The 111323-nt window shown below is 69.9% G+C and carries 105 protein-coding genes, 4 tRNA genes and 1 pseudogene; 37 read left to right on the top strand and 73 right to left on the bottom strand.

Annotated features, from left to right (window positions below; translation table 11 throughout):
• Positions 1-140 precede the first annotated feature (140 nt).
• The 5 genes from D0Y53_RS05245 (at position 141) to D0Y53_RS05225 (ending at position 7505) form a co-directional block, all read left to right on the top strand.
• A complete protein-coding gene (locus D0Y53_RS05245) occupies positions 141-2414 on the top strand; it encodes a nitric-oxide reductase large subunit (protein WP_117202166.1) in 2274 nt (757 codons plus the stop codon).
• Positions 2415-2531: 117 nt separating this feature from the next.
• Positions 2532-3758 carry an NnrS family protein gene (locus tag D0Y53_RS05240; protein WP_117202165.1) on the top strand — a complete coding sequence of 409 codons (1227 nt, stop codon included), beginning with the start codon at positions 2532-2534 and terminating at the stop codon, positions 3756-3758.
• Positions 3759-3777: 19 nt separating this feature from the next.
• A complete protein-coding gene (locus D0Y53_RS05235) occupies positions 3778-4179 on the top strand; it encodes a SirB2 family protein (protein WP_117202164.1) in 402 nt (133 codons plus the stop codon).
• Between the two features lie 178 nt (positions 4180-4357).
• Entirely contained in the window at positions 4358-6361 is a 2004-nt protein-coding gene (locus D0Y53_RS05230; protein ID WP_117202163.1) for a pyridoxal phosphate-dependent decarboxylase family protein, read from the top strand.
• A 97-nt stretch (positions 6362-6458) separates the two neighbouring features.
• Positions 6459-7505, top strand: a complete 1047-nt coding sequence (locus tag D0Y53_RS05225; RefSeq protein WP_233511665.1) for a PLP-dependent cysteine synthase family protein — start codon at positions 6459-6461, stop codon at positions 7503-7505.
• A 256-nt stretch (positions 7506-7761) separates the two neighbouring features.
• On the opposite strand, the gene D0Y53_RS05220 is transcribed toward D0Y53_RS05225, so the two are convergent.
• The 7 genes from D0Y53_RS05220 to fabA all read right to left on the bottom strand — a co-directional run bounded on the left by D0Y53_RS05220 (position 7762) and on the right by fabA (position 13555).
• Positions 7762-8286 (bottom strand): DnrO protein, encoded by a 525-nt coding sequence (locus tag D0Y53_RS05220; RefSeq protein ID WP_117202161.1) that lies wholly within the window; start codon positions 8284-8286, stop codon positions 7762-7764.
• A gap of 119 nt (positions 8287-8405) precedes the next feature.
• Positions 8406-9788, bottom strand: a complete 1383-nt coding sequence (locus D0Y53_RS05215; protein WP_117202160.1) for an ATP-binding protein — start codon at positions 9786-9788, stop codon at positions 8406-8408.
• Positions 9785-10459 (bottom strand): response regulator transcription factor, encoded by a 675-nt coding sequence (locus tag D0Y53_RS05210; protein WP_117202159.1) that lies wholly within the window; start codon positions 10457-10459, stop codon positions 9785-9787. Before D0Y53_RS05210 ends, D0Y53_RS05215 begins: the two co-directional genes overlap by 4 nt.
• A 110-nt stretch (positions 10460-10569) precedes the next feature.
• Positions 10570-11154 carry a cytochrome b/b6 domain-containing protein gene (locus D0Y53_RS05205; protein WP_117202158.1) on the bottom strand — a complete coding sequence of 195 codons (585 nt, stop codon included), beginning with the start codon at positions 11152-11154 and terminating at the stop codon, positions 10570-10572.
• A 9-nt stretch (positions 11155-11163) separates the two neighbouring features.
• Positions 11164-11439, bottom strand: a complete 276-nt coding sequence (locus tag D0Y53_RS05200) for a PepSY domain-containing protein (protein WP_117202157.1) — start codon at positions 11437-11439, stop codon at positions 11164-11166.
• A gap of 369 nt (positions 11440-11808) precedes the next feature.
• Positions 11809-13038: a beta-ketoacyl-ACP synthase I gene (fabB, locus tag D0Y53_RS05195; RefSeq protein WP_117202156.1), complete on the bottom strand. Its 1230-nt coding sequence runs from the start codon at positions 13036-13038 to the stop codon at positions 11809-11811.
• A gap of 1 nt (position 13039) precedes the next feature.
• Positions 13040-13555 carry a 3-hydroxyacyl-[acyl-carrier-protein] dehydratase FabA gene (fabA, locus tag D0Y53_RS05190; RefSeq protein ID WP_117202155.1) on the bottom strand — a complete coding sequence of 172 codons (516 nt, stop codon included), beginning with the start codon at positions 13553-13555 and terminating at the stop codon, positions 13040-13042.
• A gap of 334 nt (positions 13556-13889) precedes the next feature.
• Here fabA and D0Y53_RS12600 point away from each other — a divergent pair, with 334 nt between their 5' ends.
• From D0Y53_RS12600 to D0Y53_RS05175, 4 genes are read left to right on the top strand one after another with little or no spacing between them, the layout of a single operon-like run.
• Positions 13890-14213 carry a hypothetical protein gene (locus D0Y53_RS12600; protein WP_147319010.1) on the top strand — a complete coding sequence of 108 codons (324 nt, stop codon included), beginning with the start codon at positions 13890-13892 and terminating at the stop codon, positions 14211-14213.
• On the top strand, positions 14210-15733 hold the full coding sequence (gene nirK / locus D0Y53_RS05185) for a copper-containing nitrite reductase (RefSeq protein WP_233511664.1): 1524 nt from the start codon (positions 14210-14212) through the stop codon (positions 15731-15733). The genes D0Y53_RS12600 and nirK overlap by 4 nt, the downstream gene beginning before the upstream one ends.
• 15 nt (positions 15734-15748) lie before the next feature.
• Positions 15749-16519 (top strand): formylglycine-generating enzyme family protein, encoded by a 771-nt coding sequence (locus D0Y53_RS05180; RefSeq protein WP_117202153.1) that lies wholly within the window; start codon positions 15749-15751, stop codon positions 16517-16519.
• Positions 16516-17106 carry an SCO family protein gene (locus D0Y53_RS05175; RefSeq protein WP_117202152.1) on the top strand — a complete coding sequence of 197 codons (591 nt, stop codon included), beginning with the start codon at positions 16516-16518 and terminating at the stop codon, positions 17104-17106. The genes D0Y53_RS05180 and D0Y53_RS05175 overlap by 4 nt, the downstream gene beginning before the upstream one ends.
• Before the next feature lie 175 nt (positions 17107-17281).
• Here D0Y53_RS05175 and serS read toward each other — a convergent pair whose 3' ends face one another.
• On the bottom strand, positions 17282-18574 hold the full coding sequence (serS, locus tag D0Y53_RS05170; protein WP_117202151.1) for a serine--tRNA ligase: 1293 nt from the start codon (positions 18572-18574) through the stop codon (positions 17282-17284).
• A 114-nt stretch (positions 18575-18688) separates the two neighbouring features.
• Between serS and D0Y53_RS05165 the strand changes: the two genes are divergently transcribed.
• Positions 18689-19363, top strand: coding sequence for an energy transducer TonB (locus tag D0Y53_RS05165; RefSeq protein ID WP_117202150.1), 675 nt, complete (start codon positions 18689-18691; stop codon positions 19361-19363).
• A 1044-nt stretch (positions 19364-20407) separates the two neighbouring features.
• Here D0Y53_RS05165 and aroA read toward each other — a convergent pair.
• From aroA to D0Y53_RS05150, 3 genes are all read right to left on the bottom strand, one after another.
• Positions 20408-21718, bottom strand: coding sequence for a 3-phosphoshikimate 1-carboxyvinyltransferase (aroA, locus tag D0Y53_RS05160; protein WP_117202149.1), 1311 nt, complete (start codon positions 21716-21718; stop codon positions 20408-20410).
• A 105-nt stretch (positions 21719-21823) separates the two neighbouring features.
• Positions 21824-22909: a 3-phosphoserine/phosphohydroxythreonine transaminase gene (serC, locus tag D0Y53_RS05155; protein WP_117202148.1), complete on the bottom strand. Its 1086-nt coding sequence runs from the start codon at positions 22907-22909 to the stop codon at positions 21824-21826.
• Between the two features lie 58 nt (positions 22910-22967).
• The gene (locus D0Y53_RS05150) at positions 22968-23777 is read right to left on the bottom strand and encodes an FHA domain-containing protein (RefSeq protein WP_233511663.1); all 810 of its coding nucleotides are present in this window, start codon (positions 23775-23777) and stop codon (positions 22968-22970) included.
• 103 nt (positions 23778-23880) lie between these two features.
• Here D0Y53_RS05150 and D0Y53_RS05145 point away from each other — a divergent pair, with 103 nt between their 5' ends.
• Complete coding sequence (locus D0Y53_RS05145; RefSeq protein WP_117202146.1) at positions 23881-24153, top strand: polyhydroxyalkanoic acid system family protein; 273 nt, start codon at positions 23881-23883, stop codon at positions 24151-24153.
• Positions 24154-24175: 22 nt separating this feature from the next.
• Here the strand turns inward: D0Y53_RS05145 and D0Y53_RS05140 are convergent, their stop codons facing one another.
• Complete coding sequence (locus tag D0Y53_RS05140) at positions 24176-24901, bottom strand: DUF8198 family protein (protein ID WP_117202145.1); 726 nt, start codon at positions 24899-24901, stop codon at positions 24176-24178.
• Positions 24902-24988: 87 nt separating this feature from the next.
• Here D0Y53_RS05140 and D0Y53_RS05135 point away from each other — a divergent pair, with 87 nt between their 5' ends.
• The 3 genes from D0Y53_RS05135 (at position 24989) to D0Y53_RS05125 (ending at position 28232) form a co-directional block, all read left to right on the top strand.
• On the top strand, positions 24989-26233 hold the full coding sequence (locus D0Y53_RS05135; protein WP_117202318.1) for a patatin-like phospholipase family protein: 1245 nt from the start codon (positions 24989-24991) through the stop codon (positions 26231-26233).
• Positions 26234-26495: 262 nt separating this feature from the next.
• Positions 26496-27059 (top strand): phasin family protein, encoded by a 564-nt coding sequence (locus tag D0Y53_RS05130; RefSeq protein WP_117202144.1) that lies wholly within the window; start codon positions 26496-26498, stop codon positions 27057-27059.
• Positions 27060-27263: 204 nt separating this feature from the next.
• On the top strand, positions 27264-28232 hold the full coding sequence (locus D0Y53_RS05125; protein WP_158550580.1) for a restriction endonuclease: 969 nt from the start codon (positions 27264-27266) through the stop codon (positions 28230-28232).
• Between the two features lie 146 nt (positions 28233-28378).
• Here D0Y53_RS05125 and D0Y53_RS05120 read toward each other — a convergent pair whose 3' ends face one another.
• The gene (locus tag D0Y53_RS05120; protein WP_117202142.1) at positions 28379-30388 is read right to left on the bottom strand and encodes an SDR family oxidoreductase; all 2010 of its coding nucleotides are present in this window, start codon (positions 30386-30388) and stop codon (positions 28379-28381) included.
• A gap of 147 nt (positions 30389-30535) precedes the next feature.
• On the opposite strand from D0Y53_RS05120, the gene D0Y53_RS05115 reads away from it, so the two are divergent.
• The 3 genes from D0Y53_RS05115 to D0Y53_RS05105 all read left to right on the top strand — a co-directional run bounded on the left by D0Y53_RS05115 (position 30536) and on the right by D0Y53_RS05105 (position 32527).
• The gene (locus D0Y53_RS05115; RefSeq protein WP_117202141.1) at positions 30536-30793 is read left to right on the top strand and encodes an acyl-CoA-binding protein; all 258 of its coding nucleotides are present in this window, start codon (positions 30536-30538) and stop codon (positions 30791-30793) included.
• Between the two features lie 10 nt (positions 30794-30803).
• The gene (locus D0Y53_RS05110; RefSeq protein WP_117202140.1) at positions 30804-31430 is read left to right on the top strand and encodes a TetR/AcrR family transcriptional regulator; all 627 of its coding nucleotides are present in this window, start codon (positions 30804-30806) and stop codon (positions 31428-31430) included.
• Between the two features lie 245 nt (positions 31431-31675).
• Entirely contained in the window at positions 31676-32527 is an 852-nt protein-coding gene (locus tag D0Y53_RS05105) for a tetratricopeptide repeat protein (RefSeq protein WP_117202139.1), read from the top strand.
• A 102-nt stretch (positions 32528-32629) separates the two neighbouring features.
• On the opposite strand, the gene D0Y53_RS05100 is transcribed toward D0Y53_RS05105, so the two are convergent.
• Entirely contained in the window at positions 32630-33976 is a 1347-nt protein-coding gene (locus D0Y53_RS05100; RefSeq protein WP_117202138.1) for an acyltransferase family protein, read from the bottom strand.
• A 187-nt stretch (positions 33977-34163) separates the two neighbouring features.
• Between D0Y53_RS05100 and D0Y53_RS05095 the strand changes: the two genes are divergently transcribed.
• A tRNA-Val gene (locus D0Y53_RS05095) sits at positions 34164-34238 on the top strand.
• Between the two features lie 299 nt (positions 34239-34537).
• Positions 34538-34705, top strand: coding sequence for a hypothetical protein (locus D0Y53_RS13045; RefSeq protein ID WP_233511662.1), 168 nt, complete (start codon positions 34538-34540; stop codon positions 34703-34705).
• A gap of 38 nt (positions 34706-34743) precedes the next feature.
• On the opposite strand, the gene D0Y53_RS12595 is transcribed toward D0Y53_RS13045, so the two are convergent.
• The 10 genes from D0Y53_RS12595 to D0Y53_RS05065 form a co-directional block, all read right to left on the bottom strand.
• Positions 34744-36093 (bottom strand): hypothetical protein, encoded by a 1350-nt coding sequence (locus tag D0Y53_RS12595; RefSeq protein ID WP_147319009.1) that lies wholly within the window; start codon positions 36091-36093, stop codon positions 34744-34746.
• Between the two features lie 179 nt (positions 36094-36272).
• Positions 36273-36731 (bottom strand): terminase small subunit, encoded by a 459-nt coding sequence (locus D0Y53_RS05090; protein WP_117202137.1) that lies wholly within the window; start codon positions 36729-36731, stop codon positions 36273-36275.
• Between the two features lie 86 nt (positions 36732-36817).
• Complete coding sequence (locus D0Y53_RS05085) at positions 36818-37990, bottom strand: phage portal protein (RefSeq protein ID WP_158550579.1); 1173 nt, start codon at positions 37988-37990, stop codon at positions 36818-36820.
• The gene (locus D0Y53_RS05080; RefSeq protein ID WP_117202135.1) at positions 37987-38505 is read right to left on the bottom strand and encodes an HK97 family phage prohead protease; all 519 of its coding nucleotides are present in this window, start codon (positions 38503-38505) and stop codon (positions 37987-37989) included. The genes D0Y53_RS05085 and D0Y53_RS05080 overlap by 4 nt, the downstream gene beginning before the upstream one ends.
• A gap of 55 nt (positions 38506-38560) precedes the next feature.
• On the bottom strand, positions 38561-39793 hold the full coding sequence (locus D0Y53_RS05075; protein WP_117202134.1) for a phage major capsid protein: 1233 nt from the start codon (positions 39791-39793) through the stop codon (positions 38561-38563).
• Positions 39794-40050: 257 nt separating this feature from the next.
• Positions 40051-42054 (bottom strand): AAA family ATPase, encoded by a 2004-nt coding sequence (locus D0Y53_RS05070; RefSeq protein WP_117202133.1) that lies wholly within the window; start codon positions 42052-42054, stop codon positions 40051-40053.
• 72 nt (positions 42055-42126) lie between these two features.
• A complete protein-coding gene (locus tag D0Y53_RS12590; protein ID WP_147319008.1) occupies positions 42127-42378 on the bottom strand; it encodes a hypothetical protein in 252 nt (83 codons plus the stop codon).
• 258 nt (positions 42379-42636) lie between these two features.
• Positions 42637-42876, bottom strand: a complete 240-nt coding sequence (locus tag D0Y53_RS12585; RefSeq protein WP_147319007.1) for a hypothetical protein — start codon at positions 42874-42876, stop codon at positions 42637-42639.
• A gap of 303 nt (positions 42877-43179) precedes the next feature.
• Positions 43180-43599 carry a hypothetical protein gene (locus D0Y53_RS12580; RefSeq protein WP_147319006.1) on the bottom strand — a complete coding sequence of 140 codons (420 nt, stop codon included), beginning with the start codon at positions 43597-43599 and terminating at the stop codon, positions 43180-43182.
• A complete protein-coding gene (locus D0Y53_RS05065; RefSeq protein WP_117202132.1) occupies positions 43596-44765 on the bottom strand; it encodes an integrase family protein in 1170 nt (389 codons plus the stop codon). Before D0Y53_RS05065 ends, D0Y53_RS12580 begins: the two co-directional genes overlap by 4 nt.
• Positions 44766-45005: 240 nt before the next feature.
• Between D0Y53_RS05065 and arsC the strand changes: the two genes are divergently transcribed.
• Complete coding sequence (gene arsC / locus D0Y53_RS05055; RefSeq protein ID WP_117202131.1) at positions 45006-45359, top strand: arsenate reductase (glutaredoxin); 354 nt, start codon at positions 45006-45008, stop codon at positions 45357-45359.
• Positions 45360-45361: 2 nt separating this feature from the next.
• Here arsC and D0Y53_RS05050 read toward each other — a convergent pair whose 3' ends face one another.
• The 31 genes and pseudogenes from D0Y53_RS05050 to D0Y53_RS13040 all read right to left on the bottom strand — a co-directional run bounded on the left by D0Y53_RS05050 (position 45362) and on the right by D0Y53_RS13040 (position 74439).
• The gene (locus tag D0Y53_RS05050) at positions 45362-45799 is read right to left on the bottom strand and encodes a type IV pilin protein (protein WP_117202130.1); all 438 of its coding nucleotides are present in this window, start codon (positions 45797-45799) and stop codon (positions 45362-45364) included.
• A gap of 1 nt (position 45800) precedes the next feature.
• Entirely contained in the window at positions 45801-49100 is a 3300-nt protein-coding gene (locus D0Y53_RS05045) for a pilus assembly protein (RefSeq protein ID WP_233511661.1), read from the bottom strand.
• An 18-nt stretch (positions 49101-49118) separates the two neighbouring features.
• On the bottom strand, positions 49119-49661 hold the full coding sequence (locus tag D0Y53_RS05040; protein ID WP_117202129.1) for a pilus assembly PilX family protein: 543 nt from the start codon (positions 49659-49661) through the stop codon (positions 49119-49121).
• Positions 49658-50818 carry a prepilin-type N-terminal cleavage/methylation domain-containing protein gene (locus D0Y53_RS05035; RefSeq protein WP_117202128.1) on the bottom strand — a complete coding sequence of 387 codons (1161 nt, stop codon included), beginning with the start codon at positions 50816-50818 and terminating at the stop codon, positions 49658-49660. Before D0Y53_RS05035 ends, D0Y53_RS05040 begins: the two co-directional genes overlap by 4 nt.
• A complete protein-coding gene (pilV, locus tag D0Y53_RS05030) occupies positions 50719-51168 on the bottom strand; it encodes a type IV pilus modification protein PilV (protein ID WP_117202127.1) in 450 nt (149 codons plus the stop codon). The genes D0Y53_RS05035 and pilV overlap by 100 nt, the downstream gene beginning before the upstream one ends.
• A gap of 13 nt (positions 51169-51181) precedes the next feature.
• Positions 51182-51751, bottom strand: coding sequence for a GspH/FimT family pseudopilin (locus D0Y53_RS05025; protein WP_117202316.1), 570 nt, complete (start codon positions 51749-51751; stop codon positions 51182-51184).
• 222 nt (positions 51752-51973) lie between these two features.
• Positions 51974-53596 (bottom strand): FMN-binding glutamate synthase family protein, encoded by a 1623-nt coding sequence (locus D0Y53_RS05020; protein ID WP_117202126.1) that lies wholly within the window; start codon positions 53594-53596, stop codon positions 51974-51976.
• 61 nt (positions 53597-53657) lie between these two features.
• The gene (locus D0Y53_RS05015; protein ID WP_117202125.1) at positions 53658-54938 is read right to left on the bottom strand and encodes a nucleotide sugar dehydrogenase; all 1281 of its coding nucleotides are present in this window, start codon (positions 54936-54938) and stop codon (positions 53658-53660) included.
• Between the two features lie 258 nt (positions 54939-55196).
• A tRNA-Leu gene (locus D0Y53_RS05010) sits at positions 55197-55283 on the bottom strand.
• A gap of 177 nt (positions 55284-55460) precedes the next feature.
• A tRNA-Cys gene (locus tag D0Y53_RS05005) sits at positions 55461-55534 on the bottom strand.
• A 161-nt stretch (positions 55535-55695) separates the two neighbouring features.
• A tRNA-Gly gene (locus D0Y53_RS05000) sits at positions 55696-55771 on the bottom strand.
• On the bottom strand, positions 55762-56406 hold the full coding sequence (pgsA, locus tag D0Y53_RS04995; RefSeq protein WP_117202124.1) for a CDP-diacylglycerol--glycerol-3-phosphate 3-phosphatidyltransferase: 645 nt from the start codon (positions 56404-56406) through the stop codon (positions 55762-55764). The genes D0Y53_RS05000 and pgsA overlap by 10 nt, the downstream gene beginning before the upstream one ends.
• Complete coding sequence (gene uvrC / locus D0Y53_RS04990; protein ID WP_117202123.1) at positions 56403-58271, bottom strand: excinuclease ABC subunit UvrC; 1869 nt, start codon at positions 58269-58271, stop codon at positions 56403-56405. Before uvrC ends, pgsA begins: the two co-directional genes overlap by 4 nt.
• Positions 58268-59692 (bottom strand): hypothetical protein, encoded by a 1425-nt coding sequence (locus D0Y53_RS04985; RefSeq protein WP_117202122.1) that lies wholly within the window; start codon positions 59690-59692, stop codon positions 58268-58270. Before D0Y53_RS04985 ends, uvrC begins: the two co-directional genes overlap by 4 nt.
• 37 nt (positions 59693-59729) lie before the next feature.
• Positions 59730-60215, bottom strand: a complete 486-nt coding sequence (locus tag D0Y53_RS04980) for a low molecular weight protein-tyrosine-phosphatase (RefSeq protein WP_117202121.1) — start codon at positions 60213-60215, stop codon at positions 59730-59732.
• 4 nt (positions 60216-60219) lie between these two features.
• Positions 60220-60990: a 3-deoxy-manno-octulosonate cytidylyltransferase gene (gene kdsB / locus D0Y53_RS04975; RefSeq protein ID WP_117202120.1), complete on the bottom strand. Its 771-nt coding sequence runs from the start codon at positions 60988-60990 to the stop codon at positions 60220-60222.
• Positions 60987-61997 carry a tetraacyldisaccharide 4'-kinase gene (gene lpxK / locus D0Y53_RS04970; protein ID WP_117202119.1) on the bottom strand — a complete coding sequence of 337 codons (1011 nt, stop codon included), beginning with the start codon at positions 61995-61997 and terminating at the stop codon, positions 60987-60989. The genes kdsB and lpxK overlap by 4 nt, the downstream gene beginning before the upstream one ends.
• Positions 61994-63775 carry a lipid A export permease/ATP-binding protein MsbA gene (gene msbA / locus D0Y53_RS04965; protein WP_117202118.1) on the bottom strand — a complete coding sequence of 594 codons (1782 nt, stop codon included), beginning with the start codon at positions 63773-63775 and terminating at the stop codon, positions 61994-61996. The genes lpxK and msbA overlap by 4 nt, the downstream gene beginning before the upstream one ends.
• Entirely contained in the window at positions 63772-64227 is a 456-nt protein-coding gene (locus D0Y53_RS04960; RefSeq protein ID WP_117202117.1) for an ExbD/TolR family protein, read from the bottom strand. The genes msbA and D0Y53_RS04960 overlap by 4 nt, the downstream gene beginning before the upstream one ends.
• Positions 64228-64231: 4 nt before the next feature.
• A complete protein-coding gene (locus D0Y53_RS04955) occupies positions 64232-64909 on the bottom strand; it encodes a MotA/TolQ/ExbB proton channel family protein (protein WP_117202116.1) in 678 nt (225 codons plus the stop codon).
• Positions 64803-67517: pseudogene (locus D0Y53_RS04950) on the bottom strand (DNA internalization-related competence protein ComEC/Rec2); the annotation flags it as partial. The gene D0Y53_RS04955 and the pseudogene D0Y53_RS04950, both read right to left, overlap by 107 nt.
• A 3-nt stretch (positions 67518-67520) precedes the next feature.
• Positions 67521-68252, bottom strand: coding sequence for a lipoprotein-releasing ABC transporter ATP-binding protein LolD (lolD, locus tag D0Y53_RS04945; RefSeq protein WP_117202114.1), 732 nt, complete (start codon positions 68250-68252; stop codon positions 67521-67523).
• Positions 68245-69501, bottom strand: coding sequence for a lipoprotein-releasing ABC transporter permease subunit (locus D0Y53_RS04940; protein WP_117202113.1), 1257 nt, complete (start codon positions 69499-69501; stop codon positions 68245-68247). The genes lolD and D0Y53_RS04940 overlap by 8 nt, the downstream gene beginning before the upstream one ends.
• Positions 69502-69526: 25 nt before the next feature.
• Entirely contained in the window at positions 69527-69910 is a 384-nt protein-coding gene (locus D0Y53_RS04935; RefSeq protein WP_233511659.1) for a hypothetical protein, read from the bottom strand.
• A 40-nt stretch (positions 69911-69950) separates the two neighbouring features.
• Entirely contained in the window at positions 69951-70214 is a 264-nt protein-coding gene (locus D0Y53_RS04930; protein WP_117202112.1) for an FAD assembly factor SdhE, read from the bottom strand.
• On the bottom strand, positions 70211-70630 hold the full coding sequence (locus D0Y53_RS04925) for an MAPEG family protein (RefSeq protein WP_117202111.1): 420 nt from the start codon (positions 70628-70630) through the stop codon (positions 70211-70213). Before D0Y53_RS04925 ends, D0Y53_RS04930 begins: the two co-directional genes overlap by 4 nt.
• Before the next feature lie 87 nt (positions 70631-70717).
• Positions 70718-71554: a succinate dehydrogenase iron-sulfur subunit gene (locus tag D0Y53_RS04920; protein ID WP_117202110.1), complete on the bottom strand. Its 837-nt coding sequence runs from the start codon at positions 71552-71554 to the stop codon at positions 70718-70720.
• A 63-nt stretch (positions 71555-71617) separates the two neighbouring features.
• Positions 71618-73408 (bottom strand): succinate dehydrogenase flavoprotein subunit, encoded by a 1791-nt coding sequence (sdhA, locus tag D0Y53_RS04915; RefSeq protein WP_117202109.1) that lies wholly within the window; start codon positions 73406-73408, stop codon positions 71618-71620.
• Positions 73409-73415: 7 nt separating this feature from the next.
• On the bottom strand, positions 73416-73814 hold the full coding sequence (gene sdhD, locus D0Y53_RS04910) for a succinate dehydrogenase, hydrophobic membrane anchor protein (RefSeq protein ID WP_117202108.1): 399 nt from the start codon (positions 73812-73814) through the stop codon (positions 73416-73418).
• The gene (gene sdhC / locus D0Y53_RS04905; RefSeq protein WP_117202107.1) at positions 73811-74203 is read right to left on the bottom strand and encodes a succinate dehydrogenase, cytochrome b556 subunit; all 393 of its coding nucleotides are present in this window, start codon (positions 74201-74203) and stop codon (positions 73811-73813) included. Before sdhC ends, sdhD begins: the two co-directional genes overlap by 4 nt.
• Positions 74204-74262: 59 nt before the next feature.
• Positions 74263-74439, bottom strand: coding sequence for a DUF1674 domain-containing protein (locus tag D0Y53_RS13040; RefSeq protein WP_386724453.1), 177 nt, complete (start codon positions 74437-74439; stop codon positions 74263-74265).
• 39 nt (positions 74440-74478) lie between these two features.
• Here D0Y53_RS13040 and ygfZ point away from each other — a divergent pair, with 39 nt between their 5' ends.
• Positions 74479-75345 carry a CAF17-like 4Fe-4S cluster assembly/insertion protein YgfZ gene (ygfZ, locus tag D0Y53_RS04895; RefSeq protein ID WP_117202105.1) on the top strand — a complete coding sequence of 289 codons (867 nt, stop codon included), beginning with the start codon at positions 74479-74481 and terminating at the stop codon, positions 75343-75345.
• 108 nt (positions 75346-75453) lie between these two features.
• Here ygfZ and D0Y53_RS04890 read toward each other — a convergent pair whose 3' ends face one another.
• From D0Y53_RS04890 to D0Y53_RS04875, 4 genes are all read right to left on the bottom strand, one after another.
• Positions 75454-77718, bottom strand: a complete 2265-nt coding sequence (locus tag D0Y53_RS04890) for a thiamine pyrophosphate-dependent enzyme (RefSeq protein WP_117202104.1) — start codon at positions 77716-77718, stop codon at positions 75454-75456.
• 48 nt (positions 77719-77766) lie between these two features.
• The gene (locus D0Y53_RS04885) at positions 77767-78408 is read right to left on the bottom strand and encodes a glutathione S-transferase family protein (RefSeq protein WP_117202314.1); all 642 of its coding nucleotides are present in this window, start codon (positions 78406-78408) and stop codon (positions 77767-77769) included.
• Positions 78409-78508: 100 nt separating this feature from the next.
• Positions 78509-79672: an acyl-CoA dehydrogenase family protein gene (locus tag D0Y53_RS04880; RefSeq protein ID WP_117202103.1), complete on the bottom strand. Its 1164-nt coding sequence runs from the start codon at positions 79670-79672 to the stop codon at positions 78509-78511.
• A 140-nt stretch (positions 79673-79812) separates the two neighbouring features.
• Positions 79813-80610: a glycine zipper 2TM domain-containing protein gene (locus tag D0Y53_RS04875; protein WP_117202102.1), complete on the bottom strand. Its 798-nt coding sequence runs from the start codon at positions 80608-80610 to the stop codon at positions 79813-79815.
• A 160-nt stretch (positions 80611-80770) separates the two neighbouring features.
• Between D0Y53_RS04875 and D0Y53_RS04870 the strand changes: the two genes are divergently transcribed.
• Positions 80771-81001: a DUF6116 family protein gene (locus tag D0Y53_RS04870; protein WP_117202313.1), complete on the top strand. Its 231-nt coding sequence runs from the start codon at positions 80771-80773 to the stop codon at positions 80999-81001.
• A complete protein-coding gene (locus D0Y53_RS04865) occupies positions 80998-81801 on the top strand; it encodes a TatD family hydrolase (protein WP_117202312.1) in 804 nt (267 codons plus the stop codon). Before D0Y53_RS04870 ends, D0Y53_RS04865 begins: the two co-directional genes overlap by 4 nt.
• A gap of 94 nt (positions 81802-81895) precedes the next feature.
• Here D0Y53_RS04865 and D0Y53_RS04860 read toward each other — a convergent pair whose 3' ends face one another.
• Entirely contained in the window at positions 81896-82690 is a 795-nt protein-coding gene (locus D0Y53_RS04860) for a tRNA threonylcarbamoyladenosine dehydratase (protein WP_117202101.1), read from the bottom strand.
• 82 nt (positions 82691-82772) lie between these two features.
• Here D0Y53_RS04860 and D0Y53_RS12835 point away from each other — a divergent pair, with 82 nt between their 5' ends.
• The 6 genes from D0Y53_RS12835 to D0Y53_RS04830 all read left to right on the top strand — a co-directional run bounded on the left by D0Y53_RS12835 (position 82773) and on the right by D0Y53_RS04830 (position 88444).
• Positions 82773-83210: a hypothetical protein gene (locus tag D0Y53_RS12835; protein WP_158550576.1), complete on the top strand. Its 438-nt coding sequence runs from the start codon at positions 82773-82775 to the stop codon at positions 83208-83210.
• 173 nt (positions 83211-83383) lie between these two features.
• A complete protein-coding gene (locus D0Y53_RS04850) occupies positions 83384-83866 on the top strand; it encodes a glycine zipper 2TM domain-containing protein (RefSeq protein WP_117202099.1) in 483 nt (160 codons plus the stop codon).
• Positions 83867-84063: 197 nt separating this feature from the next.
• Entirely contained in the window at positions 84064-85158 is a 1095-nt protein-coding gene (locus D0Y53_RS04845) for a M35 family metalloendopeptidase (protein WP_117202098.1), read from the top strand.
• A 112-nt stretch (positions 85159-85270) separates the two neighbouring features.
• Positions 85271-85762, top strand: a complete 492-nt coding sequence (locus tag D0Y53_RS04840; protein WP_386724429.1) for a DUF456 domain-containing protein — start codon at positions 85271-85273, stop codon at positions 85760-85762.
• A gap of 200 nt (positions 85763-85962) precedes the next feature.
• Positions 85963-87228 carry a phospholipase D-like domain-containing protein gene (locus D0Y53_RS04835; RefSeq protein WP_117202096.1) on the top strand — a complete coding sequence of 422 codons (1266 nt, stop codon included), beginning with the start codon at positions 85963-85965 and terminating at the stop codon, positions 87226-87228.
• 67 nt (positions 87229-87295) lie between these two features.
• Positions 87296-88444, top strand: a complete 1149-nt coding sequence (locus D0Y53_RS04830; RefSeq protein ID WP_117202095.1) for a phospholipase A — start codon at positions 87296-87298, stop codon at positions 88442-88444.
• A gap of 12 nt (positions 88445-88456) precedes the next feature.
• Here D0Y53_RS04830 and D0Y53_RS04825 read toward each other — a convergent pair whose 3' ends face one another.
• From D0Y53_RS04825 to D0Y53_RS04815, 3 genes are all read right to left on the bottom strand, one after another.
• Positions 88457-88849, bottom strand: coding sequence for a hypothetical protein (locus D0Y53_RS04825; protein ID WP_117202094.1), 393 nt, complete (start codon positions 88847-88849; stop codon positions 88457-88459).
• Positions 88849-90417 (bottom strand): fumarate hydratase, encoded by a 1569-nt coding sequence (locus D0Y53_RS04820; protein WP_117202093.1) that lies wholly within the window; start codon positions 90415-90417, stop codon positions 88849-88851. Before D0Y53_RS04820 ends, D0Y53_RS04825 begins: the two co-directional genes overlap by 1 nt.
• A 65-nt stretch (positions 90418-90482) precedes the next feature.
• Entirely contained in the window at positions 90483-90719 is a 237-nt protein-coding gene (locus D0Y53_RS04815) for a hypothetical protein (RefSeq protein WP_117202092.1), read from the bottom strand.
• A 103-nt stretch (positions 90720-90822) separates the two neighbouring features.
• Here D0Y53_RS04815 and D0Y53_RS04810 point away from each other — a divergent pair, with 103 nt between their 5' ends.
• The 3 genes from D0Y53_RS04810 to D0Y53_RS04800 all read left to right on the top strand — a co-directional run bounded on the left by D0Y53_RS04810 (position 90823) and on the right by D0Y53_RS04800 (position 94866).
• Positions 90823-92682 (top strand): ABC transporter ATP-binding protein, encoded by a 1860-nt coding sequence (locus D0Y53_RS04810; protein ID WP_117202311.1) that lies wholly within the window; start codon positions 90823-90825, stop codon positions 92680-92682.
• 207 nt (positions 92683-92889) lie between these two features.
• Positions 92890-94047 carry a PQQ-dependent sugar dehydrogenase gene (locus tag D0Y53_RS04805; RefSeq protein ID WP_233511658.1) on the top strand — a complete coding sequence of 386 codons (1158 nt, stop codon included), beginning with the start codon at positions 92890-92892 and terminating at the stop codon, positions 94045-94047.
• 54 nt (positions 94048-94101) lie between these two features.
• Complete coding sequence (locus tag D0Y53_RS04800) at positions 94102-94866, top strand: NYN domain-containing protein (RefSeq protein WP_117202091.1); 765 nt, start codon at positions 94102-94104, stop codon at positions 94864-94866.
• Positions 94867-94893: 27 nt separating this feature from the next.
• On the opposite strand, the gene D0Y53_RS04795 is transcribed toward D0Y53_RS04800, so the two are convergent.
• Together D0Y53_RS04795 and D0Y53_RS04790 are read right to left on the bottom strand one after the other, a co-directional pair.
• Positions 94894-95490 carry a DUF488 domain-containing protein gene (locus tag D0Y53_RS04795; RefSeq protein ID WP_117202090.1) on the bottom strand — a complete coding sequence of 199 codons (597 nt, stop codon included), beginning with the start codon at positions 95488-95490 and terminating at the stop codon, positions 94894-94896.
• A gap of 120 nt (positions 95491-95610) precedes the next feature.
• Positions 95611-96462: a universal stress protein gene (locus tag D0Y53_RS04790; RefSeq protein ID WP_158550575.1), complete on the bottom strand. Its 852-nt coding sequence runs from the start codon at positions 96460-96462 to the stop codon at positions 95611-95613.
• A 136-nt stretch (positions 96463-96598) separates the two neighbouring features.
• On the opposite strand from D0Y53_RS04790, the gene D0Y53_RS04785 reads away from it, so the two are divergent.
• From D0Y53_RS04785 to D0Y53_RS04775, 3 genes are read left to right on the top strand one after another with little or no spacing between them, the layout of a single operon-like run.
• Entirely contained in the window at positions 96599-97147 is a 549-nt protein-coding gene (locus tag D0Y53_RS04785) for a GNAT family N-acetyltransferase (RefSeq protein WP_117202088.1), read from the top strand.
• A 24-nt stretch (positions 97148-97171) separates the two neighbouring features.
• The gene (locus tag D0Y53_RS04780; RefSeq protein ID WP_117202087.1) at positions 97172-97942 is read left to right on the top strand and encodes an SDR family NAD(P)-dependent oxidoreductase; all 771 of its coding nucleotides are present in this window, start codon (positions 97172-97174) and stop codon (positions 97940-97942) included.
• Positions 97943-97974: 32 nt separating this feature from the next.
• On the top strand, positions 97975-98397 hold the full coding sequence (locus D0Y53_RS04775) for a universal stress protein (protein ID WP_117202086.1): 423 nt from the start codon (positions 97975-97977) through the stop codon (positions 98395-98397).
• Positions 98398-98473: 76 nt separating this feature from the next.
• Here the strand turns inward: D0Y53_RS04775 and D0Y53_RS04770 are convergent, their stop codons facing one another.
• A complete protein-coding gene (locus D0Y53_RS04770; protein WP_117202085.1) occupies positions 98474-99715 on the bottom strand; it encodes an MgtC/SapB family protein in 1242 nt (413 codons plus the stop codon).
• Positions 99716-99805: 90 nt separating this feature from the next.
• Here D0Y53_RS04770 and D0Y53_RS04765 point away from each other — a divergent pair, with 90 nt between their 5' ends.
• Positions 99806-100615, top strand: coding sequence for a ferredoxin--NADP reductase (locus D0Y53_RS04765; protein WP_117202084.1), 810 nt, complete (start codon positions 99806-99808; stop codon positions 100613-100615).
• Between the two features lie 913 nt (positions 100616-101528).
• On the opposite strand, the gene D0Y53_RS04760 is transcribed toward D0Y53_RS04765, so the two are convergent.
• Complete coding sequence (locus tag D0Y53_RS04760) at positions 101529-102011, bottom strand: glutathione peroxidase (RefSeq protein WP_117202083.1); 483 nt, start codon at positions 102009-102011, stop codon at positions 101529-101531.
• Between the two features lie 110 nt (positions 102012-102121).
• Positions 102122-102550, bottom strand: a complete 429-nt coding sequence (locus D0Y53_RS04755; protein WP_117202082.1) for a CBS domain-containing protein — start codon at positions 102548-102550, stop codon at positions 102122-102124.
• Positions 102551-102698: 148 nt separating this feature from the next.
• On the opposite strand from D0Y53_RS04755, the gene D0Y53_RS04750 reads away from it, so the two are divergent.
• Complete coding sequence (locus D0Y53_RS04750; RefSeq protein ID WP_117202081.1) at positions 102699-104864, top strand: M3 family metallopeptidase; 2166 nt, start codon at positions 102699-102701, stop codon at positions 104862-104864.
• Between the two features lie 115 nt (positions 104865-104979).
• Here the strand turns inward: D0Y53_RS04750 and ligD are convergent, their stop codons facing one another.
• The 5 genes from ligD to D0Y53_RS04725 all read right to left on the bottom strand — a co-directional run bounded on the left by ligD (position 104980) and on the right by D0Y53_RS04725 (position 110981).
• Positions 104980-107571, bottom strand: a complete 2592-nt coding sequence (gene ligD / locus D0Y53_RS04745; protein WP_117202080.1) for a DNA ligase D — start codon at positions 107569-107571, stop codon at positions 104980-104982.
• A 10-nt stretch (positions 107572-107581) separates the two neighbouring features.
• Positions 107582-108514, bottom strand: a complete 933-nt coding sequence (gene ku / locus D0Y53_RS04740) for a non-homologous end joining protein Ku (RefSeq protein ID WP_117202079.1) — start codon at positions 108512-108514, stop codon at positions 107582-107584.
• Positions 108515-108612: 98 nt separating this feature from the next.
• Entirely contained in the window at positions 108613-108879 is a 267-nt protein-coding gene (locus D0Y53_RS04735; protein WP_117202078.1) for a hypothetical protein, read from the bottom strand.
• 98 nt (positions 108880-108977) lie between these two features.
• Positions 108978-110126 (bottom strand): cyclopropane fatty acyl phospholipid synthase, encoded by a 1149-nt coding sequence (gene cfa / locus D0Y53_RS04730; protein ID WP_117202077.1) that lies wholly within the window; start codon positions 110124-110126, stop codon positions 108978-108980.
• A 33-nt stretch (positions 110127-110159) separates the two neighbouring features.
• Positions 110160-110981, bottom strand: a complete 822-nt coding sequence (locus D0Y53_RS04725; protein WP_233511657.1) for a DUF3298 and DUF4163 domain-containing protein — start codon at positions 110979-110981, stop codon at positions 110160-110162.
• Positions 110982-111323: the final 342 nt, after the last annotated feature.

Below are 111323 nucleotides of genomic sequence, written 5' to 3'. Positions count from 1 at the left end.
GCGGCCGGCGCCTGCATCGGCGCCGCAGTGCGCGGCTTGACCCGCATCATGGCAACGGCGATGCTCGTTGGAGAGCATTCGTGCCGTCATTGCAGGTCCCGCAAAAAAACCGGGAAAACACCCACCGAAGGGAGCGTCGCATGGACACCACCCGCCGACTCTGGATCGGACTTGCCGCATTGATGTTCACCGGCTTCAGCGTTCTGCTGTGGATGGGCTGGGACATCCACCAGCAGGCGCCGCCGATGCCCGAACGCGTGGTGACCCAGAGCGGCCACGTCGTCTACACCCGCGACGACATCGAGACCGGCCGCCAGGTGTGGCAGAGCATGGGCGGCCAGCAACTGGGGTCGATCTGGGGCCATGGCGCGCTGGTGGCGCCGGACTGGTCGGCCGACTGGCTGCACCGCGAAGCCACGACCATGCTGGAGCTGGGCGCGCGCGCCGACACCGGCGCCGCCTACGCCATCCTCGACCCGGCCGAACAGGCCGCCGAGCAGGCCAAGCTCAAGCCGCTGATGCGCGCCAACACCTGGGATCCCGAGCGCAAGGAGATCGTGGTCAGCGACCGCCGCGCGCAGGCGATCACGCAGGTGGCGGCGCATTACGAGAGCCTGTTCTCCAACGACCCGGCCACCGCGGAACTGCGCGAAGGCTACGCCATGCGCGAGAACACGGTGCCCGACGCCGAGCACCGGCGGGCGCTGACTGCGTTCTTCTTCTGGACCGCATGGGCGGCGACCACCGACCGCCCCGACGACACCAAGACCTACACCAGCAACTGGCCATTCGAGCCGCTGGTCGGCAACGCGCCGACCTCCAGCAACTTCATGTGGACGATGTTCAGCATCCTGTTCATGCTCGCCGGCATCGGCCTGCTGGCCTGGCACTATGCGGCCTGGCACCGCAAGGAAGAGCACCTCGCACCGCCGGCGCGCGACCCGCTGGCCGCGGTCGTGGTCACCCCGTCGATGCGCGCCACCGCCAAGTACTTCTGGGTGGTGCTGGCGCTGTTCCTGACGCAGATCCTGCTGGGCGCGATCACCGCGCACTACCAGGTCGAGGGCCAGCAGGCCTACGGCTTCGCCATTTCCGAGATCCTGCCCTACTCGCTCAGCCGCAGCTGGCACACGCAGCTGGCGGTGCTGTGGATCGCGACCGCGTGGCTGGCCACCGGCCTGTACATCGGCCCGGCGGTCTCCGGGCACGAGCCCAGATACCAGCGCCTGGGGGTCAACGTCCTGTTCGGCTGCCTGCTGCTGATCGTGGTCGGCGCCTTCGCCGGGCAGTGGTTCGCGGTGATGCAGAAAATGGGGCTGCAGCACAACTTCTGGTTCGGCCATCAGGGCTGGGAATACACCGACATCGGCCGCTTCTGGCAGATCTTCCTGTTCGTCGGCCTGCTGCTGTGGCTGTTCCTGATGGGGCGCGCGCTGTGGCCGGCGCTGCGGCGCAAGGACGAGACGTCCTCGATCGTCGGCCTGCTGTTCCTGTCCACGGTCGCCATCGCCCTGCTCTACGGCGCCGGCCTGATGTGGAGCGAGAAGACCCACATCTCCACCGTCGAGTACTGGCGCTGGTGGGTGGTGCACCTGTGGGTCGAGGGCTTCTTCGAGGTGTTCGCAGTCGCCGTGATCAGCTTCCTGTTCGTGAAGCTGGGGCTGGTGCGCGGCAAGACCGCGACCATCAACGTGCTGTTCGCGACCATCGTGTTCATGGCCGGCGGCATCCTCGGCACCTTCCACCACCTGTACTTCGCCGGCACCAGCACCGGGGTGATCGCGCTGGGGGCGAGCATCTCGGCGCTGGAAGTGGTGCCGCTGGCGCTGATCGGCATGGAGGCCTACGAGACCTGGCGCCACGGCCGCGCCACGCCGTGGATGGCGCGCTACCGCTGGCCGATCATGTTCTTCCTCGCGGTGAGCTTCTGGAACCTGGTCGGCGCCGGGCTGTTCGGCTTCCTGATCAACACCCCGCTGGCGCTGTACTACATGCAGGGGCTCAACCTGACCCCGCTGCACGGGCACACCGCGCTGTTCGGCGTGTACGGGATGCTCGGCATCGGCCTGATGCTGTTCTGCCTGCGCGGGCTGAAGCCGGAACTGGAATGGCACGAAGGCGCGCTGCGCGGCGCATTCTGGAGCCTCAACATCGGCCTGGCGCTGATGGCCATGCTGACCCTGCTGCCGATGGGCGTGCTGCAGCTGCAGGCCGCGCTGGAGCATGGTTACTGGTATGCGCGTTCGGCCGAATTCATGGGCCAGCCGCTGATCCACATGCTGGTGTGGATGCGGGTGCCCGGCGACACCCTGTTCGCGGTCGGTGCGTTCCTGGTGACCTTGTTCGTCGCCTCGCTGTGGATGGGGCGGCGCTCGTTGCGCGCGCCCGGCGGCGCGCAGGAGGACGCCGCCTGAGCCGCGGCACCTGCCGCAACGCACGCGCGGGGCGGTCGGCATGCCGGCCGCCTCGTTCCATTTGCGCCGCTGACCTGGATCAAGGCGGGGCCGCCAGCGCGCAGCGAAAATGCCATCATGGACACGATGCAGGTCTCTAACGCGATTTCTCCGAAGCTGCTTGCCGCCGCGCCGCACCGGCTGCTGTTCTTCGTCGGCGCCGGCAACGTGCTGCTGGCGATGGCATGGTGGGCGCTGTGGCTGGCGGACGCGCGCTGGCAGCTGATCGGGCTGTCGCAGCCGCAGGTGTACGGCGGCTGGCTGCACGCGATCGTGATGCAGTACCAGGTGCTGGCGCCGTTCATGTTCGGCTTCCTGCTGACCGTGTTCCCGCGCTGGATGGGACAGCCCGACCTCACCCGCTGGCACTACGTCCCGGTCGGGCTCGGCCTGTTCGGCGGCCAGCTGCTGACCCTGGCCGGCGCCTTCGGCCCGGCGCACCTGCTGCACATCGGCGCGGTGATGACGCTGGTCGGCTGGGGCACCGGATTGTTCTTCCTGCTGCGTCTGCTGTGGCGCGACCGCGGCAAGACCTGGCATGCGGTCTCGTGCGGCGCGGCGATGACGCTCGGATTCGCCGGGTTCGCGCTGTACGCGCTGTTCCTGCACGTCTACGACACGCGCCTGATGTTCGCCGCGATCAAGCTCGGCAGCTTCGGGCTGCTGCTGCCGGTGTACTTCACGGTCGCGCACCGGATGTTCCCGTTCTTCGCCGGCAACGTGGTCCGCGGCCACCGCGGCTGGCGGCCGTTGTGGGTCCTGGGTGCGTTCTGGCCGCTGGTGCTGCTGCACCTGGGGCTGGAGCTGGCGCACGGCTACGCCTGGCTGTGGCTGGCGGACCTGCCGCTGCTGGCGCTCGCCGGCACCTGGCTGTGGCGCAACTGGCCGCACGGGCCGGCGCCGCGGCTGCTGCGGGTGCTGTTCCTGGGCTACCTGTGGCTGCCGCTGGCGATGGCGCTGTACGCGCTGCAGAGCATCCTCTACGCGAGCAGTGGCAGCTTCCTGCTCGGGCGCGCGCCGGCGCACGCGCTGTTCATCGGCTTCTTCGGCAGCTTGCTGGTGGCGATGGTGACGCGGGTGACGCAGGGCCATGCCGGGCGGCCGCTGGTATTCGGCGGCGTGGCGACGTTCGCCTTCGCCACGATCCAGTTGGTCTGCCTGACCCGGATCGCGGCCGAACTGGCGCCCGACCAGATGGCCTGGCACATCGCCGCGGCGGCCGGCTGGCTGCTGGCGTTCGCGCCGTGGGTGCTGCGCTCGCTGTGGATCTACCTGACCCCGCGCGTCGACGGCCGTTCCGGCTGAACCGGAGCCGGGCGCAGCGATGATCGAGTTCTACCCGCAAATCCGCTGGGTCCACATCCTCGCCGTTACCCTGAGCGGCAGCCTGTTCGCGCTGCGCGGCCTCGGGGTGCTGGTGGGCGCGCGCTGGCCGCAGGCGCCGCTGGTGCGCTACCTGAGCTACAGCATCGACACGGTGCTGCTGACCGCGGCGCTGATGCTGGTGACGATCCTGCCGGCGGCGCTGTTCGCCAACCACTGGCTGACGGTGAAGCTGGGGCTGCTGGTCGTGTACGTGGTGCTGGGGGTGCTGGCGCTGCGCCGCGGGCGCTCGCCGGCGCTGCGCGCCGGCTGCTACGGCGCCGCGCTGCTGGTGTTCCTGATGATCGTCGGCATCGCCCGCATGCATCATCCGCTGGGCTGGCTGTGGCCCTGGTTCGCGTGAACGCCGGCGCCTGACTGCGGCGCCGCCTGCGGCGGGCTTGATGCAGGTCAGTGGCAGCGTGCCGGGCCGCGACTACGGTATGCGGGCCCGGGCGCCGCACCGCCCCGGGCAGGCTTGGCGTTGCGACCCCGGCGCCGCGACGCGGGCCTTCCCGTGCACGCCCTGGAGCACCCCCCGGATGTCCGCATTGCCCGTCGCCGGCGACCCGGCCGCCCCCACCGCCGAGGACCGGGCCGAGCGGCAGTTGCTCGACGCCTGCTTCCTCGGTCCCTACGGCGAGAACGACGGCCTGCTGGAAAAACTGGTGGTCGAGTTCCTGCGCGACCACGTCTACTGGCGCCGCAACTTCCACCCCGAGGATCCGCCGGCGATCCCGACCGGCGCGGCCACCCTGCCCGGCTATCGCGACTTCGAGGCGCGGATGCGGCGCGAGCTGCACCAGCTGTCGGCGGCGCTGAAGAAGTCGGTGCCGTTCCACAGCCCGCGCTACCTCGGGCACATGGTGTCCGACCTGCTGCTGCCGGGCCTGGTCGCGCAGATCCTCGCCCTGCCCTACAACCCCAACAACGTCAGCGACGATGCCGCGCCGGTGACCGTGGACATGGAAGTCCAGGTCGGCCTGCAGTTGGCGCGCATGCTCGGCTATCCCGACGACCCGGCGCGCGCCGACTGCGCCTTCGGCCATCTCACCTCCGGCGGCACCGTGGCCAACTACCAGGCGTTGCGGCTGGCGCTGGCGCTGAAGGCGTTCCCGGTGGCATTGCGCGCCGCCGGCGTGCCCGAGCTGCCGGCCGTCGCCGGCGGTGCCCGCGACGACCACTGGCGCGGCGACGACTGGTCCGCGTTCAACCTCGGCCCCCGCGCCGGGATCGAGCTGCTGGTGCGCTGGCAGGCCTGGCTGGCGACGCTGGATCGCGACGCGCGCCGGCACTGGCGCGCCCGCGTGCAGGCGCAGCGGATCGAACAGCTGGGCCTGGCGGGCTTCTTCACCCGGCACCTGCAGCTGCGGGTGCCGGTGGTGCTGGCGCCGATCACCGCGCACTACTCCTGGAGCAAGGGCCTGAAGCTGCTCGGCCTGGGCCGCGACCAGCTGCAGTTGCTGCCCGAACGTGGCATGCGCCTGGATACCGACGCGCTCGAAGCCAGCCTCGCCGAGTGCGCGCGGCAACGCCAGCCGGTGCTGCTGGCCGTGGCGGTGCTGGGCACCACCGAGTACGGCACCATCGACCCGGTCGACGCGGTGGTCGACGCGCGCGAGCGCTGGCAGGCGCAGGGACTGGGCTTCGGTGTGCATGTCGATGCCGCCTGGGGCGGCTACCTGGCGACGCTGTTCCGCAACGCCGACGGCAGCCTGCGGCCGCTGCAGGACATCCGCCGCGAATACCGCCAGTTCCCGCAGCCCGAGGTCCACGCCGCGTTCGCCGCGCTCGGCCGCAGCGACTCGATCACGGTCGACCCGCACAAGCTGGGCTACCTGCCCTACGGCGCCGGCGCGTTCGTATGCCGCGACCACCGCGCCATGGCGCTGCTGGCCGAGGACGCCGATTACGTGTTCCACACCGCGGCCGAGGCCGACTACCTCGCGCGCTACCGCCACCTGGGCCGCTACATCCCCGAGGGCTCCAAGGCCGGCGCCGCCGCCGCGGCGGTGTACGTCACCCACAAGGTGCTGCCGCTGGACCACGCCCATTTCGGCCGGTTGCCGCGGCAGACGGTACTGGCCGCGGAAGCTTTCCACCTGCGCGCGCAGCGCTTCGCCACCGAGGTCGCCGGGCTCGCGCAGGCGCTGGTGCCGTTCGCGCCCGACAGCAACCTGGTGTGCCTGGCGCTCAACCCGGCCGGCAACACCGAGGTCGCCCGCGCCAACGCCTTCGTGCGCACGCTGCACGACGAGCTGCGCTGCGACCCGGCGCAGCCGCTGCAGCTCAAGCAGTTCTTCGGCTCGGTCACCACCCTGCGACCGGAAGCGCTGGGCGCGGCGGAGACGCAGCGGCTGCTGGCCGCGATCGGGCTGGACCCGGCCACGCTCGACCGCGGCCAGGTCGACGGCGACGACCGCCTGCTGATCCTGCGCCATACTTTGATGAATCCCTATCTGGTCGACCACGAGAACGGGATCAGCTACATCGACCTGTACTTCGAGCACCTGACCCGGCGCGTGCGCGCACTGCTCGCTTCCTGAGACGACGATCCTGGCCACATCCCCGCAACCGCTGAGCGCATCCGCCCCCGCCTCTACCCCCACCGACGACGACGCGCGCGCCTGGTCGCGACAGGCGGTGCAGCGGCTGCGGCAGGAAGCCGCGCGTTCGGCCGACACCCACCTGCTGAGGCTGGAGTTCCCCGGCTTCCCCGGGATCGGCTTCTACTTCAAGGACGAGGCCGCGCACCCGACCGGCAGCCTCAAGCACCGGCTGGCGCGCTCGCTGTTCCTGTACGCGCTGTGCAACGGCCGGCTGCACGCCGGGCAGGCGGTGGTCGATGCTTCCTCCGGCAGCACTGCGATCTCCGAGGCCTGGTTCGCGCGCCTGCTCGGGCTGCCGTTCACCGCGGTGATGCCGGCCTGCACCTCGCCCGGCAAGATCGCCGACGTGCAGGCGCTGGGCGGCCACTGCGACCTGGTCGAGGATCCGACTACGGTCCATGCCCGCGCCGCCTGGCACGCCGCCCGCGGCGCCTGCCACCTGGACCAGTTCGGCCTGGCCGAACGCGCCACCGACTGGCGCGGCAACAACAACATCGCCGAATCCATTCTCGGCCAGCTGGCGCAGGAACCGGACCCGGAACCGGCGTGGATCGTCTGCGGCGCCGGCACCGGCGGTACCTCGGCCACCATCGGCCGCTACCTGCGTTACCGCGGGCTGCGCACGCGGCTGTGCGTGGCCGAGCCCCGCGGCCGGGCGTTCGCGCACGGCTGGCATGCGCGCTATCGCGACGCCGGCTGCAGCCGGGATACGGTGATCGAGGGCATCGGCCGGCCGCGGGTGGAGCCGGGCTTCCTGTTCGATGTCGTCGACGAGGTGGTGGAGGTCGACGACGTCGCCTCGATCGCCGCCGCCTGGCTGCTCGAGGACCTGCTCGGCCGCCGCTACGGCGGCTCCTCGGGCACCAACCTGATCGCCTGCCTGCGGCTGGCCGCGCGCATGCGCCAGCGCGGCGTGCGCGGCAGCATCGTCAGCCTGCTCTGCGACCGCGGCGAGCGCTACGACCAGACCCTGTTCGACGGCGCCTGGCTGGCGCAGCACGGCCTGGACCCGCAGCCGCAACTGGCGGCGCTGCGCCAGGTCCTCGCCGCCGGGCAGTGGCCGGGCGACGCCGGGGCCTGAGCCAAGCGGGGCGCTGTCGGCGACGATCGGGACATCGCGCGGGCCATCGCGCCTGCGCCGGGCGCTTCGCCGCCCCCACCGGACCCGGCTCGGGATCGAAAAAAAAAATGGCCGACGAGTGACCGGACGAGCTCAGCCGTTCTGGCAGCCGGCCGGTCGCTGAAGGCGCAGGACAAACAGCGGAAACGCACGCTGGACGCGGATCCTCGCCGACGCCGCGGCAGTCGCCGCGGCGTCGTGCCAGGTCAGCGGCCGGTCACTCCGCGGCGGGCGCGTCGAGCGGCCAGTCCGGGTCGGCGAACAGGCGCGGATACGCCTGCAGCGCATTGCGCAGGGTCGCGATCGCGGCCAGGTCCTGCGGATCGGCCTTCAGCGCCGCAATCCCCTGCCCGAGCTGGCCGATGATGCCGTGCAGGGCCGCGTCGGCCTGCGGGTCGAGCTTGCAGTTGGCGATGAGGTAGCCGATCGACTGTTCGATCGTGGCCACCTGTTCCAGCGCCTGCTCCGGACCCATGTGGCCCATCTCGTAGTGCCCCAGCGCCTGCACCGCGCCGCGGATGTCGGCCATGCCCTTGCGCAGCGGAGCATCGGTGGCCCAGCGTTGCGCCGGCGCCGCCGCCGCGTCCGGTGCGTGCTGCGCATGCTCGTGCGCGTGGTCCGCGGGCGTCGCGGCGGCGGGCGCAGGCTGCGCGTGGTGCGCATGCTCCTGGGCAATCGTGGGAGCGATCGCGCCCAGGCCGAGCAGCCCGACGATGGCAGCGGAGAGAACGTAGGTTCGCATCGGAAACACCTCGTGGGTGGGGCACCATGCCCCTTGCGGGAATGGTAGGTGCTGACTGCCGCCGGATGCCTGACCCAGGTCAATCCGGGTCCAGCCATCGCGCCGCGCGACGACCGGATTCAGCCGCGATTCCGATTGCCCCGGGCCGGAACCGCAGCGTCCGGGGACGCCGCCGCCAGTGCCGGCAATCGCAGCACTGCGCGGGCCCCGCCGCCATCGGCGCGGCCGATTTCCAGATCGCCCCCGTGCAGCACGGCGATCGCCTGCACGATCGACAAACCGAGTCCGCTGCCGCCGCCGCCGTGCAGGAAGCGCTCGCCCAGCCGCGCGCCCAGGCCGGCAGGGAAACCGGGGCCATCGTCGGCGACCGCCAGCTCCACCTGCGCGTCGCGCCGCGCCACCGTCACCTCCACCCGCCCGTGCCGGCGTCCGTGCGCGACCGCGTTGTCCACGAGGTTGTGCAGGGCGATGGCGAGCAGGCCGGCACTGCCGCGTACCCGTCCGGCGTCCCGCTCGCGCAGCGACAGCGCAACGTCGCGCGGCGCCGCGCGTTCGCCGGCCGCGGCCAGCACCTCGCGGGCGAGCGTCGCCAGCGACAGCGTGGCCGCATCGGGCAGGCCTTCCAGGGATTCCACCCGCGCCAGGGTCAGCAGCTGCGCGACCAGCCGTTCCATCCGTTCCAGCCCGGCGTGGGCGCGTTGCAGGTGCTGGCGGCGCGCGTCGGCATCGGCCACGCTGCCGGCCAGGTCCAGCTCCATGCGCAGCACCGCCAGCGGATGGCGCAGCTCGTGCGCGGCATCAGCGGTGAAGCGGCGCTCGCGCGCCAGCGCCTGGTCGAGGCTGCCGACCAGCGCATCCAGCGCCCGGGTCAGTTGCAGCAGCTCGCCGGGCACATCGTCGCGGGTCAGGGTCGGCGTGCGCGCCGGTTGCGCGGCGATCGCGCGCGAAAGCGCGCGCAGCGGCGCCAGCCCGCGACGCAAGCCCAGCCAGGTCGCCAGCGGCAGCAGCAGCAACAGCGCCAGCAACGGCAGCAGCGACGCCCGCACGTGCGCCGCGAGCAGCTCGTCGCGGTCGTGCAACGGCGCGGCGACCTGGATCCAGTGCCGGCCCGCGGCATCCTCGCGCTGATACACGCGCCAGCGTTCGCCGGCATGATCGATGGTGTGGAAATGCGGCGCGTCGGCAGCGTAATCCAGGACCGGCAAGCTGGACCGGTCGAGCAGCACCCGCCCATCGCGGCCGCGCACCATGATTTCCGGGCGCTGCTCGTCGTCGCCGGCGGCGACGACCCGGTCCGGTAGCGCCGGCGACAACGCCGCGTCGGGCGTGGAGGCGATCACCGCCAGCACGCTGGCCGCGGTGCGCTCCAGTTCGCGGTCGAACATCTCCGTGGTTTCGTGCCGGGTGCGCAGCGCCAGCCACAGGCTGGCCGCGAGCCACAGCGCCACCACCGGCACGCCGGCCAGCCACAGCAGGCGCCGATGCAGCGACGGCCGCTTCATGCCGGATCCTCGACCGGCGGCTGCAGCGCATAGCCGATGCCGCGCTGCGTGCGGATCCAGTGCGGGCCCAGCTTGCGTCGCAGGTGATGGACGTGGACCTCGATGGCGTTGCTCGCGACTTCCTCGCCCCAGCCGTACACCGCCTCTTCCAGTTGCGCGCGCGACCAGGCCCGTCCCGGTCGCGCGGCCAATGCCTCCAGCAAAGCGTACTCGCGCGCGGACAACTCCAGCGGGACGCCCGCCAGCTCAGCCGTGCGCGTCGCCGGCTGCAGCGTCAGGCCGCCGACCCGCAGCACCGGATCGGCATGGCCGTCGGCGCGCCGCAGCAGCGCGCGCACCCGCGCCGCCAGTTCCTCCAGGCGCACCGGCTTGACCACATAGTCGTCGGCGCCGCAATCCAGCCCGGCGACGCGGTCGTCGAGCGCGTCGCGCGCGGTCAGCAGCAGCACCGGCGTGCGGTCGCCGCGGCGGCGCAGCGCCGCAATGACGTCCGGGCCGCTGCTGCGCGGCAGGTTCCAGTCGAGCACCGCGGCCGCGTAGCGCGTGTCCGCCAGCGCACTGGCCGCGTGCACGCCGTCCTGCACCCAGTCCACGGCATGGCCCAGGTGACGCAGGCCATCGGCCAGCGCCTGGCCCAGGTCGCGATCGTCCTCGGCGAGCAGGATGCGCATGGGTCGAACTTAGCCGCGGGGCGTCGTGCCTGCTTTGATCTGGCGCAAGCCGCGGCCGCGGTCGCCCCCGCTACCCGGAGGAACCGCGGCCGCGCTGGCCAATGGCGAGACTACGGCGCCGGCCGGGTGTCCTCCAGTGCGCGCTTGCGGCCATGGAACATCGCCGCGATCAGGTTCTCGCGGTAATGCACGCTCTCCATGATCGCCGCCAGCACGTGCACGCCGATGAAGGCGAGCAGCCCGTAGGCCAGCGCTTCGTGCAGTTCCTCCAGCCATTCGGCGCCCCAGAACGCGTCCCAGGTCTGCATCCAGCCGGTCAGGCCGACCGCGGCGACGCCGGCCAGCAGCAGCAGGATCATCACCGCCGCCGCCGGATTGTGGCCGAGCCGGCGTCGCGAGTTGCCGGCAACGCGCTCGCGCAGGTAGGCCGCGACCGCGCGCGGGCCGCGGACCCAGTCGGAGAAGCGCGCGTGGCGAGTGCCGACCACGCCCCACAGCAGGCGGAACGCGACCAGCCCCAGTGCGGTATAGCCGAGCAGCTGGTGCGCGGTATCGCCCTCCTCGACCAGGAAGGCGCCGAGGATGCAGGCCGCCAGCGACCAGTGGAACAACCGCACCAGCGGGTCCCAGACTTTCACTGTCCCGACGCCACGGCCGGCCTCCGGACCGGACGTGGCGCCGACGATGACGTTCATGCGCGCACCTCAGTCGTCGTCGCGTTGCTTGACGATCCGGCCATCGGTCGGATCGAAATAGATCTCGACCCGGTTGCCGGCCTTGTCCTGGCCGTAGATCTCGTAGCACTGGCCGGAGACCTTGAACTTGTCGATCGTGTAGCCGGCCTTGAGGATGCGGGCCTGCATGGTCGCTTCCGGCAACCACTGGCTGCGCGGCGCATCGGTGCATTTGGGGCCGGCGATGGCCGGCAGCGAACCCACGGCCGCGACGACGGCGAGGGACAGGACGATGACTGGCTTCATGATGCTGCTCCGTGACGGGGCGGGATGCCCGTGGAGCGCATTGCAGCGCCGTCAGCTTATGCGGTGCTTAAGCCATCCCGCGGCGGGCCGCGCTCCCCGCACCGTCGGCCCGGGCGGGGATGTGCGCGCAGCCGCATCCGAGCCTGCCGCGGCTGCTTCGGCACGCACCGACTGCGGCCGTTCCGGCCCTCGGCGTTCCCCGCGCCCTTCGCTGCCGCGCCCGGCTCCAGCCCGCGCCCGGCAGGCAGCGTGGCCCGGCGCAGTCGTACCCAGGCGCGGACAAGGTCGCCGGTCTCGTTGCGTTGCCGACATCGCCGCCGCACGGGTGCCGCTGGACCGCGCGGGCACCGCCGCCGCGCGGCCGCGGCGTCACTCCTGCGGCGCGCGGAACACCAGGGTGCCGTTGGTGCCGCCGAAACCGAAGCTGTTGGACATCACCGTGCGCACTTGCGCGTCGCGACTGGCGCGCAGGATCGGGAAATCCTCCGCGCGCGGGTCCAGCGCCGCGATGTTGGCCGAACCGGCCATGAACCCGTCGCGCAGCATCAGCAGGCAGTAGATCGCCTCGTGCACGCTGGCCGCACCCAGCGAATGGCCCGACAGCGCCTTGGTCGAGGACAGCGGCGGCACTGCGCCGGCGAACGCCTCGCGCACCGATTCCAGCTCGACGATGTCGCCCAGCGGGGTCGAGGTGCCGTGGGTGTTGAGGTAGTCGACCGGCGCTTCCAGGCCAGCCAGCGCCATGCGCATGCAGCGCACCGCGCCCTCGCCCGAGGGCGCGACCATGTCGACACCGTCGGAACTCACGCCGTAGCCGACCAGCTCGGCGTGGATGCGCGCGCCGCGCGCCCTGGCGTGGTCGTAGTCCTCCAGCACCAGCATGCCGCCGCCGCCGGCGATGACGAAGCCGTCGCGGCCGCTGTCGTACGGGCGCGAGGCGGTCTCCGGCGTGTCGTTGTGGTGCGTGGACAGCGCGCCCATCGCATCGAACTGCGCGGTCATGCCCCAGTGCACTTCCTCGCCGCCGCCGGCGAAGACCACGTCCTGCAGGCCGTGGCGGATCATGTCGGCGGCCGCGCCGATGCAGTGCGCGGAGGTCGCGCAGGCGGCGGAGATCGAGTAGCTCGCACCGCGGATGCCGAACGCCGTCGCCAGCGCCGCCGACACGGTCGAGCACATCGTGCGCGGCACCATGTACGGGCCGACCTTGCGCACGCCGCGGTTGCGCAGCAGGTCGCCGGTCTCGATCTGCCAGTGCGCCGAACCGCCGCCGGAACCGGCGATCAGTCCGGTGCACGGATCGCGCACCTGCGCGTCCGACAGGCCGGCGTCGGCGATCGCATCGCGCATCGCGACATAGCTGTAGGCCGCCGCGTCGCCCATGAAGCGCTTGAGCTTGCGGTCGATCTGCGCGTCGAGGTCGATCTGCGGCACGCCCGCGACCTGGCTGCGCAGGCCGAGCTCGGCGTATTCGGGGACGAAGCGGATGCCGGGACGCGATGCGCGCAGCGACGCGGACACCGTATCGGCATCGTTGCCCAGGCACGAGACGATGCCCATGCCGGTGACCACTACGCGCTTGCGGAGAGCAGGCGCCATCTCAGAAACCCTCGGCGGAGGTGAACAGCCCCACCCGCAGGCTTTCGGCGACGTAGATCTCGCGGCCGTCGACGTAGGTACGGCCGTCGGCGATCACCATCCGCAACTTGCCGCGCAATACCCGGTGGATGTCGATCTCGTAGCTCACCAGCTTCGCCTCCGGCAGTACCTGGCCGCTGAACTTGACCTGGCCGACCCCCAGCGCGCGGCCGCGGCCCGGCTCGCCCAGCCACGGCAAGTAGAACCCGGCCAGCTGCCACATGGCGTCAACGCCCAGGCACCCCGGCATCACCGGGTCGCCGAGGAAATGGCAGCCGAAGAACCACAGGTCCGGGCGGATGTCGAGCTCGGCGCGGATCACGCCCTTGCCGTGGCGGCCGCCTTCGGTGGAGATCTCGGTGATGCGGTCGAACATCAGCATCGGCGGCGCCGGCAGGCGCGCGTTGCCGGGGCCGAACATCTCGCCGCGGGCACAAGCCAGCAGTTGCGCGTGGTCGAACGAAGCAGGTCGGGTCATGGGATCCGGGGGCCGGGAAAACCGCAATTTTTGCATGCCTGCGTTTTTCCCGCGCGCCGGCCGGCAGGTGCGCACCCGTACGCGGCCGCACGGCACCGGCCCCGCGCCGCGACGGGCATTCCGGCAGCCGCAGGCTCCGAAAGCGGCCGCCGCACTGCGGCCGGCACGGCGCGCGCGTTGCGCAACCGCGGTTCGGGCAATCGGCAGCCGGCGCCGCCCTCGGCCCGGCCGGCAGCAGGCCGTGGCGCCGCCGCCGCGTGGTCGGGAAACGACCGTCGCAGCCGCGGTTTCGCTACCGCCAGGCGGATCGATGGCACACTGGCAAGGCGCGTGGATGACCCGATTCCGTCGTCCGCGCGTTCCCGCCCGGGGCTGGTGCCGCCTCGATCGCAACCGGAGCGTCGCCGCAGACGTGAAATTGATCGAAGTCAAATTGTCGACGGCGCAGGAAGCACTCGTGAATCCGCCTCCCGGCAAGCGGCGCAAATTTGACCAGAATCAAGCCGCCGGCAAGCGCCCGGAATTGATCAAAATCAAGCCAGCGGCAAGCGCCGTGGAATTCGCATCGCGATTGATCCTTGTCAGTACGCCGCATGGACGATTCATGCATCCTGCGCACATCCGAAACGACCCTCCCAGAAAGGGGAAAATGCAATGAGGCCAATCCGTCTCAACCTGATGATCGCGACCGCGGTCGCCGTGCTCGCCGTCGCCGGCTGCAGCAATCGCGACACCGAGGCCGCGGCCGCCACGCCGGTGGTCCACGTGGCCGAAACCGGCGGCTCGCTCAAGGGCGACTTCGGTCCGCCGCAGGGCAAGCCGATCGACGCGGTGCTGACCTCGCCGCCGAACGTGCCGCCGCCGACCGGGCGCAACTATCCGGCCAAGGTGATCGTCACCCTGGACGTGGTCGAGAAGGAGATGCCGATCTCCGAAGGCGTGACCTACACCTTCTGGACCTTCGGCGGCACCGTGCCCGGCAGCTTCATCCGCGTGCGCCAGGGCGACACGGTGGTGTTCCACCTGCGCAACATGCCCGACAGCAAGATGCCGCACAACATCGACCTGCACGGCGTCACCGGCCCCGGCGGCGGCGCGGCCTCCAGCTTCACCGCGCCGGGCCACGTCTCGCGCTTCACCTTCAAGGCGCTCAATGCCGGGCTATTCGTGTACCACTGCGCGACCGCGCCGGTGGGCATGCACATCGCCAACGGCATGTACGGCCTGATCCTGGTCGAGCCGCCGGAAGGCATGCCGCCGGTGGACCGCGAGTACTACGTGATGCAGGGCGACTTCTACACCACGGGCAAGTACCGCGAGAAGGGCCACCAGAACTTCGACATGCAGAAGGGCATCGACGAGAACCCGACCTACGTGCTGTTCAACGGCAGCGAAGGCGCGCTTACCGGCGACAACGCGCTCAAGGCCAACACCGGCGAGAACGTGCGCCTGTACGTTGGCAACGGCGGCCCCAACCTGGTCTCCAGCTTCCACGTGATCGGCGAGATCTTCGACAAGGTCTGGTTCGAAGGCGGCACCCGCTTCAACGAGAACGTGCAGACCACGCTGATCCCGTCCGGCGGCGCGGCGATCATGGACTTCCACCTCGAGGTCCCGGGCAGCTACGTGCTGGTCGACCACTCGATCTTCCGCGCCTTCAACAAGGGCGCGCTGGCGATCCTCAAGGCCGACGGCGCCGAGCGTCCCGACATCTACACGGGCAAGGAAGTCGACGCCATGTACCTGGGCGACCGCGCGGCGCCCAACCTGGCCGCCGTCAGCACCGCGGCCCAGTCCGCCAAGAGCGGCGAGCTGACCGTGGAGGAACAGGTCAATGCGGGCCAGGCGCTGTTCGCCGGCACCTGCTCGACCTGCCACCAGGCCAATGGCGAAGGCATGCCGGGGGTGTTCCCGCCGCTGGCCAAGTCCGACTACATCGCCGCCGATGCCAAGCGCGTGCCGCAGATCATCCTGCACGGCCTGCAGGGCCCGGTGACGGTCAACGGCAAGGACTACAACTCGATCATGCCGCCGATGAACCAGCTCACCGACGACGAGGTCGCCAACATCTCGACCTACGTGCTCAACAGCTGGGGCAACAAGGGCGGGCGCGTGACCAAGGAGGAGGCCGCCGCGATCCGCAAGCTGAAGCCGGCCAACGCCTCCGAAGGCCACTGAGCGGAGTCCTCGACCATGCGCCGTCTTGCCGCCCTGCTCTGCCTGCTGCCCGTCGCCGCCGCCGTCGCCGGCGGCGCGGCCTGGGTCACGCTGCCGGGCGGCAAGTTCCGCTCGGCGCTGAAGTACGAGGACGTGCAGACGGTGAAGGTCGCGCCGTTCGCGCTGCAGAAGCGGCCGGTCACCAACGCCGAGTTCCTCGCCTTCGTGCAGGCGCATCCGCAATGGCGGCGCGATCGCGTCGCCCGCGTGCTGGCCGAGCCGCGCTACCTGTCGCACTGGGCCGGCCCGGTGACGCTGGGTCGAGCCGCGCAGCCGCAGCAGCCGGTGGTCCACGTCAGCTGGTTCGCCGCGCAGGCCTACTGCGAGGCGCAGCACGCGCGCCTGCCGACCTGGTCGGAGTGGGAATACGCTGCGGCCGCGGACGAGACCCGGCGCGACGCCCGCAACGACCGCGCCTGGCGCGAACGCATCCTGGCCTGGTATGCCAAGCCGTCCAATACGGTCCTGCCGCGCGCCGGCCTGCAGGCGCCCAACGCCTACGGTGTGCAGGACCTGCACGGCCTGGTGTGGGAATGGACCGAGGACTTCTCCGCGCTGCTGGTGGACCCGGAAAGCCGCAACCAGGGCGATCCGGACAATTCGAAGTTCTGCGGCGCCGGCGCGCTGTCGATGGACGACCGCGACAACTACGCGGTGTTGATGCGGGTGGCGATGCTGTCTTCGCTGCAGGCCCGCGACACCACCGCCAACCTGGGCTTCCGCTGCGCAAGGGATATCCGCAAATGAAATTCCCCCTCTCCCTCGCTTTCGCACTGCTGGCCGGCACGCTGCTGGCCGGCGCCAACGCCTTCGCCGCACCCCCCGCCAAGGCGCCACCGTTGCCGGCCGACTCGGTCTACCAGCTGCCGCTGAAACTCACCGACCAGCACGGCAAGACCTGGGACTGGCGCAGTCGCCGCGGCCACCCGCAGCTGGTGGCGATGTTCTACAGCTCCTGCCAGTACATCTGCCCGCTGATCGTGGAAAGCGGCAAGGCCGTGGACCGCAGCCTGACGCCGGCGCAACGCGCGCGCCTGGGGGTGTTGTTCATCAGCATGGATCCGGCCCGCGACACCCCGGCAGCGCTGATGAAGGTGGTGCGCGATCGCCGCATCGAGGACAAGCGCTGGGCGCTGGCCAGCCCCGAGCCCGATGCCGTGCGCAGCGTCGCCGGCGTGCTGGACATCCGCTACCGGCAACTGGCCGACGGCGAGTTCAACCACACCAGCGCCCTGATCCTGCTCGATGCCGACGGCCGCATCCTCGCCCGCACCGAGAAGATGGGCAGCAAGGTCGATCCCGACTTCCTCGCCGCGGTCCGCAAGGCGCTCTGATTGCGCCGGCCCGCGGCCGCTACCCGGGCTTCTTTCCGGGGTTGCGACGGACGCTGCGTGATCTCGTGGACCGGCGCGCATTGCGCACGGTACCTGCGCCGCCCGATCGCGGCGTCGCCCGGTCTTGCGGCTCCGGGCGCGTGCCGCGGGTCGGCGGACGCTGCCGCGGACGCGCTCAGGCGATGACTTCGAGGCCGCCCATGTAGGGACGCAGGGCCTCGGGCACCGCGATGCTGCCGTCGGCCTGCTGGTAGTTCTCCATCACCGCGATCAGCGCGCGCCCCACCGCCACGCCGGAGCCGTTGAGCGTGTGCACCAGCTCGGGCTTGCCGGTGTCCGGGTTGCGCCAGCGCGCCTGCATGCGACGGGCCTGGAAGTCGCCGCAGTTGGAGCAGGACGAAATCTCGCGATAGGTCTGCTGCGACGGCAACCAGACTTCCAGGTCCCAGGTCTTGCGCGCGGAAAAGCCCATGTCGCCGCTGCACAGCAGCATCCGCCGGTACGGCAGGCCGAGCCGCTCCAGCACCGTCTCGGCGCAGCGGGTCATGCGCGCGTGCTCGGCGTCGCTGTCCTGCGGGCGCACGATCGACACCAGCTCGACCTTCTCGAACTGGTGCTGGCGGATCATGCCGCGGGTGTCGCGGCCGTAGGCGCCGGCCTCGGCGCGGAAACACAGCGAATGCGCGACCATGCGCAGCGGCAGCGCGCCGGCCTCGAGGATCTGGTCGCGAACGCTGTTGGTCAGCGGCACTTCCGCGGTCGGGATCAGATAACGCCGGCTGGCCGCCTCGCCTTCGCCGACCACGGTCGCGAACAGGTCGTCCTCGAATTTCGGCAACTGCCCGGTGCCGCGCATCGATTCGGCGTTGACCAGCAGCGGCACGTTGGTTTCCTCGTAGCCGTGCTCGCCGGTATGCAGGTCGAGCATGAACTGCGCCAGCGCGCGATGCAGCCGCGCCAGCGGGCCGCGCAACACGGTGAAGCGCGCGCCCGACAGCCTGGCCGCGGTATCGCCGTCGAGCCAGCCGTCGCGGGCGCCGAGCTCGACGTGGTCGCGGACCGCGAAGTCGAACTCGCGCGGCGTGCCCCAGCGATGCTGCTCGAGGTTGCCGCTCTCGTCGGCGCCGACCGGCACCGACGGATCGGGCAGGTTGGGGATGCCCAGCGCGATCGCCTCGATCTGCCCGCGCAGCGCGTCCAGGCGCGCCTCGGACGCCTTCAGTTCGTCGCCGACGCCGGCGACCTCGGCCAGCAGCGCCGCCACGTCCGCGCCTTTTGCCTTGGCCTGGCCGATCGCCTTGCTGCGGGTGTTACGCAGGTTCTGCAGCTCCTGGGTGCGGATCTGCAGCGCCTTGCGCTCGTTTTCCAGGGCTTCCAGCGCGGCGACATCAAGGGTGAAACCACGCGCCTCGCGCAGCTGCGCAGCGGTTTCGGCGGCATGGGTACGGAGCAGGACGGGATCGAGCATGGGGCGGCCGAGGGCGGACGGAAGCTGAATTATCGCGTGTTTGCGCGGACGCGGGGTCGCGGGATGGCGCCAGCGCCATGCCAGAATGCCGTCTCCCCCTTGCCGGAAGCGCCGATGTCCGCTCCTGCCCCCGACACCGCTGCCTCCCGCCAGCCACCGCGGCAGGCGACCGCGCCGGCGCGCGCCTGGTGGCCCTCGCGGCGGGCGCTGCTGGCCGCCGGCATCGCCTTCGCTGCCGGCGTGCTGCTGTTCGTGCTGCTGTGGATCGACCAGCGCCACGACAACGATTTCTACCGCGTCGACGCGCCGCCGCGCAGCGCCGAGGGACAACAGTTTGCGCCGCTGCCGGCACCGCTGCCCGCCGACCGCGGCGATGGCGACGCCAGCGGCATGGGTGCGGCCAGCCGGGCGCCGGCCGCTGCCCGGGCCGACAGCGCCGACGTGCCGCCGTCCGCGCCCACTGCACCGCCAACGCCAGCGTCGCCCCCTGCGCCGTCGGCACCTGGTGCCCTCGCCAATGCCGCGCCGCAACCGCTGCACACGCCGGCGCCGCGTTATCCGCGGGCGGCGCAGCGCCGCGGCGAAAGCGGCACCGTGCTGCTGCGCGTGCAGGTCGGTGCGGACGGACAGCCGCGTGCGGTCGAATTGGTCCAGGGCAGCGGCTCGCGCGTGCTCGACCGGGCCGCCAGCGACGCGGTGCGGCGCTGGCGCTTCCGCCCGGCGCTACGCAACGGGCAACCCGTCGCCGGTGTGGTGCAGGTGCCGGTCACTTTCGATCTGGAACGCTAGACGCGCAAACCGTCAGTTGTTGAAGATGCCGGCCGCCTGTCGGCACCCCCCGCGAAACCGGGGGCGCAGTGTCCTGAAGCCGGCGGAAACGAGGTGCTACCCAGCTTCGGAGGGAGTCGCCATCGGCGGCTGGGGCTGCTGCGCCATGCTGACGACGTCCTGTCTGAAAGCCAGACGCCAGATCGGCTTCGGCAGGAGTCGCCGCCCGACGGGCTGGGGGTGCCGCGCCCTCCTGACGACGCCCTGTCTTTAAGCCGGGCCGCAAGCGCCATTGATGGCCTGACCTTGGAAGATTGGCTTCGGACGGAGTCGCCACCCGACGGGCTGGGGGTGCTGCGCCCTCCTGACGACCTCCTGTCTTCAAATCGGGGCGTGGCCTGACTTTGTGAGATCGGCTTCGGAAGGAGTCGCCGCCCGGCGGGCTGGGAGTGCCGCGCCCTCCTGACGACGCCCTGTCTTTAAGCCGGGCTGCAAGCGCCATTGATGGCCTGACCTTGGAAGATCGGCTTCGGAGGGAGTCGCCGCCCGGCGGGCTGGGGGTGCTGCGCCCTCCTGACGACCTCCTGTCTTTAAGTCGGGTCGTGGACCATCCATGGTCCACTCTCCGCACCCCCAGCCCGCCGGGCGACGACTTGGCGAGATTGGAGTCCGTGGCTTCGGGCTTTTTACAAGCGCCGACTCACTTGCCAGAAGCCGGTGGCCCGGCCTGTGCGGGACCGTCGGCGGCATGGATGCCGCCGAGGAGCCTCCAGGGATGGATTCACGGCGTGTCCCGCACAGGCCGGGCCACCGGCTTCCCCCACGAAAGCTTCCGCATTTGAAGGAAAGTCTCACGGCGTGTCCCCTGCAGGAGTTTCTCCACTCGGGAAAAGAAACAACCTGCCGAGAGATCACGGCTAGGGAAAGGTCCGCCCCCCGATCTTTACCGTGGTCGCTGCGGGATTCCCGCTGGGCGACTGGCGGTCTTGATTGTGTGGCGCGCCCCGCGAAGTGCGCACTGCGCGTGGATCACGGCAGCGCTTCGGGCCTTGCAGACGGTCGGCTTCAGGCCTCGCGCAGACCGAAACCGAGTTCCCGCGCCAGCGCGCCGAAGCCCGGGAACGAGGTCGCGACGTTGGCGACATCCTCGATCCGGACCTCGCCTGCGGCCCGCTGTGCCGCCACCGCGAAGGCCATCGCGATGCGGTGATCGCCGTGGCTGGCGACCGTGCCGGCCTGCAGGCGGCCGCCGTGGATCACCGCGCCATCGGACCGCTCCTCGACCGCCGCCCCGAGCGCGCGCAGTCCCGCGGCCATGGTGGCGATGCGGTCGGACTCCTTGACCCGCAATTCGGCGGCGCCGCGGATGACGGTCGCCCCCTGCGCACAGGCCGCAGCCACGCACAGCGCCGGGAACTCGTCGATCATGTCGGCGACCAGTTCGGCCGGCACCTCGATCCCGTGCAGCGGCGCGTGGCGCACGATCAGGTCGGCTACCGGCTCGCCGCCGTGCTCGCGCGCGTCGGCCACGACGATGTCCGCGCCCATCGCCCGCAGCACCGGCAGCAGCCCGGTGCGCCGCGGATGCATGCCGACCCGACGCAGTCGCAGCTGCGAGCCGGGCACCAGGGTCGCGGCGACCAGGAAGAACGCTGCCGAAGAAAAATCCGCCGGCACTGCCACGTCGGTCGCGCGCAGGCGTCCACCGCCGCACAGCGTCGCGTGGCCCGCGCCGTAGCCGATCGGGTAGCCGAAAGCCTCCAGCATGCGCTCGCTGCAGTCGCGGGTCGGCCGCGGTTCGCGCACCACGGTTTCGCCGCGCGCGTACAGCCCGGCCAGCAGCAGCGCGGACTTCACCTGCGCGCTGGCGACCGGCAGCGTGTAGTCGATCCCGTGCAGCGGCCGGCCGCCGTGGATGCGCAGCGGCGCGTGGCCGGCGTCGGTGTCGATCCGCGCGCCCATCCTCGCCAGCGGCTCGGTCACGCGTGCCATCGGCCGGCGCGACAGCGAGGCGTCGCCGAGCAGGGTACTGTCGAAGCGCTGGCCCGCCAGCAGCCCGGCCAGCAGTCGCATCGCGGTGCCGGCGTTGCCGCAGTCCAGCGCCGCCGCGGGCGCCTGCAGGCCCTCGATGCCGACGCCGTGGACCAGGCGCACGCCGTCTTCCGGGGCGTCGATGCGCACGCCGAGCTGGCCGCAAATCGCCGCGGTGGCGCGGGTGTCGGCGCCCTCGAGGAAGCCATCGATGCGCGACACGCCGTCGGCCAGCGCCGCCAGCAGGACCGCGCGGTGCGAGATCGACTTGTCGCCGGGGATCGCCGGCTCTCCGCGCAGGGCCGAGCCGGCGCCGGCGAGCCAGGCGGCCGTCGTCGCAGTCACCGTTTGCGTCCCGCGGCAGGCAGCAGTGGCACGCGATGCCGCCGCCGGACGACGTTGCACACGCACGCGGGCACGGCCGTCGTGACGACGCCCCGATCCGGGCGCTCAGCCATGCCGCTGGCGGAAATCGGCCATGAAGTCCGCCAGCGCCTGCACCCCGGCTTCGGGCATCGCGTTGTAGAGCGAAGCGCGCATCCCGCCCAGGGCGCGATGGCCCTTGAGCCCGATCAGCCCGGCGCCCTTGGCCGCCGCCAGGAAAGGCTGGTCGAGCGCGGCGTCGTGCAGGAAGAACGGCACGTTCATGCGTGAGCGCGCCGCCGGATCGACCTCGTTGCGGTAATAGCCGCCGGAACCGTCGATCGCGGCGTACAGCAGCGCCGCCTTGCGCGCGTTGCGACGCGCGAATTCGGCCACGCCGCCCTGCTCCAGCATCCATCGCACCGTCAACCCGAGCAGGTACCAGCTCCAGGTCGGCGGGGTGTTGAGCATCGAGCCCTTGGCGGCATGGGCGCGGTAGTCGAGGATCTCGGCGCGCGGCTGGCCCGCGCGCTCGAGCAGGTCGCGGCGCACGATCGCGAAGCTGATCCCGGCCGGGCCGAGATTCTTCTGCGCACCGCCGTAGACCAGGCCGAAGCGCGCGATGTCCAGCGGCTCGGAGGCGATCGAGGAGCTGAAGTCGGCGACCAGCGGCACCGCGCCGACATCGGGAAGCTCGCGGAACTCCACGCCGTGGATGGTCTCGTTGGCGGTGATGTGGACGTAGGCCGCGTCCTCCGACAACTGCCAGGACGCGCGCGCCGGGATGCCGCGGAAACCGTCGGCCTCGCTGCTGGCGGCAATGCGGACATCCGCGTAGGGCCGGGCTTCCTTGACCGCGGTCTTGCCCCAGTGGCCGCTAACGACGTAGTCGGCCGCCTGCCCGGGGGCGGCGAAATTGAGCGGAATCAGCGCCTGCAGCGTGGTCGCGCCGCCGGCCAGGAACAGCACCGCGTAGTCGTCCGGGATCGCCAGCAGCGCGCGCAGGTCGGTCTCGGCTTCGGCGGCGACCTGCATGAATTCCGGGCCGCGGTGGCTGAGTTCGACGATCGAGGCACCGGCGCCGTGCCAGTCGAGCATCTCCTGCTGTGCCTGGCGCAGCACCGGCTCGGGCAGGGTCGCGGGACCCGCGCTGAAGTTGTGGGCGCGTGACATCGATGGCATCCGGCGGCTGGGGGCGCTCAGTATGCCGCAGCGCGATTGGAGCGCGGACTCAGCCCGCCGTGCCGAACAGCAGCAGCGCGCTCAGTGCGGCGGCGAGCAGCAACGCGGCCAGCAGCAGCCAGGGCAGCCGGCGCGCCGAGGACTCCAGCGCCTGGCGGCCGCCGGCGACCGGCACGACCGCCGCGTCCTCCGGCAGCGGGGGCGGATCGTCGCGCCGCGGCGCGATCGCCGGCGCCTCGATCACGAAGCGATGGTGGGCGTCGAACACGATCTGGTCGCCCGGCTGCAGCACGGCGTCGCGCCGGACCTCGCCGTTGACCACGCTGCCCTCCTCCGACCCCAGGTCGCGCAGCACGATCGCCCCGTCCTGCAGTTCGATGCGCGCATGGCGCGCGGCGAAGGCCGGGTCGTCGATGCGCACGTCGGCCTCGGCGCCGCTGCCGATCAGGCGCGGCCGGTCCAGGGTGAAGCTGCGCCCGTGGTAGCGGCCGCCGACGCCGCGCAGCACTACGCGCGGGTCGTCGCCGCCCTGCTCCACCGGGGCTTGCGGCGTCGGCGCCGCGAGTGCGGGATGGGTCGCGGCGAGCACGATCTCCATGCCGTCCATGTGCACCGTATCGCCCACCCGCAGCATCGCCATGCGCCGCACCGGACGCCCGTTGACGTGCACGCCGCGGACCGCCTCGGCCACCGTCAGCCACACCCCGCGCCGGTCCACGCAGAACCGGACGCTGGCGCCCGGCGCTTCGCCGAGCACGCGCGGCGTCCCGTCCGGGCCGCGGCCGATGCCGTGCACGCCGCCACCCAGCGGCAACGGCGCAAGATCGGTCCCGGGGAAGCGCAGCGTGATCTGATCCACGCGGCGCAATCTAGCAGATGCGCGCGCGGACGCGCTGCGACCGGTTGGCGGCCGCCGGCGCTGGCCGCACAATGCGGCGCGAGCACCGCACCGGGGAACCCGCATGTCCCAGATCGACATCCGCCATACGCATTCGCTGCCGCACGCCAAGGCGCGCAAAGCGGTGGAGGAGGCGGCGACCAAACTGAGCGAGCGCTTCGGCATGGACTACCGCTGGGAAGGCGACATCCTGCATTTCGTCCGCTCCGGCGTCGACGGCCACATCGCGCTGAGCCCCCGCCAGGTGCAGGTGACCGCCCGGCTCGGCTTGCTGCTGTCGGCGCTGAAAGGCCCGATCGAGCACGAGATCCGGCGCGTGCTCGACGAACGCTTCTGAGCGCCTGCGCCGCCGCGCGACGTCAGCCCGCGGCCGGCCCGAACGGGTCCGGGTCGGCGCGGAACAGGCGCCGCGCCAGCTCGCGTTCGCCGTGCTGGATCTCGGCGAGGAAGGCATCGACATCCCCTAGCCCGGCGAACGCCTCGAAGCCGCGCTCCAGGAAGACCTGCAGCTCCGCCAGCCCGGCCGCGCGCGCCGGACCGCGCGCCAGCCGCAGCAGGGCGCCGATCCCCGGCTTGGCCACGGCCGCGCCGAGGCCGTGCCCGACCCGCCCGATCAGCGCGATCTGGCGCTCGCGCAGCCGCGGCAGACCAACCGCGCGATAGGCCTGCGCATACGCCACCGCGTCCAGCCGCTTGCGGCGCGGCGCCAGCCGCTCCAGCGCCGCGGCCATGCGCAGGTCGAACGCCTGGGTCAGCACGCCCAGCTCGATGCCGTCGGCGACCGTCTCCAGCAACGCCACCGGCAGCAGCCGCTGCATCAACGGCAATACCCGGGCGATGTCGGCATCGCGGCGGCTGAAATCGCGGTCGCCGTAGACATCGGTCAGGAAGAAACGCGCGGCTGGCCGCCGTCGCGGGTCGTCGAGGAAGCGGGCGAAGCTGGTTTGCAGCCGCGCCGCCTGCCAGCGACGCAGTTCCGGCAGCCGCGGCAGACGGTTGCGCGGCTCCCGCGCCGGGTCGTGCAGCGCCTGGTGGCAGACCAGGCGGCGCTGCAGGCGGCTGGGCGGGGGCGGCTGGCGCGGCATCGCCCCATGATCGGGACCGGAACCGGCGCCCGCAACCGCGGCCGCGGCCTCGGCTACACTCGGGCTCCCCCGCCGTATCCGACCCGCATGCTGTCCCTGCATTCCGCCCGTACCCGCACCGGCCACGCCGGCGACGCCCGCATCGGTCTGGCCGTCGCCGGCGGCGGCCCGATCGGCGCGATGTACGAGCTGGGCGCGCTGCGCGCGCTCGACGAGGCCTGCGACGGCCTCGACCTCACCCGCCTGGATTGCTATGTCGCTGTCAGTTCCGGCGCCTTCCTCGCCGCCGGGCTGGTCAACGGCATGGGCACGGCGCAGTTGTGCCGGATCTTCATCACCGACGATAGCCTGGACGTGCATTTTCGTCCCGAGACCTTCCTGCGCCCGGCGCTGATGGAATACCTGCACCGGCTCGGGGCCGCGCCGCGGCTGCTCACGGCGCTGGCGCGCGACCTGGTGCTGGGCCGCGGCGACTCGCGCTGGTCGGACCTGCTGACCCGCCTCGGCGGACTGGTGCCGACCGGCATGTTCGACAACGCCGGAATCGAGCGCTTCCTGCGCGAAGTGTTCACCCGCGGCGGCCGCAGCAACGACTTCCGCACGCTCGCGCACCCGCTGTACGTGATCGCGGTGGACCTGGACAGCGGCGAGGCCGTGCGCTTCGGCGGCGCAGGCTGGGACGATGTGCCGATCTCGCGCGCAGTGCAGGCCAGCGCCGCGCTGCCGGGGCTGTATTCGCCGGTGGAACTGCGCGGCCGCCATTTCGTCGACGGCGCGCTGCGGCGCACGATGCACGCCTCGGTGGTGCTGGACCGCGGCGTCGACCTGATGCTCGGCATCAACCCGCTGGTGCCGTTCAACCCCGGCCGCCGCGGCGATCCGCAACTGGACCGCCGCATCGCCAGCGGCGGCCTGCCGGTGGTGCTGTCGCAGACCTTCCGCACCCTGCTGCAGTCGCGCATGCAGGTCGGGCTGGCGCGCTACGCGCAGCAGTACCCGGACATCGACCAGATGGTGTTCGAACCCAACGCCGCCGACGGCGATCTGTTCTTCACCAATGTCTTCAGCTTCGCCGCGCGCCGACGCATCGGCGACCTCGCCTACCGCAACACCCTCGCCGACCTGCGCGAGCGCGCCGACGTGGTCGGGCCGATCCTGGCCGCGCACGGCATCCACTTGCGTCCGGAGATCCTCGCCGACCGCGAACGCTCGATCCTCGACGGCCTCGGGCCCGCGCCGCGCCACAGCGACACCACCGTGCGCCTGCAGCGCGCCCTCGACGACGTCGAACACCGCATCGCCGGGCGGCGGCATCGCACCCGGCACGCCTAACCCGATCCCCGCGAAAACGGGGATGCTGCGGCACCGCTGAAAACGCAGGCGCCGGACGGACGGATGCTCCGCCGGAGTCCCGCCCCCGCGGGACGGACTGCGGCGGCAGTCGCCGGCGCCAACCAAGTTTGTCCGGATCTTCCCTGGCGACACGCCGTGGACGCGGTCGCCGTGGGCACCCGATCCGGCGCGCCCTGTCGTGTGAATGCTCTAGATCGGCGCGCAATGCTGCCGTGCACCTCCAGCCCCCCGGGAGATCCGCATGGCCAAGTTCAAGCAAGCCGCGAAGAAGACGACCGCCCGCAAGCGCCCTGCCGCTCCCGCCGGCATGCAGGACCAGGCCGAACGCCTGACCCGGACCCTGAGCGAATCGGCGCAGCAGATCTGGCTGGCCGGCGTCGGCGCCTTCGGCCGCGCCCAGGCCGAGGGCACCAAGCTGTTCGAGGCGCTGGTCAAGGAAGGCCTGAGCCTGGAGCAGACCGCGCGCAAGATCGCCGGCGGCCGGGCCGAAGAGGTCCGCGGCGCGGTCGAGAGCCGCGTCGGCCAGGCGCGCGAACGCGCCGCCGACACCTGGGACCGGCTGGAAAAGGTGTTCGAGGATCGCGTGCAGCGCGCGCTGGTCAAGCTCGGCGTGCCGGGCCGCGAGGACCTGGCCGAGCTCAGCCGCCGGGTCGAGACCCTGACCGCGGAGCTGCGCCGGCAAGGCGAGGCCGCGGCACCGAAGGCGCGCAAGGCTTCCCGCCCCGCGGCCGTCGGGAAGAAGACCACCGCAGCGCGCAAGGCCCGGCCCGCCGCCAAGCGCACAAGCCGGACCGCCACCCAGTAACCGCCCTTCGCCTGCGGCGCCGCGCGCGCCGCCGCTTCACGCCCGCCAGCCCGAAGCTGCACCGTACGCCCCCTCCCCTTACGGTTCCGGGCTGGCGGGCTCCCTGACCTTTGCCGTCGCCGGGCCTTGCCCGGCACTGCCACCCGCGTCGCCGGGCGGGTTTCGTCTATCCTTCGTGCTCGACCCAAGGCAGGGAGAATGGAGGTGGCAGGGAGCAACTGGCTGGCCGCGATCGTGATGTTCGCGCTGCTCGGCGGCGCAGCGACGATCTACCTGCGCAGGTTCCGCCTGCCGCGCGAGGAAACCGCGGCCGGCATCGCCGCGCTCGCGGGGATGCGCTGGCGCGATTTCATCCATCTGCTGCTGGCCGCCCTCAACAAGCGCGGTTACGAGCGCGTGTTCGATCCCGACGCCGCCAGTGCCGATGAAAGCGATTATTTGCTCGAGCGCGACGGCCGGCGCTGGCTGCTCTCGTGCAAGCACGGGGCCGCCTATGTGCTCGGGCCCGCGGCGATCACGGAACTGGCCAACAACATCCGCATGCGTGGCGCCGAGGGCGGCCTGCTGGTCACGCCCGGCCAGTTCGAGGCCGAAGCGGTCCGGCTCGCCGCCGCGCAAGGCATCGAGCTGCTCGACGGCGCCCGCCTGTGGCCGGAACTGCGGCCGCTGATCTCCGCGGAGCAGCGCGCCGCGGTAACGGCGCCGGCGCTGGCGAACATGCGGCGGCAATTCGTGCTGGCCTGGACCGGGGCGCTGCTGGTCGCGGTGGTGCTGCTCCTGCTGCCGCCGCGCGAAGTCGCGCCGGACGCCGGTGCCACGAGCGCCTCCACGCGCGCCACGGCCGCGGCGCGCACAGCCGCGCCGGCCATGTCGCCTGCCGCGACCGCCAGTGGCATCGCCGCCGCCTCGGCGCCGCCCACCGACCCGGCCCAGCTGGAGCAGCGGCGCCGCGAAGTCACCCGCGTTGTCGGCACCTTGCCGAAGGTCGACCGCGCGCTGTGGTCCACGCAATCGACCCTGCTGGTGTATCTGCTCGACCAGAACGCCGATCCGATGCCCGAGATCTGCCCGCTGCTGGAACACTACGAGGAGCTGCGCGCTTCCAGGATCCAGCTGCAACCGCCGAGCGGCAGCACCCGCCCGGTGCGCTTCCTGCAGTGCCACACGTATTGAAGGACCGGCTCAGGGTGCGCAGCTAGGAAAGAATTTCGGCCGCGGCCATCGGCCGGGTTCGGGGAGCGCTCAGGCGCGCAGCCGCTAGGCCACCCCCGGGCGAGCCGCGCCAGCGCCACGCGTTGCGCGCCCACGCGGCAAGCGGGTTACCAGTGCACGCCGCGCATCAGCGAGGCGAAGGCGATCTGCTCGTTGCTGGGCCGGTCCTCGCCGGCGAGCGCCTGCTTGTCGCCGCGGGCCGCGGCCGAATCCGGGAACAGCTCGAACGCGGCGTTCATCACCACTTCGTAGGCCTTGGGCGCGAGCGCATTGACCAGCGCGGCGAAGATGCCCAGCCGCGTGGCGATCCGGCCGGGACGCTCGATGATGCCGCGCACCACCAGGTCCGCGGCCTCGTCCGGGGTCAGCGTCGGCACGCTGTCGTACATCCGGGTCGGCGCGATCATCGGCGTCTTCACCAGCGGCATGTTGATGGTGGTGAAGACGATGCCCTTGCCCGACAGCTCGCCCTGCGCGCAGCGGCTGAAGGCGTCCAGCGCCGCCTTCGACGCCACGTAGGCCGAGAACCGCGGCGAGCTGGCCAGCACCCCGATCGAGCTGATGTTGATGACGTGGCCGCGACGGCGCGCGGTCATGCCCGGCAGGAACCCCATGATCAGGCGCAGGCTGCCGAAGTAGTTGAGCTGCATGGTGCGCTCGAAGTCGTGGAAGCGGTCGTAGCTCAGCTCGATCGAACGCCGGATCGAGCGCCCGGCGTTGTTGACCAGCACGTCGACCTGGCCGTGTTCGGCCAGCACCGCCTGCACCAGGCGGTCGCAGTCGGCCATGTCGGCCAGATCCGCGGTATAGGCGAACACCTTGCCGCCCTGCGCCCGCATCGCGTCGCGGGCCTTGAACAACTCCTCCTCGCCGCGGGCGACGATGATCGTGGTCGCACCGGCCGCGGCGACCTTCTGCGCGGTCGCCAGGCCGATCCCGGAGGAACCGCCGGTGACCACCACCACCTTGCCCGCGACCCGGCCCTTGAGGCTGCGGTCGACGAACAGGTCCGGATCCAGGTGCCGCTCCCAGTAATCCCACAGCCGCCAGGCGTAGGTATCCAGCCGCGGCACCGCGATGCCGCTGCCCTTGAGCGCGCGCTCGGTCTCGCGGTTGTCGAAACGGGTGGGATAGGCGATGAACTTCAGGGTCGACTTCGGGATGCGGAAATCGCGCAGCAGGGTGGCGACCAGGCGCCGCACCGGCGGCAGGTTGCCCACCGCCATGCGCACGCTGCCCGGGAGGAAGGCGAACATGCGCGCGTCGATGCGCATCGTCATCTGCGGCGCGTGGCCGGCGCGGGCGAAGGTATTGAGCACCTCGCCGACGCGCAACGGCTCCGGGTCGGTCAGGTGGAAGGTGCGGCCGTCGAGCCTGGGCTTGTGCGCGATGTGGTCGAGCGCGTCGACCACGAAATCCACCGGCACGATGTTGAGGCGCCCGCCCTCGATGCCCAGCGTCGGCATCCACGGCGGCAGCATCTGCCGCAGCTTCTTGAGGAAGGTGAAGAAGTAGTACGGGCCGTCGATCTTGTCGATCTCGCCGGTCTGCGAATGGCCGACGACCATGCCCGGGCGGTACACCCGCCACTTGATCCGCTTCTCGTTGCGCACCAGGCCTTCGGCATCGTGCTTGGTACGCAGGTACGGGTCGTCCAGGCCCTCGGCCTCCTCGAACATGTCCTCGCGGAACACGCCGGGATACAAACCCGCCGCGGCGATCGAACTGACATGGTGGAAGCAGCCGGCGCCGATGTCCGCCGCTAGGTCGAGCGCGTGCCGGGTGCCGTCGACGTTGGCGATGCGCTGCGACTCGGCGTCGGCCTCCATGTCGTAGATCGCGGCCAGGTGGAAGACGTGCTTCACCTTGCCCTTGAGCTGGCGCAGTTGCGCCGCATCGAGCCCGCAGCCCGGCCGGGTCAGGTCGCCGACCAGCGGCACGATGCGGGCCATGTCCCAGCCCATCTTGCGGCCGATCGCGGCGAGCTTCTTCTGCGAGCCCCTGCGCACCAGCAGGTAGAGCGTGCCCGGCGCCCTGGCGCCGTCCATGCGCGCGAGCAGCCTGGCGACCAGGAAGCGGCCGATGAAACCGGTGGCGCCGGTGACGAGGTAACTCATGGGACAGGCTCCATGGACGACGGCGCGGCACGGGCGCCCGCCAGGCGCCTACGGTGCCAGAGCCCGCGCGGCGCGACAATTCCCCGGCGTATTGACCGGCCCGGGGTCGCGTGCTGTCATGACCCGCATCCCACAGGAGCCGCCACCATGTCCGACCTGCAAAGCCGTTTCGAACAGGCCGCCAAGGACATCCAGTCGCTGTCCGAACGCCCCGACAACGACACCCTGCTGCGCCTGTACGCGCTCTACAAGCAAGGTTCGGAAGGCGACGTCAGCGGGCCCAAACCCGGCTTCTTCGACTTCGTCGGCACCGCCAAGTACGAGGCCTGGGCCAAGCTCAAGGGCACCGCGCAGGACGACGCCAGGCAGAAATACGTCGACCTGGTGAAGAAACTGACGGCCTGAGGCGCGCCCGGTGGCGCGGCAGACCCGCCAGCGCATCCTCGACTGCTCGCTTGCGATGTTCAACGCGCAGGGCGAGCCCAACGTCACCACCAACCACATCGCCGACGAGCTGGAGATCAGCCCCGGCAATCTCTACTACCACTTCCGCAACAAGGACGACATCATCGAGCAGCTCTTCGGCCGCTACGAGGAGCGCATCGACGCCGCACTGGCCGCACCCGCCGGGCGCCTGCCGGGGCTGGAAGACGTGTGGCTGCAGCTGCACCTGGTGTTCGAGTGCGTCTGGGACTACCGCTTCCTGTACCGCGACCTGGTCGACATCCTCAGCCGCAACCGCCGTCTGCGGCTGCGTTTCGCCCGCATCCTGCGGCGCGGCGACGAGCAGGCGCACGCGGTGATGCGCGGACTGTCGCAGGCCGGGATCATGCGCGCCTCGCGCGCCGAACTCGACGCCGCCGCCACCAACGTGCTGGTGATCGCCACCTTCTGGATGAACTACGCCGCCGCCCGCGGCGACAAGGACGAGCAGGCCTCGATCCGCGCCGGCATCGTGCAGGTGATGATGCTGCTGGCGCCGTTCCTGCGCGATGCCGAGCGCGTCCACCTCAACACCCTGACCAGCGCCTACCTGGACTGAGCCGCACGCACCTCGATTGACCCGCGTCGCCTGGAACCCCACCCGAACCGTTCGCCCTGAGCGTAGGCCAGAAAGGCCGAAGTCGAAGGGTCCGCCAGTTGCGACGCGACCTGCCCGGCCCTTCGACTTCGCCGCTGCGCGGCTACGCTCGGGGCGAACGGACTCGGGGTATCGAAACCGAGCCAGACTTGCCAGCCCTTACGCCCGGCATGATGCTCCTCACTCCACCCCGCACGGATAAGCCAATGGCCGCCAAACCCCGCTGGGCCCCGTTCCCGCACGACGCCAAGCCCTACGCCTACCCTGGCGACGCCCTGAAGAAAGCCTGGCCGAAGCTGCACGCCGGCGACTGCGAGCCCTTCCCCGACGCCAAGCGCGCCGCGGCCCTGCTGAAAGCCGCCGGCAAGGCCGCGCCGAAACTCGACGCCGACGCGCTCGCGAGCGCGCTGCAGGAGGCCTGGCGCGCGTTCCATCGCGGCGACTTCCAGGCCGCGTTCGAGGCCGGCGAAGCGCTGGGCGCGGTCGGCGCCTCGGTCGCGGTCAAGGCGCTGGGCATCCACGCCACCTATCTGGTGAAGGGCGAAGCCGACAAACTCAAACGCTTCGAGCAGGCCGCCCGGCTTGCCGAGACCGCGATCCGCGCGCTGCCCGACGAGGCCAACAGCCACTACCGCCACGCCTTCGCCCTGGGCCGCTACAGCCAGGGCCTGTCGATCGCCAAGGCGCTCAAGCAGGGCATCGCCGGCAAGGTCCGCGCCTCGCTCGACGCCACGCTGGAACTGGCGCCCAAACACGCCGAAGCGCACACCGCGCTGGCGCTGTACCACGCCGAGATCATCGGCAAGATCGGCGCGATGATCGGCGGCCTCACCTACGGCGCCAAGGCCAGCGAGGCCGAAGCGCACATCGAGACCGCGCTCAAGCTGACCCCGGACTCGCCCATCGCCCACATCGAGCACGGCAACGTGCTGATGCTGTTGCACGGCGACCGCCAGGAAGACGCCGCCGCGGGCGAATACGAAACCGCCGCCGGACTCAAGCCGCACGACGCCATGGAGGCGCTGGACGCCGCCTACGCCCGCGCGCAGTTGGAATGAGCCGCGCGCGGCGCCGGCGGCGGGCGCGCCACGGAGCTGGCGACAGCCCCGTCCCCGCCCAGGAAATGAGCGCGCATCCACCGCTGTCGCGGACGCACTCCCTTAGCGCGCCGGCACGGCGACGCCCCCGCCGCGCAGATACCAGCGCACGATCCAGGCGTTGAGCGGGCTTTCCCAGTAGCGGTAGATCAGCCCGGCCGCCAGCAGCATCGCCGCCGCGGTCAGCACCGGCAGGCCGAGGGCGGCGGCGGGCGGCACCGCCCAGGCCCTGGCCAGCATCGCGGTGAGAGTGACGCCGATGTACTGGTGCAGCAGGTACAGGCTGTAGGAGGAAACGCCGATCGCGGTGAGCCAGCGCATCGAGAACACTCTCCTGACGGCGGCGAACCGCAAGCAGAGCCAGAACAGACCGCAGACCCCGGCGGCGACCGTGAGTTCCTGCCATTGGCCCGCGGCCACCACATCCGCGGCAAGTGCGGCAAAGGCCGCCGCCGCGAGCGCGGCCGCCCATCCATCCCGGCCCGACCACAGGCAATGGGCGGCGATGCCGAACAGGAACCACGGCAGGTAGGCGAGGATCAGCAGGTTGCGCAGCACGCCCGCCGCATGTCCCTGCTGCAGGGCCGACAGCAGCCAGTAGGCGCCGACCGCGAGCAGGAAAAACGACAGCGTATGCGCCAGGAACCGGGTCCGGTGGACGAAATACAGCACGGCGGCGAGCGCATAGAAGCGGATTTCCACGAACAGCGACCAGTAGGCGCCATCCATCCAGCCGAATTCGGTCCCCGGGAGCAGCCGCTCGAAGTAGCGCCCGTCGATGAACGTCAGCGACGGCAGGAAACTGGCCGCGCGCGGCGTGAAGTACCAGGGAAAGGCGAGCAGGAACAGATAGCTCAGGCTGGCGCAGACCAGCATCGTCGGCCACAGCCGGGCCAGGCGCCGCACCGCGAATTCGGCGACCGTTTCGCAGCGCATCAGCGTCAAGGTGATGACGAAGCCGGAGACCGCGAAGAACAGATGCACCCCGTAATAGCCGTACTCGAACGGCGGAAAGCCGCTCCAGGCATCGCCGAACGGATACATGCCGCGCGGATCGTCCGCATAGCGGGCGTAGTAATGGAAGCCGAGCACGGCCAGGATCGCCACCGCGCGGAAGCCGTCGAGGAAACCGATCCGGTCGGCCGAGCGCGGCGTCGGCGCCGCTGCCGGGAGGGGCACGGAGACGGCGGCGGCCGTAGCCAACCGGGTCATGCCGGCGGCCCCCGGCCGCAGGCGGCGCGCAGCGGACGGCGTCGCGCCCTCCACGGCACCGCGAGAGACGGCCACAGCATGCTGCCCGGCATTCCATTGGCCTGTGTCGACGGCGGATAACTGGTGAACGAGCCGCTGGCCGCGGCGCGGCCATGCCGGCGCGGCCGCATTCCGAAAATGCGGATCCGCCATTGCCATCCATCGTCTGTCCCGGTGCAGCCGCTGGCGCGCGGCAGCAACACCCGCGCCGCCCGCCCCGCGGTGGCGGCGCAGCCGGCCAGCCGCTGCCGTCGCCCACGACCACGCCCCCCCGGGCACGCAAGCGCCTGCTCCCGCAGGGGTTGGCGTCGCGCCCCGTCGTCCCGCTATAATCGCCGGCCGATCCGGGCGGTTAGCTCAGTGGTAGAGCATTGCCTTCACACGGCAAGGGTCGCAGGTTCGAACCCTGCACCGCCCACCAGATAAAAAACCCTATTTTTAAGGGGTTTCGCAACAAAAAGGCCACCTTCACCGGGTGGCCTTTTTCGTTTCCATCCTGCAACCGTCCTGCAAATCGCTAGGGACTTTTCCTACGCCCTGCCGCGTGGCCATCCGATACCCACGCCCCCGCCCGGCCGGCAACCTATCCCGTGCCAGCAACGCGCCGCGCCCACAGGCAATCCACCGTCGCGGGCCGGGTCAGGGATGACCCGGCTGCTGGCAGCCTCTTAGACTGACTCACACCCAATGCAAGGAACTATTGGCATGAGTAGGTCGCAAATGGCATTCGCACTCTTTGCGGAGCTTGTGAACGCATACGAGCTTGACGAGAACTCCAAGGCGTCACCGAACGACGCTGATAGGGACAGGGTTGCAATGAAAGCGTTCCAGTGGGCCGATGCCTTCAACCGTATGCAACGGGCGCAGGCTGGCCGCAAAAATTACTAACGCCACTCAAGACCTTAGCTCTAGGTGCTGAAGCGAACCTAACCCGGCCCCCTGGCGGGAAATAGCCCTGCGTCCTCCGGAGTCTCATGTTCACGCAGGGGGTTAGGAATGGAGTCAACAATCTCAGCCGGATCAGCATTCTTAATGAAGAAATAGAAGGTGGAGTCAACCACCTGCAGAACTCGTTGCTGCGCGTCATACGCGAAGATCGGCGGGGAAATCGCCTTCACCGACTGAAGGTTGGCCAGCCCTCCAAGAAGATTAGTCATGTCGTTGCTTCTGACATCTGAGCCGCGATGATGCATGGCCCGAATCCAATCCCACAACGTTTGCTTGCGAGCACCACTTGCAATCCCTTCAAAGCCATGCTCGACAATCGTTCTGACTAAATAATAAGGAAGGTAAAGCGGCAGCTGATCACCTTTGATGCCGCCAGACATATGCCCCGCTGCGATTGCCTCCAATGCGCGTTGATGACGCGCCCCATAGTCACCCGTCTTAACTTCAATCGCGCCCGTCAAGCACGCCAAATCGTCAATTACTCGAAGCTCCCAGCGCGAGTCACGCACGTCAGAGAGCATGCAAATATTTTTGAGCAACTCTTGAAACACGCCAATGCTTGAAAATGATGCATCGATAGTCTTATCAAGAAGCTCCGCTCCGAATTGAATATTTAGCTTCCGACTCCCAGTTTCCGCTACCCGACGAAAATCGTGATCAGTCCAAGGCTCAACGGGAACCTCAATAGTTCTATCCAGCAAGTCACCGTTAAACTGCGCCATTCGGTTGCGCTCTCGCCAAACACCAAGAATCACGAAGCGCACACCTAACTCTTGAAATGCGCGCAGATCAAAAGCAAATTGCTGTTGAACATCATCCGGCAAATAATGGAAGTTTTCCAAAATCACCCATCTTTCAGACCCAACCCTTTCCAAAAGATCCGCAACCACCTGCGGCAACTCCAGATTTACCGGAATTTCCTCATACGTTACGTCGCGCCCAGATGCAGATACTGACGTACGTTCGACCCCGGCTTCGCCACCAAAGATCGTTGGCAGGCACGCCTTAAATCTAGCTCCCAATGTGACGCCGGCCTCCGCACTCGTTCGATCCGTACTAGCGGCCAGTAACTTGACACCAGCCTTGGTAAGGATCGTTTGATAAATATCTATCAGTTGTGTCTTTGGTGTTAGGCTGACCAAAATGTTTTGAACGTAGTCCAGGTGCTTTTGAACAAGCGCAGTCTTCCCTTGCTTGGAAGACCCATACACGATTATTTGTTTGTTAGCACCTAAAGCCTCACGAAAGTTGTCATCAACCTGCGGTCGCTCCACATACGAAAGAACCGGACGCGATGTGACGCCAAATACGTCCTCCAAGATAGGCACTTAAGCTTCCCCAAGATCCGCCGGGACAATCCCCCGACTGCAGGGTAGAAGTTGAATATGGGAATTTCAACTAAGAGGAAGCCCCCGGACACTGGCAGGCGTGCCGGGGGCTTGTGGCGCTAATCCGCCATCGGTCGGGTACTCAACTACTCGTGCGGCCCGATCCGTCTAACCCCGCGCTAATCCGTGTTCTTGACCACGTGCAATTGCGGCGGTTGCTTGGTCGCGAACTTGTGTCGGCCGTTGCGTGCAATCTCCCTTGCGCGATCCTTGGCCTTTTCTTTCTTGCCAGTCTCGCCCATGCGCGCGTGCTGATACGGCAGCAGCGCCTTGGCATAGTCGCCGCGTACCGCAATCGGCAAGCTGGCCAGGTTCATGGCATCCAGCAGGAATTGCTTGGCGTCGTCGTAGTGTTTGCGCGGCATCGCCGGCATGCTGGATTTGGTATCCACGGTCGGTGTGCCCTTCGTGGCAGCCTTGATCTCTGCGCGCACGCCGGGATGCTGCGTCAACTTGTAACCGGTCGCATCTGCTGCAGCCACCGCATAGCCCGCAGCGATGGCAGCATCCCGATTGGTCATGCCAGCCGCCTTGTTTTCGGCGAATGTGCGTTGCTTTTGTGTCAGTTGCGTGGCCATGTCGGATAGTTCCTACAGGGAAAACAATCTCTGAATGAGGGAATGGGCGGTCTAGGCGTCAACCAGTTGCCAGTGATTGTGTAGCGTCACCGTGTAGCGTCGTTGGCGACGTGCCGCTGCGGCAGGTTCTCCAACCGTCGCACTTCGTCCACATCCATCCACGGTTCGTTGTTCAACGCCTTGGCGTAGAACTCGGCCCGCGCTTCACCGTTGCCACGCATGAGCGCATCCACGCTGTGTTCGGCGTAGAAGCGTTGACGCGCGATCGGGCCAAGCAACGAACGGGAAATGCCCTCCTCCCACATCGTTAGCCAACGCTGCAAGCTGAAGCGCACGAACTGCTGGCCAAACTCGTTGACGTTGTTATAGCTGGCCTGCTCCAAGGTCTGAACAAGGATCGGCGGCACACGAAAAATGCGGCACACTTCCGTTACGCCAAACTGCATTGCCGCCAGCCACTCCGCATCCTCGTTGGACAGGCCGGCATTCTGATACTTCATCCCCTTCAATAGCAGGAGTGTCTTTCCTGCATTGGCTGGACTCGCGTAGTTCTCCAACCGCTGCTGGAATGCCGTCAGTTCCGGCGTGGTCAGGTCGCGCGTGCCTTCATTGGTGATGATGCCCGCAGGTCGCGCGCCGCGACCAAAGACGCCCGATCCATGCGCGCGCAGTGCCAGGCTCAGGCCCAACGTGTCACGCGCAATGGCAATGCGCGAGCGTGCGACCGGGTTCCCGGGTTCGCTTCGGTCGCGCAGGTGCATGACTTCCTCGGCCAACAACTTCGTTGCGTTGCCGCGTTCCTCGCTGTAGTCAAAACGCAGCTTGCCGCTAGGCAACTTGACCACAGTCATGCGGTCGGGATGCAACGGCACCAGGCTTACAACCTCGCCCTTGCCGTCAATATCCTTGCGGCTGTAGCTGTTGCCACGTAACAGCACGCATGCGGTCGCTTCCTCGCGGAACTCCATTCCGGTTTGCCAGTCGTTGGGCCGATCCAGCAACCGGGACAGCCAATGCCCATCGACGCGCTCGCGGCTCCCATCATCGTTGCGGCGGTACGTGTGCAATGGCAGGCAGGCCGTTGACTCGCTCAGGGCTTGGACGCAACCAAAGACCGTGGAAATGGACTCGGCCGATTTGGCGTCAACGTGCTGGCCAACCGCGCTATTGCTACCGCCGCCGGTCAGTGCATTCCATGACGGATCGGCGGCGCGCTGTTCGGTGCGCCAGCCGCCGCGCAGCATGTCCAGGATTTTCATCGGCATGTCTCCAACCACTTGTGCAGCAACGCCACTTGGCTTTGTGGCTGCAGGCTGCGCAAATGGACTTCGGTATCGGGATACGCTGGCCGACTCTGGACAATGGACACTTCATCCAAATCGACATTGCGCAACTCGCGCGTGTTGCCGTTCCACGCATCGCCGCCTTTGGGCACCGTGAAGGCAAAAGAACAGCCGCCCAAGTCGCCACGCTCGGCCAGCGCGGCCAAGTCGCGGCCGGCTTGCGTGTCCGGCAGTTGCAGCGTGAACGCCAAGCCCTCGGCATCCTCGCGCAATTCCAGCGTGCCGCTACGGGTGCGGCCCAGCACGCGGCTTGTATCGTGGTCGGCCAGTGCCAGGATGTCGCGGCCCGATGCCAGCGAGGCAGCGAACGCACCGCGCCGGATGATTTCGGTAAAGCCGCCAATTTGCGTGGCGTTGTCGTATTTGGCGATATAGCCGGACAAGGTGCGGCCCTTGGCGGTCACGCCGGCCGTTGCGCGTTTCTCGATCATGGGATGCTCCCAAAGGCATACCCCGCCACTCATGCGGGGTATGCGATGCGGACAGTTAGACGAGCGGAACGTCGTCCGCCCACTGGAACGCTTCGATATGGCGGATGCCGATATCGCAAGTCGCCATCGCCCGCACCATCACGCCGCCACGCGCGTATGCGGTCGATTCGTAGGGGTTCACCAGCACGTCCAGTTCCGACCACAGGCCCAGCAGCACCTGCGCCCAGTCGCCAAAAATGGCGCTGGCAGCCACGCCCGCCGGCACTTGATTGGAGCTATAAGCCGCGTGGTCGCCGATCTTGCCGCCTTCCAGCAGGTAGCCCGCGATGCCGGCGGCCTTGAGCGTGCCGGCCAACTTCGCCTTTGCGGCCGGATTCAGCAGCCACGCATGGGCGCCCAATGCGTTGGCCACTTCCACGTCCTTCACGATTTCCAGGACTTGCGCCCAGGTCGGCGTGGCGAGCGTGGCATTGGCCGCCGCGAGCGTTGCCGTGACGCCATCCGGTTCATTCGCGCCGCCGCCCACGATGGTCACGCGATCCAGCGCCGTGGCCAGCCCAGCGGCCATGTCATCGCGCAGCAGCTGCTCGATGTCCGGGCTGCTTTGCATGATCAAGCTGCGGGACATTTCGGACAGCGAGCCGGCATGCTTCGGCGCCAGCGTCACGCTGGCGTGCGTCATGTCGCTGGGGGTCAGGCTGGAATTGTCGGCAACCCATCCCGTGGTCACGCCGGAGCCGTACTTGGGCACGGACACATTGCCCGACAGGCCCGACAGCACGCGCACGCCCAGGCGCCGGGTCAGCAGCGCATTGCGGAGCGCGCCAATGTAGTCCTGCGGACGATGGTCGGTCGGGACAAGCTGCGCATTGTTCCCGGCCGTATTGACACGGGTTTCCAGCAGCCGCATGGGCATGTAGATGCCCTGCGCCCGGCGGCCATTGCGGCGCTCGACCTCGGCATTGTATTCCGCTTCGGCACCGTCCAGCGAGCGGCTTTCCACGCCGGCCTGCAGCACCCGCAGCAGCGACACGCGGTCTTCCACTTCGGCGAAGCTGCGGTCGCCAGTGCCGGCGATGGTCACGCCTGCGCTGCGGCGTTCGGCATCGTCCAGGAACTGCTGGCGGGCTTCCTGCTGCTCCAGCGTTTCGATTTCAGCCTTCATCGCGTCGCACTTGCCAGCTTCCTCGGCGGACAGCGCGCGCTTTTCGGAATCGGCCTTGTTGAGCACCGCGCGCATGGCGGCAATTTGGGCAGCCTTGCGCTGCCGGATTTCTGCGAGAATCATTGCTTATCTCCGGGTTGGGGAACGTTCCCGGATCGGGTAGATACGCGCACGCGCAAGGCTTAGGAAGCAAATTTGCGTGCGATTCGTGGCGATGCTTGGCGATGTAGTGAAGTCGCACGCGCTGCGACTGATTTGCGCAAACCGTTGGCGACTTTAAATTGCGTTGGGAGCGCCAACGCAGGGCAAGACCGCCAAGACCGCCAAGGCCGCCACTCCGCCAGTGTGGCGGAGTAGTGGCGGAGTTGAATTTGCAGGCGTTACGCCGGCGTTAGCAACGGCAACGCCGGCGGCGATAGCCCCGCCACGCTCGTTGGCACCGACCACTCCCAAATGCCCGCTTCCGTTTTGCGCGCCCTCGCCCCGATGTCCTTTTTAGCGCGCTCAAGCGTCCGCCAACTGTGCCCCGCTTCCTTTGCATCGGCCATTAGCTGCTTGCTTGATACTGGCCCGTCTGCCAATTGCTCGGCCAACCAGTCTTTAGCGTCCTTGCGGGTGCCGGAATTATCTTCCTCTGCCATGTCCAGGATTTCGCGCGCGCTTCCGTCTACGGCTTCACCCCAATGCACGCACGATCCCACGATGCCCGGCCCAAGCTCAGGGAATGACAATTGGTAGGTGAAGCCGCCATTGGAAGGGCCAATGTTTGATTTGGAGCGCACCAGCAAATGCACGGACTGCCCATCCTCGGTTTCCTTGCGCGCTGCCACCATCACAACACGGGCCAATGCCACGAACGCAAGGGAACCTGTCACGCGCTCGGACGGACTGCGCCCGCTAGTTCCCTTGGAAAAATGCGTGATCCCCAGCACCGCGATGCCGCGCCGCCCCGCCAAATCCACAAGGGGCTGCAGCGCGCGCCGTACCTCAGCGTTCTTATGACTATCCCCGGCAACGACTGAAACGACAGGATCGACAATTAACAGCTTGATCGCGGGCAACTGATCCAACGCGGATTCCAGCAGCCCGATGTGCAACGCGGGGTCGAATGGCTGGCGCTCGCCGCCGATTGTCGTGCCGTCGATGAAGTGAACCCGGCTCCTGTCACCACCGCAGGCCATGATGCGGGGAACCAGCGTATTGGCTATGTCGTCCTCGCCCGACCATATAAGTACGTCCCCAACGGGCGATTGCCCCTTGTCGGGCCATTGGCCGCCCCGCGTAATGATCGCGCCCAGCGAACAAGCGGCCGTCGTCTTACCGCAGCCAGGATCGCCGGCCAGGATATGGAATTTGCCCTCAGCCAGATAACCGGGCCACAGCCAGTTAATTGGCTCAGGCTTTACGTTGTCGGCCCTCAGCAAATTAACCGTTGACGCCGCTAACGGGATCAAGGGGGGAAGTCCGCCACTACTCCGCCACACTGGCGGAGTGGCGGTCTTGGCGGTCTTGGCGGTCTTGCCCTCCGTTGGAAGCGTTGGGAGCGTCAACGGGATCTTTGGCGCGGCCATGCCTGCCTGCAGTCCGGCGTTAATTGTGTGTGTGAAGTCGTCGGCGTCCGGCCAGCTAGCCACGGCGGCCAGCAATTTGGCCGTACACGTTCCCAAATCGAAGATTGCCGGAACGTACCGGCCCAACTGATAGGCCGCGTTATTTACGATGGTGTTCCGCTCGCCCGGAACGGCATGTTCCACACGTCGCAAAATCTTGTGGAAGTCATCCAAGGCCGCCAGGGGATCGACTGTCTCTGCGGAGACAGTTGCGGCCACGGGAAGCGATGCGGCCAACTCGGCGCCATAGCGCGGCAATTCAACGTTGCGGGCCACCAGGTGCGACAGGAACGGCTCCCCTTTCAGGTGCAGGAATCCCGGCAGCCGCATGACGCGCGGCAAGTCGCTGATAGCGGGATCGGTGCCAAACTCGGCCGCCAATGCCTGCTGTGTCGGTTTGAACCGCTCCAATGGAAAGTCGTGCACGCACCAGTAGGCATGCCATTTGCCCGGCGATGACTGCACCACCATGTGCGGATCGCGGCCAATCCCATAAAGGGAACGCCAGTTGCGACCATCGGGCTTGTCCTGATCCACGAACAGCGCGCGGACGCGGGTAATGTCGGCTTTTTTGTGTCCGCCAGCGTTCACCACCGCGAACACATTGCGCCCGGCTGCGTTATCGCGCACCAGGTCGGGCCAGCACTCGGCTAGGGTGCCGCTGTAATTGCGCCCCTTATGATCGCCATTTGCCAGGGTTCGGAAGTGAAAGGCTGCATTTGGCACAGGGTCTAGCAGCGCCAGGAACGCGCTGGCGTGTTCAATGGATTGCATGGGGCTATTCCTTTCCGTAGTGATCCGCGGGCCGCCTGCCAAGGTGTCGGGTTGCGGATTTGGCGGTAGGAGCTAGACGTATGGGGCGAGTGCTTCCGTCGCGCAGAACAGGAATGACGCCTTGCGCGCTGGATCGGATTCGCACATGGCACGCATGCGAAAGGTAGCGGCCACATTGAACGCAGGCGGCGTTACCGGCATGGGGCGCACGCGCTCCTCTACGAATGCGCACGCGCATGCCCACATGTTGGCAATGCCTTCGCGGCGCGTGCCGGGATACCGTTCCAGCAGATAGGCGGCAATCTCAGGATCGAGCGTTAGCATTGATCGCCCTCCCTAGCTCCAACTGCGCGTCGATTGCACGCTGTATCAATTTGCGCTCGCCCACGTCCGGTTCCAGGATGTACCGGAAGCGCGCGCGGATGATTCCATTTTGAATGCTTGGCAGTATGTCCGCCGCGTGGTGCTGGACATACTCAATCGCTTGCCGGTGCGCATAGTCAACGCTGGCCGCTGGATTTGGGCCACGATATTTGGTCGCCCAATAGTGGAGTTCGTGCGGCTCAAGTCCGATAGTGGCCATTAGTTGGCTCTCCGCTTGAACTGTGCGGCTGCCTTGCGAATGGCGGCGTCCAGCAGTTCGCATGCGTGGTCATCGCCATCGCTATGCAGCCTGCATAGCGAAAGCCACGCCCATCGACGGACACAATCGGGGCAGTTGGCGGCATCGGGATCGACGCCGAAGTAGTCGCGCGCGAGTCCTTCAATGGCACTCATGCCAGGCACGCGGATAGACTGGAATTCCAGCGGCCAAATGCTCATGGCCGCGCCCTCTCGGCGGGTCGTGCGCGGTACTTCAGGGGGCTACCCGCATCGGACTGCTTCTGCAGGAACGTGACCCACTTTTCCACGTCAGCTGGACGCGAAAATCGGCGCCTACCCACAAGAAATGTCCGCAGGTGTCCAGCATTGATGGCGTCATGAATGAGCGGCAGACTTTCGCCGGTCACTTCGGCGATTTCCTGCAGCGACAGCTTTAACTTTTGCATTGCTTCGGCCCTCTGTTACGTCGCGATATGCGCGACTCGGGGCGAAGCGTAGGAGCCCGGCAGGCTCCCTAACGAGTCAAACGAATGGCGATTCGTTTAGCTTGACAATGTTCTTCCACTTTCGGTAGTAGTCGCGCACCGCGCTTTCACTCTTGCGGATTCGTTTGTTGGGGCTGCTCGGGTCGACAACGCCATCCCGCGCAACGTCGCCAACGGCTTTCTCAATTGACACGGTTTCATTGCCACTATCGATAGTTGCCTGCACAGCATTGGCGAAGGCGAGTTCGCGGCACATGTCTGCGAACTCATCGCGCACATGTCCCGCTCCGCCACGCTTGCGCGTCGTGGTGGCGTTCAACGCCATTTGCTGAAGCGGCACCAGCTGTTCCGCCGGCAGGTGGCGTGCGACACCTTCAAGCCACTTCAGGGCTTCATCCTTTCGGCCGTTATCCAGCATTGCGCGCAGGATGTCAGCGTTTGCCATGGGCGTGGTCATAGGAAATTAATCTCCGCCAGTTTGTCGCGCGCCACCCCTTGCACTAGGTGGCCGTAGTGCTTTTCGATCATGGCGAGCGACGTACCCGACAACTTCGCCACCGTCAGCAAATCCATGCCGCCGGTAATGGCATCCGTAATCCAGCAATGCCGCAGCGTGTATAGAACCGCCCCCTCTGGCAGTTCCGCAGCAGTAGCGGCGTCCTTCACTTGCCCGCTCCAATCCTTCGCCCACGGCTTCCCGCCATTCGTGAACAGGTGTTCGCCCGGCGACTTTCCTTTTGCCAACCGTTCAAACAGGGTGACAGCTGCAGGCGATAGCGGGATGGTGCGTGGATGATCTTTCGTGCGAAACGCCACCGTTCTATGCCGCGCGTCATAGTCACGCCGCAGCACGGCCGCAGGATCGCCCGCGCGGCACCCTGTCAGTGCAACGCACTCCATTACATCGCGAATATCTGCGCCGGCATTGGCCAGCAGCGCGCGCCGTTGCTTCTTGTCTAGGTACAGGTTGCGGCGGTTGCCGACTTTTTCATAGGGCTTGACGTTCGCCCACTCAATCACCCGATCCGGCGTTACCTTGCGCCGCTCGACGGCTCGATTCAGGGCGGCCACCAGCGTTGTGCGCATGCGATTGACCGTGGCTTTGCTCAGGGGCTTGGCCTTTGGCGGCCGCCCTTTTTTCACGGGCAATTCTGCCAACTCGCCCCGCTCTACCCTGTCCCGCCAATCCTCTACGTCATCCTGCGACAGCTTGCCCAACTTGATTTTGCCAATGCGGTCATGGAACACCGTGCGCTCAAAGCGGCGTTCTGCATCGTCGGCGGCGTCCTCGCGGCCGACCTTCCGCAATGCGGCCACATAGTCCCGGCAGGCGTCGGCCACCGTGTCTTTGGTCGCCTTGTGCTGTGGTGCCCCATGTTCGGCCACTTCCCCCAATTCCCGGCGGGCGGCCTCGCGGGCCATATCCAGCGTCATGACCGGGTACGCGCCAATGATCCGCTCTTGTCCACGCCCCCAGGCAATCGCCCAGGCGCGCGTGCCAGCGGGGTTCACCCTTAACGCCAGTCCCGGCACCGTGGCATCCCGAAGCCGATACAATTTGCCCGTGGGCTTGGCCGCGTTGACACTTTTCAGGGTCAAAGGCTCGCGTGTAATTCGTGGCATGGCTTGTCCCGTCCTGCAACCGTCCTGCAAAAAGCATCATAACGCGACGTGTCGCAAAGACTCGCAAGCCTTATAAATCAATGCGTTACGGTTAAATGATTGATCTGGAAAGGGCTGATATTGCCTTCACACGGCAAGGGTCGCAGGTTCGAACCCTGCACCGCCCACCAGGTCCGCACAGGCCGGCGCAAGCCGGCTTTTGTCTTTCCGGCCGCGGCCTGCGCGCCCGAGGAGAAAGCGATGGCCGACATGCAGTACTTCCACAATCCGCGCTGCTCCAAGTCGCGCGGCGCCCTGGAACTGTTGCGCGAGCGCGGGATCGAACCGCAACTCGTGGCCTACCTCGAGCAGCCGCCGTCGGCCGATGCGCTGCGCGCGCTGCTGCGCAAGCTCGGGACCGGTGCGCGCGGGCTGCTGCGCACCGGCGAGCCGGAATACGCCGAACTCGGCCTGGGCGATCCGTCGCTCGACGACGAGGCGCTGATCGCCGCGATGGCCGCACACCCGCGCCTGATCGAGCGGCCGATCTTCGTGCACGGCGAGCGTGCCGTGATCGGGCGCCCGCCGGAGCGGGTGCTGGAACTGCTCGACTAGGGCTACCAGCAGTCGCCCGCACCGCCGTGGCCGGAGGCGCCCTTGGTCCCGGCCTGGTCGATCGACAAAGTGCCGCAGAGGCCGTCGGCGCTTGCCTGCCGGCCCAGCGGCACTGCCTGCAATGCGTAACTCGACGCATCCGGCACCCCGACGAATTCGACGCGGTAATGGCCGGTCACGTCCGCCGAGCAGGCGGGGATGGGGGCGTCGGTGTACTTGAAATTGGTGGTGTAGTAGCGCTCCATGTACTGGGCCGCCTCGGTCAGGCAGCCCTTGGCTGCGGCACGCCGGGTCTTGACCATCGCGAACTCGTAGCTGGCGACCGCCGTGGCGGCGAGGATCGCCACCACCGCCATGGCGATCAGCAGTTCGATCAGGGTGAACCCGTGGCTCCGGCTCGAGGCGGAAACCGTACGCGGTGGCCGGCCAGTCCGTCGCATGTCAATCCCTCAGGATCTCGCGCCAGGAAATGCGCCGCGGCGAACCGCCCTGCGGATTCACCGCGATCGAGCCCAGCGTGCCCTTGGAGCCGCCGACGACCAACAGCTTGTCGATCAGCGTCGGCAGTGTCGGCATGCCTACCCCCAGGTCGACCGAGCCGACGGGTACCGACTGGCCGTTGCCGTCGACGTTGTCGCCGTCATCGTAGCGGCCGTCGCCGTTGCTGTCGAAGTACGGCGATGACACGCTGGTGCCGGTGAACGCATCGATCGCGTTGATGTAGCCGGTACCGCCGGCGTCGCAGGTACTGCCTGCCGGCGGGAACAGGCTCGCGACCAGCAGCACGTTGCCGCGAACCCTCGGATCGCTGACCACGCGCTCTCCGGCCCGGGGATCGTCCAGGTCGATGTACCAACCTTTTTTTCCGGCCGGCAAACCGGTCGTGGGCTGGAATCCGCGGACCGCGCGCCCATCCTTGGTGGTGCTCACCAGGATCTGGCGCTCGGCCAGGTCGCCGCGGCCGTTGACGGTGCCGCCATCGTCGACCACGCCGTAGATCGTCTGCACGTCGACGTTGCCGACGTCGGTGGCGGTCATCAGGCTGCCGGTGCCGGCGAACACCCAGATCCGGTTGGTCGACGGCTCGCGCGCGATCGCCAGGCCCGCGGTAATCGGCTGCGCCGCCCCGCCGGCGTCGCGCGCGGTGAACATCGGCGAACCCCCGTTGGCGATGCTCCAGCTCGCGGCGGCTGCGGCCTGCAGGTCGAACTTCCACAAATTGCCTTTCAGGTCGCCGGCGTAGACGGCATCGACGGTGCCATTGCCGTCCAGGTCTGCGCCGCGCGGTGCGGACAAACCGTTATCGCCACCGACGCCGGTGTCGAGCTTGCGCAGGACCGCACCAGTCGTCAGGTCGAGCACGAACAGGACCGCGCGGCCGTTGCCGCTGTTGATCCCGTTGCCGACTAGGACGCCCTGGCTGCCGTCGTTCAGCCTCACCACCAGCGGCGCTCCGAGGACGAGGCCCATGTCGTTGCCGAGCGCATTGCCGGTGTTGTCCCAGAGCACGTCGCCGGCGGCGAAGCTGGCCGGGTGGCTGACGTCCAGCCCGAAGACCCCCTTGCCGCCACGGCCGAGGGCGCCGACCAGGTAGTTGCCACCGGGCGTCTGCTTCAGGGTGGACACCGCCACCGGCCCGTCGACGAAGTACTTGTGCACGTATTGCGGGTCGCTCAGCGTGGCGAGGTTGGCCAGGTTCACCCCGGCCGGTACGTACGCGAAGCGCTCGGCGCCGGTGAGCGCGTCGAACGCATGCAGCATGCCGTCGTTGGCGCCGACGAAGATCGTCTCGTTGTCGTCGACATAGATCGGCGAGGAATTGGCGATGTCGCCAAGGACCGTATCGCGGTCGCGCAGCCGGCCACCATTGCGCTTTTCCAGCACCCGGCTGCCAGCCAGGTAAGCCGCGTTTTCCGCGCCCGTCGCCGGCGCCATGGCGCGCGCGCTCTGGTCGAGTGCGGCGACCTGGGCGGCAGTCGGGAATGCCACGCCGCCGGCCGCATGGGTGAAGACCTTGCGACTCGCGGGAATGTTCTTCGACGCCCGCCACACCGGATCGGGCACGCCGTCGCCGTCGGCGTCGACGCTGGAAATGCCGGCCGCGCTGGCTTCGTACGCCGCCAGCTCGCCGCTCCATCTGCCCGACACGTAGCTCGCCTGGTAAACCCGGGTGTCGGTCTGGAACGAGGTGCTGTTGGCAGTGACGTTGGACGCCGAACCCAGGCGCGCGGCGACCGTGGTCAGCGCGTCGACCAGCCCCTGCACGAATTCGGCGGGATCGGTCGCGGCGACGAAATTGCCGCGGCCGTTGACCGCGGCGTGCCAGAGGTCGTCGATGCGGTCCAGGTCCTCTCTGTCGGTGGGGTCGCCCCAGTGCTTGCTGCCGTTGGCGATCGAGGCAAGGTCGGTTTTCGGGTTCAGCCGCCCCTGCAGCCCAATCGATACGCCAAACGTCACCATGTGCTGCCAGAACGCCGGGTCGGCGACCGAGGTCGGCACGTCGTTGTCCAGCGCGGCCACCAGGTCGCGCTTCCAGTAGTACATCGCCACGTCCGCAAGCGTGTCCGGCCGCGAGTACAACCCTCCACGCGAAGCGACGAAATCGTCCTTGTACGGATTGGCGGGACTGTAGGTGTAGGTGGTCTTGCCGTCCTTGGACTGGATGTTGGCGCCGGCACTGCCGTCGGCGTCCCCGACCGCGGAATACCCGCTGGAACTGTTCCAGTAGCCGTCGGTGGTCAGGATCGCGAAGTTCTGCCGGCAACTGATCTGACTGCTGCCGGGTCCCCACGGCCCCGAGGCGCTGGTGTCCTCGAAATACCTGCCGGTGCGCTGCAGTGCCCCCAGCAGCGGGGTGCCGCCGTTGCCGTTGGCCTCCTGCAGGTGCCGGAACCAGTCGCTGCGATTGCTGCCCCGGAACAGGCCACCGTCGTTGTCGACCGGAATCGGATAGGCGCTGCGGTTCCAGATCGAGTCGTAGCCGACGCGGATGCTGCCGCCAAGCTGGCTGAAGGCCTCGCTGGCACCCGCCTTGGCCACCTTGATCCGGGTGCGGTGGTAGGAATACCAGATGGCGAAGTTCGTCATTTCATCCGCTTCGGTGCGCCCGGTCGGCGTAGCGAACGTGCAGCGCCGCCAGGCCATGCCGCGCCCGCTGCTGCAGCCGGCGTTGTTCTGCCCCTCGACCCGAGCGTTGCCCCACTCGCTGCGCACCACTCGCGGCAGCCCGGTGCCGTCGCCGCTGACGGTACGGATCTGGTAGCGGTAGTACTGGCCCACATCGTCGAGATCGGTGGCGCCGGCCTTGGGCACGAAGAAGGTCTGGACGTCGTCCGACAAGTCCTTCGACCCGCTCAGCAGGCTGGCGTGGCTGTAGGCCGCGGTATACGACCGGCCTCCGCCATAGCGGGTATCGTCGGCCTTGATCCAGGGCAGGTAGCCGGTCGCCGGGTTGTAGTAGATCGTGTTGTGGACGTACGACTTGTCGGCGATGTCGTCGTCGAGGTCGGAATCGCCGTCGATGTCGCGTGGCATCGCCACGAATTCCATCGACCCGGAATCGTCGAGAATGAACATCACGTTGGCCGGCGGATAGGCGGTCCCGGTCTGCAACGGCAGGTCGGGAATGGTGATGGCGTGGCCCGGCGCGACGACCAGCGTGGCGGCGCAGGTGAGCAGACCGCACGCCAGCCGGCGCAACAGCGGATGGCGCGCGATTCGGTTTTCTGTGGACCTGTTCATTGCGGCGGCTCTCCGGCGTCACGGAACGGCATAGATGGACTGCAACATGACTTCGGCACGGTCCTGCGCCAGGCTGCGTGCGGTAATCCGGTAACGGCGTTCGCTGCCCTGGCACGAGGCCTCCGGCGAGACGTCGATGCTGGTGGTGCAACTACCCTTGGCGGGAATGTTATCGTCGAGCAGCTCGACGATGTAGCGCGGCTTCGCGGTGAGCGTGCCGATGGTCACCGTGGTCTCGCGCCAGTTGCCGGAGCCGTCGCCCCAGAAACCGGCGGCTTGCCAGCGCGGCGGGTCGGCGGCAAGCGGTTTCGCGCAAAGGCCGTTGGCGCATCCGCTGGACGGAAGCGCAGGCTTGCTGGCTGCCAGCGCCTCGCCTTCGCGCAGCGCGGCTTCGGTCGCCTGGAACGCAAGGCTGCGATCGAGCATGTTGCCGCTCATGCGCTCCTTGAGCAGCGTTCCGCGGATGCTGGCCAGGGCGAGCAGGCTCATCACCAGCAGCAGGATCAGGACGACGGCCAGCGCGACGCCGCGCTGTGCGATGGGCGATGCGGGACGGTTCATGGGGCGCGACTCCGGATGGCGACGACGTGGCCGACATGCCGCTGCAACGGATTGCCGTCGCTGCCGACCCTGAGCTTGCCGGCGAGCGCGAGATCGATCCGGACGGCCACGACCCGGCTCCAGTCGCCCACCGCCGCTGCCGGGACATAGGACGCCGCGCCGTCGGACAGGTAGGCCAGCGTCATGCCGGCGACGCCGTCGGCGACCTCGTCTCGATCGACGATCAGCGTGCCCGCGTTGTTGCGCAGCATGCTGCGGTACAACGAGGTGCCGCCGCGTCCGTTGTGGCCGACATACCAGCGGGCCGCCCGGAGCCTGGCGATGATCGCGGTCCAGCGGTTTTCCGGCAGGCTGCAGTCGATCCCCGGATCCTGCCCGCCGAACCGGCAGCCGAACTCGTAGCTGGTTCCCACTGGCGTGCACACCCGCGGCGAGCCGAGGCCCTTGGTGCAGTTGCCGGGGCTGATCGAGGCGCCGGTGTTGTGCACGATCGTGGTGTTGGTGCCCGGCTGCGCGTTGCTGATCTGGAAGATCGCGCCGTGGTTGAAATCGCACGCCATCGCGATATCGCCGACGTGCAGGCCGTGGTCCTTGGTGTTGACCTGGAACTGGGCCGACGGCGGCTGGTGCGAGACGATGGCCACGCCGTCGGCGACCGAGGATTTCAGTTCGATCGCCTCGGTGCCTATGACACGTTGCCCTTTCGCACTTCCGAACGCGGCATCGGGAAACGGCGTGCCGCCGCCATAGCCGCGGATGCCCCCGGCAAAGTCGCTGTACCAGTTGCCGGCGGGATCGTTGAGCACGTTGACCGTGTCCACGCTGCTGTCGCAGGGGTTGCCCGCCGCTTCACGGATGTCGCGCGACATCAGCTCGAACGAGGTTCCCGCATTCTCCTGCAGGTAACCCAGACTTTCGGTCGCAAGGTAGGTCTGCCGGTTGGCGACGAACAAGGCGAGTGCGGCGCCGGTGACGATCAGGCCCAATACCAGCGCCACCATGAGCTCGACCAGGGTGACGCCCCGCTGCTTGGCGCGGTAACGACGGGGAAACGTGGTCACAGGCGGGTCTCCGTCACGAGCTGCTGGCGGGCGTCGCCACGGGTGCCGCGGGAGTCGTCCCACTGCACGGTGATCCTGCACGCCAGGCTCCCGCATTTGATCTGACCGCACGCGGCCGCGCCCAGATCGCGCTTGAGCGCCTGGATCCAGTCGTGCAAATCGGTCGCCGCGAGATCCCCGGTCTTGGGTACCACGCAGGTCAGCGCGGTGAGGTCGTATCCGCCGATGCGCGCGACGGCGAGGTTTGCGCGCATCGCATCGAGGATGGCGTAGGTTTGCACCACCGCCTGACTACGCTCGAGCGCGCTCTGGCTGTTGCGCAAGGAGGTCGACTGCAGCGCGGCGATGCCGAGCATCCCGAAAGACAGGATGACCACCGCGATCAGCACTTCGATGAGGCCGACGCCGGACACGCGTCGCCGGCCGATGCTTCCGGTTGGAATCATGGGTTTTTGCCTCTCATGAAGGGTCGGCCGGTGCCCTGCAGACGCCGTTTCCGTCCACTTGTGTCGTCGAGATCCGGCTACCGGAGCCGATGCCCACATGGCGCACATTGCTGGCCGGGCGCCGCGTGGCGATGCACATGGCGATGACGCCGTCGAGCAGCGTGTCCGCCGCGTCCCGGGCAAGGCCATCGGAACGGAACACGATCTTGCCGGCGACCGACGCGCTGCTCGCAACCCGGACCGGCGCGGCGACGGTGGAGGTCAACAGCAGCGTATCGCCCGCGCCGTAACTGCCATCGCGATCGACGTCGACGAAACCGATCCAGCCATCGGGCGCCAGCGCCGAACAGGCGGGCGTGGCGGCGCCGGCGGCATCGCTCAGGCACACCACGATGCGCCGGTTGCGGCGGATCGCCTCCATGCGTGCGGTCTGCAATGCATTCACCAGCTCGTTGGCGGCGCCCGTCAACCGGTTCGAATTCACCACGCTCTCGAAACCGGGAACAGCCAGCGTGAGCACGATGGCCAGCACGGCCATCGCGATCATCAATTCGACCAGCGTGAATCCGCCCTGCCGCCGCATACCGCGTCGTCCCCGGCTTCCCTTCCTTTACTTTCAATGAACCGACGACCGGTTGCAACCCCTAGACGAACGGTATTGACAATCTTTTGTTTTCCAAATGTACAGATTTGCAGGAAATGTGACGCAATGCGTCCTGCTGCACCGCAGCACACCTGCCCGTACTGTTGGCGTCGCAACCTGCACCAGAGTCTGCCGCCAGTCCCGGGGTCGGAGAGCCCTGACTCAGCGCGCCTTCGCCCCGCGCAAGGCTTGTACCTGCGCCGGCGGCGCGAACGAATCGCTGCGCGCGCTCGCCCAGAAGCTGCGGAACACGGCGTGCTCCGGGACGCCCTGCAGCAGCTCACCGGGCGCCAGGAACCGGTACAGCGCCGCAAGCGACCGCACCTCGGTCGGCGACACCCGCCGCAGGATGTGCTCGGGGCCGAGCTCGTCGGGGTGCCGCAGGCCGCAGGCACACAGCAGGTCGCGCAAGGCCTGCAGGGTGTTGCGTTGGAACATGAACACCCGCGTCGCCTTGTCGGCCACGTCCAGGTGTTTCCAGCGCCGCGGGTCCTGGGTCGCGATCCCGGTCGGGCAGCGGTCGGTATGGCAGTTCTGCGACTGGATGCAGCCTAGCGCGAACATGAAACCGCGCGCGGCGTTGCACCAGTCCGCGCCCAGTGCCAGGGTGCGCGCGAGGTCGAAGGCGCTGACGATCTTGCCGGCGGCGCCGACCTTGACCCGGTCGCGCAAACCCAGGCCCACCAGGGTGTTGTGCACCAGCATCAGGCCCTCGTGCATCGGCACGCCGACGTGCTCGATGAATTCCGCGGGCGCCGCGCCGGTGCCGCCCTCGGCGCCGTCGACGACGATGAAATCCGGCAGGACCCCGGTCTCGTGCATCGCCTTGGCGATCCCGAACCATTCCCACGGATGTCCGATCGCCAGCTTGAACCCGACCGGCTTGCCACCGGACAGCTCGCGCAGGCGGGCGACGAACTCGAGCAGGCCCACCGGCGTGGAGAATTCCGCGTGACGCGCCGGCGAGACGCAGTCGCGGCCCGACGGCACGCCGCGGGTGGCGGCGATCTCGGCACTGACCTTGGCCGCCGGCAGCATGCCGCCGTGGCCGGGCTTGGCGCCCTGCGACAACTTGATTTCGATCATCCGCACCTGCGGCGCGCCCGCGTTTTCGACGAAGCGCTCCTCGCTGAAGCGGCCCTCGGCATCGCGGCAGCCGAAATAGCCCGAACCGATTTCCCACACCAGGTCGCCGCCGTGCTCGCGGTGGTAGGGCGAGATCGAGCCCTCGCCGGTGTCGTGGTAGAACCCGCCGCGTTTCGCTCCGGCGTTGAGCGCGCGGATCGCGTTGGCCGACAGCGCGCCGAAGCTCATCGCCGAGATGTTGAACACGCTGGCGTCGTAAGGCTGCGCGGCCTGCGCGCCGATGCGGATGCGGAAGTCGTGCGACTCGATGAACGATGGCACGATCGAATGGTTGATCCATTCGTAGGCGACGTCGTACACGTCGTGTTCGGTGCCGAACGGCACCACGTCCATCACGCTCTTGGAGCGCTGGTACACCAGCGCGCGCTGCTGGCGCGAGTACGGCGCCTCCTCGGTGTCGGCCTCGATGAAGTACTGGCGGATTTCCGGGCCGATCGATTCCAGCCCGTAGCGGAAATGCGCCAGCAGCGGATAGTTGCGGCGCAGTGTGCTGCGGCGTTGCAGCAGGTCCCAGGTACCCAGCAGCGCCAGCGCGCCGAACGCCGCCAGGCCCCAGCGCCAGCCCGGATCGCCCTGCATCCGCCAGGCGGAGAACAGCGCCAGCAGCAGGCTCGCGGCGTAAGCGGAATAGCGCAGCATCGGTGTCTCCCGGGACGGTGCGGCCCGAGGATACCGTGCGCGGGCCGGCGCGGCGCCGCGACTACAGCCGCCCGTCCACCTGGTCCTTCGGGAACAGCCCCTTGATGTCGTACACCACCGCGCCCTCGCGGCCGAGCCGGCGCACGGCGTCGATGCCCATCTCGCGATACTCCTCGTGCGCGACCGCGACCACGATCGCGTCGTAGCCGTCGTGGTCGGGGAGCATCGGCAGCAGCTCCAGCCCGTATTCGCGCCGCGTCAGCACCGGGTCGGCCCAGCTGTCGTGGACGTCGACGTGGGCGCCGTAGTCGCGGAACTGCTCGACCAGCTCGGCCACGCGCGTGTTGCGCAGGTCCGGGCAGTTCTCCTTGAAGGTCAGGCCCAGGATCAGGATCCTGGCGTCGGCCACGTTCGCCTTGCGCCGGATCATTTCCTTGATCACTGCGGCGGCCACGTGCCGGCTCATCGACTCGTTGATGCGGCGCGAGGCCAGCAGGATGTCGGGGTAATAGCCGGCCGACTGCGATTTCTGGATCAGGTAGTACGGGTCCACGCCGATGCAATGGCCGCCGACCAGACCGGGCTTGAACGGCAGGAAGTTCCACTTGGTGCCGGCGGCTTCCAGCACGTCCTGGGTGTCGATCCCCAGGCGCTGGAAGATCAGCGCCAGCTGGTTCATCAGCGCGATGTTGACGTCGCGCTGGGTGTTCTCGATCACCTTGGCCGCCTCGGCCACGCGGATGGTCGGCGCCTTGTGGGTACCGGCGGTGATGATGCTGCGGTATAGCGCATCGATGAAGTCGGCCGCTTCCGGGGTGGAGCCGGAGGTGACCTTGGGGATGTTGGCCAGGCGCCGCTGGCGGTCGCCGGGGTTGATCCGCTCCGGGCTGTAGCCGACGAAGAAATCCCGGTTGCAGCGCAGGCCGGAAGCGCGTTCCAGCTCGGGCACGCAGATTTCCTCGGTCGCGCCCGGGTACACGGTGGACTCGTAGATCACGATGTCGCCGCGCTTGAGTACGCCGCCGATGGTGCGGCTGGCCTGGATCAGCGGGGTGAAATCCGGATGCTTGTGTTCGTTGATCGGGGTGGGCACGGTGACGATGTATACGTCACGATCGCGGAGATCCTCGATCGCCGCACTCAGGCGCAGCCGGGTGGCCGCGGCCAGTTCATCGTCCTCGACCTCGCGGTTGCTGTCGGTGCCGGCGCACAGCGCCTGGACACGGGCGGCATCGATATCGAAGCCGAGCGTGTCGTGATGGCTGCCGAAGGCCACCGCCAGCGGCAGTCCGACGTAGCCCAGGCCGATCACGCCGATGCGCGCGCTGTCCGGATCCCGCATGTGTTTCCCCTTGACGATGTGTGGAGTCCGCGCGACGGCGGCGACAACGCGCACCTGCCCGGGGCGCGCACCCGGAGTGACGGGAACCGGGGCGGGAACAGGCCGTCCGGGCCCGGTCGTTCGAACCGGACCTTCGTCCGGACCGTCGCGACCGAGCCATCGGCGCAGGCCGGTTCCACCGCACCCGCACCATGCCGCGCAGCCACCGCGACGTATCCGCAACGACGCGCCGCATCATCCGCTTCGAAGCCGCCGTCCTGGTGCCCGGAGTGGGGCTCGAACCCACATGGCCCTGCGGCCGAGGGATTTTAAGTCCCTTGCGTCTACCAGTTTCGCCATCCGGGCGCCGCCCCATGGTGCCCCGCGTCGGCACGGGCCGCAATGTTGCCCTGGACACCGCCCGCGACCCGTGGCCGCCATTCCCCCAAGACACGGCGCAGGCGGGCGGCGCGGTCCACCAGCCCGCCGGTCGGCAGAAGCGCCACAAAAAAGCCCCGCGGTTGCGCGGGGCTCAGAGCGAACTGGAGGCCGAGGTCGGAATTGAACCGGCGTACGCGGATTTGCAGTCCGCTGCATAACCACTCTGCCACCCGGCCGGTGACGGTCTGGATTGTTCCATATCGTGCCCGGACCTGCACGGCGGCGACCACGCGGGTTGCAGCGTCCGGCACGCAAAACAAACCCCGGCAGGGCCGGGGTCCGTCGTCCTTCGGTCAGGTCCGCACCGGCGGTGCAGGCCTTGTTCAGGGACAAAAACTGGAGCGGGAAACGAGACTCGAACTCGCGACCCCGACCTTGGCAAGGTCGTGCTCTACCAACTGAGCTATTCCCGCGGTGAGCCGGTGATTTTACTGTCCGCGCCCCGGCTGTCAACCACCGGTTGCTGTCCGTCGCGCAACGCCGGCCAGGCCGCGCGCAGGTATTCGAACCCCGACCACAGGGTCAGCAGCGCCGCGCCCGCCAGCAGCCAGTCGCCGACATGGAACACCAGCTCGCCCATCCACGGCATCGGGTGCGGCGGCCGCGCGGGCGAGACCGAATACAGCAGGCAGGTCAGCGCCACCATCTGGGCGATGGTCTTGATCTTGCCGACCGTGGCCACGGCGACCTTGCGGCGCTGGCCGAGCTCGGCCATCCATTCGCGCAGCGCCGACACCGCGATCTCGCGGCCGACGATCACCGCCGCCCACAACGCCATCCAGGCGCTGGGATGGCCCTGCACGATCAGGAACAATGCGGTCGCCACCATCAGCTTGTCGGCGACCGGGTCGAGGAAGGCGCCGAAGGCCGAATACTGCTGGTAGCGGCGCGCGATCCAGCCGTCCAGCCAGTCGGTGGCCGAGGCCAGCGCGAATACCGCCGCGGCGGCAAAATTGGTCCAGCCGTACGGCAGGTAGAAGACGGCCGCCAGCACCGGGATCAGCGCGATCCGCAGCAGCGTCAGCATCGTCGGCACCGTCAGTTTCATCCCTCGCTCCGTTCGCTTGCCCCCGCCCCGGGCAGTCCATGCAGGCTGGCGTAGATGCGCTCGGCGAGCGCGGCATCGATGCCGGGAGCCCGGGCGATCTCCTCCGCGCCCGCGGCCTTGAGCCCCCCCAACCCGCCGAAATGCCGCAACAGGTTAGCGCGTCGGCGCGGTCCGATGCCGGGAATGTCCTCCAGGCGGCTGGTGTTGCGGGCTTTCTGGCGGCGGCCGCGGTGGCCGGTGATGGCGAAACGGTGCGACTCGTCGCGCACCTGCTGCACCAGCTGCAGGCCGGGCGATTCCGGGCCGGGGCGGATTTCGCGGCCGTCCGGCAGCAGCAGGGCCTCGTGTCCGGCGCGGCGGCCCGCGCCCTTGGCGACGCCGACCAGGACGATGCCGTCGATGCCCAGGTCGGCCAGCACCCCGCGCGCCTGCGCCACCTGGCCGGCGCCGCCGTCGATCAGCAGCACGTCCGGCAGCACCCCGCCCTCCTCCGCCGCGCGCCGGAAGCGCCGCTCCAGCGCCTGGTGCATGGCCGCGTAGTCGTCGCCCGGCTCGATCCCGGCGATGTTGTAGCGGCGGTACTGGCCGCGCACCGGGCCGTTGCCGTCGAACACCACGCACGAGGCCACGGTCGCCTCGCCCATGGTGTGGCTGATGTCGAAGCACTCGATCCGCTGCGGCGGCTCGGCCAGGGCGAGCAGCTCGCGCAGCGACTCCAGCCGCGCCCGCTGCGTGGCCTGGCTGCCCAGTTCGGTCGCCAGCGCCAGCTCGGCGTTGCGCCGCGCCAGGTCGAGGTAGCCGGCGCGCTCGCCGCGCACGCTGGCCTTGAGCAACACGCGCTTGCCGCTGGCGGCCGACAGCGCCTGCTGCAGCAGTTCGCGCTCCTCGATGTCGTACTCGAGCACGATCTCGCCCGGTGCCGGCTGTTCGGCGTAGTGCTGGGACACGAACGCCGCCAGCACCTCGGCCGGGTTGTCGGCGCCGTTGGTCCTGGGGAAGAAGGCGCGGGTGCCGAGGTTGCGGCCGTCGCGGAACGCCAGCAGCAGCACGCAGGCGTGGCTGTCGCGCAGCGCGCAGGCGAGCACGTCCAGGTCGGCGGCGCGGCCGTCGACGTACTGGCGCGCCTGCAGCTTGCGGATCGCCGCGATCAGGTCGCGCACGCGCGCGGCCTCCTCGAAGTCCAGGCGCGCGCTGGCCGCCGCCATCGCCTGCTGCAGCTCGGCGCTGAGCTCGTCGCTGCGCCCGTCCAGGAACATCTCGGCGCGGCGCACCGACTCGGCGTAGGCCACCGGATCGATCAGGGCCACGCACGGCGCGCTGCAGCGGCCGATCTGGTACTGCAGGCAGGGCCGCGTGCGGTTGCGGAACACGCTGTCCTCGCAGCTGCGCAGCTTGAACAGCTTGTGCATCAGGTTGAGCGTTTCGCGCACCGCGCCGACGCTGGCATAGGGGCCGAAATAGCGTCCCGGGACCGAGCGCGGGCCGCGATGCATGGTCAGCCGCGGCCACTGCTCCTGGGTCAGAAGCACGTAGGGATAGCTCTTGTCGTCGCGCAGCAGCACGTTGTAGCGCGGCTTGAGCGACTTGATCAGCTGGTTTTCCAGCAGCAGCGCCTCGGCCTCGGTGCGGGTGACCGTGACCTCCATGCGCGCGACCTGGGCCAGCATCGCCATGGTCCGCGCCGACTTGGGAGCCGCGCTGAAGTAGCTGGCGACGCGCTTCTTCAGCGCGCCGGCCTTGCCCACGTACAGCACGCTGTCGTCGGCCGCGTACATGCGGTAGACGCCGGGGGCCGTGCTCAACCTGCGGACGTAGGCCTTGCCGTCGAATGGCACGGGCGCGGGGGCGGGCGCGATGTCCGTCATTCTCCGATCGGGACGCGATGCAGGGCGCCGTTGTGGGTGTCCAGCCGCAGCACCGCGTGGGCGTCGGTGTCGGCGATCCAGACCACGCCGGCGGCCACCGCCAGGCCGCGCGGGCCGTGCAGGCGCTGCGGCAGCGCGTAGGTGGCGAGCTCGCCGCCGCCCAGACGCAGGCTGCGCAGCTGGTCGTTGCCGCAGTCGGCGATCCACAGCAGCGGCGCATCGGGGTCCAGCGCGATCGCCTGCGGGTCCTGCAGCCGCGCGTCGCTGCGCACGCCGTCGGTGCAGCCGTAATTCCAGGGATCCTCGCCGACCAGGGTGGCGACCTGGCGGCTGCGCAGGTTGAGCGTGCGGATCGCCGAACCGGCGCCGTCGCAGACATAGACCCGCTGCTGCACCGCCGCCAGCGCCACCGGCTCGGCGAACGCGGCGTCCGCGCCGGCGCCGTCGGCGACCGCGAGCGCGCCGGAGCCGGCCACCAGCGACAGGTCGTGCTTGCCGAGGTCGTATTTCCAGATGCGGTTGTCGCCGCAGCAGGCGATCAGCAGGGCATCGCCGACCAGTACCACCGCCCGCGGCTGGTCCAGGGCGACCGCGCGCGGATCGCCGATCGTGCCCTCGTCCGGCGCCCCGGGGCGCCCGGCACCGCACAGGGTGGCGACATCGCCGCTGCGCAGGTCGATGCGGCGGATCGCGTGGTTGCCGCTGTCCACCACGTACAGCGTGCCGCGCTCCAGGCACAGGCCGTGGGGCCGGCTGAATGCGGCCAGTTCCGCCGGACCGTCGATGAACCCGGCATCGCCGCTGCCGAACTGGCGCAGCACGCGCCCGGCCTGGTCGCATTCGAGCACCCGGTGGTGGCCGCTGTCGGCGACGTAGAGATATTGCCCGCCCAGCGCCAGCCCGCCGGGGAACCGCAGCGGCAGCGCCGGCTCGTGCTGACGCCGCAGCGCGAGCGCGGCGCCCTCGCCCGGCGCCCCGCCCTGCTCGGCACACAGCGCCTTCAGGCGTGCGTCGAGGTCGCGCAGCGGGCCGTCGCCGACGATGCGCTCGCGGATCCGGCCGTGGCCGTCGATCAGCACCACCGTCGGCCACGCTTGGACCCCGCACTGCTGCCACAGCGTCCAGTCCGGATCGTGCGCGACCGGGACACTGAGGCCGTGGCGATTCAGGTGACTGACGATGCGGCGGCCGTCGCGCTCGTGGTCGAAGCGCGGCACGTGCACCGCGAGCACCTGCAGGCGCCCGCCATGGCGCGCCTGCAACTGCGCCAGGTCGTGCAGGCGCTGCAGCGACCAGGCCGAGCCGGCGTTGACGAAGGCCAGCGCGCAGACCCGCCCGCCCAGGTCGGCCATGCGCGGCGACGCCGGCAGGTTGAGCCATTCCAGGGTCTGCGGGAATTCCGGGGCGAGCGTGGTGTCCATGCGCAACCGGGTCAGCCAGGCCGGCTCCGATTATGCGTCACCGCTGCGCGTGCGCGGCGGTTCGCGCCACGATCGCCGCTGCGGCCGCGTCCACCAGCGTCCAGACGTGCTCGAAGTCGGCCATGCCCCCGGTGTAGGGGTCGGGAATCTCCGTCCGTGCGGCGAACCCGCCCCAGGGCAGCAGCAGCGCGCTGCGGGCGCGCGCGCCGGCCGGCGCCGCCGCGCGCACCGCCTGCAGCACGCTGGCATCGGCGCACAGCAGCAAGTCGAACGCGTCGTGGTCGGCCGGTCGCAGTTGGCGCGCGCGCAGCCCGGCGATGTCCACGCCGTGGCGCGCGGCGCAGGTGATCGCGCGCGGGTCCGGTGGGTTGCCGACGTGCCAGCGTCCCACGCCCGCGGAATCCACCTCCACGGCCATCCCCAGGCCGGCCGCGTGCAGGCGCGCGCGCAGCGCGCCCTCGGCCATCGGCGAACGGCAGATGTTGCCCAGGCACACCATCAGCAGGCGTTGCGGCGCGGGCATGCGCTCAGTCCGGCGCGCTGGCCAGCTGGCGCTCGGCGCGTTCCAGGTCGGCCGGCGTGTCCACCCCCGGCGGGAATGGCGCCGGGCTGATCCCGACCGCGATCCGGTACCCGGCCTCCAGCGCCCGCAATTGCTCCAGCGCCTCGATCTGCTCCAGCCGGCCCGGCGGCAGCGCGGCGAAACGCTCGAGGAAGCCGGCGCGATACCCGTAGATGCCGATATGGCGCAGCCACGGGCCGCCGGCCGGCAGCCGCGCGCGGTCGCCGGCAAAGGCATCGCGCGCCCACGGGATCGGCGCGCGGCTGAAATACAGCGCATCGCCGTTGCCCGCGCGCACCAGCTTCACCGCATTGGGATCGAACAGGGTTGCCGCGTCGGCGATCGGCGCGGCCAGGGTGCTCATCTCGGCCCCCGAGGCGAGCAGCGTATCCGCCACTGCGCGGATGCCGGCGGCCGGCGCGAACGGTTCGTCGCCCTGCAGGTTCACCACCACGGTGGCGTCATCCCAACCGGCGATGGCCGCACACTCGGCGAGCCGGTCGCTGCCCGACGCGTGTCGCGGCGAGGTCATCGCGATGCGCACGCCGCTGCCGGCCAGCGCCGCGGCGATGCGTTCGTCGTCGGCGGCGACCCAGACCTCGCGCGCGCCGGCGGCCAGCGCGCGCCGCGCCACGTGCAGCACCAGCGGTTCGCCGCCGAGCAGCCGCAGCGGCTTGCCCGGCAGCCGCGAGGCGGCGTAACGGGCGGGGATCGCGACCACGAATTCGTCGCTCATGCCCTCGCTCCCGGTCGGCCCGGCACCCGGTCCAGCAGCGCGATCCAGAACGCCTCGGGCACTTCCGCGCGGATCGGCACGCTGAAATGGCGCTCGCCGACGAAGGCCGTGCACTTGACCGCGTCCTTCTCGGTCATCAGCACCGGCAGGTCGCTGCCGAACTCGAAATCCGCACCGTCGTAGCGATGATGGTCGGCGAAGGCGTGCGGCACCACCGCGATCCCCAGCGCCCGCAACATCGCGAAAAAGCGCTCCGGGTTGCCGATCCCGGCGACCGCGTGCACGCGCTGGCCGGCGAACGCGGCCAGCGGCTGCGGGCGTCCGCCGAGCAGCGGCAGGGCGCGCTCGGCGACCAGCCGCATCGGCCATTCGCCGAACCCCGGGGGCAGGTCGCCGGCCACGCCGTTGACCACGCGAAAATCGCACCGCGCCGCCCGCGCCGCCGGCTCGCGCAGCGGCCCGGCCGGCAGCAGCCGGCCGTTGCCGTAGCGGCGCACCGCATCGACCACCTCGATCTCCAGGTCGCGCGCCAGGCGGTAATGCTGCAAACCGTCGTCGCAGACCACGATGTCGCACCCGGCCGCGGCCAGCGCGCGCGCGGCGGCGGCGCGGTCGCGATCGGCGCGCACCCGGGCCCCGGTGCGGCGCGCGATCAGCACCGGCTCGTCGCCGCCGCGCAGCGGGTCGGTCTGCGCGTCCACCCACAGCGGCTGCGCGGGATCGTCGCGACCGTAGCCGCGGGTCGCCACGCCGGGATTCCAGCCGGCGGCACGCAGGCGCTCGACCAGGGCGATGGTCAGCGGAGTCTTGCCGCTGCCGCCGGCCACCAGGTTGCCGACCACCAGCACCGGTACCCCGGCCCGGCGCGGCCGCAGCAGGCCGCGCCGGTAGGCGGCCCGGCGCAGGCCGGTGGCGCCGCCGTACAGCGCCGCCAGCAGGCGCGCGACCGGCGGCGGCTCGCGGCCGGCGTCGTACCACCAGACCGGCGGCGCGGGGTGCGCGCTCATGCGCCCGGCTCGCGGAACTGCATCCGGTGCAGGTGCGCGTACAGGCCGCCGCGCGCCAGCAGTTCGGCATGGGTGCCCTGCTCCTGCAGCCGGCCCTGGTCGAGCACCAGCACCTGGTCGGCGTGCTCGATGGTGGACAGCCGGTGCGCGATCACCAGCGTGGTGCGCTCGGGCATCAGCCGGTTCAGCGCATCCTGCACCAGGCGCTCGGATTCGGTGTCGAGCGCGGCGGTGGCTTCGTCGAGGATCAGGATCGGCGCATCCTTGAGCATGGCGCGGGCGATCGCCAGGCGCTGGCGCTGGCCGCCGGACAGCAGCGCGCCGTTCTCGCCGATCGGCGTGTCCAGTTGTTGCGGCAGGCGTTCGATGAACTCCCAGGCGTTGGCGGCCTCGGCCACCGCGCGCAACTGCTGCGGCGAGGCCTCGCTGCCATAGGCGATGTTGGCCGCGACGCTGTCGTCGAACAGCATCACCCGCTGCCCGACCAGCGCGATCTGCCGGCGCAGGTCGCCCAGGCGGTAATCGCGCAGGTCGATGCCGTCCAGGGTGATGCGGCCGGCGTCGGGTTCGTAGAAACGCGGCAACAGCCGCACCAGGCTGGTCTTGCCACTGCCGGAACGGCCGACGATCGCGGTCACCGTGCCCGGCCGCGCGCGGAAGCTGATGCCGTCCAGCGCCAGCCGCGACGGGTCGCGCTCGTAGCGCAGGCTGACGTCGTCGAATGCCAGTTCGCCGCGCGCACGCGCGATGGCGACGCGCCCGGTATCGGCTTCCTCCCGGCTGTCGACGATGGCGAACAGCCGCTCCGCGGCCGCCACGCCGCGCCCGATCACGCTCTGCACGTTGGTGATCCGGCGCAGCGACGGGATGATGCCCATCATCGCCGTCATCAGCTGCACGAATTCGCCGGCGTCCAGGCGCCCCTGCAGCGCCTCGCGGGTGGCCACCCAGACGATCGCCGCCAGCGCCAGCGCCGCCAGCATCTGCACCAGCGCCGAACTGCCGGCGCGGGTCGCCTCGACTTTCATGTTCAGCCGCAGCATGCGGTTGACCAGCAGCGAGTAGCGCGACTGCTCGAACGCCTGCGCGCCGTAGACCTTGACGTCCTGCTGCGCGGCCAGCGACTGCTCCGCCGACTGCGCCAGCCGGCCCATGCCGTCCTGGATGCCGCGACTGATCCTGCGGTAGCGCTTGCCCACGTACCAGACCAGCACCCCGATCAGCGGCGTGATCAGCACCATCGCCAGCGTCACCTTGACGCTGACCCAGAGCATGATCGCCAGCAGGTAGACGATGGTCAGGCCGTCGGTGACGATGGTCTTGACCGCATCGGTGCCGGCCTGGGTCACCTGCTCGGTGTCGAAGTTGAGCCGGCTCACCATCGCCGGCACCGATTCGACGTCGAAATGCGAGCTCGGCAGGCGCAGGTACTTGCCCAGGATCTGCTCGCGCAGGTCGCGGACCACGCTGCGGCCGGCGCGGGCCATGCCGTAATCGGTGACGAAGGTGGCGATGCCGCGCAGCACGAACAGGCCGACGATCGCCAGCGGCAGCAGCACCGCCATCTCCGGCTTGGGGTCGACGAAGCCGTCGTTGACCAGCGGCTTCATCAGCTGCACGAACGCGCCGCCGGCCAGGGCCTCGACCACCATGCCGATCGAGGCGGCGGTCAGCAACGGCCAGTAGCGGCCGGCGTAGCCGAGCAGGCGGCGGTAGATCGGCCAGGCCGCGGGCGGCCGCCCGTCGGCAGCCGCCGCGGCCGGTCGCGGCTCGCTCATCGCGCCACCCCGGTGGCCCGCGGCGCGGGCGCGGCAGCGGTTTCCGGCGCGGTGGCGATGGCGATGTTGCGGAAGCCGAGCTGGCCGAGCGCGTCGAGCGCGGTCACCACCGCCTGGTGCGGGGTGCGGGCGTCGGCGCGCAGCAGTACGCCGCGGTCGCGGTCCGGGCCGGCGACCTCGGCGATGGTGCGCTTGAGCGAGGCGAGGTCGGTGCGCAGCGCTTCGCGGTCACCGACGAAGTAGCGGCCATCGGCGTTGACCAGCACGCTCAGCGCCCGGCTCTGCGCCGGCGCGGGCTCGCCGTCGGCGCGCGGCAGCTCCAGCTTGAGCACCGAACGCGCGTCGAAGGTGGTGGTGATCACGAAGAAGATGATCAGGCACAGCACCACGTCGATCAACGGGATCAGGTTGATCTCCGGCTCGTCGTCGGCCCGGTGGTCGCGGATGCGCATCGGTTCAGCCGGCCTCGACCGGCGGGCTGATGCCGTGCGTGCCGGGCGCCACCCGCGCCGAGGCCGGGCGCAGGCCGTGGTCGCGCGCGTCCAGGGTGTCGAGCAGCTGGATCGCCTCGTGCTCCATGTCGACGATGTAGCCGGCGATGCGGCCGCGGAAATAGCGGTGGAACATCAGCGCCGGGATCGCCACGATCATGCCGGTCGCGGTGCACACCAGCGCCTTGCCGATGCCGCCGGCAAGCTGGTTCACGTCGCCGACGCCGTGATCGAGGATGCCCAGGAACATCTGGATCATGCCGACCACGGTGCCGAACAGGCCCAGCAGCGGCCCGGCGGCGGCGATCGTGCCCAGGGTGTTGAGGTAACGCTCCATCCGGTGCACCAGATGCCGGCCGACATCCTCGATGCGCTCGCGGACCTGGTCGCGCGGGCGCTGGCGCACGTCCAGCGCCGCGGCCAGCAGCGCGCCCAGCGGCGAAGTCGCGCGCAGGGATTCGATGTGCGCCGGGTCGAGCCGGCCGCGCGCGGCCCACGCCCGGACCTCGCCGCCGAGTCCGGGCGGCAGCACGCTCTTGCGCCGCAGGGTCCAGAAGCGCTCCACCACGATCGCCAGCCCCACTGCCGAGAGCAGCAGCAGCGGGATCATCGGCCAGCCGCCGGCCTTGACCAGTTCCAGCACGCGCAGTCCTCCGGCCGCATGCGGCCACCGTCTTCCGGCCGATAGGATAGCCCGCGCGGGCGCGATCCCCCAGCCGCGGGCGCGCCGCGTTCACTTCCGCGTCGCGGCTGCCGTCCGGACCGCGGCGGGTCTCCGCCACAGTCGACGCGGCCCGCCGGCCGCGCTAGCGGGAGCCGCGGTCGTGCGCCGCGGCCGCATCCCACAAGCGTGGGCGGGCCTGGCGCTCGCCGCGGAACGTGATCCCGGTCGCAGCCAGGCGCACGCGCTGCGCGCCGGTGTCCAGGGTGACGCGCAACTGTGCGCCGGCATCGCGCCAGCGCGCGACCGCCTGCGGATGCGGATGATGGAAGCGGTTGCCGTAGCCTGCGGAGACCAGCGCCAGGCGCGCACCGGTGGCCGTCACGAAACCGGGATCGGAGGAGCCGTGGCTGCCGTGGTGCGCGACCAGCACGACGTCCGCGCGCACCCGGTCCCGGTCGCGCCGCAGCAGGTCGCGCTCGATCACCTCGCCGATGTCGCCGGTCAGCAGCGCCGCACCGTGCGCGGTTTCGATCCGCAGCACGCAGCTGGCCTCGTTGTCCAGGTACGGGAAGTCGCGCGGCGGATGCAGGAAACGGAACGTCACCCCGTCCCAGCGCCACTGCGTGCCGGCCACGCACGGCCGCCCCTGCGGCAACGGCGGCGCACCCTCGGGCGTCACCGCAAGCCGCGGCGGGAACGCGCGCGCCACCGCGGCAAAACCGCCGGCATGGTCGTTGTCGCCATGGCTCACCACCGCGACATCCAGCCGCCGCACCCCCAGCGCATGCAGTGCCGGCACTACCACCTGCTCTCCGGCATCGAATCCGTCGGGCTGCGCCGCCCCCATGTCGTAGAGCAGCGCATGGCGCGCGGTGCGCACCAGCACCGACAGCCCCTGGCCGACATCCACGACCACCAGTTCCGCCGCGCCGGGCGCCGGCAGGTCGCGCTGTGGCCACAACAACGGCAGCCACAGCAGCAGCGCCAGCGGCTTGCCCGGCACCCCGCGCGGCAACAGCAGCCAGAAGCCGCCGGCCAGCGCCAGCGGCAACGCGAACCACGCCGCCTGCGGCAGCCACCACAGCGCCAGCGGGCCGTGCGCGAGCTGCCCGAACCACGTCCAGCTCAGGTCGAAGGCGGTGGCCGCCAGTCGCCACGCCCAGGCACCGAGACCGGCTTGCAGCGCCTCCAGCGCGGTCCCGCACAGCGCCAGCGGCACCACCACCAGGCTCCACCACGGGATCGCGACCAGGTTCGCCAGCGGCCCGGCCAGCGACGCCTGCCCGAACAGCACCACGGTCAACGGCAGCAGCCCGATCGTCGCCACCGCCTGCGCGCCGAGGAATTCGCGCAGCCGGCCGCGCCAGCCGCGGCCGCCGCCGTGCGGCAGACACCAGAGCAACCAGGCCACGCCGGCGAAGCTGAGCCAGAAACCCGGTGCCAACGCCGCCAGCGGGTCGACCAGCAGTACCGACAGCGCCGCCAGCGCCAGCGCATCGGCCATGCGCGGCGCGCGCCGCGACAGCCGCGCGACCACCACCACCGCAATCATCAGCACCGTACGCACGGTCGGCAGCGCAAATCCGGCCACGGCGGCGTAGCCCAGCGCCCCGACCAATGCCGCCACCGCGGCGGCGTGCACGCGCGGCACGCGCCGCCCCAGTGCCGGCAGCAGCCACCACGCCAGCGCCGCCAGCAGCGCGCCGAAGCCCGCGACCAGGCCGACATGGAAACCGGAGATCGCGATCAGGTGGGTCAGGCCGGTGGCACGCAGGGTGTCCCAGTCGGCCTCCTCCAGCGCGCGGGTGTCGCCCAGCGCCAGCGCACGTACGAAGCGCGCGGATGGCGACGGCACCGCACGCGCGATTCGCGCCGACAGGCGCCCACGCCAGGCATCCAGCCCGCGGGCGGGTGCCAGCTGCCGCGCAGCCTCGGGATCGCGGACATGGCCGGTGGCGGCGACGCGGTCGGCCAGCGCGCGCTTCTCGCTGTCGATGCTGCCGGGGTTGCGCAGGCCGCGTGGCGCACGCAGCCGCAGCGGCAATCGCCAGCGGCTGCCCGCGGCCAGGCGCAGGCGCGGGCCGGGGATCCCCAGCGCCGCCGCGTCGCGGTCGTCGTACCAGGACAGCTGCAGCAGGCGACCGCGCAAGGCCGGCGGCTGCGCCGCACCGTCGTCGACGCGGAAGCGGAAACGGGTGCGGCGCGGCTCGTGCCGCGGCAGTTCGACGACGCGGCCGCTGACGACCAGGTCGCGGCCTTCCAGCGCGGACGGCAGCTGCAGCGCCAGCGATGTCGCGGCATGCGCGCCCGCCAGGCCGAAGCCGCACAGCATCACGCCGGCCAGCCGCGCCCGCGACGGCCGCAGCCACAAGCCCAGGCCGACGGCCAGCGCCAGCAGCAGCCACGGCCAGCGCGGCAACGCCGGCAATGCCAGGCACAGCACCACCCCGGCCAGCAGCGCCAGCGCGGCAGCGACGCCCAGGGGCGACGGCGCGGCCGGGCCGTCCGCACGTGCAGGATCCGCGCCCGCGCCCGGGATCGGGATCGGGAGCGAGCGCACCGGCGGCGTCCTTGCCGCGTCGTCCATGGCTTACACCTCGTCTGGTGGCAATTCCCTGAGCCGGCCTTCGTGCAACTCCAGCACCCGGTCCAGCCGGCGGGCCAGCCGCCGGTCATGGGTCACCAGCACCAGGCTGGTGCGCTGCGCGCGGTTGAGTTCCAGCATCTGCTCGAACACGGTCGCGGCGGTCTTTTCGTCCAGATTGCCGGTCGGTTCGTCGCCAAGCACGCAGGCCGGGTTGTTGACCAGCGCGCGCGCCACCGCGGCGCGCTGGCGCTCGCCGCCGGAGAGCTCGCCCGGCTTGTGCTCGAGCCGATGACCGAGACCGACCGCCTCCAGCAGCGCCTGCGCGCGCTGCGCGGCGGCGGCGACCGGGGTGCCGTTGAGCAGCACCGGCAGCATCACGTTCTCCAGCGCGGTGAATTCCGGCAGCAGGTGGTGGAACTGGTAGACGAAGCCGAGCGCGCGGTTGCGCAGGCGGCCGCGCGCGGCGTCCGAGAGCGCGCTCATCTTCTGCCCGGCGACGTAGACCTCGCCGGCGCTGGGGGTGTCGAGCCCGCCCAGCAGGTGCAGCAGCGTGCTCTTGCCGGCGCCGGATGCCCCGAGGATGGCCACCGTCTCGCCCGCCTCCACGCTGAAGTCCAGGCCGTCGAACACCGGCGTGCGCAGCGGGCCCTCGGCATAGGTCTTGCCAAGGTGCTCGGCGCGCACCACCTCGCCGTCGTGCATCGGCTGCTGTCCCGAATCCCGGCGTTCATTCATAGCGCAGCGCCTCCGCCGGCGCGGTGCGCGCGGCGCGCCAGGCCGGATACAGGGTCGCCAGGAATGCCATCCCCAGGGCCACGCCGGCGATGATGGTCACGTCGCTGGCCTCCAGTTGCGTCGGCAGGCCGGTGATGTAGTACACGTCTTCGGGCATCAGCTGCACGCCGAGCACGCGCTCGATCGCGCGCAGGATGTGTTCCAGGTTCAGGGTCAGCACGATGCCGCCGAGCACGCCCAGCGCGGTGCCGATCACGCCGATCATCGAGCCCTGCACCATGAACACCTGCATCACCCCGCGCGGCGGCAGCCCGAGCGTGCGCAGGATGGCGATGTCGGCCTGCTTGTCGGTCACCAGCATCACCTGCGAGCTGACCAGGTTGAACGCGCCCATGGCGATGATCAGCGACAGCAGGATCGCCATCATCGTCTTCTCCAGCTTCAGCGCGCGGAACATGTTGGCGTTGTCGCCGGTCCAGTCGCTGACCCGGTAGAACTGCCCCAGGCGCAGGTCCCGCAGCCGCAGCGCCAGGTCGCGGGCGACGTCGAAGGCCAGGTCCATGTCGTGCATGCGCAGGCGCACGCCGGTGACGCCGTCGCCCATGCGCAGCAGGCGCTGTGCGTCGCGCAGGTTCACCACCGCCAGGCCGCGGTCGTATTCCTGGTAGCCGGCCTCGAACACGCCGCTGACGGTGAAGCGCTTGAGCTGCGGGATAGCGCCCATCGGCGTGGACTGGAAGTCTGTGGTGACGATCACGCTGTCGCCCACGCCCACGCCCAGCCACGTCGCCAACTCGCGGCCGAGCACGATGTTGAAGCTGCCGGGGGTGAGTTGCTCGAGCCGGCCCTGCACCATCTTCTGCGCCAGCACCGACACCCTGCCTTCCTCGTCGGGCACCACGCCGCGCACGATCGCCGGCTGCCGACGTGGGCCGGCGAGCAGGGCCTGGGTCTCGATGTAGGGTGCCGCGCCGACGACGCGCGGGTCGCGCCGGGCCTCGTCGACCGCCTGGCGCCAGTGCGTCATGGCCTCGCCGTCGGCGCTGACGGTGGCGTGCGCGGCCATCTGCAGCATGCGGTCGCGGATCTCGCGCTGGAACCCGCTCATCACCGCCAGCGTGGTGATCAGCGCGGCCACGCCGATGGCGATGCCGAGGATCGAGGCCATCGAGATGAAGGAGATGAAGCCGTTGCGGCGCTTGGCGCGGAGATAGCGCAGGCCGATGGCGACGGGAATGGGCTTGAACATGCGGCTCGGTTCGACGAGGCAGCGACTATGGTGCCATCGATGGCGCCGGACGCGCAGCGGTGCGGGCACGTGCGGCCAGCCGCAGTTCACGCCGCAACGGCGGCGGCAAGGTATCCGGCCACCAGCCCAGGCGCCCGTCGCGGCCGTCGCGATCGCGCCAGTGCAGGAACAGCAGCGGCCCGCGCCAATGCAGTTCGGCCCATTCCAGCGCCGCGCCGTCGAGAGTGACTGGCGCCTCCGTGGCCGGCCAGACCAGCTGCCGCACGGGCTTGCCGGCCTCGCGCCGGGCCAGCCACAGGCCGCGGACGCAGGCGGCGAGCGCCAGCGGCCAGGCCGCCGCGCGTGGCATCTCGCTGCCGAGCACGGCGCACGGCGCGAGCACCGCCAGCAGCAGTAACGCGCCGATCACCCAGCGCGAAGGCCGCCACGGCAGCCTGCCTCCGAAGGTGTCAGCCGGAGGACGGCAAGCTGCGGATGTGCTGGACCAGTGCGTGGAGGGCGGCATCGGATGGGTTTTCGTGGCCGAGGAACCAGCGCCAGAGCCTATCGTCCTCGCAGTCCAGCAGGCGTAGGAAAACGCCGCGCTGCGCCTCGGAAGCCGCCGCCCATTCGCGCTCGAGCCAGCGCAGCAGCAACTGGTCGAGTTCCTTCATGCCGCGCCGGCAACGCCAGCGCAGCCGCCGCAGCTCCAGCGCGTCGTCCGTCTCGCTCATCCGCGAAGCAGGCCCGCGGCCAGTACGCCCCACAGCGCCCACAACGCGACGCTGCCGGCCAGATAGGCCTGGAAACGGTGCATGACCTTGTTGTAGCTGCAATGGATCGCGCTGTGGACGATGCGCAGCGCGACGAACAACCAGGCCAGCGCCAGCACGACCGTATCGACTTGCGCAGTCAGCGCGGCCACCACCAGCGCCAGATAGAACAGCACCGGCAATTCGAACAGGTTGCGGAAATTGTCGGCCGCCCGCGTGTCTTCCAGGCGCGCGGCCATCTGCGCCGAGGTTGCGACCGCCTGCGGGTGGATGCGCTTGCGCCGCATCTCGCCGACGCGGCTGGAATACATGCGCAGCCAGACCGCGAACGTCAGCGCGACCATGGCCGCGGCGGGCAGGAAGATGGCGCGATTCATCGATCCGAGCCCGGACACGGCCCGGCGGGCGCGAATCGGCGCACGCCAGCGCGCCGGACATGCCTCACGACCATCGCCGGCTCCGGGTCAGCCGCGCCGCTGCAGCATCAGCTGCTTGATCGCACCGATCGCCTTGGCCGGATTCAGGCCTTTCGGGCAGGTCCGGGTGCAGTTGAGGATGGTGTGGCAGCGGTACAGCTTGAACGGGTCCTCGAGGTCGTCCAGGCGGCCGCCGGTGTCCTCGTCGCGGCTGTCGACGATCCAGCGGTAGGCCTGCAGCAGCACCGCCGGGCCGAGATAGCGGTCGCCGTTCCACCAGTGGCTGGGACAACCGGCGGTGCAGCAGCCGCACAGGATGCATTCGTACAGGCCGTCGAGCTTGGCGCGATCCTCCTTGGACTGCAGCCGCTCGCGATCCGGCGGCGGCGCGCTCTGGGTGCGGATCCACGGCTTGATCGAGGCGTACTGCGCGTAGAAGTGGGTCAGGTCCGGCACCAGGTCCTTGACCACCCGCATCGACGGCAGCGGATAGATCTTCACCATGCCCTTGCTCTTGACCGACGGCCGCTGCGGCAGCGGGTCGAGCGCACCCTGCGGCTTGCCGGCTTCCTCGATCGCGCAGATGCAGGCCAGCGTGTTGGTGCCGTCGATGTTCATCGCGCACGAACCGCAGATACCCTCGCGGCAGGAGCGGCGGAAGGTCAGCGTCGGGTCGACCTCGTTCTTGATCTTGATCAGCGCGTCCAGGACCATCGGCCCGCACTTGTCCAGGTCGATCTCGTAGATGTCCAGGCGCGGGTTCTCGTCGCTGTCCGGGCTCCAGCGGTAGATCTGGAACTCGCGCGTGCGGGTGGCGCCGGCCGGTGCGGCGTAGCGGCGCCCGGGTTTGGTCTGCGAGTTCTTCGGAAGCTTGAATTGGGCCATCTTCGTCCTGCCTGCGCCGTGCGGCTGCGTGCGGGCGGCTTGCGCCGCGATTGCGTCTGCGGATCAGTACACCCTGGGCTTGGGCGGCACCATCTCGACGTCGTCGTCCAGCGTGTACAGGTGCACCGGGCGGTAGTCGATCCGGGTGGCGTTGTCGTCGCCGACCCAGCACAGGCTGTGCTTCATCCACTCGCCGTCGTTGCGATCGGGGAAATCCTCGCGCGCATGCGCGCCGCGCGACTCGGTGCGGTTGGCCGCGGAGGTGATCGTCGCCAGCGCCTGGCCCAGCAGGTTCTGCAGCTCCAGGGTCTCCACCAGGTCGGAGTTCCACACCAGCGAGCGATCGCTGACGCGCACGTCGGCGAAGGACTCGCGAATCTCGCGGATCTTGCCCACGCCCTCGAGCAGGGTCTGCTCGGTGCGGAACACCGCGGCATCGGCCTGCATGGTGCGCTGCATGCGATCGCGGATCACCGCCGTGGGCAGGCTGCCGTTGGCGTTGCGCACCCGGTCGAGGTTGGCCAGCGAGCGCTCGCAGGCGTCGTCGGCGAGGCGCTGGTGCGACTGCCCGGGCTGGATCGTCTCGGCGCAGCGGTTGGCCACCGCGCGGCCGAACACCACCAGGTCGAGCAGCGAATTGGAACCCAGGCGGTTGGCGCCGTGCACCGACACGCAGGCGGCCTCGCCGATCGCGTACAGGCCGGGGACCACCGCGTCGGGGTCGCCGCCGCGCGGCTGCACCACCTCGCCGTGGACGTTGGTCGGGATGCCGCCCATGTTGTAGTGCACGGTCGGAATCACCGGGATCGGCTGCTTCTCCACGTCGACGCCGGCGAAGATCCGCGCGCTTTCGGCGATGCCGGGCAGCTTCTCGTGGATGTCCGCGGGGTTGAGGTGGGTGAGGTCGAGGTGGATGTGGTCCTTGTGCTCGCCGACGCCGCGACCCTCGCGGATCTCCAGGGTCATCGCGCGGCTGACCACGTCGCGGCTGGCCAGGTCCTTGGCGTTGGGCGCGTAACGCTCCATGAAGCGCTCGCCGCTGGCATTGCGCAGGATGCCGCCTTCGCCGCGCACGCCCTCGGTGATCAGGCAGCCGGCGCCGTAGATGCCGGTGGGATGGAACTGCACGAACTCCATGTCCTGCAGGCCGAGGCCGGCGCGCAGCGCCATGCCGCCGCCGTCGCCGGTGCAGGTGTGCGCCGAGGTGCAGCTGAAGTAGGCGCGGCCGTAGCCGCCGGTGGCCAGCACCGTGCCGTGGGCGCGGAACAGGTGCAGCGTGCCCTCGCTCATGTCCAGCGCCAGCACGCCCTTGCAGGCGCCGTGCTGGTCCATGATCAGGTCCAGCGCGAAGTATTCGATGAAAAAGCGCGCGTCGTGCTTGAGCGACTGCTGGTACAGCGTGTGCAGGATCGCGTGGCCGGTGCGGTCGGCGGCGGCGCAGGTGCGCTGCGCGGTGCCCTTGCCGTACTCGGTGGTCATGCCGCCGAACGGGCGCTGGTAGATGTACCCGTCCTCGGTGCGGGAGAACGGCACGCCCTGGTGCTCGAGCTCGATCACCGCCGGGATCGCCTCGCGGCACATGTACTCGATCGCGTCCTGGTCGCCGAGCCAGTCCGAGCCCTTGATGGTGTCGTAATAATGGTAGCGCCAGTCGTCCGGACCCATGTTGCCGAGCGCGGCGGAAATGCCGCCCTGCGCGGCCACCGTGTGCGAGCGCGTGGGGAACACCTTGGTGATGCAGGCGGTCTGCAGCCCCTTCTGGGCCAGGCCGAAGGTGGCGCGCAGCCCGGCGCCGCCGGCGCCGACCACGATCATGTCGTACTTGTGTTCGGTGATCTTGTATGCGGTGCTCATGTCGTCCTCAGGCCAGCAATGCGATACGGCCGATCGCGTACAGCGACGCGAGCGCGCCCAGGGCGCAGGCCAGGGTGACGAGCAGCTGCAGCGCGATCTCGGCGCCGCGCGCGTGCACGTAGTCCTCGATCACCACCTGGATGCCGAGCTTGGCGTGCCAGAACAGCGCGATCGCGAACAGCGCCAGCGCGATCGCGTTCCACGGCCTGGCAATCGCCGCCTGCACGGTGGCGAGGTCGGCGCCGACGAAGGACAGCAGCAGCCCGAGCAGCCAGGCCACCAGCGGCACCAGCAACACCGCGGTGACGCGCTGCCACCAGAAATGGCCGACGCCGGACTTGGCCGAGCCCAGCCCGCGCGCGCGCTTGAGCGGATTGCGCAGGTCGTCTTTCGCCGGGACGCTCATGCCGCACCTCCCTGCAGGACCACGACCCAGATCGCGGCGGTCAGCACCACGGTCAGCACCGCAACCGTCCAGCCGGAGCGGTAGAACTCGGGGATGCCGAAGCCCATGCCCGCATCCCACAGCAGGTGGCGGATGCCGTTGAGCAGGTGGTAGACCAGCGCCAGCGAGAACCCGAACAGCGCCAGCCGGCCCAGCGGCGAGGCCAGGCAGTCGGCGACGCGGGCGTAGGACTCGCCGCCGGCGGCCACCGCCAGCAACCAGAAGGCCAGCGCGAATGCGCCCAGCGCCAGCAGCACACCGCTGGCGCGGTGCAGGATCGACATCGTCATCGTGATCTGCCAGCGGTAAACCTGCAGATGCGGTGACAGGGGACGTTCGCGGGTGGCCATGGTGCGGCTCGTCCTTGCGTTGGGGCGCTCGCGCGCCGCGGCGGACACGGGGTCCGGAATCAGAAATCGATGCAGCGGCCGTTCTTTTCCCAATCGCCGTAGCGGGTGGGGTCGAGGCCGCCACGGCCGCCGATCTCCTCCGCCAACGGCACCACCGGTGCCGGCGGCGCGATCTCGCGATCGGCCTGCGGCGCCACCGGAGCGGCGGCCGGGTCGGAGTGGGTTTCGCCTATCATCTTCGTGTTCACGGCCCCGCAAGTCTAAGTCCCGCCCCCATGTCCGACAAGCCGCAGCCCGCGTCCGACGCGTTCTCGCCCCTGCCCGACCACCGCGTGCTGGCGCTGTCCGGCCGCGATGCCGCGGTTTTTGCCCAGGCGCAATGCATGAACGACGTCGCCGGCCTGGCCCCCGGACACTGGCAGTGGAACGGCTGGCTGACGCCCAAGGGCCGCGTGATCGCGCTGTTCGCCCTGCTCAAGTTCGATCCGCAGACGCTGTGGCTGTTGCTGCCCGACGCCGATGCCGACGCGCTGGCGGAGCAATTGCGACGCTACGTGTTCCGCAGCAAGGTCGCCTTCGCGGTGCGCGAGGACCTGCCGGTGGCCGGCGCCTTCGCCGCGCCGGCGCACGCGACCGGCGCGCGCATCGACGGCGACCCGGCGCAGGCACGGGTGGAACTGGATTTCGGCGGCGACGGCGGCGCGCGCACGCTGCGGATCGGCCCGGGGCCACAGGCCGGCGACGCCCCGGCCTTCGCGCAGCGCTGGGCGGCCTTCGACCTGGCGCACGGCCTGCCGCGGCTGCCCGCCAGCCAGGCCGGGCAATGGACGCCGCAGCAGCTGTCGCTGGAGCGCCTGCACGCTTTCAGCGTCAAGAAAGGCTGCTACCCCGGGCAGGAAATCGTCGCCCGCACCCATTTCCTGGGGCAGGCCAAGCGCGGGCTAGTGCTGCTGGAAAGCGAGCGCCCGTTGGCGGCGGGCAGCGAAGTCCGCGAGGGCGAGCGCGTGCTGGGCAGTGTCGTCGGCGCCGCCGGTCCGCTGGCGCTGGCGGTGCTGCCCCTGCAACGCGAGGCCGGTGCCGGCCTGCAGGTCGATGGCGGCGCGCTGCGCGAGCGTCCGCTGCGCGGCGGCCTGGCGCGCTGAAACGCACCCGCGGCATGCGCCCGGCGCAAGGCTGCCGCGCATGCGCGGCGACGGCCCGGGTTTGCCGCCCGGAAACCGCCGCCCGACTGCGCGCCTGCGGCGGTCGCGTTACGCCAGGGTGTCGGCGGCCGCGGTGATCTCCGCTTCCGACGGAATCACCAGGAACGCCGCCCCGGCCAGCGGGGTGAAGGTGTCGGCGCCGACCACGCGCCGGAACGGCCGCGCCCCGTAGCCGCCTTCCACCACCGCGGTGATGATGCCCTCGCCCACCCCGGCGCTGCGGCGGCCCTCGTCGACGATCAGGATGCGCTGCGCGCTCGCCGCCTGCGCGCGGATGAAGGCTTCGTTGAGCGGCACCAGCCAGCGCAGGTCCACCACCCGCACCTTCCAGCCGTGCTTCGCCTCGATCGCGCGCGCCGCGCGCAGGCTCATCGGCACGCCGTTGCCGAAGGTGAAGATCACCAGGTCGTCGTGACCCTCGCCGTAGACGCGGCCTTCGCCCAGCGCCATCGCCTGGTCCGGCGCCGGATATTCCGTCAGCCAGCCGCCGTCGCCGGCTTCGTACAGGTCCTTGGCCATGTACAGCGCGATCGGTTCCAGTAGCGCGCACACGCGCCCGTCCACCTTCGCCAGCGCCGCCAGCGTGCGCAGCATCGTGGCCGCGTCGTCGCCGCGCGACGGGCAGCCGACCACCAGGCCGGGGATGTCGCGCAGCGCGGTGATCGAGTTGTCGTTGTGGAAATGGCCGCCGAAGCCGCGCTGGTAGCCGAGCGAGGCGATCCGCACCACCATCGGGTTGCGGTACTGGCCGTTGCTGAAGAACTGCAGGCTCGCCGCCTCGCCGCGGATCTGGTCGGCGGCGTTGTGGAAGTACGCCAGGTACTGGATCTCCGGCAACGGCAGCATGCCCATGTTGGCGTAACCCTGGGCCAGGCCCAGGATCACCGTCTCGTCGAGCAGCGTGTTGAATACCCGGCGCGGGCCGAAGGCTTTCTGCAGGCCCTTGGTGACGGTGTAGACGCCGCCCTTCTGCGCCACGTCCTCGCCGAACAGCAAGGTCTCCGGGTACTTGGCGAACAGGTCGTGCAGCGCATGGTTGATCTGGATCGCCAGGTGCCGCGGCGGCTGTTTTTCGGGCAGCTTGTCCTTGCCGCCGAACACTTCCTCGCGGCGCTTGCCGTAGTCGGCGCGCGCGGCTTCCTTCGCCACCGCCTGCGGCGTGTACGGCGCCAGCGGCGCCATCACTTCTTCCAGCGTGGACAGGCGCGGACGGCGGTCGGCTTCCTCGGCGGCGGCGAAGCACTGCTTGCGGGTGTCCTCGTACAGGGCGAGGATCTCGTCCCGGGACATCAGCCCGGACTCGAGTGCGATCGCGGCGCTGCGCAGCAGCGGGTCGGACGCCTCCACCGCGCACAGCTCCTCGATCGAGCGCCACTCGATCTCGAAGTCGGTGCCGGCGTGGCCCATGATCCGGGTGGTGCGCAGGTGCAGGAAGGTCGGGCGGCGGGTGCGGCGGCAATGCTCGACCGCGCGCTGCACGTCGCCGTAACCGGCGGCTAGGTCGAGGCCGTCGGCGTAGAAGTAGTCCAGATCGGGGCGATCGCGGAAATTGCGCGCGACCCAGCCCTCCGGCGTCTTCACCGAGATGCCGATGCCGTTGTCCTCGCACACGAACAGGATCGGCGCCGGCAGCTTCTGGTAGGCCGTCCATGCCGCGGCGTTGAACGCGGTCTGCGCGGTGGCGTGGTTGCTGGAGGCGTCGCCGAAGGAACAGATCGCGATGCTGTCGCCGGGGACCGGCAGCGCATGGCCGATGCGCTTGCCCTGCTCGATCGCCACCGCCGTGCCGAAGGCCTTGGGCAGGTGCGAGGCGATGGTCGAGGTCTGCGGCAGCACCCACAGCGGCTTGCTCCCCCAGACCTTGTGGCGGCCGCCCGACGCCGGATCTTCCTTCGACGCAGCGAAGGACAGCGCCGAATCCATCACCGGGTCCATCCCCGGCAGCTTGCGGAAGCGCTCGGCCATGAAGCCGCCGGAGCGGTAGTGCAGGAACGCCGGATCGGTATGGCGCGTGAGCCGCGCCACCATCGCGTTGCCTTCGTGGCCGCTGGAGCCGATGGTGTAGAAGACCTTGTTCTGCACCCGCAGTACCCGCGCCATCAGGTCGAGGTGGCGGCTGATCAGCTGCGACTGGAACAGTTCGCGGAAGCCGCGCGCATCCAGCGCACTGCCGGGCAGGATCGCCTCGCCCGGCGCCGGCTTCGCGCCCGGCGTGCCGCTCCACCCTTGCACGAACTCCTGGAAGTTGACGTCGCAGATTTCGGCGCGATTGAGGCCGCGCATGCGCGCGGGAATGGGATTGGGAACGGACATGTCGAAAGTCGCCAACGAGCGGAAGTGAAGGAAGGCCGGGCCGGCAACTCAGACCGGCAGCGCCAGGCGGGCGGCAACCTCGGGCGTGGCCGGCGGCAGGGCGACGAAACCGGGCTGCGCCTCGATCCGCGCCATCCAGTCGCGCAATTTCGGGTACGGCGCCAGGTCGAAGCCGCAACGCGGCGCCAGGCTGGTGTTGGGGTACAGCGCGATGTCGGCGACGCCGTAGTCCGGGCCGCTAAACCAGGCGGCGTCTCCCAGGTGGCGCTCCATCACCGCCAGCGACTGCCGGCCGCGTTCCAGCAGCCGCGGCAGTTCCATGCGTCGCGGCGAGTCGGCCGCCATCATGCCGCGGATCGAATGCACCACCGCGAGGTAAGGCTCGTGGCTGTACTGCTCGAAGAACATCCAGGACAGGGCCTGGGCATGCAGCCACGGGTCCGTGGGCAGGTAGCGCGTGCCTTCGGCCAGCCAGTGCAGGATCGCGTCGGACTCGGCCAGGCAGCGGCCATCCTGCAGCTGCAGCACCGGAATCCGGCCGTTGGGGTTGAGCGCCAGGAACTCCGGAGTCCGGGTCTGGCCGGCAAAGCTGTCGATCTCGATCCACTGGTACGGGCGCCCCAGATGTTCCAGCAGCATCCGCAGCTTGTGGCAGTTGCCGGAGGCCGAAAGCCCGTAGATCCTGATCATGCCGTTCCGTTCCTCCGCGCCGACGGCGGCAACGCGCTGCCGTCCCACGCCCAAGTCCATCGCCTTCCGCGCGGTCGCCGACGGCGGCCGGCGGCCCCGGTCAAAACGCGTTGATGCCGGTCAGCTCGCGGCCGATCACCAACTGGTGCACGGTCTCGGTGCCCTCGTAGGTGATCACCGATTCCAGGTTCAGCGCGTGGCGGATCGCGGCGTGCTCGGTGGTGATGCCGGCGCCGCCGAGCAGGTCGCGGCACTGGCGGGCGATGTCGATGGCCATGCGGCAGTTGTTCCACTTCGCCAGCGACACCTGCTGCGGCGCCATCTTGCCGGCGTCCTTGAGCCGGCCGAGCTGCAGCACCAGCAGCTGCGCGGTGGTGATGCGGCGGGCCATGTCGGCGAGCTTGAGCTGCGCGCTCTGGGTGGCGGCCACCGGGCGGCCGAACAGGATGCGTTCCTTGCTGTATTCCAGCGCCTCGTGCAGGCAGGCGATGGCGGCGCCGACCGGGCCCCAGGTGATGCCGTAGCGGGCCTGGGTCAGGCAGCCCAGCGGGCCCTTGAGGCCCTTGACGTTCGGCAGGCGGTTGGCGTCGGGCACGCGCACGTTGTCGAAGAACAGCGCGCTGGTCACCGAGGCGCGCAAGCTCATCTTGTGCTTGATCTCCTGGGCGCTGAAGCCGGGCATGCCCTTTTCCAGCACGAAGCCCTGGATGCCGTCGTCGGTCTGCGCCCAGACGATGGCGATGTCGGCCAGGTTGCCGCTGGTGATCCACATCTTGGAGCCGTTGAGCACCCAGTCGCCGCCGTCCTTGCGGGCGTGGGTCTTCATGTTGGCCGGGTCGGAGCCGCCGTGCGGTTCGGTCAGGCCGAAGCAGCCGATCACCCGGCCCGCGGCCATGTCCGGCAGCCAGCGCTGGCGCTGTTCCTCGCTGCCGTAGGCGTAGATCGGGTACATGCACAGCGAGGACTGCACCGAGACGAAGCTGCGGATACCGCTGTCGCCGCGCTCCAGTTCCTGGCAGATCAGGCCGTAGCTGACGCCGTTGAGGCCGGCGCAGCCGTACTGCTCGGGCAGCGAGGAGCCGAGCAGGCCGAGTTCGGCGATCTCCGGCACCAGTTCCTTCGGAAACCGGGCCTGGTCGAAGGCCTCGCCGATGATCGGCAGCACCCGCTCGTCGGTGAAACGGGCCACGGTGTCCTGCACCGCGCGCTCCTCCTCGCTGAGCAGGGAGCGGACGTCGAACAGATCGTAGGGGTGCAGGGCCATGGCGGGAGCGTGCCTTTCGTGGGCGGAGGGGAAACCGCCATTGTATCGGCGCCGCCGCGCCGGGGCACGCGCTGCCCGCGCACAAACGCCAGGGGCCCGGCATGGCCGGGCCCCTGGGTGCGAATGCGGACGAAACGCCCTTACTGGCGCGTCGTGCCGTCCTCGACCGCCGCCACCTGGGTCACGAGCTGGCCGTCGATCACCGGCAGCCGCTCGCCGGGCTTGTCGTCCATGCGGATCGTGCGCTCCTGGCCGTCGTAACGGTAGGTCACGTCGTAGGCAATCACCTGCTCCTGGCTGCCCAGGGCGATGCGGTTGCCCGGCTTGCGGTCGGTGCGCAGGCTGCCGGTGGTGCCGTCGGGATTGCGGTAGGTCACGTTCCAGGCGACCGTGCGCGTGGACTGCGAGGTCGACGTGGTGGTGCGGCACTGGCGTTCGGTACGGTTCACGATCTGGCCGCCGACGTGGCGACGGTCGATCTCGCGCCCGGCGAAGCCGCCGCCGACCGCGCCGGCGACCGTGGCCAGCTTGCGGCCGTCGCCGCCGCCGACCTGGTTGCCGATCAGGCCGCCGATCACCGCGCCGGCCACGGTGCCGCCGACGTTGCCGTCGCGTTCGGGCAGGCGCTCCTGCACCACCACGTCGTTGCAGACCTCGCGCGGGGTCGAAGTGGTGCTGGTTTCGCGCACCGGCTCGGTGCCGATCACCTGGGCGTAGAGCTCCTGCTTTTCGGTGACCGGATCGACCTTGATCACCTGGGCGTACTCGAGGCGGCCGCTGGCGGGGATGCTGCCATCGGCAGCGGCGACATCGCCGGCGGCCAGGCCGGCGTCGGCAGCGGCCTCCGGGGCGCTGGCGCGGTTGTTCTGGAAGGCCGCGACCGCCACCCCTCCGACCAGCAGCGCAGCCAGGGCAATGGCAAGGGTATTGTTCTTCATCGTCGTCTCCCGGCGGTGGAAACCCGCGCTTGTGTGGACGCGGCGATTGCACCACCGGCTGACTGAACGCGGCCCACACCGGCTGCAGCGGCATGAGCGGAACGTGAACCTGGTTCCGGTTCGCCTGCTAGCGTGTGTCCGGCCCTTGCGGAGCACTGTCATGGTCAATCCCCTGCTTGCCCCCGTCCTGCGCTGGTTCGCGCGGCTGAGCTACCCGCGCCTGTTCCTGCTGGGAGCCGGCCTGTTCGTGGCCGACGTCCTGGTGCCGGACCTGATTCCCTTTGCCGACGAACTGCTGCTCGGCCTCGGCACCCTGCTGCTCGCCAACCGCAAGCGGCGCAAGCCCGGCGCGCCCGCTGGGCCGGGCGACGGCGCCTCGCCGCGACGCTGACGATGCTGGTCGACAGCCATTGCCACCTGGACGCCGACGAGTTCGACGTCGACCGCGCCGCGGTGATCGCGCGTGCGCAGGCGGCCGGCGTGACCCGCCAGATCGTGCCGGCGGTCGCGGCCGCCGGCTGGCCCAGGCTGCGCGCGCTGTGCGCCGCCACGCCGGGATTGTTCCCGGCCTACGGCCTGCATCCGATGTTCCTGGCGCAGCATCGGCCCGAACACCTGACGGCGCTGCGCGAATGGATCGAACGCGAGCGCCCGTGCGCCATCGGCGAATGCGGGCTGGACCATTACGTCGACGGCCTGGATGCCGACGCGCAGTTGGCGTATTTCGAAGGCCAGTTGCGCCTGGCCCGCACCTTCGACCTGCCGCTGATCGTGCATGCGCGGCGCGCGGTGGATGCGGCGATCGCCGCGATCCGGCGCATCGGCGGCAGCGGCGGCGGGCTGCGCGGCGTGGTCCACAGCTACGCCGGCAGCCCGGAGCAGGCGGCGCAATTGTGGAAGCTCGGGTTCCTGGTCGGCCTCGGCGGCCCGGTGACCTATGCGCGCGCCCGGCGCCTGCAACGGCTCGTCGCGGCGCTGCCGATCGAGCAATTGCTGCTGGAAACCGATGCCCCCGACCAGCCCGACGCCGGCATCCGCGGCCAGCGCAACGAACCGGCGCGGCTGCCGCAGGTGCTGCAGGCCATCGCCCGGCTGCGCGGCGAGGAACCCGAGGCCATCGCGCAGGCGACCACGGCCAACGCCGAACGCCTGTTCGGCCTGCCGCCGGCGGCCCCGGCCGCAAGCGTTTGAGCGGCGGAAACCGCAGAGCACGGGCCGGGCCGTGCGAGTTGCCGCCAAGGACGGCGCAACCGGAGCCAGCATCGGCCCCGCGCCGGCAATCGCGCTACGCAGGCAACCGCTTCAACAGCATCTCCAGCGCCTTGCCGGCCGCAGCGAAGGCGAACGCGCCGGTGACGTGGGTCGCCGCGCCGAGGCCGGCGCCGCAGTCGAGCTTCAGCGCCGCTTCCTGGCCCAGTTGCGGGCGCACGCCGCAGACGCTGCCGTCGGCCTGCGGGTACTTGACGTTTTCCAGCGAATACACCGCCGGCACCCCGAAATAGCGATCGGCGTTTTTCGGGAAACCGAACTCGCCGCGCAGCTTCCGGCGGATCAGCGACAGCATCGCATCGTGCTCGGTACGCGAGAGGTCGCGCACCCGCACCTGGGTCGGGTCGGTGCGGCCGCCGGCCGAACCCACGGTAAGGATCGGCTGCTTGCGCCGCCGGCACCAGGCGATCGCCTCGACCTTGGCGCGGAAGCTGTCGCAGGCATCGAGCACCAGGTCGAAGCCGCCGCCGAGCAGCTGTTCCAGGTTGGACGGCGTCACGAAGGCTTCGACCGCGGCCACTTCCAGCGCCGGGTTGATCGCCAGCGCGCGCTCGGCCAGCGCCTGCGCCTTGTTGCGGCCGTACTGGCCGGCGAGCGCCGGCAACTGGCGGTTGGTGTTGGACAGGCACAGGTCGTCGGCGTCGATCAGCGTCAGCCGGCCGACGGCGCTGCGCGCCAGCGCTTCCGCCGCCCACGAGCCGACCCCGCCGAGACCGACCACCGCCACCCGCGCCTGCGCCAGCCGCATCACGGCACCGGCGCCGTACAAACGGTCGATTCCGGCGAAGCGTTCGTGCAGGTCCTTGCGCATCGGGCCCATTGTAGCGGCGGCCACGCTGACCGCCGCGCTGCCGCGTGCTACCGTGCGCCCACTCGTCCCCGGGATCGCGCCGATGACCACATCCGCTTCGCAGGCCGGCAACGCGGCCGCTCGCTACTTCTTCCTGTTCCTGATCGGGCTGGTCACGGGCATCGTCGCCACGCTGATGGCGATGCGCGCGCTGGACGCGCGCAAGGACCACTACCCGGAGAGCGTGATGCACGTGATGGCCGCGCACGCCGACGCGCTCAAGGCCAGCATCGAACAGAATCGTTGCGCCGCCACCGACACCCTGCCGCATCTGCAGACGCTGCGGATGATGGCCAACGACATCGAGCCGGCGTTCGGCGACCTGCGCGAGGACGCCCGCTTCGCCGAACATGCCAGCGACCTGCGTGCCGGTCTCGACGGCGTGCTGGCGAGTCCGCCGCTCAACTGCGCCGGCGTCGGCACCGCGCTCAAGGACATCGGCGAGGACTGCAAGGCGTGCCACCAGGACTTCCGCAACTAGGAAGGCCCGAAGACCCGCTCCCACGCAAGGCCGGCGAGTCCGCATGAATCCCTGCTGACGGTCCGTTGCGCGCACAACTGCCGACACGCCGCGATTGACCGCCCGTTCATTGCTGCGTACCCAGGATGATCGCGGCCGGGGCGCCCCGGCGTCGACTCATTCCGGGAGATCGCATGAACATTCGCCTGCTCGGTACCATCGCCCTCCTCGCCGGCCTTGCCACGGCCGGCTGCGCCACCACCACGCCCGGCTACGGCAACGCCGGCTACGGCGCACCGCCCTACTCCGGCGGCAGCGTCTGCTACGACTGCGGCACCGTGACCCGGATCGAGACCGTCGCCACCGGCGCCGGCAGCGCGCCCAACGCTACCGGCGCGGTGCTGGGCGGCATCGTCGGCGCGGCGGCGGCGCGCGAGCTGGCCAAGGACAACACCGACAGCACGGGTCGCCGCAACACCGCCACCGTGGTCGGCGCCGCGGCCGGCGCGGTGGTCGGCAATGCGATCCAGAACCGCGCCCAGGCCAACAACGGCCGCTACAACGTCTACGTGCGGATGCGCGACGGCCGCACCACGGTGGTGACCCAGGACGACCTCGACGGCATTCGCGAGGGGTCGTACGTGCGTGTCTACAACGGCCGCGCCTGGGCGCAATGACCGCGCCGACGCCCGGCCGACAGTCTGCCCCCGGAGGCCCGCGCAAGCGGGCCTTCCTCGTTTGCGCATGGGCCGCAACGATGTAACCGCTTCCAACCTTCGCCATGATGCGTTGCAAGGTGCGCGCGCCGGAATCGACGGGGTAAGGTCGCGTGTCCGCCGCGGCGGATCCGTCACTCTCGAGCTGGAGACTCCCGATGAAAGGTTCGTTCGCGCACGTCATTGCCGGCGCCGCAGTGCTGGTCGGCGCCATCGCCGCCGCGGCCGCGGCAGCCCCCAATGCCCCCACCAATCCGTTGCGGGTGAGCATGTATGCCGCCAATGGCGCGGTCGAGGTCATCGTCACCAACACCAGCCGCAAGGCAGCGCGCGTGCCCGGCTGGCAACTGCCCGGCAACGACCCCACCGCCAAGCTCTTCCAGGTGAGCCTGGATGGCGCCCCGGTCGCCTACCAGGGCCGGCTGGCCAAGCGCGGCCTGCCGACCGCCGAGGACTTCGTGGTGCTGCCGCCCGGGCGCAGCTATCGCGCCGTGGTCGACCTGGCCGCGTCCTACGACATGAGCCGGCGCGGCCAGTACCTGGTCGCCCTGTCCTCGCCGCTGCAATACGCCTCGCTGTCCGACGGCAGCCTGCTGCGGACCAGCCGCGGCTTGCCGATGCTGCTGCGCAGCGCGCCGCTGCGGGTGTGGAGCGACGGTGCCGCCGCCAAGACCGGCACCAGCCCCAAGGCCAAGCCGTGCAATCCGAAGAAGCAGGACTGCGGCGGCGGCAGCGGCAACGGCATCAGCTTCGTCGGCTGCTCGGCGACCCAGAGCGCGACCGCGACCGACGCGGTCAACCAGGCCCGCGCCTACTCGGAGAACGCCAAGGGCTACCTGGCTTCCAACACGGTCGGCTCGCGCTACACCACCTGGTTCGGCGCCTACACCTCCTCGCGCTACGGCACCGCCAGCCAGCACTTCGCCGCCATCGACAGCGCCATGGACCAGAACAACGGCCAGATCACCATCAACTGCGGCTGCAACCAGAACTACTACGCCTACGTCTACCCGACCCGGCCCTACGAGATCTTCGTCTGCCGCGCCTTCTGGAGCGCGCCGCTGGCCGGCACCGACTCCAAGGGCGGCACCCTGATCCACGAGATGAGCCACTTCAACGTGGTCGCCGGCACCGACGACATCGTCTACGGCCAGACCGGGGCGAAGAATCTCGCCGCCAGCGATCCGGCCGGCGCGCTCAACAACGCCGACAACCACGAGTACTTCGCCGAGAACAATCCCAAGCTGAACTGAGTTCCGCGGCCCTCCGGCAACGGCCCGTTCGCGGGCCGTTGTCTTTTGCGGCGCGCGCGGCGAACAATCCGCGTACCGGCGATCCCTGCCGTCGCCTGCGATGGAGGTGCCGATGTCCCTGCTCTACGTGCTGGCCGCCATCCTGATCGTGGTCGGCCTGGCCGGCGTGGTGCTGCCCGCGCTGCCCGGCCTGCCGCTGGCCTTCCTGGGCATGCTGCTGGCGGCCTGGGCCGGGGGGTTCGAGCAGATCGGCGCGGCGACGCTGGTCGCGCTCGGGGTGCTGACCCTGCTGTCGCTGGCGGTGGACGTCTGGGCCGCGGCGCTGGGCGCCCGGCGCGTCGGGGCCAGCCGCCTGGCGCTGGCCGGTGCGGTGCTGGGCACTCTGGCGGGCATCTTCTTCGGTCCGCTCGGCCTGTTCGTCGGTCCGTTCCTCGGCGCCCTGACCGGCGAACTGCTGCATGGCCGGCGGCTGGGCCCGCGCGGCCTCGGCCAGGCAAGCCGGGTCGGTTTCGGCACCTGGCTGGGCATCGTGTTCGGGATCGCGCTGAAGCTGATGCTGGCGCTGGCGATGCTGGGCCTGTTCGCCTGGGCCTGGTGGCACTGACGTTCGGGCGGTCGGCCCGCTTGCGCCCGGCTGTCAGGGCGGAGCCACGTCTGGCGTGCGTCCCGCGCCTGCGGGCGGACCTGCATGAAGGCGAATCGCGAGGGGGTTTCACGCCTCGCTGAACGGCCGGCGGCGACCATGCCGGCGCTTCGACGACCCTCCCGGGAGTTCCCGTGTCGCCGCGCCGGAACCGCAAACGCATGCTCTGGACCATCGTCGCCACCGTGTTGCTGACCGTGCTCGCCGTGGTCGTCGGGCTCAATTTCGCCACCCCAAGCAAGCAGCTGGAACGCAAGATCGAGCATCGCTACGCCGTGTCCGATCCGCAGTTCCGGCGCGAGATGGGGGTGATGCTCGGCCCGTCGATCCTGGCCGGCAACCACGTCGTCGACCTGGAGAACGGCGACGAGATCTTCCCGGCGATGCTGGAAGCGATCCGCAGCGCGCAGCGCACCATCACTTTCGAGACCTACATCTACTGGTCCGGCGTCGTCGGCCAGCGCTTCGCCGATGCGCTGAGCGAACGCGCCCGCGCCGGGGTCGAAGTCAACGTCACCATCGACTGGGTCGGCAGCGCCAGCATGGATGCCGGCCAGCTCCGGGAAATGGAAGCCGCCGGTGTCCACGTGGAGCGTTACCGCCCGCTGCACTGGTACAACCTGGCGCGCATGAACAATCGCACCCACCGCAAGCTGCTGGTGGTGGACGGCCGCATCGGTTTCACCGGCGGCGTCGGCATCGGCGACCCGTGGCAGGGCCACGCGCAGGACCCGGACCACTGGCGCGACATGCACTTCCGCATCGAGGGGCCGGTGGTGGCGCAGATGCAGGCGGCGTTCAACGACAACTGGATCAAGACCACCGGCCGCATCCTCAACGGCGCGGGATACTTCCCGCCGTTGCAACGCGCCGGGGACATGGATGCGCACCTGTTCATCAGCTCGCCGGCCGGCGGCGCCGAGAGCATGCACCTGATGTACCTGATGGCGATCGCCGCCGCCGAGCGCAGCATCGACCTGGACGCCGCCTACTTCATCCCCGACCGGCTGATCACCAGGGCGCTGATCGCCGCGCGCCATCGCGGCGTGCGCATCCGCATCGTGACGCCGGGCGCGAACACCGATTCGGACGCGGCGCGGCTGGCGTCCAAGGCCGGCTGGGGGCCGTTACTGCTGGCAGGCGTGGAAATCCACGAATACCAGCCGACCATGTTCCACAACAAGCTGCTGATCGTGGACCGCGAGCTGGTCTCGGTGGGCTCCACCAACTTCGACCTGCGCTCGTTCCGGCTCAACGACGAGGCCAGCCTCAACGTCTACGACCGGACCTTCGCCGAACGCATGACGAAGGTATTCGAGGACGACCTGGGGTCGAGCCGGCCCTACACCCACGAATCGTGGAAGAATCGTCCGTGGAAGGAGAAGTTCGCCGAGAAGTTCATAGTTCCGCTGAAATCGCAGCTCTAGGGCCGGCCGTGCAGGCGGCCCGTCCAGCCCGGGCCACCCCATGCACCCCCACGCCATCCCTCTCTCGATGAGCCCTTGCCGCCCCTGCGTCCTGCTGTTGCCGCCGCTGCTGGCCCTGGCCGCCGCACCGGTCCATGCGCAGGCGACCCGACCCGCCGATGCCTGCGTCGCGATCGAAAGCGATGCCGCGCGCCTGGCCTGCTACGACCAGGCACTGGGGCGGCAGACGCGCAGCGCGCAGCAGGCCGATGCCGCCGCCGCGCTGGCACGCGAACGCAAGGCGTCCAGCGAACGCGCGACAACCGCCACGCTGCCCCGGCACGAGCGCGCCAGGCGCGCGCTCAGCGACCTGTTCGCCCAGGACGCCGGACCCGCCGACCCCGCCCTCGCCAATGCCGGCAAGGGTTCGCTGCTGGACAGCCGCTGGGAGCTGGCGCGCGATTCCAAGCTGGGCATCTTCAATTTCCGCGCCTACAAGCCGGTGTACCTGTTCCCGGCGTTCTGGAGCAGCCAGCCCAATACGCGACCGTTTTCGCCCAACCCGGACAACACCAGCGCCGAGGACCTGGACCTGGATGCGCTGGAGAGCAAGTTCCAGATCAGCTTCAAGACCAAGGCGGTGGAGAACCTGTTCGGCGACAACGGCGACGTCTGGATGGCCTACACCCAGAGCTCGCGCTGGCAGGTGTTCAACGGCGACGCCTCGCGCCCGTTCCGCGAGACCGACTACGAACCCGAGGTGCTGCTCGCCTTCCGCACCGGCTACGGACTGCTGGGCTGGAAGGGGCGGCTGGCCGCGGTCGGCATCAACCACCAGTCCAACGGCCGCCCGGATCCGCTGTCGCGCAGCTGGAACCGGGTGATGTTCAACCTCGGTCTGGACCGCGAAGGCTGGGCGCTCACCCTGCGGCCGTGGATCCGCATCCCCGACGGCGGCGACGACGACAATCCGGACATCGCCGACTACATGGGCCGCGGCGACGCCACCCTGGTGCGTACCCTGCCCGATGGCCAGCAGCTGTCGCTGATGCTGCGGCATTCGCTGCGCGGCGGCGAGCGTTCGCACGGCGCGGTGCAGCTGGACTGGGCGTTCCCGCTGCACGAGAGCTTCCGCGGCCACCTGCAGGTGTTCGACGGCTACGGCGAGAGCCTGATCGACTACAACCACCGCGCGACCTGGATCGGCCTGGGGGTATCGCTGCTGGAGTGGTACTGAGGCCGCCCCGGGTCACTCGCCGTACAGCAGCCAGCGCCTGGCCTGGGTCTCGTTGCCGAACACCCGCACCGCGACGCCGCGCTCCACCGCCAGGATCTCGCCGTGCTCGTTGCCCGACATGTCGCCGCGCAATTCGACGAAGGCGATGCGGATGTCGCCGAAACCGAGCTGCAGCATGGCCTCGATGATCCGGTCGATGTCGACGATCTCCACCGTGTCTTCCAGATCCTCCAGCACCAGCAGGCGCTGCGCGGAATACTGCCGGCACAACTCCGCCAGCTGCGTCCACATCGCGATGGAGACCGGCAGCGAATCCACGCCGTCGAAGACGTGCGCGCGCAGGTAGGAGCCGTGCCACTCGACACCGATCTTGAAGCCTTCACCCTGCAGCAGGCCGCCGGGCATCAGGTCACCGCCAGCGGGATCTTGCCGATGCGCGAGCGCCACTCGCGCGGGCCGGTGGCATGCACCGATTCGCCGCCGCTGTCCACCGCTACGGTCACCGGCATGTCCCGCACCGTGAACTCGTAGATCGCCTCCATGCCCAGGTCCTCGAACGCGACCACGCGCGCCGCCTTGATCGCCTTGGACACCAGGTAGGCCGCGCCGCCGACCGCCATCAGGTAGGCTGAACGGTGCTTGCGGATCGCCTCGATCGCCTGCGGACCGCGCTCGGCCTTGCCGACCATGCCCAGCAGCCCGGTCTGCGCCAGCACCTGCTCGGTGAACTTGTCCATGCGCGTGGCAGTCGTCGGCCCGGCCGGGCCGACCACCTCCTCGCGCACCGGATCCACCGGCCCGACGTAGTAGATGAAGCGGCCGGCCAGGTCCACCGGCAGCGGTTCGCCGCGATCGAGCATGTCGACGATGCGCTTGTGCGCGGCATCGCGCCCGGTCAGCAGGCGGCCGTTGAGCAGCAGCCGCTCGCCCGGCTTCCAGCCGGCGACCTCGGCGCGGGTCACCGTGTCCAGGTCCACGCGGCGGCCCTGGGAGGCGTCGTAGTCGAGCTTCGGCCATTCCTCCAGCGACGGCGGCTCCAGCATCACCGGGCCGCTGCCGTCCAGGGTGAAGTGCGCGTGGCGGGTGGCCGCGCAGTTGGGGATCAGCGCCACCGGCAGGTTGGCGGCGTGGGTCGGGTAGTCCTTGACCTTGACGTCGAGCACCGTGGTCAGGCCGCCCAGGCCCTGGGCGCCGATGCCCAGCGCGTTGACCTTTTCGTACAGCTCCAGGCGCAGCTCCTCGCAGCGGTTGGACGGCCCGCGCGCCTGCAGCTCGGTGATGTCGATCGGCTCCATCAGCGCTTCCTTGGCCAGCAGCATCGCCTTCTCGGCGGTGCCGCCGATGCCCAGGCCGAGCATCCCCGGCGGGCACCAGCCGGCGCCCATGGTCGGTACGGTCTTGAGCACCCAGTCGACGATCGAGTCGGACGGATTGAGCATCGCGAACTTGGATTTCGCCTCCGAGCCGCCGCCCTTGGCGGCGACGATCACGTCCACGGTATTGCCCGGCACGACCTTGACGTTGACCACGCCCGGCGTGTTGTCCCGGGTATTGATGCGCTTGCCGGCCGGATCGGCCAGGATCGAGGCACGCAGCTTGTTCTCCGGGTCGAGGTAGGCGCGGCGCACGCCCTCGTGGACCATGTCCTCCACCCCCATGGTGGCGTCGTCCCAGCGCACGTCCATGCCGATCTGCAGGAACACGGTGACGATGCCGGTGTCCTGGCACAGCGGGCGGTGGCCTTCGGCGCACATCCGCGAGTTGACCAGGATCTGCGCGATCGCGTCCTTGGCGGCCGGCGATTGCTCGCGCGCATAGGCCGCCGCCAGGCCGCGGATGTAGTCGACCGGGTGGTAATAGGAGATGTACTGCAGGGCGTCGGCGATCGACTGGATCAGGTCCTCCTGCCGGATCGCGACGGCGCGCGCTCCGCGGCTGGAGGGACCTGCGGCGGCAAGGGCAGGAGTGCTCACGAAAAATCCATGACTCTGAAACGGGCCGCCATTTTAGCCGCCCGGCCGCCGCAGGCGGCGGCCGCTCAGCCGCAACTGCCGCAACAGGTGCTGCCGGCGGGGTGCTCCGGCGCCACCGAGCAGGCGTAACCGGCGCTGCGCAACGCCTGGATCACCTGGGCCTCGCCGAACAGGCCTTCGGTCAGCAGCCGGCCGCGGTCCAGGTCCACGGTGATCCGGGCTTGCGGATCGAGGGCCTCGACGGCGTGGGCGACCGCATTGGCGGCGGCGTGGTCGGCAAGACCGATGACGTCGAACAGCATGGGAATGGCTCCGGTCGCGCGACATTGCGCCGGCCCATGCTCGCCGCGATCGCGCACCATCGCCTTGACGGACGTCAGGCGCCGGCCGTTGCACAATGCGGCGATGTCTGCCATGGCCGGCCCCCGCAGCAAGCCCAGCCTGCGCCAGCGCCTCGGCGCGCTGCGCAACCTGCCGCCGTTCCTGCGCGAGATCTGGGGCACCAGCCGGGCACTGACCGGCGCCAGCCTGGGCTTGCGCCTGCTGCGCGCGCTGATGCCGATCGCCACCTTGTACATCGGCAAGCTGATCATCGACGAGGCGGTGCGGTTGGTCGGTGCGGGCCTGCACTTCGACGCCCTGGGCGCGGCCTGGCGCAGCGGCGGGCTGGATCGCCTGGGAGGGCTGCTGGCGCTGGAATTCGCGCTGGCGATCGCCTCCGACCTGTCCGGGCGCCTGGTGAGCTACTGCGACGCCCTGCTCTCGGAGCGGTTCACCAACGCCACCAGCATCCGCCTGATGGAGCATGCGGCCACGCTCGACCTGGAGGATTTCGAGGACGCCGACCTGCAGGACAAGCTCGACCGCGCCCGCCGCCAGACCATGGGCCGGATGAACCTGATGAGCCAGTTGTTCGGGCAGGCGCAGGACCTGGTCACCGTGCTCGCCTTCGCCGCCGGCCTGCTGCTCTACGCGCCGTGGCTGATCGTGTTGCTGGCGATCGCGCTGGTCCCGGCCTTCGTCGGCGAGGCGCATTTCAACGCGCTCGACTACACGCTCAATTTCGCCTGGACGCCCGAGCGCCGCCAGCTCGAGTACCTGCGGCAGATGGGCGCCAGCGTGGAAACGGCCAAAGAGGTCAAGATCTTCAACCTCAACCGTTTCTTCATCGCCCGCTTCCGGCAGCTTTCGGACAAGTTCTACCTCGCCAACAAGGCGCTGGCCGGCAAGCGCGCGTTCTGGGGCACGCTGCTGGCGGCGCTGGGGACGCTGGGCTACTACGTCGCCTATGCCTATATCGCCTGGCGCACGGTCAAGGGCGATTTCTCGATCGGCGACCTGACCTTCCTGGCCGGCAGCTTCCGCCGCCTGCGGCAGCTGCTCGAAGGCCTGCTGGTGGGCTTCTCCCAGGTCGCCGGGCAGGCGCTGTACCTGGACGACCTGTATTCGTTCTTCGCGGTGCGTCCGGAGATCGTCTCCAGGCCCGACGCGATCGCGGTGCCGCAGCCGATCGCGCGGGGGTTCGCGTTCGAGAACGTCGGTTTCCGCTATCCCGACGCGCCGCGCTGGGCGCTGCGCGGGCTGGATTTCGAGCTGCGCGCCGGCGAAGTGCTGGCGCTGGTCGGCGAGAACGGTGCCGGCAAGACCACCCTGGTCAAGCTGCTGGCGCGGCTGTACGACCCCGACGAGGGCCGCATCCTGCTCGATGGCCGCGACCTGCGCGAGTACGCCCTGGAGGATCTGCGCGCCAACATCGGCGTGATCTTCCAGGACTTCGTGCGCTACCACCTCACCGCCGGCGAGAACATCGGCGTCGGCCAGGTCGACGCGATGGACGACCGCGCGCGGATCGAGGCGGCCGCGCGCCGCGCCGGCGCCGACGCGGTGGTCGCCACGCTGCCGCTGGGCTACGACCAGCTGGTCGGCCGCCGCTTCAAGACCGGCATCGACCTGTCCGGCGGGCAATGGCAGAAGATCGCCATCGCCCGCGCCTACATGCGCGACGCGCAGGTGATGATCCTGGACGAGCCGACCGCGGCGCTGGACGCCCGCAGCGAGTTCGAGGTGTTCCAGCGCTTCCGCGAGCTGTCCGGCGGCCGCACCGCGGTGCTGATCTCGCACCGCTTCTCCAGCGTGCGCATGGCCGACCGCATCCTGGTGCTGGCCGCGGGCCGGCTGGAAGCCGCCGGCACCCACGAGCAGCTGCTCGCGCAAGGCGGCCGCTACGCGGAACTGTTCGAGCTGCAGGCCGCCGGATACCGATGACACCCCCGTCGCCGCAGGCGCGGCGCAGCCGCGAATATTTCAAGGCTTCGCGTCGACCGGAAGAAAGCGCTCGCGGCCCACACTGCTCCAACCACGGTGCTTTCGCGAAGCCGCTCCCGCAATACCGCTCCCGCCAAGCCGCTGCGGCAACGCCCCGCTAACATCCGGGCAACGATGATGCGGCACTGCCCGCGGACCTGCCCTGCCATGCGCCCGATTCTCGCCTTCGCCCTGCTCGCCCTTGCGCTTCCCGCCTGCCGCGCACAGCAGACCGACGGCAACGCCGAGGCCGCGCAAGCGCAACCCTCCGCCACGCGCGGCGGCATCCGCGTCACCACGATCGCCGCGGGGCTGGAGCATCCCTGGGCGGTCGCGCTGCTGCCCGATGGCGGGTTCCTGGTCAGCGAGCGCCCCGGACGCCTGCGCCGGATCGCTGCCGACGGCAGCGTCTCCGCCCCGCTCGGCGGGGTGCCGGAGGTCTGGGCACAGGGCCAGGGTGGCCTGCTCGACGTGGTGCTGGCACCGGATTTCGCCGACAGCCGGCGCATCTATTTCAGCTATGCAGAACCGGGCCCGGACGGCAGCGCCGGCACCGCGGTCGCTACCGCCACGCTCGGCGACAACGCACTCGGCGAGGTCCGCCGCATCTACCGGCAGCAGCCCAAGCTGGTCGGGCCCAACCACTTCGGCTCGCGCCTCGCCTTCGACGGCCGCGGCCACGTCTTCATCAGCCAGGGCGAGCGCAACGACAAGTCGCGGGCGCAGGATCTGACCATGCTGCAAGGCAAGCTGGTGCGGCTGGACCTGGACGGCAGCATTCCCGCCGACAACCCCTTCGTCGGCCGCGCCGATGCGCGCGCGGAAATCTGGAGCTACGGCCACCGCAACATGCAGGGCCTGGCGGTCGACCCGCGCAGCGGCAGCCTGTGGGCGAGCGAGCACGGCCCGCGCGGCGGCGATGAACTCAACCGGCCGCAGCCCGGCCGCAACTACGGCTGGCCGGTTATCAGCCACGGCATGGACTACGCGACCAATCGCCCGTATGCGGAAACCATCGGCACCGCCGCGCCCGGGATGCAGGCGCCCTACCACGTGTGGGCGAAATCGCCGGGCCTGAGCGGCATGGCCTTCTATACCGGGCACCCGGATTCGCCCTGGAACGACAGCCTGTTCCTGGGCGCGCTGGCCCAGCGCAATCTGATCCGGCTCACTCTCGACGGCGACCGCATCGTCGCCGAGGAGCGCCTGCTCGGGGACCTGGACGCGCGCATCCGCGACGTGCGCGTCGGCCCCGACGGCGCCGTCTACGTGCTGACCGATGCGGCCGACGGCAAGCTGCTGCGGCTGCAGCCGCCCGCGCGCTGAGCGCGGCATGCGGGTATCGTTGCCCCGTCCCTGCACGCCGCCCAGGAGAGACCCATGGCTTCCAGTCCCGGCCGCGAGGCCCGCCTCGCGATCCTGATCGACGCCGACAACAGCAACCCCGCGCGCCTGCCGCAACTGCTGGCCGAGATCGCCAAGTTCGGCAACGCCAGCGTGCGCCGCGCCTACGGCAACTGGACCTCCGGCCACCTGGGCGGCTGGAAGAACGGCCTGCTGACCCATTCGATCCAGCCGATCCAGCAGTTCAACTACACCACCGGCAAGAACGCCACCGACAGCGCCTTGATCATCGACGCGATGGACCTGCTGTACGGCGGCCACCTGGACGGCTTCTGCATCGTTTCCAGCGACAGCGACTTCACCCGCCTGGCCGCGCGCATCCGCGAGCAGGGCCTGACCGTGTACGGCTTCGGCGAGCGCAAGACACCGCAGGCCTTCGTCGCCGCCTGCGACAAGTTCGTCTACACCGAGAACCTGGGCGTGGAGCACGAGGAGGACGAGGACGAGAGCGGCGGCAAACCCGGGAAGAAGCCGGCGCGCAAGCCCGCCCAGCTCAAGCGCGACCGCAAGCTCGACGCCCTGCTGCGCGAGGCAGTCGAGGCGGCCTCCGACGACAGCGGCTGGGCACCCCTGGGCGCGGTCGGCAGCAACCTGGTGCGGCTGGCCTCGGATTTCGACCCGCGCAGCTACGGCTTCCGCAAGCTCAAGGACCTCGCTGCTGCGCATCCGGCCTACGTCGTCGAGGAGCGCACCAGCGCCGACGGCAAGAGCAGCCGGATCTACCTGCGCGCGAAGAAATAACGCTCCCGGGCAAGCCGGAGCCCGCGCCTACGCGCCGTCCCGGAACAGCGGCGGCTGGTCGTCCGCCGGCGCCGGATAGCGCAGCACGTCATCGACCAGACGCGCCGCCGGATGCAGTGGGTGCGCTTGCGTCTTCCCCGGTGCCAGCAGGTGCCAGACCTGCCAGCCGCGGGCGGTGAAGTCGTCGGCGATCAGGCGCCGATGGCAGCGCCACCACACCGCCTCGGCGCACATCACCGCGCAGCGCTGCGACTGCGCCAGCTGCAGCAACCGCGTGCGACCGGCGACGTACTCCGGGCTGGCCAGATGATCGGCGTAGCCGCGGAAGGCGGCCACGCGCCAGGCGCCGTTGCGCGAATCCGGCTGCGGCGCCCTGCGCCCGCCGAGTTCCGGCAGCGCGCGATATCCGATCCCGGCCGCCTGCAGCGCCGGCGCCATCGCCGCGGGCGCGTACTGCGGGTTGCGGCGCGAGCCGGCGAAACGGCGTACGTCCACCAGGCACGCGATCCCGGCGGCGACCAGCAACGCCGCGAACGCGTCCCAGTCGCGGGTCGAGTGCCCGATCGTCCACAGGCATCCGGCCGGGGGCCGGCCGTCGGCTAGCGTGTCGGTCTCTTCCTGCATGCGTGCATGGTGCCGCAATGGTGCCCGCGCGTCGCTGCGGCGGCTGTCTCGCGCCGCGCGGCGTGGTGCGCACGTTCGACCGGCGCCGGACCAGGCCCGGCAACCCGGCGGCCCGGTGACTCAGTGCGAGAACAGCACCGGCACGCTGGCGTGCTCGAACAGCTCGCGCGTGACCCCACCGAAGATCTGCTGGCGCACGCGCGAGTGCCCGTAGCCGCCGGACACGATCAGCTGCGCGCCGGCCTGCTGCGCGTAACGCAGGATCGCTTCCCCGGTGCTGAGGCCTTCGCGCGGCAGCGAGACCACGCTCACCGCCAGCCCGTGGTGGCTCAGGTGCTCGGCGATGTCCACGCCCGGCAGCTCGCCATGCGCGGTTTCGCCGACCTTGGGATCGACGATCACCACGTCGACGCTGTCCGCGGCGCGCAGCAGCGGCAGGGCGTCGTGCAGGGCGCGGCTGGACTCCGGCGACGGGCGCCAGGCGACCACGGCCTTGCGCAGCGGCGCCGCCCAGTGCGCATGCTGCGGCACCACCAGCACCGGCCGGCCCGAGCCCAGCAGCAGCGAGGAGAACACCGAGCGTTCGGCTTCGGCGGCGGCATTGGCGGTGCGGCCGAACACCGCCAGGTCGGCGTAATGCGCGTGCAGCACTGCTACCTCCGGCGCGGTCAGCCAGATCGATTCGGCGACCCGGCACTCGCTGGAGACGGCGTACTTCGCCAGGCAGGCGTCCACGCCCGTCCGCAGCCGCTGCGACGCCTCGCGCGCCGCGGTACCGAGGCTTTCGTAGACCGCCGCCGGAAAGTAGTTCATCGCATCGACCATCGGCGTCACCACGCTCACGCTGACCAGTCCGGTGACGTGCCCGCCGCTGTCGGCGGCCAGCGTGCAGGCGACGTCGAACGCCTCGGCGCTGACCTCGCCCAGGACCACCGGGACCAACAAGTCCTTGAATGCCGTTTGCCGGGACATCGGACACCCTCCTCTGGCCAGCCTGCACCATACCCCGCAGCCCCACCGCGACATTGACCTGAATCAATGTCGGCCCCGGGGGCGCGACCGATAGTGCCGCCGCCGGCACCCGGCCCGGCAGCCACGGAGAACCGCCATGCCCTCGCCCCCCGGACATGCCCCTGTCGGACCCGCCCAGCCGCGCTGGACCGAAACCCTGCGCGACCGGCGCCAGGTGCTGATCCGCCCGATCGAACGCCAGGACGCCGACGCCGAACGCGAGTTCATCCGCGCGCTCTCGCCCGAGTCGCGGCGTGCGCGTTTTCTCTACCAGATGAACGCCCCGAGCCAGGCGCTGATCGATTCGCTCACCGACATCGACCAGGTCGACGACGTTGCCTTCGTCGCCGTGGTCCGCGACGACAGCCGCGACCGCATCGTCGGCGCCTGCCGCTACGCCGTGGGGCCGGACCCGAACCAGTGCGAGGTCGCCGTGGTGGTGCTTGACGACTGGCAGGAGCAGGGCCTGGGCACGGCGATGATGCGGCACCTGATCGAGGTCGCCCGCGAGCGCGGGATCAAGCGCATGCAGTCGCTGGACAGCGCCGAGAACCTGGAAATGCGCGACCTCGCGCGCTATCTGGGCTTCCACACCCGGCAGGCCCCCGACGAACCCGGGTTGGTGCTGCACACGCTCACGCTCTGACCCCCCGCCCCACGGAGCGACACCATGAACCGCACCCCGGGAAAGGTCTGCATCGTCACCGGCGCCGCGCTCGGCATCGGCCGCGCCTGCGCGCTGCGGCTCGCCGAAGAAGGCGCACGCCTGGCCCTGTTCGACGTGCTGGACGCCGACGGCAACGCGTTGTGCGAACAGCTGCGCGCAGCCGGGCGCGAGGCCGGATACTGGCACGTCGACGTCAGTGACGAGGCCCAGGTCGCGGCCGCGATCGATGCGGTGGCCGCGCGCTACGGCCGCATCGACGTGCTGGTCAACAACGCCGGCATCGCCGGCGCCAACAAGCCCACCGACCAGATCACCGAGGCCGAATGGGACCGGGTGCAGGCGATCAACGTCAAGGGCGTGTTCTTCGGCGTCAAGCACGTGGTCGCACACATGCGCCGCGCCGGCGGCGGCAGCATCGTCAACCTGTCCTCGATCTACGGCCTGGTCGGCGCGGCCGATTCCCCGCCCTACCATGCCGCCAAGGGCGCAGTGCGGCTGATGAGCAAGACCGACGCGATGCTGTACGCGGCCGACGCCATCCGGGTGAATTCGGTGCATCCGGGCTTCATCTGGACGCCGATGGTGCAGCACCACCTGGAAGCCGGCGGCGGCGACGTCGAAGCCGCGCGCGCCCAGGTCGCGGCGCTGCACCCGCTGGGTCACCTCGGCGAGCCCGACGACATTGCCTGGGGCGTGGTCTACCTCGCCTCCGACGAGTCCAGGTTCGTGACCGGCAGCGAGCTTGTGATCGATGGCGGTTATACGGCACATTGAGCCCGACCGATTCCCCCGCAAACGGAGATGCCATGAAGATCCTGTTGGCCGTCGATGGCAGCGAAGCCAGCGAGCGCGCCGTCAAGCACGTGGTCCAGTTCGCCAAGGCGCTGGCCGAACCGCCGGCGCTGACCCTGCTCCATGTCGACGCGCCGCTGCTGCAGGCCGCCGCGGCCAAGCTCGGCGCCAAGGCGGTGGCCGATTACCACGCCAGCAACAGCCAGTACGCGCTGAAGGACGCCAGGCGCATCCTCAACCGCGCCAGGCTCGTCTTCGACACCGTGGCGCTGGTCGGCGATCCCGCCGAAAAGATCGTCGCCACCGCGACCAAACAGCGCAGCGATCTCGTGATCATGGGCTCGCGCGGCCAGACCGCGCTCAAGGGCCTGCTGTTGGGCTCGGTCGCCAGCAAGGTGCTGGCGCAATCCAAGGTGCCGCTGACCCTGGTCCGCTGATCGGAATCCGCCGAGTCCGGTTCCGATCCTCGCCCCGCTCCCCGAACTCCGCGGCGCCGGTTCCACCGGCGCTGCGTCAGCGCAGCCCCAGCACCAGCGCGAACGCGAGCACGATCCCGACCGTGCCCGGCAGGATGCGCAGGACGAAACCGGCGCCGCCGCGCAACCACGCCACCAGCAGTTTCATCGACGAGTTGACGGCGAAGGCCGCCAGCAAGGGCCAGTGCGCGCCCGCCACCGCCACCTGGCCCACCGCCACCAGCTGCGCGGCCGAGGCCGCCGCGGCGTGCACGTCCGCCAGGCCGGTGCTGGCCAGCGCCCAGAACAGGCCGGCGTCGCCGAGCCGGGCGTGCAGCGCCGCCGACAGCAGCAGCGCCGCGGCGACGATGGCGACGAACGCCAGCGCATGCAACGGCTCGAACGGCCGCCCGACCTGGATCGCTTCCATCGGCTGCCGCGTGGCGGACGCACGCCGGTTCCAGATCAGCGCCGCCAGCACCGCGACCGCGCCGCTCGCCGCCAGCGGCAGCGCCAGCGCGCGCAGCAGCGGCGGCGCCAGCGCCCCGATCACGATCGACAGCTCGATCACCGTGCCGATATTCGAGAACAGGGCCGCGCTGGCGCAGGCCGGCGCCAGCGCCGGCGCCTTGCGCGCGCGCTCGGCCATGGTGGCGATGGTCGCGGTGCTGGAGACGAAACCGCCGGCCAGCCCGGCCAGCGCCAGCCCGGTGCGCGGCCCCAGCGCGCGCAGGGCGATGTAACCCAGCGCGTTGATGCCCATCACGATCACCACCAGCAGCCACAGCCGGTGCGGGTTGAACGCCTGCCAGGGGTCGACGGTGCGGTCGGGCAGCAGCGGCAGCACGATCGCCGCGGCCGCAGCCAGCAGCAGCATGTCGTGCAGCTCCTGGGTGGTCAGGATCTGCCGGGTGAAGCGATGCAGCCGCGACTTGCTCGCCAGCACCACCGCCACCGCGACCCCCAGCGCCGCCGCCAGCGCCGTGCGCTGCAGCGCCAGCACGCCGACCAGGTACACCAGCAGCATCGCCACCTCGGTGGTCAGGCCCGGGTCCCGGGCCTGGCTGTAGCGGTAGCTGGACAGGGCCGCCAGCGCGACGAAGCCGCCGCCCACCGCCACCGCCAGCGGCCCGAGCAGCTGCGCCACCGCGCCGGCCAGCGCCAGCAGCAGGAAGGTGCGCACGCCGGCCGCGACGCTGGTGTTGCCCTCGCCCTTGCTGCGCTCGCGCTCGATGCCCACCAGCAGGCCGATGCCGGCGGCGACCAGCAGGCCGGTCAATTCGACGGGAAGTCCGGACATCGCCGCAGCGTGCACTGCGCCCCGGGCGCTGGCAAGGTGGCCGCGGCGGCGTTGGCTACAATACGCATCCCCTCTGTCGCATTTCCCCGCATGTCCTCCGCCTTCGGCACCGAAACCGTGCTGGACGTCCGTCACTGGACCGACGACTACTTCAGCTTCACCACCACCCGCGACCCCGGCTTCCGTTTCGACAGCGGCCAGTTCGTGATGCTGGGGTTGCAGGTACCGCAGCCGGACGGTTCGCTGCGGCCGCTGCTGCGCGCCTATTCGATCGCCAGCGGCAACTGGGAGGAGCATCTGGAGTTCTTCAGCATCAAGGTGCCCAACGGCCCCCTGACCTCGCGTCTGCAGCACATCCGTCCCGGCGACCAGGTCCTGGTCGGGCGCAAGCCGACCGGCACGCTGCTGATCCACGACCTGCACCCGGGCCGCAACCTGTACCTGCTGGGCACCGGCACCGGCTTCGCGCCGTGGTTGTCGATCGTCAAGGACCCGGCGACCTACGAGCGCTTCCAGACCGTGGTCCTGTGCCATGGCGTGCGCTACGCCGCCGATCTGTGTTACCGCGACGATATCCAGCAGGTGCTGCCGCAGCATGAGTTCCTCGGCGAGCTGGTGCGCGGGCGCCTGCGCTACTACCCGGCGGTCACGCGTGAGGATTTCGTCCACGATGGCCAGCGCCATCGCGGCCGGCTCACCGACCTGCTGGCCAGCGGCCAGCTGGCGGCCGACCTCGGCCTGGCGCCGCTGGACCCGGCGCACGACCGGCTGATGCTGTGCGGCAGCCCGGGGATGCTGGCGGATTTCCGCGAGCTGCTGGACGGCCGCGGCTTCGTCGCCTCGCCGCGGATCGGGGTGCCCGGGGACTACGTATTCGAGCGCGCCTTCGTCGAACGCTAGCGGTGCAAATCCACACTGCTGTCCAGTGGGACAGGCGGCATTGGTGGACCTCGGGAGATCGGCTTTGGAGGGAGTCGCCACCGGCGGGCTGGGAGTCTGACGACCTCCTGATCTTCGAGTCGTGGCGCAGCCCATGCCTGGCCCGCTTCATGGTCTGCAATCGGGAGATCGGCTTCGGAGGGAGTCGCCGCCCGGCGGGCTGGGGGTGCTGCGCCCTCCTGACGCCTCCTGTCTTTAAGTCGGCGCGCAAGGCCATTCGAGTTGAGGCTGCGATCGGGCGGATCGGCTTCGGAAGGAGTCGCCGCCGGGTGGGCTGGGGGGGGCTGCACCCTCCTGACGACCTCGTGTCTTTCAAGTCGGAGCGCGGACCATCTCTGTCCTGCACGCGGGAGATCGGCTTCGGAGGGAGTCGCCGCCCGACGGGCTGGGGGTGCTGCGCCCTCCTGACGACCTCCTGTCTTTAAGTCGGGTCGTGGACCCTCCATGGTCCACTCTCCGCACCCCCAGCCCGCCGGGCGGCGACTGCGCGAGCTTGGAGGCTCGCCGCTTCGGCTGGTTGTTCCCACGCACGCCGACTCACTGCGCAGAAGCCGGTGGCCCGGCCTGTGCGGGACCGTCGGCGGCATGGATGCCGCCGAGGAGCCTACAGGGACGTATTCACGGCGTGTCCCGCACAGGCCGGGCCACCGGTTTCTCCCCGCAGAACTTCCGCACTCGAAAGGAAGGCCGCACCGGCCGGGCTGCCGGCTTTCTCGCCGCGGTTCCCCTTGGAATCGGAGGCATGCCGCCGTCGATCTCCGGGGACGGCTCGCCGCGTGCGCCGCAAACGCAGGGCTATCGGCTGCCTCCGCAGAGGTTCCGCATCGGTCCGGATGAACCATCTGCCCAGATCACGGCTGGGGCGGGGCCGGGGTCAGGCCAGGGCCGCCTCGATGTCCCTGACCAGCGACTCGGGCTTGTCGGCCGGGGCGTAGCGCTTGCGCACGCGGCCGTCGCGGCCGACCAGGAACTTGGTGAAGTTCCACTTGATCGCGTCGATCCCGAGCACCCCGCCCTTCTCGTCCTTGAGCCACTGCCACAGCGGATGCGCGCCGGCACCGTTGACCTCGATCTTGGCGAACAACGGAAAATCCACGTCGTAGGTCAGCGAGCAGAACTCCTTGATCGCGGCGGCATCGCCCGGCTCCTGATGGCCGAACTGGTCGCAGGGAAAGCCCAGCACCACCAGCCCGCGCTCGCGATAGTCGCGCCACAGTCGCTCCAGCCCCGCGTATTGCGGGGTGAAGCCGCAGCGGGAGGCGACGTTGACGATCAGCAACGCCTTGCCCCGATATTGCGACAGTGCCTGCGGCCGGCCGTCGATGTCGGTGGCGCTGAAGTCGTAGGCAGTGGTCATGGCCTCTCCCGGGGACGATGCTGATGGCGCCGGATGATGCGCGTCCGGCGGCGCCGGCACCAGCGCCGGCCGACCACGCGATGCGCACCGCGTGGTCGCGGCCGCGGTCGTCAATGCGGCCGCGAGACTTCCTTGACCACCTCGACGGTCTCCGCATCGTGCCCGCTCAGGGCGACATCGGCCTGCGAGACGATGCCGCAGAGCCGGCCCTGCGCGTCGACCACCGGCATCCGCCGCACCTGTCCGGCCTCCATCGCCTCGCAGCAGTCGGCCAGGGTGCTGTCCATCGGCACCGATTTCACCGGCGCGCTCATGTAGTCGCCGGCGCTGCAACTGGCCGGATCCTTGCCCTCGGCGACCGCCCGGGTGGCGATGTCGCGATCGGTGACCACGCCCAGCGGCTTGTGCTGCGCGTCGACCACCGGGATCAGGCCGCAATCGTGCTCGCGCATCATCCGCGCCACCTCGCGCAGCGGCGTGTCGCGGCTGCAGGCGGCGGGATTGGCGGTCATCACGGTGTCCAGTCGGGTGGGTTGCATGATGGGCTCCTGCGTGCGGGGGAAGCGCCAGCGTGCCCGCGCGCGGGTTTTCGCGGCGTGAACCCGCGGCGACCGTGCCTTTGGTCATGCCCGTGCCGGAGCCGCGTGCGCTAGGCTAGACGGCTGTACGCCCACCGGAACGCACCGCATGAAGCATCCGCTCGTCCTGGCGCTGGCCGCCGCACTGGCCACCGCCGCTCCCCTCCACGCCCAAGCCCAGACCCCGCCCGCAGTGACCGACCAGACCCCCACCGCGCAGCCCAATCCCTTCTTCGCCGAAAGCCCGCTGCCGCTGCACTACCCGCAGTTCGACCGGATCGCCGACAGCGATTTCGCGCCCGCCTTCGATCTCGGCATGGCCCGGAACCTGGAGGAAGTCGAGGCCATCGCGAACAATCCGGCGGCGCCCACCTTCGACAACACCCTGGTGGCGCTGGAGCGGGCCGGGCGCATCCTGAATCGCGCGCAAGCCGTGTTCTTCAACCTGGTCTCGGCCGACACCAACCCTGCGCGCGAGCAGCTGCGCGCCGAGTACGCGCCGAAGTTCTCCGCGCACCGCGACGCGATCATGCTCGACTCGAAGTTGTTCGCGCGGATCAAGACCCTGTACGACGGCCTGCAGGCCTCGGCGCTGGACGCGCAGGACAAGCGCCTGGTGGAGAAGTACCACGAGGACTTCGTCCGCGCCGGCGCCAACCTGTCGGAAGCCGACAAGGCCCGGTTGAAGGCGATGAACGCCGAACTCGCGACCCTGGGCACGAAGTTCAGCCAGAACGTCCTGGCCGAGGTGAACGATTCGGCGGTGGTGGTCGACACCCGCGCCGAGCTGGCCGGGTTGCCCGAAGCGGACATCACCGCGGCGGCCGAGGCGGCGAAGAAGCGCGGCCTCGACGGCAAGTATGCGATCGCGCTGCAGAACACCACCGGGCAGCCGCCGGAGACCTACCTGCACGACCGCGCCCTGCGCCAGCGCCTGCACCAGGCTTCGGTGGCGCGCGGCAGTCGCGGCAACGGCTTCGACAACACCGCACTGGTGTCGCGGATCATGCAGCTGCGGCTGCAGCGGGCGAAGCTGCTGGGCTACCCGGACTATGCTTCGTTCGTGCTCGCCGACGCGACCGCCAAGACCCCGCAGGCGGTCAACGACATGCTCGGGCGGCTGGCGCCGGCCGCGGTCGCCAACGCCAGGCGCGAAGCCGCCGACCTGCAGGCGATGATCGACCGGGAGCAGGCCGCCAAGGGCGAGCCGACGTTCGCGCTGCAGCCCTGGGACTGGGCCTACTACAGCGAGAAGGTGCGCCAGGCGAAGTTCGCGTTCGACGAATCGCAGCTCAAGCCCTACCTGGAGCTGGACCGGGTGCTGCAGGACGGCGTGTTCTACGCGGCCGGCCAGTTGTACGGCCTGCGCTTCAAGGAGCGTACCGACCTGCCGGTCTACCACGAGGACGTGCGCGTCTTCGACGTGTTCGACGCGGATGGCAAGCCGCTGGCGATCTTCCTGGCCGACATGTACGCGCGCCCGTCCAAGCGCGGCGGCGCGTGGATGAACTCCTACGTCGACCAGTCGGCGCTGACCGGCTACCTGCCGGTGGTCGCCAACCACCTCAACATCCCCAAGCCGGCCGACGGCGAACCGACGCTGCTGACCTGGGACGAGGTCACCACCATGTTCCACGAGTTCGGGCATGCGCTGCACGGCATGTTCTCGGACGTGAAGTACCCGTACTTCAGCGGCACCAGCGTGCCGCGCGACTTCGTCGAATATCCGTCTCAGGTCAACGAGATGTGGTCGGACTGGCCGAGCGTGCTCGCGAACTACGCCAAGCACTACCAGACCGGCGAGCCGATGCCCAAGGCGCTGCTGGACAAGGTGCTGGCGAGCAGCAAGTTCAACCAGGGCTTCGCCACCACCGAGTACCTGGGCGCGGCAATGCTCGACCAGCGCTGGCACCAGGTCGCCGCTCCGGCGCAGATCCCGGCGGCCGACAGGGTGATGGCGTTCGAGGCGGCGGCGCTGGCGGCGGACGGCATCGACTTCGCGGCGGTGCCGCCGCGCTACCGCACGCCCTACTTCAGCCACATCATGGGCGGCTACGCGGCCGGCTACTACGCCTACATCTGGTCCGAGGTGCTGGACGCCGACAGCGTGGAGTGGTTCAAGCAGCACGGCGGTCTGACCCGCGCCAACGGCGACCACTTCCGCGCCACCCTGCTCTCGCGCGGCGGCAGCAAGGAAGCGATGCAGCTGTTCCGCGACTTTGCCGGGCGCGATCCCGACATCAAGCCGCTCCTCGAGCGCCGCGGCCTGGACTGAAGAAGCAAAAAGCCGGTCACGGATTTCACGGATTCAAGCGGGTTTCGGGTTCGCGGCGACCGGCAGGTCCCGCGAACCCTTCTTTTTTCAATCTGCGGAATCCCGGGCTAGAGCTTCAAAGCTCCGGGAGCGTCTGGCGGAGGGCTTCGCGCCAGCCGTCGGATTGCCAGGGATCGCTGCGCTGGCCGGCCGCGCGCCGCAGCGCGCGATCCAGCGGGAAGTCCTTGCCCGACTTCGTGCGGCCCAGCTCGCTCCAGGCCAGCGGCACGGCGACGCCGGCCTCGGGCCGCGCCCGCAGCGACCAGCTCGCCACGCTCGTCGCGCCGCGGCCGTTGCGCAGCCAGTCAATGAAGATCACGCCCTTGCGCCTGGCCTTGGTCGCGGTGGCGACATAGCGTTGCGGCGCCTGCGCCTCCATCGCGCGGGCGAAGGCCTCGCAGAAGGCCTTGGCCGTGGCCCAGTCCGCTTTTGGCGCCAGCGGCACCACGACGTGCAGGCCCTTGCCGCCGGACAGGCGCAGGAAGCCCTCCAGCCCGGCCTCGCGCAAGCGTGCGCGGATCTCGCGCGCGGCAGCGCGGATCGCGTTCCAGTCCACGCCCTCGCCCGGGTCCAGGTCGAACACCAGCCGGTCGGGATGCTCGACATCCTCGATGCGCGCGCCCCATGGATGGAACTCGAGCACGTTCATCTGCACCAGCTCGAGCAGACCCGCCACGTCGTCCACGTACACGTAGTCCTCGCTGCCGCCGTCCTTCTCGCGGATCGGCACCGAGCGGACGCTGCCGCCGAGCGTGGCGGCGTGGTGTTTCTGGAAGAAGCACGGGCCGCGGACGCCATCGGGGCAGCGCACCAGCGACAACGGCCGGTTGCGCAGCTCCGGCAGCAGCAGGGGTGCGACCTGGCGGTAGTAGTCGAACACCCGCTGCTTGGTGATGCGCAATTGCGGGTAGACGATGCGCCCGGGACTGCTGACGCGCGGCAGCCCGCCGCCCGGATCCGCAGCGGGCGCGCGCTGCCTGGCTGCGCCCGTCGCGGCCGTCTTCGCGGGCGCACGCTTCGTGGTGCCGCGCTTCGTGGTGCCGCGCGCGTCCGCATCGCCGATCTCGTCCACGCCCTTGTCCTCGCGCAGGCCCTTGAAGCTCGCCTGCCGCAGCAGGCCTTCCTTGCCCCAGCCACGGTACTCGAGCTCGACCACCAGCAGCGGGGCGATCCAGGTAACGTCGCGGGGGCGGAACGGCACGTGCGCAGGCAGCGGCACGGTCGGCTCGCGCCGCGCCAGCGGCCTCATGCGCGCCGCGAGGTGGCGCAGCATCGCATCGTCGAAGCCGGTCCCCACGCGGCCCACGTACTGCAGGGCGCCGTCGCGATGGGTAGCGAGCAGCAGCGAGCCGAAGCCGGTCCGCGAGCGCTTCGGGGCGGTATATCCCACGATGACGAATTCGTCCCCCTGCGCGTGCTTGGACTTCAGCCAGGTCGTGCTGCGGCCCTCGACGTAGCGCGCATCGTGGCGCTTGCTGACGATGCCCTCCATGCCCTGCCGCTTGCTGGCGGCAAACACCTCGGCGCCATGGCCGGCGATGTGCCGGCTGAGCGCGAGCACGGGATCCGCGTCCCCGAGCAGCTCCGCCAGCAGCGCCTTGCGATCCTCGAGCGCAACGTGCGCGAGGTCGTAGCCGCCCAGCGACGGCAGGTCGAACAGCATGCAGCGCAGCGGCGCGTTGGAGCTGCCGGAAATCGCCTTCTGCAGCAGCCCGAAATCGTCGTTGCCCTGCGGCGTCAGCGCGACGAGCTCGCCGTCGAAGGTGGCGTCGTCGGCGCCCAGGGCCTCGAAGGCCTTCACGAGGTCCGGGTAATCCGGGGTCCAGTCCAGCCCGTTGCGCGAACGCAGCTTCGCCCGGCCGCCGGCGACATCGACCAGCAGGCGGTAGCCGTCCCACTTGAGCTCGTGCAGCCAGTCGTCGCCGGCCGGCGGCGCGGCGCGCAGCGTCGCGAGTTGCGGCGCCGGCGGCTTCCAGCCGCGCGGCTTCCTGCGCGCGCCCGCGAGCGCGGCGGCACGCGCGGCCCAGTCGACGCGTCGCGGGCGCGCGCGCGGGCGGCCAGCAGGCGTCGCCTTCTTCGCCGCCTTGGCCGACCGTTTCCCGGTCGCCCGCGCAGTGCCCTCCCAGCTACCGTTCGCGTCCGTGCCCTGGCCGTCCAGCAGATCGTCGGCCTCCAGGTCGCCGGCCCAGGCGTCGTCGCGCTTGAACAGCAGCCACTGTGGCTTGCCGCTGCGCACCTGCGCGGTGCGCACCAGCTTCCAGCCGCCGTGCAACCTCTCGCCGTGCAGCACGAAATCGATCTTGCCGGTGGCCAGCGCCTCCAGCGGATCGCCCTCGGCGCTCCACACGCCGCGATCGAAGATGTCCACGTGGCCGGCGCCGTACTGGCCTTTCGGGATATCGCCCTCGAAGTCGGCATAGCGGAGCGGGTGGTCCTCGACCTCCACCGCGAGCCGGCGCTCGCCGACGCGGAACGAGGGCCCCTTCGGCACCGCCCAGCTCTTGAGCGTGCCGTCCATCTCCAGCCGGAAGTCGTAGTGGCGGGCGCGGGCCTGGTGCAGCTGGACCACGAAGATCGGGCGGCGGCCGCGCTTGCCGGGTGCCGCGTCGTCGCCGGGTTCCGGGGTATCGCCGAAGCGGCGCTTGCGGGCGTATTCGCGCAGGCTCACCGCGGCGATCTCACGCGCGCTTGCGCGCCGCCTTCGACGGGGCTTTCCTGACGGTCTTCTTCGTCGGCGCCTTGCGGGCGGCTTTCGCCGCCTTCGCGGGCTTGTCCGGCGTCCTCTTCACGGTCGACTTCTTCGCCGGCGTGCGCTTGTTGCGGTCGATGCTCTTCTGCAGCAGCGCCATGAAGTCGACGACGTTCGTCGCCGTCCCCTCCTCGGCCTCCGGCTCTTCCGGCACGCGGCGGACCACGCCGTGCGCCTTCATGCGCTCGTCGATGACCTTGTGCAGCCGCTCGCGGAATTCGTCCCTGTAGTCCGCGGGATCGAACTCGCCGGACATCGTCTCGATCAGCTGCTCGGAGAACGCCAGCTCCTTCGCGGTGATCCGGTAATCGCCCTTCGCGCCTTCCGGGACCGCGTATTCGTCGAAGTCCACGAGCTCCTGCGGGTAGCGCATCATCAGCAGCAGGAGCGCGTTGCCGTAGGGCATCACGGCGCACAGGTGCTCGCGCGTGCGGATGACGACCCGGGCGATGCCGACGCGGCCGGTCTTCGCCAGCGCCTCGCGCAGCAGCACGTAGCCCTTCTCCGCCTTCTTGGCGGGCACCAGCACGTAGGGCTTCTCGAAATAGCGCGAATCGATCGAGCCGGCCTCGACGAAGGCCTCGACGTCGATCGCATCGTGGCTCTCGGGCGCGGCGGAGGCGATGTCCTCCTGCTCCAGCACGACGTAGCTGCCCTTGTCGTATTCGTAGGCCTTGACGATGTCCTTCCACGGCACTTCCTCGCCGGTCTCGGCGTTGACGCGCTCGTAACGGATCGGCGCGTTGTCGCGCGCGTCGAGCATGCGGAAGGAAATATCGGTGCGGCGCTCCCCGGACATCAGCGAGACCGGGATGTTGAGCAGGCCGAAGGAAAGCGTTCCGGTCCAGACGGGGCGTGCCATGACGGCCTCCTGTACGGCTGCGGCGCGACGGCGGCACCTCCACGGCCACCGTGGCTCGTCGCTGCCGGAGAGCAGCCGCGCCGCGCGGCGCGGCCGGCTCAGAACACCGGTGCGTCGTCGCGCAGGCGATCCTCGCGCAGCAGCCTGGCGACCTGCCAGGCAGCGTGGGCGTCGCCGCGGACCTCGGCCCAGGACAACGGCGAATTGCCGCGCACCGCGCGCCAGTCCCCGGCCATGTGCGGCTCGACCTCGCCCCAGGGGCGCCCCGGGTACAGATCGGTCGCCGCTTCGCCGAAGACCCGCGCGCGGGCACGGCCTTCGTCGCGGTTGCGTGGGGAGACGCGGCGCAGATGGACGACGGACATCGGGACAACTCCGGCTTGCTGGCGATGTCGGCATTAGTGCAGGGCCGGCATTCGAGGCGCGTGAAGAACGCCCGTCGCGCATTCAGCCGTACCGTGGTTCAGCGCGGGGCGAGATAGCCGCCCGGCACGCCCTGCGGCGACAGCACGAGTTGCCACAACTGGATCCGGCGCGCGCGGAAGGCCGCCATCGAGGCGGCCAGGTAGAACCGCCACATGCGCCGGAAACGTTCGTCGTAGCGCGGCGGCAGCGTATCCCAGGCGGCCTCGATGTTGGCGCGCCAGGCCTGCAGCGTGCGGTCGTAGTCGGTGCCGAAGCCGTGCCAGTCCTCGAGCACGAACAGGCCCTCGGCGGCGGCGGCGATCTGCGCCGCCGACGGCAGCATCGAGTTGGGGAAGATGTAGCGCGCGATCCACGGGTCGGTATGCCGCACCGAGACGTTGCTGCCGATGCAGTGCAGCAGGAACAGGCCGCCGCCGGTCGCCGGGTCCGGGCGCAGGCAGCGCCGCGCGACTTCGAAATAGGCGCGGTAGTTCCTGGCGCCGACGTGCTCGAACATGCCGATCGAGAAGATCCGGTCGAAACGCTCGCCCGCGCCGTCGGCGGCGAGCGCGTGGTAGTCCTGCAGGCGGATCTCCACCGGCAGGCCGGCGCACAGCCGGTGCGCGTGCTGCGCCTGCTCGCGCGAGATGGTGACGCCGACGCCTTCCACGCCGTAGCGCTGCGCGGCGTACTGGAGCGCCTCGCCCCAGCCGCAGCCGATGTCGAGCACGCGCATGCCGGGGCGCAGGCCGAGCTTGCGGCAGACGAGGTCGAGCTTGGCTTCCTGCGCGGCGTCCAAATCCGCGGCCTGGAGCCAGTAGCCGCAGCTGTAGACCATGCGCCGGCCGAGCATGGCCGCGAACAGGTCGTTGCCCAGGTCGTAGTGCCGCTCGCCGACCGCCAGCGCGCGCCGCCCGGCCTGCAGGTTGAGCAGCCAGGCGCGCAGGTCGTCCAGGCGCGAACGCAGGCCGTGCACGCGGCCGTCGGTGCCGTGGCGCAGCAGCCGGTGGAGCATGCCGTCGAGCGAACCGACCCGCCACCAGCCGTCCATGTACGACTCGCCCAGGCCGAGCGAGCCCTGCCGCAGCACCCGGCCGTAGAAACGCGGGTCGAGGATCTGCGGGTCGCATTCGCCCGGGCCGTCGGCCTGCAGGCCGGCCTCTTCCAGCAATCCGGTGACGCGCTGTCGCAAGGGATGCATCGCCATGCTGCCTCCGCATGCCTGTCGATGGCGCCCGCCTCAGCCGCCGGCGAACAGCGCCCGGTACTGCGGCGCGATCTTCGGCAGCAGCACTTCGGCCGGGACCTCGACCGTCTGCACGCCGTCGGCGTACGGCCCCACCTGGTAGGGCGGGAACACGAACCGCAGCGCGCGGATCCTGCCGTCGCCATCGAGTACCGGCTCGAACTGGGCGAAGTTCTCCGGCTCCGGCGCGGTGCCCTCGTCGATCATGCGCGAGGCGTTGCCGACGATCTCGGCGCGCTCGGCCGGCGGCGGCGCGTCGGCGTCCACGCGCTGCGACAGGGCCGTCAGCAATTGCTCGCGGACGTAGCCGGCGATCTGGCGCCAGGCCCGCGGGTCGGGAATCAGTTCGGCCGCAGTCAGCTGCCGGTCCTGCTGCGCCAGCCACACGAAGCGCGCCAGCAGCGGATTGCCGTGGGCGCCGCCGGTGTAGCTGCTGCCGTCGGCGGCGATCGCGACCAACTGCGGGGTGACGGCCAACTCGCTGAAGGCCAGCGACAGGTCGTAGGGTGCGCTCGGCCGGCCCTCGCCCAGGCCCGCGACCGCCTGCATCAGTTCCTCGCGGGCGGCATCGGCATAGGCCTCGAGCGCAGCCGCCAGGCCCGGGTAGCGGTTGGCCACCGGCGGGTAGCTGATGCCGATCAGGTAGCGCGGATCGCGTTCGACCACATCCTGCAGGGGCGGTGCTGCGGCGGCAGGGGCCGCGGCCGTGGCCGCCGCCCGGTCCGGCGCGGAAGGGGGCGCCGCCGGTTCGCGACGGCACGCAGCCAGGGCCAGCAGCAACACGACGGGAAGCAGCAGGCAGGCAACTCGGGACACGGCGGGCTCCTTTCCCGGCATGGACCGCAGTCACGATAGCGAGCGCGGCGTGATGTCTCAATGCACATCCGCGCGCGAGCGTCCCGGTAGCAAAGTCCCCTTCCTCCGGCTCCAGGGTCAGGCGTTGCTGCCGGGCTGGGGGTGCTACGCCATCCTGATGGCGTGCTTTCTTCAAATCGGGTTGCAGGCCACGCCTGGCCTGACCTCAAGTCATGGCCTGCACTCGGGAGATCGGCTTCGGACGGAGTCGCCGCCCGGCGGGCTGGGGGTGCTGCGCCCTCCTGACGACCTCCTGTCTTTAAGTCGGGGCGTGGACCCTCCATGGTCCACTCTCCGCACCCC

Source organism: Cognatiluteimonas weifangensis, from assembly GCF_003416885.1.
Classification (GTDB): domain Bacteria; phylum Pseudomonadota; class Gammaproteobacteria; order Xanthomonadales; family Xanthomonadaceae; genus Cognatiluteimonas; species Cognatiluteimonas weifangensis.
Note: the sequence above shows the minus strand (reverse complement) of the source record. Positions and strands in the feature narration are given on the sequence as shown.

Bases quoted from the DNA above. Each gene is read 5' to 3' on its own strand.
- D0Y53_RS05215 (WP_117202160.1), bottom strand. From the start codon at position 9,788: ATGAAGCGGCCGTCGCTGCATCGGCGCCTGCTGTGGCTGGCCGGCGTG.
- D0Y53_RS04765 (WP_117202084.1), top strand. From the start codon at position 99,806: ATGTCCTCCGCCTTCGGCACCGAAACCGTGCTGGACGTCCGTCACTGG.
- nirK (WP_233511664.1), top strand. From the start codon at position 14,210: ATGAGGCCAATCCGTCTCAACCTGATGATCGCGACCGCGGTCGCCGTG.
- D0Y53_RS05145 (WP_117202146.1), top strand. From the start codon at position 23,881: ATGTCCCAGATCGACATCCGCCATACGCATTCGCTGCCGCACGCCAAG.
- fabA (WP_117202155.1), bottom strand. From the start codon at position 13,555: ATGACCCGACCTGCTTCGTTCGACCACGCGCAACTGCTGGCTTGTGCC.
- sdhA (WP_117202109.1), bottom strand. From the start codon at position 73,408: ATGAGCACCGCATACAAGATCACCGAACACAAGTACGACATGATCGTG.
- D0Y53_RS04985 (WP_117202122.1), bottom strand. From the start codon at position 59,692: ATGGACACCACGCTCGCCCCGGAATTCCCGCAGACCCTGGAATGGCTC.
- D0Y53_RS05035 (WP_117202128.1), bottom strand. From the start codon at position 50,818: ATGCGGGAGCCTGGCGTGCAGGATCACCGTGCAGTGGGACGACTCCCG.
- D0Y53_RS05130 (WP_117202144.1), top strand. From the start codon at position 26,496: ATGGCCAAGTTCAAGCAAGCCGCGAAGAAGACGACCGCCCGCAAGCGC.
- D0Y53_RS04885 (WP_117202314.1), bottom strand. From the start codon at position 78,408: ATGATCAGGATCTACGGGCTTTCGGCCTCCGGCAACTGCCACAAGCTG.
- D0Y53_RS05140 (WP_117202145.1), bottom strand. From the start codon at position 24,901: ATGCCGCGCCAGCCGCCCCCGCCCAGCCGCCTGCAGCGCCGCCTGGTC.
- D0Y53_RS04800 (WP_117202091.1), top strand. From the start codon at position 94,102: ATGGCTTCCAGTCCCGGCCGCGAGGCCCGCCTCGCGATCCTGATCGAC.
- D0Y53_RS04825 (WP_117202094.1), bottom strand. From the start codon at position 88,849: ATGCCCGGCGGCCTGCTGCAGGGTGAAGGCTTCAAGATCGGTGTCGAG.
- msbA (WP_117202118.1), bottom strand. From the start codon at position 63,775: ATGAGCGAGCCGCGACCGGCCGCGGCGGCTGCCGACGGGCGGCCGCCC.
- D0Y53_RS05040 (WP_117202129.1), bottom strand. From the start codon at position 49,661: ATGAACCGTCCCGCATCGCCCATCGCACAGCGCGGCGTCGCGCTGGCC.
- D0Y53_RS04875 (WP_117202102.1), bottom strand. From the start codon at position 80,610: ATGAAGAACAATACCCTTGCCATTGCCCTGGCTGCGCTGCTGGTCGGA.
- D0Y53_RS05240 (WP_117202165.1), top strand. From the start codon at position 2,532: ATGGACACGATGCAGGTCTCTAACGCGATTTCTCCGAAGCTGCTTGCC.
- D0Y53_RS04835 (WP_117202096.1), top strand. From the start codon at position 85,963: ATGCTCTGGACCATCGTCGCCACCGTGTTGCTGACCGTGCTCGCCGTG.
- D0Y53_RS05210 (WP_117202159.1), bottom strand. From the start codon at position 10,459: ATGCGCATCCTGCTCGCCGAGGACGATCGCGACCTGGGCCAGGCGCTG.
- pgsA (WP_117202124.1), bottom strand. From the start codon at position 56,406: ATGAAACTGACGGTGCCGACGATGCTGACGCTGCTGCGGATCGCGCTG.
- D0Y53_RS05120 (WP_117202142.1), bottom strand. From the start codon at position 30,388: ATGAGTTACCTCGTCACCGGCGCCACCGGTTTCATCGGCCGCTTCCTG.
- D0Y53_RS04920 (WP_117202110.1), bottom strand. From the start codon at position 71,554: ATGGCCCAATTCAAGCTTCCGAAGAACTCGCAGACCAAACCCGGGCGC.
- D0Y53_RS05175 (WP_117202152.1), top strand. From the start codon at position 16,516: ATGAAATTCCCCCTCTCCCTCGCTTTCGCACTGCTGGCCGGCACGCTG.
- D0Y53_RS04760 (WP_117202083.1), bottom strand. From the start codon at position 102,011: ATGACCACTGCCTACGACTTCAGCGCCACCGACATCGACGGCCGGCCG.
- D0Y53_RS04815 (WP_117202092.1), bottom strand. From the start codon at position 90,719: ATGCTGTTCGACGTCATCGGTCTTGCCGACCACGCCGCCGCCAATGCG.
- D0Y53_RS04880 (WP_117202103.1), bottom strand. From the start codon at position 79,672: ATGGCCCTGCACCCCTACGATCTGTTCGACGTCCGCTCCCTGCTCAGC.
- D0Y53_RS04860 (WP_117202101.1), bottom strand. From the start codon at position 82,690: ATGCGCAAGGACCTGCACGAACGCTTCGCCGGAATCGACCGTTTGTAC.
- D0Y53_RS04890 (WP_117202104.1), bottom strand. From the start codon at position 77,718: ATGTCCGTTCCCAATCCCATTCCCGCGCGCATGCGCGGCCTCAATCGC.
- D0Y53_RS12600 (WP_147319010.1), top strand. From the start codon at position 13,890: ATGACCCGATTCCGTCGTCCGCGCGTTCCCGCCCGGGGCTGGTGCCGC.
- D0Y53_RS05135 (WP_117202318.1), top strand. From the start codon at position 24,989: ATGCTGTCCCTGCATTCCGCCCGTACCCGCACCGGCCACGCCGGCGAC.
- D0Y53_RS05015 (WP_117202125.1), bottom strand. From the start codon at position 54,938: ATGCGGGATCCGGACAGCGCGCGCATCGGCGTGATCGGCCTGGGCTAC.
- D0Y53_RS05025 (WP_117202316.1), bottom strand. From the start codon at position 51,751: ATGCGGCGGCAGGGCGGATTCACGCTGGTCGAATTGATGATCGCGATG.
- D0Y53_RS05115 (WP_117202141.1), top strand. From the start codon at position 30,536: ATGTCCGACCTGCAAAGCCGTTTCGAACAGGCCGCCAAGGACATCCAG.
- cfa (WP_117202077.1), bottom strand. From the start codon at position 110,126: ATGGCGATGCATCCCTTGCGACAGCGCGTCACCGGATTGCTGGAAGAG.
- serC (WP_117202148.1), bottom strand. From the start codon at position 22,909: ATGTCACGCGCCCACAACTTCAGCGCGGGTCCCGCGACCCTGCCCGAG.
- kdsB (WP_117202120.1), bottom strand. From the start codon at position 60,990: ATGAGCGACGAATTCGTGGTCGCGATCCCCGCCCGTTACGCCGCCTCG.
- D0Y53_RS05090 (WP_117202137.1), bottom strand. From the start codon at position 36,731: ATGGCCACGCAACTGACACAAAAGCAACGCACATTCGCCGAAAACAAG.
- D0Y53_RS05105 (WP_117202139.1), top strand. From the start codon at position 31,676: ATGGCCGCCAAACCCCGCTGGGCCCCGTTCCCGCACGACGCCAAGCCC.
- D0Y53_RS12585 (WP_147319007.1), bottom strand. From the start codon at position 42,876: ATGAGCATTTGGCCGCTGGAATTCCAGTCTATCCGCGTGCCTGGCATG.
- D0Y53_RS04870 (WP_117202313.1), top strand. From the start codon at position 80,771: ATGGTCAATCCCCTGCTTGCCCCCGTCCTGCGCTGGTTCGCGCGGCTG.
- D0Y53_RS05220 (WP_117202161.1), bottom strand. From the start codon at position 8,286: ATGCGAACCTACGTTCTCTCCGCTGCCATCGTCGGGCTGCTCGGCCTG.
- D0Y53_RS04830 (WP_117202095.1), top strand. From the start codon at position 87,296: ATGAGCCCTTGCCGCCCCTGCGTCCTGCTGTTGCCGCCGCTGCTGGCC.
- sdhD (WP_117202108.1), bottom strand. From the start codon at position 73,814: ATGAGCGTCCCGGCGAAAGACGACCTGCGCAATCCGCTCAAGCGCGCG.
- D0Y53_RS05230 (WP_117202163.1), top strand. From the start codon at position 4,358: ATGTCCGCATTGCCCGTCGCCGGCGACCCGGCCGCCCCCACCGCCGAG.
- D0Y53_RS04805 (WP_233511658.1), top strand. From the start codon at position 92,890: ATGCGCCCGATTCTCGCCTTCGCCCTGCTCGCCCTTGCGCTTCCCGCC.
- arsC (WP_117202131.1), top strand. From the start codon at position 45,006: ATGGCCGACATGCAGTACTTCCACAATCCGCGCTGCTCCAAGTCGCGC.
- D0Y53_RS04940 (WP_117202113.1), bottom strand. From the start codon at position 69,501: ATGTTCAAGCCCATTCCCGTCGCCATCGGCCTGCGCTATCTCCGCGCC.
- D0Y53_RS05070 (WP_117202133.1), bottom strand. From the start codon at position 42,054: ATGCAATCCATTGAACACGCCAGCGCGTTCCTGGCGCTGCTAGACCCT.
- lpxK (WP_117202119.1), bottom strand. From the start codon at position 61,997: ATGAGCGCGCACCCCGCGCCGCCGGTCTGGTGGTACGACGCCGGCCGC.
- D0Y53_RS05180 (WP_117202153.1), top strand. From the start codon at position 15,749: ATGCGCCGTCTTGCCGCCCTGCTCTGCCTGCTGCCCGTCGCCGCCGCC.
- D0Y53_RS04925 (WP_117202111.1), bottom strand. From the start codon at position 70,630: ATGAATCGCGCCATCTTCCTGCCCGCCGCGGCCATGGTCGCGCTGACG.
- D0Y53_RS13045 (WP_233511662.1), top strand. From the start codon at position 34,538: ATGGCATTCGCACTCTTTGCGGAGCTTGTGAACGCATACGAGCTTGAC.
- D0Y53_RS04930 (WP_117202112.1), bottom strand. From the start codon at position 70,214: ATGAGCGAGACGGACGACGCGCTGGAGCTGCGGCGGCTGCGCTGGCGT.
- D0Y53_RS04850 (WP_117202099.1), top strand. From the start codon at position 83,384: ATGAACATTCGCCTGCTCGGTACCATCGCCCTCCTCGCCGGCCTTGCC.
- D0Y53_RS12835 (WP_158550576.1), top strand. From the start codon at position 82,773: ATGACCACATCCGCTTCGCAGGCCGGCAACGCGGCCGCTCGCTACTTC.
- D0Y53_RS13040 (WP_386724453.1), bottom strand. From the start codon at position 74,439: ATGATAGGCGAAACCCACTCCGACCCGGCCGCCGCTCCGGTGGCGCCG.
- D0Y53_RS05045 (WP_233511661.1), bottom strand. From the start codon at position 49,100: ATGAACAGGTCCACAGAAAACCGAATCGCGCGCCATCCGCTGTTGCGC.
- D0Y53_RS05165 (WP_117202150.1), top strand. From the start codon at position 18,689: ATGTCCGCTCCTGCCCCCGACACCGCTGCCTCCCGCCAGCCACCGCGG.
- ku (WP_117202079.1), bottom strand. From the start codon at position 108,514: ATGGCACGCCCCGTCTGGACCGGAACGCTTTCCTTCGGCCTGCTCAAC.
- D0Y53_RS05245 (WP_117202166.1), top strand. From the start codon at position 141: ATGGACACCACCCGCCGACTCTGGATCGGACTTGCCGCATTGATGTTC.
- D0Y53_RS12580 (WP_147319006.1), bottom strand. From the start codon at position 43,599: ATGACCACGCCCATGGCAAACGCTGACATCCTGCGCGCAATGCTGGAT.
- D0Y53_RS05050 (WP_117202130.1), bottom strand. From the start codon at position 45,799: ATGCGACGGACTGGCCGGCCACCGCGTACGGTTTCCGCCTCGAGCCGG.
- D0Y53_RS05080 (WP_117202135.1), bottom strand. From the start codon at position 38,505: ATGATCGAGAAACGCGCAACGGCCGGCGTGACCGCCAAGGGCCGCACC.
- sdhC (WP_117202107.1), bottom strand. From the start codon at position 74,203: ATGGCCACCCGCGAACGTCCCCTGTCACCGCATCTGCAGGTTTACCGC.
- ygfZ (WP_117202105.1), top strand. From the start codon at position 74,479: ATGTCCGACAAGCCGCAGCCCGCGTCCGACGCGTTCTCGCCCCTGCCC.
- D0Y53_RS04770 (WP_117202085.1), bottom strand. From the start codon at position 99,715: ATGTCCGGACTTCCCGTCGAATTGACCGGCCTGCTGGTCGCCGCCGGC.
- D0Y53_RS04980 (WP_117202121.1), bottom strand. From the start codon at position 60,215: ATGCCCGCGCCGCAACGCCTGCTGATGGTGTGCCTGGGCAACATCTGC.
- D0Y53_RS05085 (WP_158550579.1), bottom strand. From the start codon at position 37,990: ATGAAAATCCTGGACATGCTGCGCGGCGGCTGGCGCACCGAACAGCGC.
- D0Y53_RS05100 (WP_117202138.1), bottom strand. From the start codon at position 33,976: ATGGCAATGGCGGATCCGCATTTTCGGAATGCGGCCGCGCCGGCATGG.
- D0Y53_RS12590 (WP_147319008.1), bottom strand. From the start codon at position 42,378: ATGCTAACGCTCGATCCTGAGATTGCCGCCTATCTGCTGGAACGGTAT.
- D0Y53_RS04755 (WP_117202082.1), bottom strand. From the start codon at position 102,550: ATGCAACCCACCCGACTGGACACCGTGATGACCGCCAATCCCGCCGCC.
- lolD (WP_117202114.1), bottom strand. From the start codon at position 68,252: ATGAATGAACGCCGGGATTCGGGACAGCAGCCGATGCACGACGGCGAG.
- pilV (WP_117202127.1), bottom strand. From the start codon at position 51,168: ATGATTCCAACCGGAAGCATCGGCCGGCGACGCGTGTCCGGCGTCGGC.
- serS (WP_117202151.1), bottom strand. From the start codon at position 18,574: ATGCTCGATCCCGTCCTGCTCCGTACCCATGCCGCCGAAACCGCTGCG.
- D0Y53_RS05075 (WP_117202134.1), bottom strand. From the start codon at position 39,793: ATGATTCTCGCAGAAATCCGGCAGCGCAAGGCTGCCCAAATTGCCGCC.
- D0Y53_RS04960 (WP_117202117.1), bottom strand. From the start codon at position 64,227: ATGCGCATCCGCGACCACCGGGCCGACGACGAGCCGGAGATCAACCTG.
- D0Y53_RS05020 (WP_117202126.1), bottom strand. From the start codon at position 53,596: ATGCTGCGCTATTCCGCTTACGCCGCGAGCCTGCTGCTGGCGCTGTTC.
- D0Y53_RS04785 (WP_117202088.1), top strand. From the start codon at position 96,599: ATGCCCTCGCCCCCCGGACATGCCCCTGTCGGACCCGCCCAGCCGCGC.
- D0Y53_RS04735 (WP_117202078.1), bottom strand. From the start codon at position 108,879: ATGTCCGTCGTCCATCTGCGCCGCGTCTCCCCACGCAACCGCGACGAA.
- D0Y53_RS05065 (WP_117202132.1), bottom strand. From the start codon at position 44,765: ATGCCACGAATTACACGCGAGCCTTTGACCCTGAAAAGTGTCAACGCG.
- D0Y53_RS04810 (WP_117202311.1), top strand. From the start codon at position 90,823: ATGTCTGCCATGGCCGGCCCCCGCAGCAAGCCCAGCCTGCGCCAGCGC.
- D0Y53_RS04780 (WP_117202087.1), top strand. From the start codon at position 97,172: ATGAACCGCACCCCGGGAAAGGTCTGCATCGTCACCGGCGCCGCGCTC.
- D0Y53_RS05200 (WP_117202157.1), bottom strand. From the start codon at position 11,439: ATGAAGCCAGTCATCGTCCTGTCCCTCGCCGTCGTCGCGGCCGTGGGT.
- D0Y53_RS04795 (WP_117202090.1), bottom strand. From the start codon at position 95,490: ATGCAGGAAGAGACCGACACGCTAGCCGACGGCCGGCCCCCGGCCGGA.
- fabB (WP_117202156.1), bottom strand. From the start codon at position 13,038: ATGGCGCCTGCTCTCCGCAAGCGCGTAGTGGTCACCGGCATGGGCATC.
- D0Y53_RS04750 (WP_117202081.1), top strand. From the start codon at position 102,699: ATGAAGCATCCGCTCGTCCTGGCGCTGGCCGCCGCACTGGCCACCGCC.
- D0Y53_RS04840 (WP_386724429.1), top strand. From the start codon at position 85,271: ATGTCCCTGCTCTACGTGCTGGCCGCCATCCTGATCGTGGTCGGCCTG.
- D0Y53_RS05205 (WP_117202158.1), bottom strand. From the start codon at position 11,154: ATGAACGTCATCGTCGGCGCCACGTCCGGTCCGGAGGCCGGCCGTGGC.
- D0Y53_RS04845 (WP_117202098.1), top strand. From the start codon at position 84,064: ATGAAAGGTTCGTTCGCGCACGTCATTGCCGGCGCCGCAGTGCTGGTC.
- D0Y53_RS04790 (WP_158550575.1), bottom strand. From the start codon at position 96,462: ATGTCCCGGCAAACGGCATTCAAGGACTTGTTGGTCCCGGTGGTCCTG.
- D0Y53_RS05235 (WP_117202164.1), top strand. From the start codon at position 3,778: ATGATCGAGTTCTACCCGCAAATCCGCTGGGTCCACATCCTCGCCGTT.
- uvrC (WP_117202123.1), bottom strand. From the start codon at position 58,271: ATGACGGACATCGCGCCCGCCCCCGCGCCCGTGCCATTCGACGGCAAG.
- D0Y53_RS04775 (WP_117202086.1), top strand. From the start codon at position 97,975: ATGAAGATCCTGTTGGCCGTCGATGGCAGCGAAGCCAGCGAGCGCGCC.